The sequence below is a fragment of the Nocardia sp. NPDC051911 genome (genome assembly GCF_040681035.1).
In the GTDB taxonomy this organism is placed as follows: Bacteria; Actinomycetota; Actinomycetes; order Mycobacteriales; family Mycobacteriaceae; genus Nocardia; species Nocardia sichangensis.
Genome location: NZ_JBFAXY010000038.1, coordinates 1 through 80,935, shown reverse-complemented (window position 1 = coordinate 80,935; position 80,935 = coordinate 1). Strand labels below are relative to the sequence as shown.

104 protein-coding genes, 4 tRNA genes and 1 pseudogene are annotated in these 80,935 nt (G+C 67.6%); 22 read left to right on the top strand and 87 right to left on the bottom strand.

Annotated elements, in window-relative coordinates:
- Positions 1-196: 196 nt before the first annotated feature.
- The 4 genes from AB0L97_RS33240 to AB0L97_RS33225 form a co-directional block, all read right to left on the bottom strand.
- Positions 197-2,101, bottom strand: a complete 1,905-nt coding sequence (locus AB0L97_RS33240) for an ABC transporter ATP-binding protein (RefSeq protein WP_355073006.1) — start codon at positions 2,099-2,101, stop codon at positions 197-199.
- Positions 2,098-3,831 carry an ABC transporter ATP-binding protein gene (locus tag AB0L97_RS33235; RefSeq protein WP_364437507.1) on the bottom strand — a complete coding sequence of 578 codons (1,734 nt, stop codon included), beginning with the start codon at positions 3,829-3,831 and terminating at the stop codon, positions 2,098-2,100. The genes AB0L97_RS33240 and AB0L97_RS33235 overlap by 4 nt, the downstream gene beginning before the upstream one ends.
- 87 nt (positions 3,832-3,918) lie before the next feature.
- On the bottom strand, positions 3,919-4,422 hold the full coding sequence (locus AB0L97_RS33230) for an Rrf2 family transcriptional regulator (protein WP_364437504.1): 504 nt from the start codon (positions 4,420-4,422) through the stop codon (positions 3,919-3,921).
- Positions 4,423-4,458: 36 nt separating this feature from the next.
- Positions 4,459-5,052, bottom strand: coding sequence for a helix-turn-helix domain-containing protein (locus AB0L97_RS33225; RefSeq protein ID WP_355073012.1), 594 nt, complete (start codon positions 5,050-5,052; stop codon positions 4,459-4,461).
- A 203-nt stretch (positions 5,053-5,255) separates the two neighbouring features.
- Here AB0L97_RS33225 and AB0L97_RS33220 point away from each other — a divergent pair, with 203 nt between their 5' ends.
- A complete protein-coding gene (locus AB0L97_RS33220; protein WP_355073014.1) occupies positions 5,256-7,550 on the top strand; it encodes an MMPL family transporter in 2,295 nt (764 codons plus the stop codon).
- 57 nt (positions 7,551-7,607) lie between these two features.
- Here AB0L97_RS33220 and AB0L97_RS33215 read toward each other — a convergent pair whose 3' ends face one another.
- Positions 7,608-7,883, bottom strand: coding sequence for a hypothetical protein (locus AB0L97_RS33215; protein WP_355073016.1), 276 nt, complete (start codon positions 7,881-7,883; stop codon positions 7,608-7,610).
- Between the two features lie 186 nt (positions 7,884-8,069).
- Entirely contained in the window at positions 8,070-8,270 is a 201-nt protein-coding gene (locus tag AB0L97_RS33210) for a hypothetical protein (RefSeq protein ID WP_039794406.1), read from the bottom strand.
- Positions 8,271-8,441: 171 nt separating this feature from the next.
- On the opposite strand from AB0L97_RS33210, the gene AB0L97_RS33205 reads away from it, so the two are divergent.
- The 5 genes from AB0L97_RS33205 to AB0L97_RS33185 all read left to right on the top strand — a co-directional run bounded on the left by AB0L97_RS33205 (position 8,442) and on the right by AB0L97_RS33185 (position 12,140).
- Complete coding sequence (locus tag AB0L97_RS33205) at positions 8,442-8,729, top strand: DUF6191 domain-containing protein (RefSeq protein ID WP_355073018.1); 288 nt, start codon at positions 8,442-8,444, stop codon at positions 8,727-8,729.
- A gap of 68 nt (positions 8,730-8,797) precedes the next feature.
- A complete protein-coding gene (locus tag AB0L97_RS33200) occupies positions 8,798-9,109 on the top strand; it encodes a hypothetical protein (protein ID WP_364437497.1) in 312 nt (103 codons plus the stop codon).
- A 1-nt stretch (position 9,110) separates the two neighbouring features.
- Positions 9,111-9,728 carry a hypothetical protein gene (locus AB0L97_RS33195; RefSeq protein WP_356963382.1) on the top strand — a complete coding sequence of 206 codons (618 nt, stop codon included), beginning with the start codon at positions 9,111-9,113 and terminating at the stop codon, positions 9,726-9,728.
- Between the two features lie 52 nt (positions 9,729-9,780).
- Entirely contained in the window at positions 9,781-11,187 is a 1,407-nt protein-coding gene (locus AB0L97_RS33190) for an amidohydrolase family protein (protein WP_364437492.1), read from the top strand.
- A gap of 5 nt (positions 11,188-11,192) precedes the next feature.
- Entirely contained in the window at positions 11,193-12,140 is a 948-nt protein-coding gene (locus tag AB0L97_RS33185; protein ID WP_355073027.1) for an antibiotic biosynthesis monooxygenase, read from the top strand.
- Between the two features lie 3 nt (positions 12,141-12,143).
- On the opposite strand, the gene AB0L97_RS33180 is transcribed toward AB0L97_RS33185, so the two are convergent.
- The 4 genes from AB0L97_RS33180 to AB0L97_RS33165 form a co-directional block, all read right to left on the bottom strand.
- On the bottom strand, positions 12,144-12,599 hold the full coding sequence (locus AB0L97_RS33180; RefSeq protein WP_364437487.1) for a deaminase: 456 nt from the start codon (positions 12,597-12,599) through the stop codon (positions 12,144-12,146).
- 74 nt (positions 12,600-12,673) lie between these two features.
- Positions 12,674-12,764, bottom strand: a tRNA-Ser gene (locus tag AB0L97_RS33175).
- 64 nt (positions 12,765-12,828) lie between these two features.
- The gene (locus tag AB0L97_RS33170; protein WP_356963511.1) at positions 12,829-13,263 is read right to left on the bottom strand and encodes a nucleoside deaminase; all 435 of its coding nucleotides are present in this window, start codon (positions 13,261-13,263) and stop codon (positions 12,829-12,831) included.
- A gap of 43 nt (positions 13,264-13,306) precedes the next feature.
- Positions 13,307-13,846: a tRNA adenosine deaminase-associated protein gene (locus AB0L97_RS33165; RefSeq protein WP_195079751.1), complete on the bottom strand. Its 540-nt coding sequence runs from the start codon at positions 13,844-13,846 to the stop codon at positions 13,307-13,309.
- A gap of 58 nt (positions 13,847-13,904) precedes the next feature.
- On the opposite strand from AB0L97_RS33165, the gene AB0L97_RS33160 reads away from it, so the two are divergent.
- Positions 13,905-14,855: a prephenate dehydrogenase gene (locus AB0L97_RS33160; protein WP_364437483.1), complete on the top strand. Its 951-nt coding sequence runs from the start codon at positions 13,905-13,907 to the stop codon at positions 14,853-14,855.
- Positions 14,856-15,183: 328 nt separating this feature from the next.
- Here the strand turns inward: AB0L97_RS33160 and AB0L97_RS33155 are convergent, their stop codons facing one another.
- The 5 genes from AB0L97_RS33155 to AB0L97_RS33135 all read right to left on the bottom strand — a co-directional run bounded on the left by AB0L97_RS33155 (position 15,184) and on the right by AB0L97_RS33135 (position 23,423).
- Positions 15,184-15,798: a putative glycolipid-binding domain-containing protein gene (locus tag AB0L97_RS33155; protein ID WP_356963376.1), complete on the bottom strand. Its 615-nt coding sequence runs from the start codon at positions 15,796-15,798 to the stop codon at positions 15,184-15,186.
- A gap of 49 nt (positions 15,799-15,847) precedes the next feature.
- Positions 15,848-18,037: an ABC transporter transmembrane domain-containing protein gene (locus AB0L97_RS33150; protein ID WP_364437479.1), complete on the bottom strand. Its 2,190-nt coding sequence runs from the start codon at positions 18,035-18,037 to the stop codon at positions 15,848-15,850.
- A gap of 2 nt (positions 18,038-18,039) precedes the next feature.
- Positions 18,040-19,851 (bottom strand): ABC transporter ATP-binding protein, encoded by a 1,812-nt coding sequence (locus AB0L97_RS33145; protein ID WP_355073038.1) that lies wholly within the window; start codon positions 19,849-19,851, stop codon positions 18,040-18,042.
- A gap of 284 nt (positions 19,852-20,135) precedes the next feature.
- Positions 20,136-22,061: a long-chain-fatty-acid--AMP ligase FadD32 gene (gene fadD32, locus AB0L97_RS33140; RefSeq protein ID WP_364437518.1), complete on the bottom strand. Its 1,926-nt coding sequence runs from the start codon at positions 22,059-22,061 to the stop codon at positions 20,136-20,138.
- 111 nt (positions 22,062-22,172) lie between these two features.
- Positions 22,173-23,423: a KasA/KasB family beta-ketoacyl-ACP synthase gene (locus AB0L97_RS33135; RefSeq protein WP_364437474.1), complete on the bottom strand. Its 1,251-nt coding sequence runs from the start codon at positions 23,421-23,423 to the stop codon at positions 22,173-22,175.
- Positions 23,424-23,759: 336 nt separating this feature from the next.
- Here AB0L97_RS33135 and dcm point away from each other — a divergent pair, with 336 nt between their 5' ends.
- The 7 genes and pseudogenes from dcm (at position 23,760) to AB0L97_RS33100 (ending at position 30,246) form a co-directional block, all read left to right on the top strand.
- On the top strand, positions 23,760-24,893 hold the full coding sequence (dcm, locus tag AB0L97_RS33130) for a DNA (cytosine-5-)-methyltransferase (RefSeq protein WP_356963509.1): 1,134 nt from the start codon (positions 23,760-23,762) through the stop codon (positions 24,891-24,893).
- Positions 24,890-25,318: a very short patch repair endonuclease gene (locus AB0L97_RS33125; protein ID WP_355073042.1), complete on the top strand. Its 429-nt coding sequence runs from the start codon at positions 24,890-24,892 to the stop codon at positions 25,316-25,318. Before dcm ends, AB0L97_RS33125 begins: the two co-directional genes overlap by 4 nt.
- A gap of 155 nt (positions 25,319-25,473) precedes the next feature.
- A pseudogene (locus AB0L97_RS33120) lies at positions 25,474-26,181 on the top strand (DUF998 domain-containing protein); the annotation flags it as partial.
- 78 nt (positions 26,182-26,259) lie between these two features.
- Positions 26,260-26,652 carry a RidA family protein gene (locus tag AB0L97_RS33115; protein ID WP_364437514.1) on the top strand — a complete coding sequence of 131 codons (393 nt, stop codon included), beginning with the start codon at positions 26,260-26,262 and terminating at the stop codon, positions 26,650-26,652.
- Between the two features lie 465 nt (positions 26,653-27,117).
- Entirely contained in the window at positions 27,118-27,834 is a 717-nt protein-coding gene (locus AB0L97_RS33110; protein WP_364437470.1) for a maleylpyruvate isomerase family mycothiol-dependent enzyme, read from the top strand.
- Between the two features lie 722 nt (positions 27,835-28,556).
- Positions 28,557-29,432, top strand: coding sequence for a site-specific integrase (locus AB0L97_RS33105; RefSeq protein WP_364437467.1), 876 nt, complete (start codon positions 28,557-28,559; stop codon positions 29,430-29,432).
- 280 nt (positions 29,433-29,712) lie between these two features.
- Positions 29,713-30,246, top strand: coding sequence for an MmpS family transport accessory protein (locus AB0L97_RS33100; protein WP_364437464.1), 534 nt, complete (start codon positions 29,713-29,715; stop codon positions 30,244-30,246).
- Between the two features lie 102 nt (positions 30,247-30,348).
- On the opposite strand, the gene AB0L97_RS33095 is transcribed toward AB0L97_RS33100, so the two are convergent.
- Both AB0L97_RS33095 and AB0L97_RS33090 read right to left on the bottom strand, forming a co-directional pair.
- On the bottom strand, positions 30,349-30,675 hold the full coding sequence (locus tag AB0L97_RS33095) for a hypothetical protein (RefSeq protein WP_364437461.1): 327 nt from the start codon (positions 30,673-30,675) through the stop codon (positions 30,349-30,351).
- Between the two features lie 39 nt (positions 30,676-30,714).
- Positions 30,715-31,941, bottom strand: a complete 1,227-nt coding sequence (locus AB0L97_RS33090; protein WP_364437458.1) for a helix-turn-helix transcriptional regulator — start codon at positions 31,939-31,941, stop codon at positions 30,715-30,717.
- A 356-nt stretch (positions 31,942-32,297) separates the two neighbouring features.
- Here AB0L97_RS33090 and AB0L97_RS33085 point away from each other — a divergent pair, with 356 nt between their 5' ends.
- From AB0L97_RS33085 to AB0L97_RS33070, 4 genes are all read left to right on the top strand, one after another.
- Positions 32,298-32,609 carry a hypothetical protein gene (locus tag AB0L97_RS33085; RefSeq protein ID WP_364437455.1) on the top strand — a complete coding sequence of 104 codons (312 nt, stop codon included), beginning with the start codon at positions 32,298-32,300 and terminating at the stop codon, positions 32,607-32,609.
- The gene (locus AB0L97_RS33080; RefSeq protein WP_364437452.1) at positions 32,602-32,838 is read left to right on the top strand and encodes a hypothetical protein; all 237 of its coding nucleotides are present in this window, start codon (positions 32,602-32,604) and stop codon (positions 32,836-32,838) included. The genes AB0L97_RS33085 and AB0L97_RS33080 overlap by 8 nt, the downstream gene beginning before the upstream one ends.
- The gene (locus tag AB0L97_RS33075; protein WP_364437449.1) at positions 32,835-33,053 is read left to right on the top strand and encodes a hypothetical protein; all 219 of its coding nucleotides are present in this window, start codon (positions 32,835-32,837) and stop codon (positions 33,051-33,053) included. The genes AB0L97_RS33080 and AB0L97_RS33075 overlap by 4 nt, the downstream gene beginning before the upstream one ends.
- A gap of 405 nt (positions 33,054-33,458) precedes the next feature.
- Positions 33,459-33,968 carry a DUF732 domain-containing protein gene (locus AB0L97_RS33070; RefSeq protein WP_364437446.1) on the top strand — a complete coding sequence of 170 codons (510 nt, stop codon included), beginning with the start codon at positions 33,459-33,461 and terminating at the stop codon, positions 33,966-33,968.
- Here the strand turns inward: AB0L97_RS33070 and AB0L97_RS33065 are convergent.
- The 34 genes from AB0L97_RS33065 to AB0L97_RS32900 all read right to left on the bottom strand — a co-directional run bounded on the left by AB0L97_RS33065 (position 33,959) and on the right by AB0L97_RS32900 (position 61,420).
- A complete protein-coding gene (locus tag AB0L97_RS33065) occupies positions 33,959-34,678 on the bottom strand; it encodes a hypothetical protein (RefSeq protein ID WP_364437443.1) in 720 nt (239 codons plus the stop codon). The genes AB0L97_RS33070 and AB0L97_RS33065 overlap by 10 nt on opposite strands.
- Before the next feature lie 4 nt (positions 34,679-34,682).
- Positions 34,683-35,219: a hypothetical protein gene (locus AB0L97_RS33060; protein ID WP_364437440.1), complete on the bottom strand. Its 537-nt coding sequence runs from the start codon at positions 35,217-35,219 to the stop codon at positions 34,683-34,685.
- Between the two features lie 11 nt (positions 35,220-35,230).
- Entirely contained in the window at positions 35,231-35,668 is a 438-nt protein-coding gene (locus AB0L97_RS33055) for a hypothetical protein (protein ID WP_364437437.1), read from the bottom strand.
- A 5-nt stretch (positions 35,669-35,673) separates the two neighbouring features.
- On the bottom strand, positions 35,674-36,279 hold the full coding sequence (locus AB0L97_RS33050; protein WP_364437434.1) for a hypothetical protein: 606 nt from the start codon (positions 36,277-36,279) through the stop codon (positions 35,674-35,676).
- A 9-nt stretch (positions 36,280-36,288) separates the two neighbouring features.
- A complete protein-coding gene (locus AB0L97_RS33045; RefSeq protein ID WP_364437431.1) occupies positions 36,289-36,717 on the bottom strand; it encodes a hypothetical protein in 429 nt (142 codons plus the stop codon).
- A gap of 43 nt (positions 36,718-36,760) precedes the next feature.
- Positions 36,761-37,213, bottom strand: a complete 453-nt coding sequence (locus AB0L97_RS33040; RefSeq protein ID WP_364437428.1) for a hypothetical protein — start codon at positions 37,211-37,213, stop codon at positions 36,761-36,763.
- Between the two features lie 276 nt (positions 37,214-37,489).
- The gene (locus AB0L97_RS33035) at positions 37,490-37,735 is read right to left on the bottom strand and encodes a hypothetical protein (protein ID WP_364437425.1); all 246 of its coding nucleotides are present in this window, start codon (positions 37,733-37,735) and stop codon (positions 37,490-37,492) included.
- Positions 37,732-38,574, bottom strand: coding sequence for a DUF1906 domain-containing protein (locus AB0L97_RS33030; protein WP_364437422.1), 843 nt, complete (start codon positions 38,572-38,574; stop codon positions 37,732-37,734). Before AB0L97_RS33030 ends, AB0L97_RS33035 begins: the two co-directional genes overlap by 4 nt.
- A complete protein-coding gene (locus AB0L97_RS33025; protein ID WP_364437419.1) occupies positions 38,571-38,765 on the bottom strand; it encodes a hypothetical protein in 195 nt (64 codons plus the stop codon). The genes AB0L97_RS33030 and AB0L97_RS33025 overlap by 4 nt, the downstream gene beginning before the upstream one ends.
- Before the next feature lie 14 nt (positions 38,766-38,779).
- The gene (locus AB0L97_RS33020; RefSeq protein WP_364437416.1) at positions 38,780-39,865 is read right to left on the bottom strand and encodes a hypothetical protein; all 1,086 of its coding nucleotides are present in this window, start codon (positions 39,863-39,865) and stop codon (positions 38,780-38,782) included.
- Positions 39,866-39,868: 3 nt separating this feature from the next.
- Positions 39,869-40,768 carry a hypothetical protein gene (locus AB0L97_RS33015; RefSeq protein ID WP_364437413.1) on the bottom strand — a complete coding sequence of 300 codons (900 nt, stop codon included), beginning with the start codon at positions 40,766-40,768 and terminating at the stop codon, positions 39,869-39,871.
- A 10-nt stretch (positions 40,769-40,778) separates the two neighbouring features.
- Positions 40,779-42,485, bottom strand: a complete 1,707-nt coding sequence (locus AB0L97_RS33010; protein WP_364437410.1) for a hypothetical protein — start codon at positions 42,483-42,485, stop codon at positions 40,779-40,781.
- Entirely contained in the window at positions 42,482-43,405 is a 924-nt protein-coding gene (locus AB0L97_RS33005; RefSeq protein WP_364437407.1) for a hypothetical protein, read from the bottom strand. The genes AB0L97_RS33010 and AB0L97_RS33005 overlap by 4 nt, the downstream gene beginning before the upstream one ends.
- Complete coding sequence (locus AB0L97_RS33000; RefSeq protein WP_364437404.1) at positions 43,402-48,666, bottom strand: phage tail tape measure protein; 5,265 nt, start codon at positions 48,664-48,666, stop codon at positions 43,402-43,404. Before AB0L97_RS33000 ends, AB0L97_RS33005 begins: the two co-directional genes overlap by 4 nt.
- Before the next feature lie 21 nt (positions 48,667-48,687).
- Entirely contained in the window at positions 48,688-49,200 is a 513-nt protein-coding gene (locus AB0L97_RS32995; RefSeq protein ID WP_364437401.1) for a hypothetical protein, read from the bottom strand.
- Entirely contained in the window at positions 49,161-49,580 is a 420-nt protein-coding gene (locus tag AB0L97_RS32990; RefSeq protein WP_364437398.1) for a hypothetical protein, read from the bottom strand. Before AB0L97_RS32990 ends, AB0L97_RS32995 begins: the two co-directional genes overlap by 40 nt.
- Positions 49,581-49,669: 89 nt before the next feature.
- The gene (locus AB0L97_RS32985) at positions 49,670-50,614 is read right to left on the bottom strand and encodes a hypothetical protein (protein ID WP_364437395.1); all 945 of its coding nucleotides are present in this window, start codon (positions 50,612-50,614) and stop codon (positions 49,670-49,672) included.
- Positions 50,615-50,626: 12 nt separating this feature from the next.
- Positions 50,627-51,040, bottom strand: coding sequence for a hypothetical protein (locus AB0L97_RS32980; protein WP_364437392.1), 414 nt, complete (start codon positions 51,038-51,040; stop codon positions 50,627-50,629).
- Positions 51,037-51,393 carry a hypothetical protein gene (locus tag AB0L97_RS32975; RefSeq protein WP_364437389.1) on the bottom strand — a complete coding sequence of 119 codons (357 nt, stop codon included), beginning with the start codon at positions 51,391-51,393 and terminating at the stop codon, positions 51,037-51,039. Before AB0L97_RS32975 ends, AB0L97_RS32980 begins: the two co-directional genes overlap by 4 nt.
- Positions 51,394-51,398: 5 nt before the next feature.
- Complete coding sequence (locus tag AB0L97_RS32970) at positions 51,399-51,785, bottom strand: hypothetical protein (protein ID WP_364437386.1); 387 nt, start codon at positions 51,783-51,785, stop codon at positions 51,399-51,401.
- Entirely contained in the window at positions 51,786-52,220 is a 435-nt protein-coding gene (locus AB0L97_RS32965; RefSeq protein ID WP_364437383.1) for a hypothetical protein, read from the bottom strand. It abuts the gene before it with no gap.
- 16 nt (positions 52,221-52,236) lie between these two features.
- Entirely contained in the window at positions 52,237-52,638 is a 402-nt protein-coding gene (locus AB0L97_RS32960) for a hypothetical protein (RefSeq protein WP_364437380.1), read from the bottom strand.
- Entirely contained in the window at positions 52,635-53,597 is a 963-nt protein-coding gene (locus AB0L97_RS32955) for a hypothetical protein (protein ID WP_364437377.1), read from the bottom strand. Before AB0L97_RS32955 ends, AB0L97_RS32960 begins: the two co-directional genes overlap by 4 nt.
- Before the next feature lie 19 nt (positions 53,598-53,616).
- On the bottom strand, positions 53,617-53,985 hold the full coding sequence (locus AB0L97_RS32950) for a capsid cement protein (RefSeq protein ID WP_364437373.1): 369 nt from the start codon (positions 53,983-53,985) through the stop codon (positions 53,617-53,619).
- The gene (locus AB0L97_RS32945) at positions 53,985-55,250 is read right to left on the bottom strand and encodes a head maturation protease, ClpP-related (protein ID WP_364437370.1); all 1,266 of its coding nucleotides are present in this window, start codon (positions 55,248-55,250) and stop codon (positions 53,985-53,987) included. Before AB0L97_RS32945 ends, AB0L97_RS32950 begins: the two co-directional genes overlap by 1 nt.
- Complete coding sequence (locus AB0L97_RS32940; RefSeq protein ID WP_364437367.1) at positions 55,247-56,686, bottom strand: DUF935 family protein; 1,440 nt, start codon at positions 56,684-56,686, stop codon at positions 55,247-55,249. Before AB0L97_RS32940 ends, AB0L97_RS32945 begins: the two co-directional genes overlap by 4 nt.
- A 21-nt stretch (positions 56,687-56,707) precedes the next feature.
- Positions 56,708-58,303, bottom strand: a complete 1,596-nt coding sequence (locus AB0L97_RS32935) for a hypothetical protein (RefSeq protein ID WP_364437364.1) — start codon at positions 58,301-58,303, stop codon at positions 56,708-56,710.
- Positions 58,287-58,619: a hypothetical protein gene (locus AB0L97_RS32930; protein ID WP_364437361.1), complete on the bottom strand. Its 333-nt coding sequence runs from the start codon at positions 58,617-58,619 to the stop codon at positions 58,287-58,289. The genes AB0L97_RS32935 and AB0L97_RS32930 overlap by 17 nt, the downstream gene beginning before the upstream one ends.
- A 144-nt stretch (positions 58,620-58,763) precedes the next feature.
- On the bottom strand, positions 58,764-59,117 hold the full coding sequence (locus AB0L97_RS32925; RefSeq protein WP_364437358.1) for a hypothetical protein: 354 nt from the start codon (positions 59,115-59,117) through the stop codon (positions 58,764-58,766).
- Positions 59,118-59,128: 11 nt separating this feature from the next.
- Positions 59,129-59,803: a hypothetical protein gene (locus AB0L97_RS32920; RefSeq protein ID WP_364437355.1), complete on the bottom strand. Its 675-nt coding sequence runs from the start codon at positions 59,801-59,803 to the stop codon at positions 59,129-59,131.
- Between the two features lie 3 nt (positions 59,804-59,806).
- A complete protein-coding gene (locus AB0L97_RS32915) occupies positions 59,807-59,935 on the bottom strand; it encodes a hypothetical protein (protein WP_364437352.1) in 129 nt (42 codons plus the stop codon).
- 180 nt (positions 59,936-60,115) lie between these two features.
- A tRNA-Met gene (locus AB0L97_RS32910) sits at positions 60,116-60,190 on the bottom strand.
- A complete protein-coding gene (locus AB0L97_RS32905) occupies positions 60,181-60,918 on the bottom strand; it encodes a site-specific DNA-methyltransferase (RefSeq protein ID WP_364437349.1) in 738 nt (245 codons plus the stop codon). Before AB0L97_RS32905 ends, AB0L97_RS32910 begins: the two co-directional genes overlap by 10 nt.
- A gap of 199 nt (positions 60,919-61,117) precedes the next feature.
- A complete protein-coding gene (locus AB0L97_RS32900; protein ID WP_364437347.1) occupies positions 61,118-61,420 on the bottom strand; it encodes a hypothetical protein in 303 nt (100 codons plus the stop codon).
- A gap of 393 nt (positions 61,421-61,813) precedes the next feature.
- Here AB0L97_RS32900 and AB0L97_RS32895 point away from each other — a divergent pair, with 393 nt between their 5' ends.
- Entirely contained in the window at positions 61,814-62,872 is a 1,059-nt protein-coding gene (locus AB0L97_RS32895) for a virulence RhuM family protein (RefSeq protein ID WP_364437344.1), read from the top strand.
- An 82-nt stretch (positions 62,873-62,954) separates the two neighbouring features.
- Here AB0L97_RS32895 and AB0L97_RS32890 read toward each other — a convergent pair whose 3' ends face one another.
- From AB0L97_RS32890 to AB0L97_RS32740, 31 genes are all read right to left on the bottom strand, one after another.
- Entirely contained in the window at positions 62,955-63,227 is a 273-nt protein-coding gene (locus AB0L97_RS32890) for a hypothetical protein (RefSeq protein WP_364437341.1), read from the bottom strand.
- Positions 63,224-63,538, bottom strand: a complete 315-nt coding sequence (locus AB0L97_RS32885) for a hypothetical protein (RefSeq protein WP_364437339.1) — start codon at positions 63,536-63,538, stop codon at positions 63,224-63,226. Before AB0L97_RS32885 ends, AB0L97_RS32890 begins: the two co-directional genes overlap by 4 nt.
- A gap of 201 nt (positions 63,539-63,739) precedes the next feature.
- Positions 63,740-63,940, bottom strand: a complete 201-nt coding sequence (locus tag AB0L97_RS32880) for a hypothetical protein (RefSeq protein WP_364437336.1) — start codon at positions 63,938-63,940, stop codon at positions 63,740-63,742.
- Positions 63,941-63,983: 43 nt separating this feature from the next.
- Positions 63,984-64,208: a hypothetical protein gene (locus tag AB0L97_RS32875; protein WP_364437333.1), complete on the bottom strand. Its 225-nt coding sequence runs from the start codon at positions 64,206-64,208 to the stop codon at positions 63,984-63,986.
- Entirely contained in the window at positions 64,205-65,086 is an 882-nt protein-coding gene (locus tag AB0L97_RS32870; protein ID WP_364437330.1) for a hypothetical protein, read from the bottom strand. Before AB0L97_RS32870 ends, AB0L97_RS32875 begins: the two co-directional genes overlap by 4 nt.
- The gene (locus tag AB0L97_RS32865) at positions 65,083-65,334 is read right to left on the bottom strand and encodes a hypothetical protein (RefSeq protein ID WP_364437327.1); all 252 of its coding nucleotides are present in this window, start codon (positions 65,332-65,334) and stop codon (positions 65,083-65,085) included. The genes AB0L97_RS32870 and AB0L97_RS32865 overlap by 4 nt, the downstream gene beginning before the upstream one ends.
- The gene (locus AB0L97_RS32860; protein WP_364437324.1) at positions 65,331-65,642 is read right to left on the bottom strand and encodes a hypothetical protein; all 312 of its coding nucleotides are present in this window, start codon (positions 65,640-65,642) and stop codon (positions 65,331-65,333) included. Before AB0L97_RS32860 ends, AB0L97_RS32865 begins: the two co-directional genes overlap by 4 nt.
- The gene (locus AB0L97_RS32855; protein WP_364437321.1) at positions 65,639-65,995 is read right to left on the bottom strand and encodes a hypothetical protein; all 357 of its coding nucleotides are present in this window, start codon (positions 65,993-65,995) and stop codon (positions 65,639-65,641) included. The genes AB0L97_RS32860 and AB0L97_RS32855 overlap by 4 nt, the downstream gene beginning before the upstream one ends.
- 3 nt (positions 65,996-65,998) lie before the next feature.
- On the bottom strand, positions 65,999-66,442 hold the full coding sequence (locus AB0L97_RS32850) for a hypothetical protein (protein WP_364437318.1): 444 nt from the start codon (positions 66,440-66,442) through the stop codon (positions 65,999-66,001).
- Positions 66,439-66,954 (bottom strand): hypothetical protein, encoded by a 516-nt coding sequence (locus tag AB0L97_RS32845; RefSeq protein ID WP_364437315.1) that lies wholly within the window; start codon positions 66,952-66,954, stop codon positions 66,439-66,441. Before AB0L97_RS32845 ends, AB0L97_RS32850 begins: the two co-directional genes overlap by 4 nt.
- Entirely contained in the window at positions 66,947-67,435 is a 489-nt protein-coding gene (locus AB0L97_RS32840) for a hypothetical protein (protein ID WP_364437312.1), read from the bottom strand. Before AB0L97_RS32840 ends, AB0L97_RS32845 begins: the two co-directional genes overlap by 8 nt.
- A complete protein-coding gene (locus tag AB0L97_RS32835; protein ID WP_364437309.1) occupies positions 67,428-67,670 on the bottom strand; it encodes a hypothetical protein in 243 nt (80 codons plus the stop codon). Before AB0L97_RS32835 ends, AB0L97_RS32840 begins: the two co-directional genes overlap by 8 nt.
- Positions 67,663-68,112 (bottom strand): hypothetical protein, encoded by a 450-nt coding sequence (locus AB0L97_RS32830; RefSeq protein ID WP_364437306.1) that lies wholly within the window; start codon positions 68,110-68,112, stop codon positions 67,663-67,665. The genes AB0L97_RS32835 and AB0L97_RS32830 overlap by 8 nt, the downstream gene beginning before the upstream one ends.
- Positions 68,113-68,228: 116 nt before the next feature.
- Positions 68,229-69,377, bottom strand: a complete 1,149-nt coding sequence (locus tag AB0L97_RS32825; protein ID WP_364437303.1) for a hypothetical protein — start codon at positions 69,375-69,377, stop codon at positions 68,229-68,231.
- Positions 69,377-69,562: a hypothetical protein gene (locus AB0L97_RS32820; protein WP_364437300.1), complete on the bottom strand. Its 186-nt coding sequence runs from the start codon at positions 69,560-69,562 to the stop codon at positions 69,377-69,379. Before AB0L97_RS32820 ends, AB0L97_RS32825 begins: the two co-directional genes overlap by 1 nt.
- Entirely contained in the window at positions 69,555-70,145 is a 591-nt protein-coding gene (locus tag AB0L97_RS32815) for a hypothetical protein (RefSeq protein ID WP_364437298.1), read from the bottom strand. The genes AB0L97_RS32820 and AB0L97_RS32815 overlap by 8 nt, the downstream gene beginning before the upstream one ends.
- 52 nt (positions 70,146-70,197) lie before the next feature.
- On the bottom strand, positions 70,198-70,407 hold the full coding sequence (locus AB0L97_RS32810) for a DUF6011 domain-containing protein (RefSeq protein ID WP_364437295.1): 210 nt from the start codon (positions 70,405-70,407) through the stop codon (positions 70,198-70,200).
- Positions 70,404-70,682 (bottom strand): hypothetical protein, encoded by a 279-nt coding sequence (locus tag AB0L97_RS32805; RefSeq protein WP_364437292.1) that lies wholly within the window; start codon positions 70,680-70,682, stop codon positions 70,404-70,406. The genes AB0L97_RS32810 and AB0L97_RS32805 overlap by 4 nt, the downstream gene beginning before the upstream one ends.
- Entirely contained in the window at positions 70,679-70,960 is a 282-nt protein-coding gene (locus AB0L97_RS32800) for a hypothetical protein (protein WP_364437289.1), read from the bottom strand. Before AB0L97_RS32800 ends, AB0L97_RS32805 begins: the two co-directional genes overlap by 4 nt.
- Before the next feature lie 145 nt (positions 70,961-71,105).
- Positions 71,106-71,339: a hypothetical protein gene (locus AB0L97_RS32795; protein ID WP_364437286.1), complete on the bottom strand. Its 234-nt coding sequence runs from the start codon at positions 71,337-71,339 to the stop codon at positions 71,106-71,108.
- Positions 71,336-71,962 carry a hypothetical protein gene (locus AB0L97_RS32790; RefSeq protein ID WP_364437283.1) on the bottom strand — a complete coding sequence of 209 codons (627 nt, stop codon included), beginning with the start codon at positions 71,960-71,962 and terminating at the stop codon, positions 71,336-71,338. Before AB0L97_RS32790 ends, AB0L97_RS32795 begins: the two co-directional genes overlap by 4 nt.
- Complete coding sequence (locus tag AB0L97_RS32785; RefSeq protein ID WP_364437280.1) at positions 71,959-72,792, bottom strand: hypothetical protein; 834 nt, start codon at positions 72,790-72,792, stop codon at positions 71,959-71,961. The genes AB0L97_RS32790 and AB0L97_RS32785 overlap by 4 nt, the downstream gene beginning before the upstream one ends.
- Complete coding sequence (locus tag AB0L97_RS32780; RefSeq protein WP_364437277.1) at positions 72,792-73,064, bottom strand: hypothetical protein; 273 nt, start codon at positions 73,062-73,064, stop codon at positions 72,792-72,794. Before AB0L97_RS32780 ends, AB0L97_RS32785 begins: the two co-directional genes overlap by 1 nt.
- Positions 73,058-73,237 carry a hypothetical protein gene (locus AB0L97_RS32775; protein ID WP_364437274.1) on the bottom strand — a complete coding sequence of 60 codons (180 nt, stop codon included), beginning with the start codon at positions 73,235-73,237 and terminating at the stop codon, positions 73,058-73,060. Before AB0L97_RS32775 ends, AB0L97_RS32780 begins: the two co-directional genes overlap by 7 nt.
- Positions 73,234-73,524, bottom strand: coding sequence for a hypothetical protein (locus AB0L97_RS32770; RefSeq protein ID WP_364437271.1), 291 nt, complete (start codon positions 73,522-73,524; stop codon positions 73,234-73,236). The genes AB0L97_RS32775 and AB0L97_RS32770 overlap by 4 nt, the downstream gene beginning before the upstream one ends.
- Entirely contained in the window at positions 73,521-73,883 is a 363-nt protein-coding gene (locus AB0L97_RS32765; RefSeq protein WP_364437268.1) for a hypothetical protein, read from the bottom strand. Before AB0L97_RS32765 ends, AB0L97_RS32770 begins: the two co-directional genes overlap by 4 nt.
- Positions 73,880-74,281 (bottom strand): hypothetical protein, encoded by a 402-nt coding sequence (locus AB0L97_RS32760; protein ID WP_364437265.1) that lies wholly within the window; start codon positions 74,279-74,281, stop codon positions 73,880-73,882. The genes AB0L97_RS32765 and AB0L97_RS32760 overlap by 4 nt, the downstream gene beginning before the upstream one ends.
- Positions 74,275-74,685 (bottom strand): hypothetical protein, encoded by a 411-nt coding sequence (locus AB0L97_RS32755; protein WP_364437262.1) that lies wholly within the window; start codon positions 74,683-74,685, stop codon positions 74,275-74,277. The genes AB0L97_RS32760 and AB0L97_RS32755 overlap by 7 nt, the downstream gene beginning before the upstream one ends.
- 133 nt (positions 74,686-74,818) lie before the next feature.
- Entirely contained in the window at positions 74,819-75,019 is a 201-nt protein-coding gene (locus AB0L97_RS32750; protein ID WP_364437259.1) for a hypothetical protein, read from the bottom strand.
- Positions 74,986-75,126 (bottom strand): hypothetical protein, encoded by a 141-nt coding sequence (locus AB0L97_RS32745; protein ID WP_364437256.1) that lies wholly within the window; start codon positions 75,124-75,126, stop codon positions 74,986-74,988. Before AB0L97_RS32745 ends, AB0L97_RS32750 begins: the two co-directional genes overlap by 34 nt.
- An 89-nt stretch (positions 75,127-75,215) precedes the next feature.
- Positions 75,216-75,647 carry a helix-turn-helix transcriptional regulator gene (locus AB0L97_RS32740; protein ID WP_364437511.1) on the bottom strand — a complete coding sequence of 144 codons (432 nt, stop codon included), beginning with the start codon at positions 75,645-75,647 and terminating at the stop codon, positions 75,216-75,218.
- A 137-nt stretch (positions 75,648-75,784) separates the two neighbouring features.
- On the opposite strand from AB0L97_RS32740, the gene AB0L97_RS32735 reads away from it, so the two are divergent.
- Positions 75,785-76,120, top strand: coding sequence for a helix-turn-helix transcriptional regulator (locus AB0L97_RS32735; RefSeq protein ID WP_364437253.1), 336 nt, complete (start codon positions 75,785-75,787; stop codon positions 76,118-76,120).
- Here the strand turns inward: AB0L97_RS32735 and AB0L97_RS32730 are convergent.
- From AB0L97_RS32730 to AB0L97_RS32720, 3 genes are all read right to left on the bottom strand, one after another.
- Positions 76,086-76,158, bottom strand: a tRNA-Arg gene (locus AB0L97_RS32730). The two genes, AB0L97_RS32735 and AB0L97_RS32730, sit on opposite strands and share 35 nt — an antisense overlap.
- A 34-nt stretch (positions 76,159-76,192) precedes the next feature.
- A tRNA-Ser gene (locus tag AB0L97_RS32725) sits at positions 76,193-76,282 on the bottom strand.
- 88 nt (positions 76,283-76,370) lie between these two features.
- Entirely contained in the window at positions 76,371-77,075 is a 705-nt protein-coding gene (locus AB0L97_RS32720) for a dienelactone hydrolase family protein (RefSeq protein WP_355073048.1), read from the bottom strand.
- Between the two features lie 116 nt (positions 77,076-77,191).
- Here AB0L97_RS32720 and hisC point away from each other — a divergent pair, with 116 nt between their 5' ends.
- Complete coding sequence (hisC, locus tag AB0L97_RS32715; protein WP_364437249.1) at positions 77,192-78,265, top strand: histidinol-phosphate transaminase; 1,074 nt, start codon at positions 77,192-77,194, stop codon at positions 78,263-78,265.
- On the opposite strand, the gene AB0L97_RS32710 is transcribed toward hisC, so the two are convergent.
- Both AB0L97_RS32710 and AB0L97_RS32705 read right to left on the bottom strand, forming a co-directional pair.
- Positions 78,262-79,398: an alpha/beta hydrolase family protein gene (locus tag AB0L97_RS32710; RefSeq protein ID WP_355073051.1), complete on the bottom strand. Its 1,137-nt coding sequence runs from the start codon at positions 79,396-79,398 to the stop codon at positions 78,262-78,264. The two genes, hisC and AB0L97_RS32710, sit on opposite strands and share 4 nt — an antisense overlap.
- 5 nt (positions 79,399-79,403) lie before the next feature.
- Entirely contained in the window at positions 79,404-80,435 is a 1,032-nt protein-coding gene (locus tag AB0L97_RS32705) for a HoxN/HupN/NixA family nickel/cobalt transporter (RefSeq protein ID WP_364437245.1), read from the bottom strand.
- A 308-nt stretch (positions 80,436-80,743) separates the two neighbouring features.
- Between AB0L97_RS32705 and AB0L97_RS32700 the strand changes: the two genes are divergently transcribed.
- A partial coding sequence (locus AB0L97_RS32700; protein WP_364437242.1) for a hypothetical protein occupies positions 80,744-80,935 on the top strand: 192 nt, incomplete at its 3' end.

Sequence of the window (80,935 nt, the reverse complement as noted above, 5' to 3'; positions counted from 1 at the left end):
CCCGATGCGAATCACCACCTCCACCGAGGTCGCACTCGCCGAGAAGATCGCCGCCAGCGCCCACCAGCTGCTGACGCTGCTGGCCGAGCTCGACGTCCGAGTGACCGCCGCGTAGGCGACGAAGGAGCAAGCGGCGGTCGCTCGGACGCGAGCCATAAAGGGGCCGCGAACACGCCGCGCCGAAGGCGCGGCCAAACTACACAGCGCCTGCGAACTGGGCGTTGTACAGGCGGTAGTACGCCCCGCGCTCGTCGAGCAAGCGTTCGTGCGAGCCGTGTTCCACGATTCGGCCCGCTTCCATGACGACGATCAGGTCGGCGTCGCGGATGGTGGACAGGCGGTGGGCGATGACGAAACTGGTCCGGTCGCGGCGCAGGGCGGCGGTGGCGTGCTGCACGAGCAGTTCGGTGCGGGTGTCCACCGAGCTGGTCGCCTCGTCCAGGATGAGGATGGACGGTTTGGCGAGGAACGCGCGCGCGATGGTGATCAGCTGTTTCTCGCCGGCGCTGACGCCGGAGCCCTCCTCGTCGATGATCGTGTCGTAGCCGTCGGGCAGCGCGTGCACGAAGCGGTCGACATAGGCGGCGCGCGCCGCGGCGAGGATCTCCTCTTCGCTCGCGTTCGGGTTGCCGTAGGCGATGTTCTCCCGGATGGTGCCCTTGAACAGCCAGGTGTCCTGCAACACCATGCCGATGCGCGAGCGCAGGTTGTCGCGGGTGATCTCGGTGATGTCGACGTCGTCGATGGTGATGGTGCCGGCGTCCAGTTCGTAGAACCGCATGAGCAAGTTCACCAGCGTGGTCTTGCCCGCGCCGGTGGGGCCGACGATCGCGACCACGTGCCCGGGCTCCGCCACCAGCGACAGCCGCTCGATCACCGGCTTGTCGGGTTCGTACCGGAACGAGACGGCCTCGAACTCCACCCGGCCGCGGTCGACCGGGCGCGCGTCGGCCATCACCGGGTCCGGGCTCTGCTCCTCGGCGTCCAGGATCTCGAAGATCCGCTCGGCCGAGGCGACGCCGGACTGCAGCAGGTTGGCCATCGCACCGAGCTGGGTCAGCGGCTGGCTGAACTGGCGGGAGTACTGGATGAACGCCTGCACCTCGCCGAGCGAGAGGCTACCCGTGGCCACCTTCAACCCGCCGACGAGCGCGACCAGCACGAAGTTCACGTTCCCCAGGAACATGATCGAGGGCATGATCAGGCCAGAGATGAATTGCGCTTTGAAGCTCGCCTGATACAGCTGTTCGTTGCGCTCATCGAATGCCTTGCCGACCTCGCGGTTGCGGCCGAACGCGGTGACCACCTCGTGCCCGGTGTACGCCTCCTCGACCTGGGCGTTGACCAGGCCGGTGTACTTCCACTGGTCGACGAAGTGCGGCTTGGACCGTTTCGCGATCTGCGCGGTGACCACGATGGCGGCGGGCACGGTGAGCAAGGCGATCACCGCGAGCTGCCAGGAGATCCAGAACATCATGACCAGGATGCCGAGCACCGAGAACACCGAGATGAGCAGCTGGCTCATGGTCTGTTGCAGGCTCTGCGAGACGTTGTCGACGTCGTTGGTCACCCGGCTGAGCACGTCACCGCGCGGCGCGGAGTCGAAGTAGCGCAACGGAAGTCGGTGGATCTTGTCCTCGACCTCGCTGCGCAGCCGCTTCACGGTCCGGTTGATCACGATGTTGAGCAGGTACCCCTGCAACCACCCGAAGACGGCCGCACCGATGTACAGCGCCAGCACCAAGGCGAGGACCCGCCCGACCGCGCCGAAGTCGACCCCCACCCCTGGCACCACGTCCATGGCGCTGAGCATGTCGGCGAAAGTGTTGTCGCCCTTGGCTCGCAGGGCTTCGATCGCCTGGTCCTTGGAAACGCCGGGCGGCAGCTGTTTGCCGACCACGCCGTCGAAGACCAGGTTGGTCGCCTTGCCGAGAATGTACGGGCCGACGGTGTTCAGCACCACCGAGACGATGACGAGCGCGATGATCAGCGCGACCTGTAACCGCTCCGGCGCGAGCCTGCGCAACAGTCGTTTCAGCGAGGGCACGAACGATTTCGCCTTGGTGCCCGGCGCACCGGGCGTTGGCATTCCGGGTCTCATCGCGCCTCCTCGGCACTCAGTTGCGACTCGACGATCTCCCGGTACTCCGAGCACTCCCGCAGGAGCTGCTCGTGCGTGCCGATGCCCGCTATCGCGCCGTCTTCGAGCACCACGATCTGATCCGCGTCCCGGATGGTCGCGATGCGCTGCGCGACGATGACAACCGAGGCGTCCGCTGTCTCCGGCTTCAGCGCCTCCCGCAGCCTGGCGTCGGTCGCCACGTCCAGCGCGGAGAACGAGTCGTCGAACAGATACACCCTGGGCTTCTTCACCAGCGCTCGGGCGATGGCCAAGCGTTGACGCTGGCCTCCGGAAACGGTGGTGCCGCCCTGCGCGACGGGGGTCTGCAGACCCTCCGGCATCTCGCGGACGAAGTCGGCGGCCTGCGCGATCTCCAGCGCGCGCCACAGCTCCTCGTCGGTGGCGTGCGGATTGCCGTAGCGCAGGTTGCTCGCGACCGTGCCGGAGAAGAGGTACGCCTTCTGCGGCACCAGGCCGATCTGCGAGCGCAACACCTCCAGGTCGATGTGGCGCACGTCGGTGCCGCCGATATAGACCGCGCCGTCGGTGACATCCATCAGCCGGGGTATGAGGTTGATCAGCGTGGTTTTGCCCGCGCCGGTGGACCCGACGATCGCGGTGGTGGTGCCGGGGCGCACCTCGAATCGGATGGCTTTCAGCACCGGCTTCTCCGCGCCGGGGAAGGCGAACTCGGCGAACCGGAAATCCACGACAGCCGGGTCGTCGGTGAACGGCTGCGGCAGGCGCGGCGGGTGCACCGAGGACTCGGTGTCGAGCACTTCAGCGATCCGGTCGGCCGACACCGCGGCGCGCGGCGCCATCATGGCCAGGAACGAGGCCATCATCACGGCCATCAGGATCTGCATGATGTAGGACAGCATCGCGGTGAGCGAACCGATCTGCATGTGCCCGGCGTCGATCGCGTGGCCGCCGAACCAGATCACCGCGACCGCGGTGACGTTGCTGATCAGCATGACCGTGGGGAACATGAGCGCCATCAACCGGCCGACCCGCAGCGCGGTGTCGGTGAGTTCGGTGTTGGCCAGGCCGAACCGCCAGGTCTCCTGCCGCTCCCGCACGAAGGCCCGCACCACGCGAATACCGGTGATCTGCTCGCGCAGTACCCGGTTCACCTCATCGATCCTGGCTTGCATGTCGCGGAAGCCGGGCACCATTTTGGAGATCAGCACGGCCATGGACAGGCCGAGCGCGGGCACCGCGATCAGCAGCAGCCAGGACAGGCCGAGATCCTCGCGCAACGCCATGATGATGCCGCCGACGCACATGATCGGCGCCATCACCAGGATGGTCGCCGACATCACGATGAGCAGCTGAACCTGCTGAATGTCGTTGGTATTGCGGGTGATCAGCGAGGGCGCGCCGAACATGCCCACTTCGCGCGCGGAGAAGGTGCCGACGCGGTGCAGCAGCGCGCCACGCAGATCGCGGCCCGCGCCCATGGCCGCCTGCGCGCCGAGATAGACCGAAGCGGCCGACGCGACGATCTGCACGCCCGTGACCGCGAGCATCCACAAGCCGGTGCTCCAGATGTAGCCGAGGTCACCTTTGGTGACGCCGTTGTCGATCAGGTCCGCGTTGAGGCTCGGCAGATACAGCATCGCGATCACGGAAATCAGCTGAAGCACAACGACCCCCGCGAGCTGGGTGCGGTAGGGGTACAGATGCGTGCGGAGCAGTTGGGTCAGCATGATGAATCGCAGGCTACCGGCTGTCGGCGCGATACGTCGTGAAGATTTCTGACCTGCATGAATGCTCTCCCGTCGGGGTCTGCGGAGCTAGCGGCGCGCCCAGGCGCCTTGGTCTTCGGTGAGCGTTTCGACGAATCCGGGCAGCCGGTTGCTGGCGATGTCGGCGATGGTGACGTTCTCCAGCACCGCGCGAATATTGACCCGCAGCGCGATCCACACCCGCTGCAACGGCTCGGCCGCACCGGCATAGCGGACGTCCTCCGGCCGCGCGCCGCGCACCGACGCGAGCGGGCCCTCGATCGCGCGGATCACGTCGGCGATGGAGATGTCGGCGGCCGGCCTGGCCAGCCAGTAGCCGCCGTCCGGGCCGCGCCTGCTGATCACGAGTTCCGCGCGGCGCAGCTCGCCGAGCACGGACTCGAGCACCTTGGGCGGAATCCGCTGGGCGGTGGCGATCGCTTCGGCCTTGACCACCGGCGCGGCCTGCACAAGGGGTGCGCCGAGTCCGACCGCCGACTGGTCCAGCCGCGGCGCACTGGCGATCTCGAGCAGCGTCCGCACCGCGTAATCGACCTTCGCGGTGATGTGCACAGCAGCGACTCCTGGCGTCGAGGGGATGGCTCGAATCTACGCGGCGCCGCCGCCCGCGAGCACACAGGTCGCGGCGTCCAGCAGTGACGATTCCACCAGCGAGTCGTCCGCACCAGGCACGAGTTCCTTGGACACCAGCGCAACCCCGATCACCTCGAGCGCGGCGCAGGCGCGCAGGTGCGCCTCCTCGGTGGCGTCCGGTCCGGCCAGCCACTCGCGCAGCGCCTTGCTGGTGTTCATCAGATCGGGGTAGCGGTCGGCCATGGCGTTGATGATCGCGACCGTGTCGCGCACGACCAGCGCCCCGGCGTCACGGTGATGGATCAGACCGCGCAGATACGTCCGCAGCACCTGGCGGATGCCTTCGGCATCGTGCGGCACCCGGTCGAGATCGTCCACCACCGAACGCATGAGATCGACGATCGGATCGATGATCGCCAATAGCAGATCGAGCTTCGACGCGTAGTGATAGTAGAGCGACGCCTTTGTGATTCCTACCGCATCCGCGACCTCGCGCAGGCTCGTCTGCTCGAATCCTTTGGCTCCGAACAGCTTTACCGCGGCGTCCCGAATCGCGATTTTAGTGCTTCCACCTGCGGCGACAGCGCCGGGTGCGTCACGCACGGCCATTCGACGATCCTCTCATCACCTTCGCATCGAGCGAAGATCACCCGTAAAATTGAGGTTGTACCTCCGCTTAGCTCCTGGGTAGTCTACCTACCGCACGGTAGGCAGAAAGCGTCAGTGGAGGCGGAGGCAGGCAGGGCACCTCCGCGAGTGCTGTCTACACGCAGAACCAGCACGATCCCAGTCATCGCTAGGAGTAACCAGTCGTGTCCGTTTACCTGTACAGATGGGGGAAGTTCGCCTTCCGCCGGAAATGGATAGTGCTTCCCGTCTGGCTCGTCTTGTTCGTGCTCCTCGGTGGCTTGGGCGCGCAGCTCAGCAAGCCGATGAGCAACGACTTCAGCATGCCCAACCTGCCCTCGGAGCGTGCCAACGAAATCCTCGACAAACACTTCCCCGGCGCCTCCGCCGCGTACAAGTTCGACGCGGTCACCGGCACCTACGTCGCCGCCGCGCCGGAGGGTCAGACGCTGACCGATCCGGCGAACCGTGCGGCGCTGGACGCGTTCATCGCCAAACTCGGCCGGCTCGACATCGTCGACCACGGCAAACCCATCACCAACCCGGTCGAGGCGACCGAGAAGATGGGCTGCCTGAGCAATCCCGATCCCGCGCAGTGCAGCGCCGCCCCGCTGAACGTGCTGAGCAAGACCGCGCCCGCGACCGTGGCTGTGATCAATGTCCCGTTCACGATCGCGAAGGTCACCGACGTGACCGACGCCCAGCGGGAAACGGCCTACGACGTGGCCGCCGACGCGCGCAACGCCGGGCTGACGGTCGAGATGAGCGGCTCGATCGCGCAGAAGCAGGAAGCGCCCAGCGGCAAGTCCGAGATGATCGGCATGGCCGTCGCGCTGGTCGTGATGGTCGTGGCGTTCGGCGCCATCGTCGCGGCGTTCGTGCCGATCGTCACCGCGATCATCGGCCTCGGCGCGGCCACCTCGCTGATCATGCTCGGCACCTCGGTGATCGAGATCCCCAGCTTCACCACCTTCCTCGCCTCGATGATCGGCATCGCGCTGTCCATCGACTACGCGCTGTTCATCGTGTCCAGGTACAAGCATGAACTCGCGGTGCAGGATTCGCCGGAAGAGGCCGCCGGCACCGCGCTCGGTACGGCCGGTTCCGCCGTCGTGTTCGCCGGTCTGACCGTCATCATCGCGCTGGCGGGCCTGAGCATCGTCGGTGTCGAGTTCATGACGTTCATGGGTCTGGGCGGCGCCATCGCCGCCGGTTTCGCGGTGCTCACGGCGATCACGCTGATGCCTGCGCTGCTCGGCGCGTTCGGCCGGTTCCTGTTCAAGCCGAAGCTGCCGGTGGTCGCACAGCACGATCCCGAGGACGAGAACTCGGTCACCAACGGCATGCGTTTCGGCCGCCTGATCGGCCGCGCGCCGTGGGTCGCGCTGATCCTGAGCGTCGTGGTGCTCGGCGCGCTCGCCGCCCCCGCGGCCGGCTTGAACCTGGGCCTGCCCGGCGAGGACAGCATGCCGAAGACCTCCACCATCCGGAAGGCCTACGAGCTGCGGACCGAAGGCTTCGGCGAGGGCAGCAACGGCGTGCTGAACGTGGCCGCCGACCTGAGCGCCGTCCCCGCCGAGAACCGCGACGCCGCGGTGAAGGCGCTGCGCGACAAGCTCGCGTCCTACCCCGACATGGACTACGTGACCGAGCCGCAGTGGAGCCAGGACCAGCAGGGCGCGCTGCTGAACGGCGTGCCCAAGTCCGGGCCCAACAACCAGGCCACCAAGGATCTGGTGCGCGACGCCAGGGAGGCCGAGGGCCAGCTGAAGGCCGAGTACGGCATCGAGTACGGCATCACCGGCACCACGGCGATCTTCGCCGACGTGGACCACGTGCTGCTCAGCAAGATCGTGCCCTACCTGGCGATCGTGGCGGGCGCGGCGTTCGTCCTGCTGATCCTGGTGTTCCGGTCGATCCTGGTGCCGCTCACGGCGGCGCTCGGGTTCCTGCTGTCGATGGCCGCGACCTTCGGCGCGACCGTGCTGATCTTCCAGGAGGGCAAGCTCGGCCTGATCGAGGACCCGCATCCGCTGGTCAGCTTCATGCCGATCATGCTGATCGGCTTGGTGTTCGGCCTCGCGATGGACTACCAGGTCTTCCTGGTGACCCGGATGCGCGAGGAGTTCGTGCACGGCAGGTCGGCCAGGGACGCGGTGGTCGCCGGCTACCACCACGGCGCGCGCGTGGTGACCTCGGCGGCGATCATCATGATCTCGGTGTTCGGCTCGTTCCTGCTGGAGACCGACGTGACCGCGAAGTCGTTCGGTTTCGCCCTGGCGGTTGGCGTGCTGCTGGACGCGTTCATCGTCCGCATGGTGCTGATTCCGTCGCTGCTGGTGCTGATGGGCAAGTGGTCGTGGTGGATGCCGAAGTGGCTCGACCGCATCCTGCCCGATATCGACGTCGAGGGTACGAAGCTGCGTGAGCTGCAGCGGCGTTCCGCCGAGACGGCGAAGGTGCCGGTCGGCGTCAGCTGATCCGAAGGCCATGGCTCGGCCCCGCATCCGGACTCCGGATGCGGGGCCGAGTGCGTTTCACCGGCTCGGTTGCGGCAGTTCGCAGTCGCCGACCTTCGGATCGACGCCGACATAGTTGAGCGGGCCCGCGAGGGCGGTGAGACCGATCGTGCCCCAACCGGCGCAGTTCAACGGCGGCCCGCTGTCGAAATAGTGCCGCTGCCCGGCCGCGAGCAGGCCGATCGCCAGCCAGGCCAGCAGCAGGAACCCGAGCACCCGGGAGCCTATGCCCGGGCCGCGGCCGGCACGCGCACGACGTTCGTAATCACGCTCACGACGCCCGTAATCACGCATCTCCTCGGTTCCTTCCGTGCTCCCCGTCGAGGGGGGATACCCGGCCACACCGACAGTTACCCAATCAGCCCGAGGTAGTGTGGATCGAATCGCGTCTCAGCAAATGTTTGGTTCACGGCCCGCGCAGACGAAAAGCGGACAGCCGGGCGGCATACCCACCCGGCTGTCCGCGGTTACTCGATCGAACTACGGGCTCGGTTGCGGGACATTGCAATCCGCGACCTTCGGGTTGACGCCCATGTAGTTGAGCGGTCCCGCGATCACCGTGACGGCGATGGTGCCGAAACCGGCGCAGTTGACCGGCCCGCTGTCGAAATAGTGCCGTTGTGCTGCGGCGACCACGCCGATCAGCAACCAGATCAAGACGATTACACTTCCGATTCTCATGTTTCTCTCGCGCATCGTTCCCGCGCGGATTGTCCGACGGCGCATCTGGCATCGCGTCCTTCCCCGCACTTGCGTATCGGGCGTATACCCGCGATCACGTCGGTTACCCCTCATGAAAAGGACAATTTTCACTCCGGTTCTACGGGACTGCCGGCTGGTACCTTCGGTGGCATGGCGGCGCTGTTCCAGTGGACGATTCCAGGCTGGGTGATCCTGCTCGTGCTGGTGGCCGTCTACGAGTTGACCGTGAACAAGCGCCGCAGGCGCCGCCGCACACCGATCTCCGGCACGTTCACCGACGAATTCACCGCGCTGTTCTACTCGACCAAACGCATGGAGCTCGACCATCGCGAATCGGTGTCGATGTTGCGCGACGAGCAGGACCAGGGGGCACCGCCGCTGATCGGTGTCGACCTGGCCGGTCGCAAGGTCGTATTGCGCAGGGTCGGTAACGAGTAGCGCTGCGCGCCCGTGATTCTCAGCGAAGGTGACCGTCGTCGGACAGAATGAGGCCCATGCGCGGCTCGATGAATGAGAAATGGCAGCTGTTCGGCGAGCATCTCGAGTCCGCCCCGGGGCGGCTGTCGAGCCGGGTCCGCCGGGCGCTGCGAGCCAGAGCCGCCGGGACAGCCGACTCCGGCCAGGACGTTCCCGCTGAACTCGCCACGTTCGCGGACCTGGTGGCCGACCGCTCCTATCGGGTCACCGAGCAGGAGATCACGGCGCTCAAAACGGCCGGGCACACCGACGACGAGATCTTCGAGGCGACCGCGGTCGCCGCCTACGGCGCGGCCGACCGGCGCCTGCGCGCCGCGCGCCTGGCTTGGGAGGGGTACTGAGATGTGGCTGGAGGCAGTGCGTTCCGGTCACGACCGGCCGACCAAACTCGTGTTGTGGACCATGCGGCGGTTCAGCGGCGTGGAGGTTCCCGCCGTGCTCAAAGTGTTGTTCTACCGGCACAGGTTCTTCGGGTCGCCGCTGTCGGAGCTGATCCAGGACATCATGCGCGGACCGTCGTACTGGACCGTCGCCGAACGGGAGATCTTCGCGACGCATACCTCGCAGGCCAACGAGTGCCCGTTCTGCGCCACCTCGCACGAGGCGATCGCGGGCGCCTACGTCGACGCCGACGTGGTGACCCGCGCCTTGGCCGGCGGCGCGGACTCCCCGCTGCGTCCCGAGGCGCGCGCGATGCTGGCCTTCCTCGCGAAGATGGCTCGTGACCCGGGCGGGTTGACCGCCGAGGACGCCGCGCTGGTCCGGCTGGCGGGCGTCTCCCGGGAAGCGTTCGACGAGGCCGTCTGGGTCGGCACCTGCTTCAATGTGATCAACCGGATGATGAACACGGTCGGAGCGGGCCCGCTGGAGGACGCGCAGCGCAGCGTGAGCGCCCGATTCATCAAACTCGCCGGCTACCGTATGCCGCCTCCGGTGACATTCTTCTCGCGCGGCGTCTGACCGCATTTCACCCGATCCGCTCGCATGCCGGATCCATGTGTGTTTTCCTCGAATGGTGAGCCAAGTCCACTTGGGGCACATTTTCCACATCGCCGGAAGTCCCGCAGTCGGCGATGCGGCCGACGCGTTGGCCGATCTGCCGGACGGTGCGCTGATAATCGGGGAAAGCGGCCGGATAGTATTCTGCGGACCGCGCTCCGATATCCCGGCCGAGCACCGCGCCGGAGAAGTGTTCGATCATCGTCCAGGATTCCTGCTTCCCGGATTCGTCGACACGCATATCCACTTCCCACAGACCTTCGCGGGCGATGCCTACGGCGGCGGCCAACTGCTGGAGTGGCTCGAATTATGTATGTACCCCGCGGAATCCCGTTATGCCGATCCAGAATTCGCGCTATCGGCGGCCACCGAGTTCTGCGCACGGCGCATCGCAGCGGGGACCACGGCGGCGATGGTCTTCGGCTCGGCGTTCCCGCATGCGCAGGACGCCCTGTTCACCGAGACCCGGCGGCGTGGTCTGCGGATTGTCGCAGGCCGGGGAATCCAAACGACCGGAGCGGATGCGGCGGCGCCGCTGATCACCACCGAAGACGACGCCATCCGATTGACGAGCGAAGAGATCGACAAATGGCATGCCGCCGACACCGGTGACGTGGACACGGCGCTGCTGCACGTGGCGGTCGTGCCGCGATTCTCGCTGGCGGTTACTCGCACGACGCTGAAAAACCTGGGCGATCTCTATGATTCGGTACGCGAACGCGGCGTCTATTTCCACAGTCACCTCAACGAGAACAACCGCCCCGGCACCGGCGAAGTCGATGCCACCAAGCAGGCGTACGACGTGGCGACCTATCTGGACACCTACGACGGGAAGTTCCTGCCCGGGTCAGCGGTGGGCGGCAAGAGCATGCTCGGCAAGCGCACCATTCTCGCCCACTGCGTGCACTGCCAGGACGACGAACTGCGGCGGATGGCCGAAACCGGCACGTCGGTCGCGCACTGCCCGGTATCGCAGCAGTTCCTCGGTTCCGGCACGATGCCGTGGAAGCGGACGCTCGCCTCCGGCGTCACGGTAGCCGCGGGCACCGATTACGGCGGTGGCGACGAATGGCTTATTCCACAGGTACTTTCCGCCGCGTTCAAAGTGCACATCTCCGAGCCGGGCGAGCAGGGCGTGTCGATGCATCCCGCGGAAATGCTCTTCACCGGCACGCTGGCCGGTGCGCGTGCCTTGGATATGGAGAACCGTTTCGGGAATTTCGACGTCGGTAAGGAAGCCGACTTCATCGTGGTCGAACCGGCGCGTGTTCCAGCGCTGGAAAGCACGCTGGCATACGGCGTTCGCTCCGACGACCCCGTACTGGCCCGGGATCAGACACTGTTCGCCTTGCTGATGGGTATCCGAGAGCCCGCGATCACCGAGGTCTACGTGCGGGGCCGTCGCGTCGACGTCGTGTAGCGCCGATGAATGCCGCGGCGACCGTCGTAACGGTCTTTCACCGACCGGCGAACGACGCGGCCTTCCGGGACTGGCTGGCGCGGCTGACCGAAATCGCCCGCGCGATGCACGGGTTCACGCATTCCTCCGTCGCGGTGACCGAGAGCCCGATGCTCGAACCGGGATTCAGCGTCACATTCCGATCCGAGCCATTGCTGCACGAATTCCTGGACTCGGCCGAACGGGCAGCCACCGTCGCCGACGGTGAAGCGCGCGGCTTCCATTGCAAGAGCGCCGATCTGATCATCGTCGAGGGAGAGTCGCCGCCGCCGGGCGTCTGCGTGTTCCGGCACAGTGTCGCACGCGACAAGGAATTCGAATTCGAGGCGACCGAGGCGCAACTCGTCGCGGCGAGTTCGAGATTTCCGGGATTCGAGGGCGCCGCCCTTTTCCCGGCGGACGGCGGCCGCTGGTTCTCGGTGCTCCGATTCCGGACACAACGGCAGTTGACGGAATGGCTGGGCTCGGACGAACGCGCCGCCGCGCTACCGGAATTGCGTTCGAAGCTGACCGAGGACTTCACCGTGGACGCGCACACCACGCCGTTCGGATCTACCGTCCGCACGGTCGACGGCGAGACCAGGATGACACCGACCTGGAAGACCGCCATGCTGGTGCTGCTGGTGCTGTATCCGACGGTGATGGTGCTGTCCCGATTCCTCGGTCCGGTGCTCGACCGGCTCGGCGCGCAGCCGTGGCTGGCGTTGTGGCTCAGCCAGATCGTGAGCGTGGGCGTGATGAGCTATTTCCTCTCACCCGCGGTCGCGCGCCGGTTCCGCCGGTGGCTGGACCCGGTCGACGGCGCGAGCCCACGGATCAGCATCGTCGGAGCGGCGGTGGTCGTCGTCCTCTACGCGCTGACACTGCTGCTGTTCGCGTCGGTGCGCTGGCTGCAGTACTGGGACTACGACTGAAGCTCAGGACAGGTCGAGGTGCCGGTTCATCGACATCGCCGCCTCGGCGAGGTCGGCGAGCTCGACCACCGTGACCCCCGCCTGCCGCAGTTTCTCCACGCCCACGCAGTTCGCCACGAATGTCGACGGCTCGCGCCACGCGATCACCACGACCGGAATACCGGCCCGCAATATCCGGTCCGTGCACGGCAGCCGATCCTTCGACCCCCGCTCCGAGCAGGGTTCCAGCGTGCTGTAGATCGTGGCACGCGCCAGCCGGAGATCGGCCGGGTCCACCTTGCGGAGCGCGGCCTCCTCGGCGTGCTCCTTGGGATCGGACTCACGCGAATAGCCGGTGGCGATCTCCGCACCATCGGCGACGATCACCGCACCCACCGAGAACGCGCCCTCCGCCACCGGGCACAAGCGCGCGAGTTCGATGGCCCGGTTCATCCAGTAATCGTGGTCGGGCTCGGTCACCGGAATCAATCTCCTTCGACTCGTCCTGCGGAAGATGAAAAAGCCCCTCACCTGTGCGAACAGATGAGGGGCTTTGGCGGTGGCGGAGGGATTTGAACCCTCGGAGGGGGGTTACCCCTCACACGCTTTCGAGGCGTGCTCCTTAGGCCGCTCGGACACGCCACCGCCGACAACCATACCGGACCGGTGCCGGATCACTAAATCGCCTGTAGACCTGGGGTGGGTGGGCTCAGCGCTGGGTGCGGAAGAACTCGTCGAGCAACGCCGCGCATTCGTCCGCGAGCACTCCGCCGCGTACCTGCGGCCGGTGGTTGAGACGGCGGTCACGCACCACGTCCCACAGCGACCCGACGGCGCCGGTCTTCGGCTCCCACGCACCGAAGATCAGACGGCCCACCCGCGCGAGCACCAGGGCACCAGCGCACATGGTGCACGGCTCCAGCGTCACGGCGAGCGTGGCGCCCTCCAGCCGCCACCCGTCACCGTGGACCGCGGCGGCGCGACGCAGCGCCAAGATCTCCGCGTGCGCGGTCGGATCGCCCAGCGCCTCCCGCGCGTTCGCGGCTCGCGCGAGTTCCATTCCGGCGGAGTCGAACACGACAGCGCCGACGGGTACGTCACGCTCCCCGGCGGCCGCCGCGGCGGCGATGGCCGCCCGCACCATATCGGCGTCGGCGGAGAACGGGTCGTCCGGGAGAGCGCGCACGTCAGCGCGGCAGTTTATCCAGCACCGCGGCGAATTCACCGGCGAAGCCGAGACGCTGGGCGATCATGCCGAGCTGCTCATCCGGATAGAGATCGGTCTCTGCGAGGATGACGCTCAGCACCGGTTCGGGCAGGCCCAGATCGGCGAGCACACCGAGGTCGCCCTCCTCCCACGGCTCCACGTCGTCCAGTTCATCCGGATCGATATCGGGGATTTCCACGTTCAGGGCCTCTAGGACGTCCGCGGCGATGTCGTAATCGATCGCGGCCGTGGCGTCCGAGACGAGCATCCGGGTTCCGCTCGGCGCGGGCCGGAGCACGATGAAGAACTCGTCGTCGATGTCGAGCAATCCGAACACCGCTCCGGAGCTGCGCAAAGCCTTCAGTTCGTTTTCCGCGGCGGACAAATCGGTGAGCGCGTCCCGGCTCAGCGGACTGCACCGCCATTTGCCTTCTTCGCGGACAACCGCCACTGCGAACCCTTCCACGTCGTCGTAATCGTCCGACGCCGCCCTGTTCGTGCCCGAGCGCTGTGCTGCCATGGCCGCAACGGTAGTCTGCTCGAGCGGAAATGTTGAAGTCGTATGCCAATCTGTTCGGGTGACTTCGGCGAAGAAAGCACCCGTGTGCGTCCTCGGGACCGGTTTGATCGGTGGGTCGCTGTTGCGTGCGGCCGTCGGCGCGGGCTACGACGGCTGGGGATACAACCGCTCCGCGGTGGGTGCGCAGGCCGCCCGTGCCGACGGATTCGACGTCACCGAAGACCTACCTGCCGCGCTGCGGCGCGCCGCGGAGACCGACGCGCTGATCGTCGTCGCGGTGCCGATGCCCGCGGTGGACCACATGCTCTCGGCGATCGCCGACTACGCGCCGGAATGCGCGCTCACCGATGTGGTGAGCGTGAAAGGGCCGGTCGCGGTGGCCGTACGCGAACACGGACTCGCCGAGCGGTACGTCGGCGGCCATCCGATGGCCGGTACGTCCGAATCCGGCTGGGCCGCCACCGATCCCACGTTGTTCCGCGACGCGGTGTGGGCGGTCGGCGTCGACCAGGGCACGCGGGTCGACCCGTGGAGCCGCGTAGTGCGCCTGGCGCTGGATTGCGGCTCGGTGGTGGTACCGGTCGTGGCCGCGGAACACGATCGCGCCGTGGCCCGCATCTCCCACCTTCCGCATGTGCTCGCCGAGGCACTGGCCCTGGCGGGCGCCACCGGTGGTGAGCTCGCGCTGGGCCTCGCGGCCGGGTCGTTCCGGGACGGCACCCGCGTCGCGGGCACGGCGCCCGACCTGGTTCGTGCGATCTGCGAACCGAATTCCGCGGCGCTACTGGAAGTTCTGGACGAGACACTCACCGTGCTCGGCGCGGCGCGCGACAGCCTGCGCGACAAGCAATCCCTCGCGGACCTGGTCGAAGCCGGGCACGACGCGCGACAGCGCTATGAATGCGCGCGCCGCTGGGAGATCACGGACATTCGTCCCGGCGACCGCGGTTGGCTGGAAGAACTGCGGGCCGCAGGCGAGCGCGGTGGGGTCATAACCCGGCTGAACTGACCGCGCGAGAACCGTCCCCTCCCAGACATTCCAGAGTCGGTCCGGCCGCTGCTGATCGCGGGTGAACACCTCGCGACGTTTTCTCCGGCGGAGATCCATCCGCGTCGAGGTGCGCGAGCCTGGGCAGCTCCGACGACACTGCCTTCCGTCCAGTATTCGCAGCGCCGAGAGACCGGCCGCGGGTGTCGACCCGGCGCGGCCTTCGGTGGCAGGCGCGTTCCCGGAGCTCCGGTGGCGATTCTGGAACCTCGGGGCTCGACGACCCGGTCCTCGGCACGAAAGCCTCGACTCGCGCATGCCAGCTCGTGGGCCGTCGCGCGGTGCCGCGTCAGATCCGTTCGGCCAGCCCCGGGTAGTCCAGCAGAAAGCCGTCGGCGTCCACCGTGACCGTCGCGCTGGAGACCGGCGAAAGCACGCTGATGCCGTCGGCGGCGCTGCTGTAGATCAGCGTGGCCTCTTGGACGAGCAGGTCGGGCAGGCGGACGTAGACCACGGGGACCTGGACGTCCTCGACCGCGTGCTGCAGGTCGTAGCGGCGGATCGGCAGGGTGTTGAAGAACGGGCTGAGCACCACGTCCACGTCGAGTGCTCCGGCGAAGGTGGAGCGCACGTGGTTGCCGCCCGCGTCGACGAGCCAGTAGTTCTCCTCGTCGCGGGCGATGGAGGCATGCCGCTCCCCGGCGGCCGTCGTGGTGCGCAGCGACAGCCGCTTCGTCACGCCGTTCTCGTCGGTGACCAGGTCGTACGACGCGCTGAACGCGGGGTGGTCGGCGCCGGCCCCGCCGATCATCCGCCCGGTGGCGCGGATGCGGTTGCCATTGAGCTGTACCCGCACCGACTCCATCCGGGTCGCGTCGTGGGCGCGCCAGGTGAGGATCGCCGGCCACCGGGATTCCTGCGTGTTCGCGGCGGGGCTCTCGGGGTCGGAGGCTGGGGTCGTCACGTATCTACCGTAAGCGACGTCCGGCCCCCGCCCGTAGAACCGCCGCTCATCACACGAGCGACTCCCGCCACGCCGCGTGCAGGTCGGCGAACCGGCCGGTCCCCGCGATCAGGGCATCCGGCGCGCCGTCCTCGACGATCCGGCCGGACTCGAGCACCAGCACCCGGTCCGCGATCGCCACCGTGGACAGCCGGTGCGCGATGATCACGGCCGTGCGGCCGCGCAGCACGGTCTCGAGCGCCCGCTGCACCAGCCGTTCGCTGGGGATGTCCAGGCTCGACGTGGCCTCGTCCAGCACGATCACGGCGGGATCGGCCAGGAACACCCGCGCGAACGCGACCAGCTGCCGCTGCCCCGCCGAGAGCCTGCCGCCGCGTTTGCGCACGTCGGTGCCGAAGCCCTCGGGCAACGCCTGCACGAAGTCGTACAGACCGACCGCGCGGGCCGCCGCGAACACCTCCGCGTCGGTGGCCTCCGGCCTGCCCAACCGGATGTTGTCGGCCACCGAACCGGAGAACAGGTAGGACTCCTGGGTGACCATCACCACGTTGCGGCGCAAATCGGCGTCGGACAGCAGGCGCAGGTCGACGCCGTCCAGGGTGACCACGCCGCCGGACGGGTCGTAGAACCGCGTCAGCAGCTTCGCCAGCGTCGACTTGCCCGCACCGGTCGCACCGACCAGGGCGATGATCTGCCCGGCCGGGATGTCCAAGGTGAACTCCGGCAGCACCGGTCGCGTCCGGCGATCCGACCGCACCGGCGAATCCGCGGACGGTACCGGCAGGGCGTCGGCAGGCGCGTTCGACTCCGCCGCGACGGCGCTGCTCGGCGAGCACCCGCCGACACTCGTGGACGCACCGGGCAGGACATGCGAACCGGCCGACGGCTTGCCGGTCGCGGCCAGGCCTCGCACATCCGACGGGCTGTCCGGTTCGTCACCGGTCGGGGCGCCGCCCGGCCGGACCGCCGAATCACCCACCGCGCCGGCATGACGGCCGCCGTCGTCCAGCCGGACGGCATCCGACTTCTCGGATGCGCCGCTGTCGGCCGTCGAACCGGCCGCGTAGCCGAACCACACCTTCTCCATCCGCACCGCGCCGGACGCCTTCGCCAGGGGGATCGGCCGCGCCCGCTCCGGCACGGACGGCTCCTCCTCGAGCACGCCCGAGATCTTCTCCAACGCGGCCGCCGCGGACTGGTAGGCGTTGAACACCTGCGCCAGCTCGTCCAGCGGCCCGTAGAACTCGTTGAGGTACAGCAAGTAGGCCGCGAGCACGCCGACCGCGAGATCGCCCTCGATCACGCGCCAGGCGCCGACCACGATGATGGTCACCGTGGTGAGGTTGCCGAGCAGTTTGGTCAAACCCGCGTAGTCGCCCATGCCGCGCATGGCCGCGGTGGTCGCCTGGCGGTATTCGGAGTCCTCCACCGCGAGCACCGACTCGTTGCGCTGCTCCCGGCGGAACGCCTGCACCGCCCGCATGCCGCCCATCGACTCGACGAACTGCACGACCACCTTGGCGATCGCGGCGCGCGTGCGCCGGTAGCCCGCTCGCTGCCTGCGCTGCGCCCAGCGGGTGACCAGCGCCAGGGGAACGAATCCGATCAGCACGATCGCGGCGAGCGCCTGGTCCAGGTAGATCAGCAGCGCCGCGATGGTCAGCACCGACAGGATCGCGCTCAGCGCCTGGTTGAGCGCACTCTCCAGCAGTTCCTGCAGCGTCTCGATGTCGCCGGTGAGCCGCGCCACCACCTTGCCGGAGGTGTACTTCTCGTGGAAGGCGACGCTGAGCCGCTGCACATGTGTGAACGCGCGCACGCGCAGGTCGAACAACACGCTCTGGCTGAGCTTGCCGGTCACCCGCAGGAAGGAGTACGTACAGATCGAGCCGAGCAGGATCGAGCCGACGTAGCCGCCCACGGTCCTGGCCAGCGGCGCCCAGTCGCCCGCGACACCGCGCGCGATGCCGGTGTCCAGCGCGTGCGCGACGAACAGTGGCGCGGACACCTTCGCGATGTTGTCCAGCACAATGAGCACCAGCGCGAGGCCGGTGAGCTTGCGGTAGGGCCTGACCAGGTCGAGCAGCAGCCGCCGGGAGCGTCCGGCCAGCACCAGGTTCCCGGTCTCGGTGACCTCCTTGTCCTCGCCCGCGATGCCGCGCCAGTCGGCCGCGCCTTCTGCACGGGTCGGATCAGTCTGCGGCGCTTCGTCTTCCGAGACAGTGGTCGCAGTACTCACAGCTACTCACCTCCCATCAGTTCGCGGTAGCTCTTACTGGTGCGCAGCAATTGATCGTGGGTGCCCTCCGCGACGACCCGGCCGTCGGCGAGCACCGCCACCCGGTCGGCCAGCGCGGCCGTGGACGGACGGTGCGCGACGAGCAGCGTGGTCGCGTCGGCCAGCACGGTGCGCAGGCGTTCCTGCACTCGCTCCTCGGTCTCCACGTCGAGCGCGGACAGCGGGTCGTCGAGCACCATGATCCGGCTGCGCCTGCCTCCGCCCGCGCCGGTGAGCACCGCGCGAGCCAGCGCGAGGCGCTGCCGCTGGCCACCGGACAGGCTCAAGCCCTGTTCACCGATCCTGGTGTCCAAGCCCCAGGGCAGGTCGTCGACGAACGCGGTGGCCTGCGCGACCTCCAGGGCGCGGCGCACATCGGCGTCCGTGGCGGACGGGTCGCCGAGCGCGACGTTCTCCCGCACACTCGCCGAGAACAACACCGGTTCCTCGAAGGCGACCGACACCAGCGATCGCAGGTCGGCGACCCGCATCGCCGCGATGTCGATGCCGTCGATGGTGATCGCACCGCCCGTCACGTCGTACAAGCGCGGGATCAAGTTGAGCAGCGCCGTCTTGCCGCTTCCCGTCGCGCCGACCAGCGCCACCGTCTCGCCCGGGCGCACCCGCAACGACACCTCGCGCAGCACCTCGTTCTCCGCGTCGGGAAAAGCGAAACGCACAGCCTGCAATCGCAATTCACCACGGATGCGGTCCGGCAAGCGCACCGGATCGGCCGGATCGGTGATGTCGACCGGGGTGTCGACGATCTCCCAGTATCGGTCGGCAGCGGTGCGCGCGTCGTTCAGTTCCGCGAGCAGGAAGCCGGTCCAGATGATCGGCCACTGCAGGAAGGTCGCCAGCGTGATGGCGGCGATCAAGGTGCCGAGCGTCATCGTGCCGTGCGCCACCGCGTACCCGCCGTAGCCGAGAGCGAACGCGATGGCCAGTTGCGGAATGCTCAGCATGCTCGACCACAATGTCGCGTCCAGGCGCGCTTTCAGCAGCTCGGTCTGCCGCAATACCTGCGCCTGGGCGGTGAAGCGGCGGCCGAAGAACACGCCTCGCCCGAACGCCTTGAGCACCCGAACGCCCTGCGCGGACTCCTCGGCCGTGGTGGCCAGGTCCCCGGACTGGTCCTGCGAACGCCGCGAGGCCACCGCGTACCTGCGCTCGAAACGAATGCAGATGAACACCAGCGGAATGGCGATCACCGCGAAGATCAGCCCGATCTGCGGGCTCAGCCCGATCAGCACGAGCAGGCCTACCGGAATGATCACGCAGTGGATGAGCAGGAACGGTCCCGCGAACGAGACGAACCGGCGCATGGTGGCCAGGTCCTCGATCGCGCGGGACAGCAGCTGACCCGACTCCCACGCGTCGTGCCTGCCGATCGACAAAGCTTGCAGCTTCCGGAAGATCTTGGCGCGCAGCGTGATCTCGATACGCGTCGCGGGGGCGGCGATCAGCCAGCGGCGTCCCCACACGCCACCGGCCTCGACCAGGCCGAGCGCCAGGACCACGGCCACCGGCCCGAGCGCGCCCGCGAGATCGCGGTGGGCGACCGGGCCGTCGATGATCCGCGCGATCATCAGCGGGATGACGACGGCCGTCAGGCCGGACAGCAGCGCCAGTCCGCTGGCGGCGAGCAGAATGCGGACGTGCGGACGCAGGTACGGCCAGAATCGGCGCAGGGAATGCAAGCGGCCCGTGGCGGCGGGCCGCTCCGTTCTGTCGGCCTCCGATTCGGCCGACGAAACGTCCAGCGTGACAGACAAGACTCCCCCTGTAGGTATGTGACTGGCGGCGGAGAACGAGACCCACGGTGATGTTCGCAGCAGGGTCCGACATCTCAGGGTCGCACCGGAACGCGCGTCGACCAACCGATTTTCGGCCGCCGCCGGACATCCACGGCTCGTCGCGGCGACGGATTCGGCACTCATTCACCCAGTTCACAACCTCTAGCGAACTCGAGGTCAAGTCGCGCGGATCCAGGCTCCCGGCTGCTCATCGCCGGATACCCGCGGGTCACCGATCGCGACCGCTACCTCGAGACCTAGCTCTAGCCGACGCCCGCGGTCTCCGACTCCCACTCTTGCGGCGCGTCCGGGAAAGCCTGCTGCTGGTGGCCGCCGCGCAGCGTGCCCTCCAGATAGGCTGCCCGGCAGGCGCGGCGGGCGATCTTGCCGCTGGAGGTGCGCGGGATCGACCCCGCGGGCACCAGCAGCACGTCACGGACCATGACGCCGTGGCGGCGCGCGATCGCGGCACGCACCGTGTCGGCGACCGGCTCCGGCTCGAGCTTGCCCGCGCGGGCATTGCGCTCCGCGACGATCACCAGCTGCTCGGAGGTGTCCTCGGCATCGAACCTCAGACCGGACTGGCTGCCCTGCTCGAAGACCAGCGCGGGCAGTTCGTTGGCGGGTACCGAGAACGCCGCGACGAAGCCGGGGCGCAACGCCGTGCTCGATTCCTGGGCCGAGAACTCCAGATCTTGCGGATAGTGGTTGCGGCCGTCCACGATGACCAGGTCCTTGACCCGTCCGGTGATGTACAGCTCGCCGTCGAGGTACGCGCCGAAGTCGCCGGTGCGCATCCAATTGGCGTCCTGCGGCGTGCCCTCCGCGTGACTGCCCTCGGGCAACCGAGCGGTCAGCTCGGCACGGAAGGTGGCGGCGGTCTCCTCGGGACGGCCCCAATACCCGGTGCCCATGTTCTCGCCGTGCAACCAGATCTCGCCGACCTCGCCGTCACGCCTTTCTGTGCCGCGCTCCGGGTCCACGATCACCGCCCACTGCGACCGCGCGACGTATCCGCAGGACACCTGTGCGATCGCGTTGACCGCGTCCGCCGCGACCTCGACCATCCGCCCGGCGTTCAGCTCGGCCCGATCGACATAGACCACCTTCGCCTTGTCCTCGGCCCTGGTGGCGGAGACGAACACCGTCGCCTCGGCCATGCCGTAGCACGGTTTGATCGCCGTCTCCGGCAACCCGTACGGCGCGAACGCCTCGTTGAACTTCTTCATCGACGACACCGACACCGGCTCGCTGCCGTTGATCAGCCCGATCACATTCGAGAGGTCCAATTCCGCGCCGGGCTTGGGTCTGCCGCGCGCCGCGGCGTGCTCGAACGCGAAGTTGGGTGCGGCGGCGAAGGTTCCGGCGCCGTCCGACGCGGCGGCCAGTTCCTTGATCCAGCGATAAGGACGGCGCACGAACGCGCTCGGCGACATGATGGTGATGAACCCGCCGCCGACGGTCGGCAGGATCACGGCCAGCAGACCCATGTCGTGGAACAACGGCAGCCAGGTGACCCCGCGCGAATTCTCGGTGACGCCGATGGCGTCGATCATCTGCAGCAGGTTCGTGCCCACCGCGCGGTGGGTGATCTCCACGCCCGCGGGCGTCCGGGTGGAACCCGAGGTGTACTGCAGGTAGGCGACGCTGTCGATGTTGATGTCCGGGCGCACCCACGAAGCGCCGACACTGTCCGGGATGGCCTCCACCGCGATGATCCGCGGACGCTCCTGCGGCGGCAGGTGCCGGAAGAATTTCCGCACACCGCTCGCCGCCGAGCCCACCGTGAGGATCGCGGCGGGCTTGCAGTCGCCGAGCACCGCGTGCAGCCGGTCGGTGTGGCCCTGTTCCTCCGGATCGAACAGCGGAACCGCGATATTTCCCGAGTACACCGCGGCGAAGAGCGCAACGACGTAGTCGAGTCCTTGCGGAGCGAGGATCGCCACCCGGTCGCCAGGGCGCGTGACCTGTTGCAGCCGGGCGGCCACCGCGCGCAGGCGCACACCGAACTGCCGCCAGGTGAGCTCGAGGTATTCGCCGTCCCGCTCCCGGGAGTAGTCGATGAAGCGGTAGGCGAGGTCGTCGCCGTTCTCCACGCTGTGCTTGTCGACGAAGTCGATCAGGGTCTTGTCCCCACGAATCTCGATATTGCCCTGATCGTCCAGATAGTCGTCGAAAGTTTCGTCGATCATCGCCTTATCCTTTTCCAGCGCACAGACACTCGGGCCGTGCAATGACACCGAACACAGGTCGATAACGAAGCGTCGGGAAGGCTAGCAGGTGTCCCGGCCACCTGGCCCTCAGTACCGGCCGAAGGCGAGCGCGACATTGTGCCCGCCGAATCCGAACGAATTGTTCAAGGCGTAATCGATACGGCCCGGCCTGCTTCCGCCGTGCACCACATCCAGATCGATGTCGGGATCTTGATTGTCCAAATTCAATGTGGGCGGAATGATTTCGTCCCGCACGGTGAGTACCGTGAGCACCGATTCGAGCGCGCCGACCGCGCCGATGGAATGCCCGAGAGCCGATTTCGGCGCGTAGACCGACGCATGGGTGCCAACGGCCTCGCCGATCGCACGCGCCTCCGCCGTGTCGCCGATGGGAGTGGCGGTCGCGTGCGCGTTGACGTGCGTGACATCGGACTTGGCCAGGCCTGCCGTCCGCATCGCCCGCGACATCGCGCGCGCGGCGCCGGTGCCCTCGGGATCCGGCGCGACCAGATGGAAGCCGTCGGAGGTGACGCCCGCGCCCATCAGCCGGGCGTGAATGGTCGCGCCGCGCGCTTTGGCGTGCTCCTCGGTCTCCAGCACCATCAGCGCGCCCGCCTCACCGAAGACGAAGCCGTCGCGGTCGGCGTCGAAGGGACGGGAGGCGCTCTTCGGCGCGTCGTTCCTGGTGCTCATGGCGCGCATCATGGTGAACGCCGCGATCGCGAGCGCCTGGATGGAACCCTCCACGCCGCCGGTGACCATCACGTCGGCGTCGCCCATGACGATCATCCGCCATGCGTTGGCGATCGCCTCCGCACCGGAGGAACAGGCCGAGACCGGCGTGCTCACCCCGGCCCGCGCACCGATCTCCAGCGCGACGCAGGCCGCCGCGCCGTTCGGCATCACGGCCTGGACCGTGTACGGCGACACTTTGCGGTAACCGCCGTTGTGCAGCTTGTCCCGAGCGTGGATGATCGCCTCCGCGCCGCCGAGCCCGGTGCCGATGGACACCCCGAGACGGCGCGTGTCCACCTCGGGGCTGCCCGCGTTGCGCCAGACCTCACGCCCGAGCACGACGGCCAACTGCTCCACGTAAGCGAGCCTGCGGGCCTCGGCGGCGTCCAGATACGCGGCGGGCGGCACCTTCAGATGCCCGCCGATGCGGACCGGCAGCTCGAATTCGTCGATGAACTCGTCTTCCAGGACGTCGATACCGCTGTCGCCGTTGAGCAAGCCTTTCCACGTGGAATCCACGTCACCCGCGATGGACGTGGTCGCCGCCAGGCTGGTGACCACGACCGAGGGAAACTGTCCGTTTTTAGTGGAAGGCATCTGCATGTTTCGCTCACTTTCCCTAGCGTCGCTCTGGAACTTCGTCGAGCAAAAGCAATGCGCGAGCGCGCCACCAGGATCGTGGGCGGCCCGCGCGGATGGCACTGGAGCGCAGGCGGATCGGCCGGTCATCACGTCCGGGTGCGACCACCCTTGTGCATTATTGGAAAAGCGCACCGATCGCACGGCGTGACACGCGGACCGTACCAGGTGCCGGGGACGATGGTCGCGATGTTCGGGGAACGCCTCGGACGACTCGAGTAACCTGCTCCCCGGGCACAGGACGCGCGGGCGGCGTCCGGTGTGGACGCGAGAAAGGGAAGGTCGTTGACGGGCGCGCGGATGGTCGGGCTGTTCGCCGGGATCGGCGGACTCGAGCTCGGCCTCGGCAGGCACGGCTGGCACACCGAGTTGCTGTGCGAGATCGAGCCCGGAGCCCAAGGCGTGCTCGCCGCCCGTTTCCCGGACGTGCCGCTGCATTCCGACATCACCAGACTCCGCGCCATCCCGGCGGGAACGGAACTGGTCGCGGCGGGATTCCCGTGCCAGGACCTCTCCCAGGCGGGGCGCACCGCCGGTATCACCGGCACGCGCTCGGGTCTGGTCGACGAGGTGTTCCGCCTGGTACGCCGGAAGCGGGGCCCACGCTGGCTGCTGATCGAGAACGTGCCGTTCATGCTGCAACTCGGCCGCGGCGCGGCCATGCGGCACATCACGGGCGCGCTCGACGAGCTCGGCTACACCTGGGCCTACCGGGTGGTGGACGCCCGCGCGTTCGGCCTGCCCCAGCGCAGGCAGCGGGTGCTGATGCTGGCCTCCCGCACCGAGGACCCGCGCGGGGTGCTGTTCGGCGAGGACGCCGGTCCCCGCGCGATCGGCGATCCCGAGATCGATCCGTGCGGCTTCTACTGGACCGAGGGGGTGCGCGGACTTGGCTGGGCGGTGAACGCGGTTCCGACCCTGAAGGGCGGCTCCGCGCTCGGCATCGCCAGCCCGCCCGCGGTGCGGCTGCCGTCCGGGGAGATCGTCACGCCCGGCATCGCCGACGCCGAACGTCTGCAAGGTTTCGACGCGGGCTGGACGGCGCCCGCGACCGACGTGCCCGGCATCAGGAAGGGCCACCGCTGGAAACTGGTCGGCAACGCGGTGAGCGTGCGAATGGCGGCCTGGGTCGGGTCCCGGCTGGCCGCTCCGCTCGCACCGATCTCCGGCGAGCAACCGCTGTCGCCGGGCACTCCGTGGCCGGTCGCCGCATGGGGACACAACGGTGCCGCCTATCGGGTGCCGGTTTCCACCTGGCCGGTGCACGAGCCGTACGAGGACCTGGCCCACTTCCTCACCGACGCGCAGTTGCTCTCCGCCCGCGCGACGGCCGGATTCCTGCGCCGCACCACCATGGGCAGTCTGCGCTTTCCGCCCGGCTTCCTCGCCGACGTGGAAAGCCATCTCGATCGGATGGGTGGATGGGCGGCATGACCCGCAGGCCCACGACCGACGCGGTGACCAGCGCGAGGATGGCGCGTCAACGGCGCACCGGAACCGATCCGGAGCTGGCGCTGCGCCGGGAACTGCACCGGCGCGGGTTGCGCTACTTCGTCGATCGCGCGCCGATCCGGGGACAGCGCAGGCGCGCCGACCTGGTGTTCCCGCGCAGGCGCATCGCGGTCTACGTGGACGGATGCTTCTGGCACCGCTGCCCGCAACACGCCACCGACCCGAAGAACAACGCCGAGTGGTGGGCGGCCAAACTGGCGGGCAACGTGGCCAGGGACCGGGCCACCGACGCGGCGCTCATCGCCGCGGGATGGCACGTGGTCCGCGTCTGGGAGCACGAAGATCCCGTCAGTGCGGCCGACCGCGTGCAGGCCGCGCTGTCAGCGGTGTCGCACCCGCACGAGTGAACGCGGAGCGTGGGCGGCCAGATAACCGGACGCCACCATCACCGTCATGACCGCGATTCCGGCGGCGGCAGTCGCGAAACCGAGCATGGGGACCTCCTCGAGTTGCAGCTGTCGACCAGCGTGCCGGGCGAAGCTGACAAGACCCTGTGTGCCGGATGGTAATGACGTGTGCGGCCCGCCGCTGTCCGGCGCGCTCGAGCGACCAGCAGAATGAAGGCGTGACGAGTGGCCCGGAGATCGCTGTTCGGCGCGTACGACCGGCGATGGTGCTGGTCGCCGCGGCGATCGCGATCGCTGGGATCTGCTACTCGTCCTGGGTGCTGCAGTTCGTGCTCGGCATCGACCTCGACCCGGTCGACACGTTCCTCAGCGAACTGGACGCGGAGGGCAAGCCGTACCGGGAGGTGTTCGCGACCGCCGACCTGATCGTCGGGGTGGTCCTCGCGCCCGCGGCGATCGCGGGCCTGGTGTTGTTCCCGCGCCGCAGACTGACCAACGTCGGCTGGATCGCGCTGTTCTGCTTCGGCGCGGCGACCGTCGCCGACGTGCTGCTGCCGCTGCACGACTGCGTCCCCGGTGAGAGCGGGTGCGGCGGCCCGAGCGAACTATTTCCGCAACTGCATCAGCCGCACGCGCTGACGAGCACGCTGGCGGTCACCTCGATCGCGGTCGCCGCCTTCGCCTTCAGCCTCGCCGCGTTCCGCTATCGACGCTGGCGGGTGCTGCGCGAATCCGGGCTGGTCGTGCTGGTGATCGGCTCGCTGGCGACGGTGTGGATGCTGGTGGCCGACAACCTGCCCGGGAACTACGCCCTCGGCATCGCCCAGCGGATCCAGGTGGGCGCGATGTCACTGTGGTTGATCGCGCTGGCCGCCGCGGTGATCGTGGAGGGCCGGGAACCTGCGCATGGCCGCGCCGAGCGCCGTGGAATGCTGTCGCCCATGAATGATCGCGTGAACATCGCATCGGGTTCGGAGTTCGAAGACATCGTCGGCTACTCGCGGGCGGTCCGGCTCGGCGATGTCATCGCGGTCAGCGGAACCACCGCTTCGGCACCCGGCGGCACGGCGGTCGGCGGCGACGACATCGGCGAGCAGACCAGGGAAACGCTGCGGCGCATCGCCGCCGCGCTGGAAGAGGCGGGCGCGAGCCTGGCCGACGTGGTGCGCACCCGCATCTTCGTCACCGACATCGCCCGCTGGCCCGAGGTCGCCAAGGCGCACGCCGAGGTCTTCGACGAGATCCGTCCCGCGACGGCGATGTACGAGATCAAGGCGCTGATCACCCCGGCCTTGCTGGTCGAGATCGAGGCCGACGCGATCGTCGGCGGGTAGATCGCCGAGCGGGCTTCCAGGCCGCCGTGGTCTGTCCGGCTACCTGCCGAACTGGCGAGCCGTCATGCCGCCGAAGCGGATGGATCGTCGCGCGAAACGAGCGGCGATCGCACTCATCCCAGATCGCCCCAGCCCGCTGCCAGTCCTGGGCGGAATCACGGTTTGTCGCCCACGACGGCGGCACGCCGGAGGTTCACCGCCCTGCACCGAAACGCCCTGGGTCCGACGATCTGCCCTCGAGTGCGACCACGGAGTTGTCGGATGTCGGTGCTGCGGGCTTCCATGTAGCGCGGGCGTTGAGCCCTTGTCGGAATCCGGTGTCTCGTGCGTCATCCAGCGCCGACCACACCGGTAACGACTGACGGTACGACACGCAGGCCCACAACAGTTCCGATGACCTTCGATCGGCCGGATCCGGCCCGTCGTTCGCGGCGGACCGGGTCTCGCCTCGCTAGGGTCGAAACCGTGACCACCGCCTCGCAGACTCCCGTGCACCTCGACACCGTCGCCGAGGCGACCGCACGCCTGCTCGACACCATCCGCGGCCTCGACGAGCACGCCGTGACCGAACCCTCCTTGCTGCCCGGCTGGACCCGCGGCCACGTCCTCGCGCACCTCGCCCGCAACGCCGACAGCTTGGTGAACCTCCTGCTGTGGGCGCACACCGGCGTCGAAATCCCGCAATACGCCAGCCCTTTCCTGCGCGACGCCGACATCGAGGCGGGCGCACCCCGTCCACTCGCCGAACAGCTCGCCGACAACGACGTCGCCGCGACCCGTTTTCTCGGCCTCGCACGCTCCCTCACCGACGACGCATGGCGAGCACAGGTCCGCACCCGCCAGGGCCGCCCTATCCCCGCAACCGAAGTCCTGTGGATGCGCCTGCAAGAGGTCGAAATTCACCACGTAGACCTGAACGCGGACTACCACCCCGCCGACTGGCCCGCCTCCTTCGTAGCCCGCATCCTCCCCCAGGCCACCGCCGACCTCACCCGCCTCACCGCCGACACCCCCCTTGCCATCACCATCCAGGCCACCGACACCGACTTCACCGCCCCCATCGGCCCCTCTCCCACCGACACCATCTCCGGCCCAGCCGCCTCCCTCGCCGCCTGGCTCCTCGGCCGCACCCCCGGCACCGACCTCACCGGCCCCCTCCCCACCCTCCCCGCCTGGAAGTAACCACGAGTGGCACACCACTGCGGCATCGCCCGAGAAGCCGTCTCCTTGGTGTGCCACTCGCGAGCGTCACCTACATGGATGTAATGCGAGAAGGCCCCTCCGCTGCTACTGGAGGGGCCTTCTACCTGCGTGCGCCCGAAGGGATTCGAACCCCTAACCTTCTGGTCCGTGCCCGGCGCGCCAGCGACCAGGGAAAACGTTGTACCGCTGTCGGCCGCCGCCCGTATGGTCGCGCCGCGACCTCGGAGGGTGGTCGCGGCATGACGATGCTTGACTCGAACAAGCTCCGCGCGCGTCTCCATATCTCAGAATCCGGGGCGGTACGCGCCTCCATGACCGAGCGGCCGTCGACGAACAGCGGCCCGCGGCTCAAGCGCCGAGTGCGTAGACCGAAGTGACGCGTCGAGCGAGTCCATCAGCAACACAGGCAATGACGAGGTCGTTCTCAGGCATGTCACCGAGGGGGACCACTCCGTTCGCGCAGCGACACTGAAGGACTCTCGCTGCCGAATGTCGTTACCACACAGTAAGTTAGCCGATCGATAGCCAATATCGCCCAGTTCGGGCCAGTACCTCTCTCTACACAGTATGAATTCGTTGCCAACTAGTCAGATATACGGCACAGACCGACAAAAACCAGCAATCGAACCGACAAAGACCACCGACCAAATTGGGGGATGTCAATGCGCATGAGAGTTCGTCCCATTCGCCAAAATCGAGGAGTGAAACTTCAAGTACCGTCCAGTTGGGTTGAGCCCCTGGCCCATTACGAACTGCACCTGCGGGCCGCAGGACAGTCCGAGAACACCATCGAGCGCCGAATCGGCGACATCGAACAGATCGCACGAGCGATCGGCCGGGATGGCCCGCAGTCCGTCACCGGCGGATCACTGGTCTCATGGTTCGGTGATCAGTTCTGGGCGAACGAGACACGGCGTAGCCGCAGAGGTTCGGCGCGTTCGTTCTGGCGCTGGGCGGTAACCAATGGCGTCACCGAGGAGAATGCCGCCGAGGCGCTGCCGCTCGTGCCTGCGGGCAAGCCGCGGCCACGACCAGCACCGGACCGGATCTATCGCCCGGCACTGAAAGCGTCCAGTAAACGCATTCGGCTGATGCTGAGGCTCGCGGGCGAACTGGGCTTGCGCCGCGCCGAGATCGCCGGCATTCACGTCGGCCGCGACCTCATCGTCGACGACGACGGGTATTCGCTCGTCGTACACGGCAAAGGCGGCAAAGTCGCGACCATCCCCGTTCCCGACGGCCTCGGCCAGGAGATCTCCAGCGGCGCGCCGGGGCATTCACCGGGCGAGGGCCACCCACGCCATGGGTGGCTTTTCCCGGGCCGAATCCAGGGGCACCTGAGCCCGCCTCGCGTCGGCGAGCTCTGCGCCGAGGCGCTGCAGGCCCAGCAGCTCGACGGCGAAGACCCGTGGACGGTGCACAAATTACGCCACCGCTTCGGGACACGCGCACTGCGGGTGACGAAAGACATCCTCGCAGTGCGAGATGCGATGCGGCACAGCTCGGTCGCCACGACCCAGATCTACTGCGCGGTCGAGCGGGACGCGGTCCGGGCAGCGGTGAACGCCGCAGGCTGATTCGATCGTCCAGTTAGGAATGCCCCGGCCAGCTTCTACCTGGCCGGGGCATTCTTGTGCCTCGATCAGCCGAGGCAGCAGACAGTGTAGGCATTTGCCCCATTACGCGGCGCACGTCACGACTCGAGGTGTTGCGGCACTCGATTGCGCTGGGCGTGTCCTCACCGACACGCTGTGATCCATGTAACAGTTCTTCGCTGCACGCAGATGTGCAGCGGCAGCCCGCACAGGGCTGACCATCGCAGGGGGGATTCAACCCTGCCCAACCCAAGGGGAATTCATGACCGGACCGCAGTACCCGCAGCAGCCCTACGGCCAGCCGTACCCGCAGCAGCCCTACCCGCAGCCGCCGAAGAAGCGGAAGGTGTGGCCGTGGGTCCTACTGGCGGTCGTTGTGCTGATGTTCGGCGGGTGCTTCGCCATTCTCGGCACTGCAGGACATGAGGCCGCGAAGGCGATCGACGCGGCCGCGACATCCATCCAGTCTGCCGCCAACGCTCCGGCGGATGAACCGATCCCGCCGCTGAGCGCAAAGCCGCCCACCGGCAAGGGCAAAACAATCGTGTACGAGATCATCTCCGATGCCGACCTCAACTCTGTCACCTACTGGGACGGCAACTCGGAGCTGCAGCAGGAAACCAGCGCGTCCGCGCCCTGGACGAAGACCATCATCAACAACTCCACCGTCGCCATCTCGGGTGTCGGCGCCCAAACCAACGGCTCCAGCGTTACATGCCGCGTCACGGTCGACGGAAAGGTCAAGCAGGAGAAGACCGCCACCGGGAAGTACGCCCTCGTCAACTGCAACGGCTGACAACGCATAAAGGCCGCCCCGGAATGTGACCGGGGCGGCCTTTCTGATGCCTATTCAGGCTGGGTCAAATCCCTACTCCATCTCGCCACCGCGGGCGGCGCGCTACCACTCGGGTGTAGTGCCGAGAACGTGCTCATGCATCCGAGGTGAGCCGCCGCGCGCTGTCCTGATGATGTGTACGGCCTCGCGGCCGGTCAGCCCCAGGCGGCTGGCCAGCTGAACCGACACCGACTCGTCGTCGCCGACGAGTTCGACCAACAGCCGGTTACGCTCCTGCTCGGCCGCATGGATCTCGGCCTGAGCCTCCCTGAACACTTCCGAACGCGCCGGCGCCCGGCCGCCCTCGCTACGTGCGAGAGCCTGTCCCGTCGCGAGCAAGGTGGCGCGGGCGCGCTCAAGACGCCCTATCGCTTCATGCTCGCGGTCCAAACTTGCGCCACCATTCACGGGGGCGGCCTTTCTGGCTGCCTAGACAGATACGCCGACGCGACGAGACAAGTCCTGCACATCCCGGCTCATGCCCGTCGGTGGATGCTTCACCAGATCATGGATCATCGTCCGGGCGAACCCGTTGTACTTGATCGTCTCCGGTGCCGTCTGCTCTGACTTCGACAACATGGCGAACGCCGCCGCAGGCTCTTTGTGCTGCGCGTATGCGCGCGCCACTTCGATGTAATGACGGGACCTACGCGGTACCGATGCGATTGCCTCAGCGTCCAGCTCCCGCGCCGCACGCAACGCCTCTGCCGATCGCCGCAACTCCACGCCCAGAGTAGTCGCGTGCGCCTGCATCACCGGCACGGAGAAAGACGTCTGCACGTGCCGATAATTCGAACCGAGAAGGCGGGCTATCTCGTCGGCCGTTTCCCAATGCCGCCACGCCTCACCGTGCCGACCGCGTCGAGCATGCACATATGCGACTTCGGCTTCGAGGGCACCCGCAATTCCCCGCCAATCGTCCGGCGTTTCGTCCCGGTCGAGGTAGGGATCGAGCTGTGCTAACGCATCTCGCACCAGCGCAAGCGCTTCCTCCCAGCGGCCGGAGTCGCGAAGGGCCTGCACCATTGCCCACGTACTGCACGCGATCACGTAAGGGTCGTCAGCCTCGAAGCCTTCGTTCATTGCCCTGTCGGCGACCAACCACACCAGCTCGGGCGCGGGCTGGTAGGCAACATAGAAGTCCGCGAGCTGATAGACGGCGGCGAGGATTCGCCGCGCCTTTCTGCGGTCGGGGCCGGGCATGCGCGCTGCCTGTTGCGCGTCCCGGATCAAGCCTGGGAGCAACGCGCCCAGTTGGGTGCGGTGGTCGGGGCTGGTGTGTCGGATCTTCCACGCCTGATCCAGACGGATCGCAAGATGCTCCACGCTCGCCGGTCGCGTGTTGCCTGCGATTCTGTAGTCGGTGAGTGCGTAACGCACCTCGTTCAGTGCCTCGTGCTGAGGTCCAGCGAATATCGCCACCGACACAGCGTGCCCGTTGCCGGTCAACTCGGCGAGATCCTTCACCTCGAGTGCCTGCGCGATCTTCAACAGCATCGGAAGTTTCGGAGGCTGCAGACGGCCAGACTCGATCGCTTTGATCCACTCCGCCGACCGGCCTACCAATCCGGCGAGTACAGGCCGGGACATGCCCGCGCGTTCACGCAACCATTTGATGCGCATGCCCACTGAAGCTTCAACCTGGGGGTCGTGCATGGTGACCCTCCTTCGTTCCCCGTGTGAGTCAAGCGTATCGGAGCATCTGACACGGGGTACGAAATGTACCTGATCGGCAGCGAGCGCGTTCCTACCGTCAATTCCAGCTCCCGATGCCGGGAGATGCTCGGACTCTCAAGCAGAGGACCTTGCAGGCATTGCGTCGCAACTCTTGCAAACGCTCCGGCATTGGGTGCACCCACCCGTCAGCACGCGCGCCAGGGGGCACACAAGATGCACGGAGTCCTGATCGTTCTTCTTGTCGCAGGCGGTTTCGCCGCGATGTCTGTCATCTGCTACGCCAAAGCCCTAGTCGACAACCGGCACAAACCGAGTGGCGAATCGAGGACCGTGCGATGACGGCCCGCGAGAAGACCGACGTCGACTTACTCGGCCCAGTCCGACTGTCGGAGTGCGGATCGTGGGCTACGACCGACGGAACGCCGTTCGGGCCTGTGTCCGACGTGCGGTGCCCCGACACCACTCACTGCCTGAACCTCGCCCCGTGCGAAGACGGCCGGATCGGGGCCCACGACCGCAACCACACCGGACGCTGCCGCTGGATCGGCTCGACCGTGCTGGACGATCGGCACACGATCGCGCGCGGGCGGTTGTTCATCATCGGCGACGTCATCGGGGTACGGCCCGAGGTGGTGAGCTATGAATAGCCTCGACGAACTGCATGCGCTATGGGCCGCGGACGATGCCGCGAAACGGGCACTCGCGCGACCGGGCGACGCCGACCAATGGTTCGATACCGCAGAAGGGATCGTGCCGCTCGGCGACGACGGGCGGGTCGACGACTACATCCCGCGCGGTCCCGCCCATGGCCCGAAGCATGCGCGCCGATTCGCGCGCCTGATGTCGAGTCATCCCGCCGAGGTCAACCGACGGTGAACGACGACTGGACCGTGTTCGTCATCGTGGCGGCACTCATCATCGCCAATGTGCTGCTGGTCGTGTCGGCCGTGCTGTGGCTGTGGCCCGAGCGGATTCCACGGGGGCGAAGCGTCGGGGAGATCCGCGACCGGGTGCTCGGCGAACGCGCAGCTCAGGCAGGGCCCGAGCATGATGTCGAGATTCCTTCGAATCGGGGCGATCCTCCGCTGTGACGCGCTTGGAAGCCACCGGGCGGGGTCGTGGCTAGTTGCGCGGCCGTTCGGTATGCGGTGGCGGTGATCCGCACGGATATCGCGGGCCCGCGCCGCCACCGGTACGAACGGAATTTCGGCGACCTGGCGCTGCGCCATGGCCTAGACCTGTCTGAGGTGGTGCGCACTACCGCCAGGACGCCCTGGCCGACAGTCGAGATCGTGGCCGCACTACGGCGCCAATGCGCCGAAGTAGTCATCGCGCCCAGCGTCGCTCACGTCAGCAGACCGAGGATCGTTACTGAGTTCGCGGACCTGTACGTGGTAGGCCGATCGCGAATCTACCTACGCGGGCACCGGTGGATGTAAGAGATCGATTCCGCGGGATTGCGATTCGTCGACGAAAGCGCCTTGAGCTGTGACAAAATGCGGGACGCATCCGCATCGGATGGCGTCTATCGCTCTTTCATCACTCACTCTTTACAAGCCGCAGGGGGTATTACTGTGCGCCGTATTTTCTCCGGTTTATGCGTTGCCGTGCTGGCGATCAGCTTGTATGCCTGTACGCGGCCGTCCGACCGTGACGCCGCGTCTGCGAAGGACGTCGCCGTGTCGGCGACCGTCGCGGCATCCGAAACCGTTGTGCCGCCCGTGCCTCCCACTCCGCCAACGCAGGAGACGGTCGCCCATAGGCTACTCACCGAACAGCAGGTCTCCGACATCGTGTATATCGGCGTGCTCGACCTGAACCATGTCCGGTATGCGAGCAAGGAGGCTGCGATCAACTTCGGGCACACGGTGTGTACCGCACGCGCTGAGGGCAATTCGGACACAGAGATCGGCTTGACGATTGTCAATTCTGGGTTGTACTCGTACGCGGATGCCGGTGTGATTGTCGGCAGCGCCGAGTCCGCCTATTGCCCGGATTACAAGTAGCTCACCGGCCCGGTCCACTGCGGCAGGCGTGGGAATATCTTGATCAGCCGCAGTTCTGCGGGCACGAGTTCGCCGCGGGGGCGGACGCGGGCGAGTTCGCTGCTGGTGGCGTGGTCGCTGGCGTGCGCACCGATCCTGGCGCTGTCAGTCGCGACCGCGGTGTCGGTGACGGGCCAGCCGACGAGCACGACGGCGGTGTCGGTCACCGTTCCGGTGTCGGTGACCGGTTTGCCGATCATCACCGCCGCGCTGTCGGTCGCGGCTGCGGTGTCGGCGGCGGTTGTGGCGGCGGTGATCGCGGCGGTGTCGGTCGCGGTCGCGGTGTCGGTGGCGAGGGGGCGGATCGAGGAGTTGTCGACGCCGCTGGCGGTGTCGGTGGTGGGGGTGCCGACGCTGACGGTGGCGGCGTCGGTGACGGTGGCGGTGTCGGCGGCCGCGAGCGCGATGGCGGCGGTGTCGAGGCCGGTGGCGGTGTCGGTGATGGTGTTCGCCACCGCTGCGGTGTCGGTGGTGGTTGCGGTGTCGGTGGCGGTGGGGGCTACTGCGGCGGTGTCGGTCGCGGTCGCGGTGTCGGCGGCGGTCGTGGCGGCGGTGATCGCTGCGGTGTCGGTGGCGGCCGCGCTGTCGGTCGCGGGGGGTGGTGTGGTGGGTGCGCTGGTGGTGGAGCGGGGTGGGGTCTGGATGGGGACCCGGCGAGCGAGGCGCGCCATGGGGTTATTCTTCCCAGTCGATCCAGCACACGAGTGAGACCTGCGAGGAGCTGGAGGGTGCTGCGCGTAGTCGCAGGCAGTTACCGGCGGGGATTTCCGGTTCGCGGCCGAGTTCGAAGCGCCAGTAGAAGCTGAGGCCGTTTTCGTAGCGGGTGTCGAGCAGTCGGGTGGTCGAGAGGGTGCCTTCGGTGGGTGTGCCGGTGGAGTAGTAGGCGGTCAGGGCGGTGCCGAGTTGCACGGTGGAGGGTTCGGCGACGGGGCCGTTCATGCGGTGGATGCCCGCGGAGACGTGGGCGGTGAGGCTGGAGGCGAACACGGTACCGGTGTCGAGCAGTTCGAACTGGATGTTGGCGGCGGGTGCGGTGGGCAGGGCGTATCCCCAGCCGACCACCCGCAGCGAGGGGGCGGTGGAGGCGGGGGCGATCTGCAGCATGGTTCTGGGTGTGCCGAGGGTGTTGGCGGTGGCTTGGGTGCCGAACATCGCACTGCCGGACAGTGCACCGGCGGCGCCGTTGTATGCGCGGAAAACCTTCGCGGGCATGGTGTTCCCTTTCAGAACAGTGCCGCGCGTTGCACGGCCATGGAGGGGGGTGTCGGAACGGTGAGCGGCTCGTAGTGGATGTAGGTGTTGGCCGCACCGGCGACGAGGTTGGTGAAGGTGCCGGGGTCGGATTCCCACAGCTGCAGCTGGTCGCCGTCGTGGGCGTAATGCAGGTACACGATTTGGGACACCAGCGCGGTGTTGCCGGTGGCCACGGTCGTGCCGCCGATGCGCAGTTGCGCGGTGCACGATCCGGTGGCGATCGTGCATTGCGTGGTGACCAGGACCGGCCCGGTGCCGCGGACGACGACACCGCTGAACACCAGCGCGGCGGTGTAGGGGTAGGCGGCGGTGTCGAGGGTGTCGATGGGTACCTTGCCGGGTGTGGTCCCGGCCGGGAACGGGCTGGCCGCGAGGTATGCGCCACCCCGGATCGCGGTGGTCGGCACGGGGGTCAGGCGATGGTGATCGTGGCCAGCACACCCCAGATCGCGGGCGAGGCTTTGGTGCCCATGGTCTGGATCTTGTGGTTGACCAGGATCGGTGAGGTGCCGACCGAAGCGATCGCGTTCGCGGGCGTGGGAGAGGTCGAGTTACTGATCCCGGATCCCCACTCGTTCCACGCGAAATTCGCATCCGAGCCACCGAAGGTGCAGTTCGCGGAAATCGCTCCGCCGGAGGTGGTGGGGTAGCTGGCGTCCAGCGGCCGATACCAGGCATTGGAGGTGCCGTTGGATCCCAGGGCGGTGTCACCGACGAGCGCGGCCGTGGTGGATGTACCGACGCCGATGAAACCGTGGGTGTTGTCGAACGCGGTCCCGCCCGCGCCGGTGAACAGTGACGTCAGCCGGGTCAGTCCGACGGTGGTGAGCAGGTTTCCGTCGACCTCGGTGATCTCGTCGGGCTCCCATCCGCCGCCCAGTAGCTCAGCGAGCGTGGGCTCGTGCCCGAACCGCTCAACGGCGGCGATCGCCTTGTCCGGGTGGAATTTGTAGATGGTGGCGTGGGCATGCCAAGTCGCGCCGTCGAGATGACGCGCTGCCGCGGTGGGTGCGGACACGGGTAACTCCTACCTCTGTGTGATGGTCACGGTGAACGAGCGGTCCTCGGTGCGGCCGTCGCTGGTGGTGATCCGGTTGGTGATGACGTAAACCTCGCCGAGGACACCGCCGGTGACCCACACCCGCGTCACCGCCCCAACCGTGGCGGCGGGGGTGATGGTGACACCGGCGCGGGCGAGATACACACTGGTGGTGAGGGTTTCGCCGACGGTGAGGAACGCTGACCAGTCGAACAGCCAGTCCTGGGTGGCGTCGGGGTCCTTCTCGAATCCGGGGTAGTCGGTCTGCGTGGACGGGATGGCGGGGGCGCCGAGCGGTAGCCGCCAGCCGTACGCGCGGTAGTGGGCGAGGTCGCCCGAGTCGATGACCATGCCTTGGGTGGTCAGCCGGGAGCCGTCCGCGGCGAGCACGTCGCGGACTATCAGCACGTTTGTCACGTCAGTGAGTCGCCCTCTGTCACTGCGGGATACGCGCGCATCGCTACTCGCACTGGGGGTCTGCGATCGGGTTGGCGGCCCGCTGGCGTTCCGCGTGCACGGCCCACTCGCGATAGTCGAGAATCGCCTGCTGCGCGGCCTGCCGGGAATCTGGTTGCGGATTGCTGATCGTGCGCGCGATGACGTCCATGAGGTCGTCGAGGTGGCGTTGGTTCTCGGCGGCGATGGCGCTGCGTGCGACGAGGCTGGCTTTGAACCCCTGGTTGCAGGCGGACTGCCGGGTGGTCTGCACTCCGGCGTATGCGGTCGACATGAGGCTCAGCATCGCGACCACGACCAGGATCAATGCCTGTTGCCTTTCCGAGCGCGGCAGCCCTGGGGCGGTGAACTCTTTGCCGCGCAGTTGGTACTGGCGCCAGCTCAGCGCCAGGCCGCTGAGGAATCCGATGCCGATGCAGGCGGTGCCGAACAGGAATTGCAGAAGAACGCTATTCATCGCGATCTGCCCTCTTTTTCGGCTCCTTGTTGCGTGATGCCTGATATCGAGCGGCGCCCAAGAGCCCGATCAAAGCGCCCATAATTCCATTGGCACCCGTATTGCTCGTGTAGTTCTGAATCACGAGAGGCGCAAGGAGATTCACGGCCCACACGAGAGTCACGATGTACACCAATATCGTCAGTGTCCGGGTGGACACACCGAAATCCGGCCCTGCCATGTGATCCCTCCTCGTCATTCACCGGGAGAATTCCCGGAGCCACGGACCGAGGGAACTCACAGTTGTGTGCGCCGGTCGGCCGAATCGCCATCACCGCAACCGGTCACCGGCGTCACTGCCGCCCGCGTGCCGACGATGGCGCCCCCGCCCAACAGCACCCCCACGATCGCGGTCACCAGATCGGCGGTGTCCTGGTCGAGGACTCCCTTGGCTGCCAGGTAGACGACGATGACCCCGATCACCGGCCCGACGCGTGTGATCACGGGCTCGCCCTCGAGCCAGGCCGCGGCGCGCGATGTCATTGCGGCACCTGGATTCCGAGTTTGGTCGCGAGCTGCGCGACGGTCGTCTGCAGCGCCGCGATGCCCGCGAGCGCGGCGGCCACGCCGTCGACGACGGTCCGGTGGGTGCCGTCGGGGTTCTGGCCCAGCTGCGACCACCCGGGATAGCCGGTTTCGCGAGCTTGGCTGCCGCACAGCTGTTCGCGGATGTCGCCGAGGAGCTCGGTGTCGCTCACGGTGTCCTGCTCGGTGTCGTAGGAGACGGGCTCGATGCCGCCCGACCACTGTCCGTAGTCGGCGGCGAGTGCCTCGTTGATGTCGCATCGGACGCCGTCGACGTCGACTTGCCGGATGCGCTGGTGCAGGTGGATGCGGGGGTCGCGCAGGTCACCGGACCAGGCATCGGTTTGCCAGGCCCAGCGGGCTACCCCCGCGTCCAGGGCGCGGCTCACCGGCCAGTAGCCGCCGTAGATGCCGACGTTCTCGACACCGAGCACCGATGCAGCGCCGCGTAGGTAGTCGTTGATCAGCGCCTGCTGTTCCTCGGTGGCGTCGAAGTCGGCCGAGAAGTAGATCGGCCGGTCGTCGCGGCCGCCGCAGGCGCGGACCTGCGCCAGCGCGAGGGTGGCGTCGTATTCGCCTGCGGCGTAGCCGCCGAGCATCCGGTCGGCGGTGGTTTCCCAGTTGGAGACGATCTCCACCCCCGCGGCGCGCAGCGCGTCGGCTTCGCCAGGGGTGAGCAGTTTGCCTGGCAGGTTCGGGCCGCCGTCGGACAGATACCGCACGACGAAGCCGTAGCCGGCCGCTGTGATCATCGCAGGCGAGGGCCGCCCGCCCGCGTAGTCCAGTCCGAGCATCATGTGTTGTCTCCCTTCGGTTGCGCCTGCAGGGGCAGGCTTGGGGTGCGCGGGTTGTGGCCGGTGAACATGTGCACGTCGTGGCCGCGTTCGTGCCCGGCGATGTAGCCGCAGGTCCACTCGTCGGCGCCGTTGTCGCCGGGCTCGTAGGTGATCGCGGTGGGACACAGTGGGCATTGCCAGATCTGCGCCATCGGGGTGCTCCTGTTCAGCTGAAATGGGTGGTGATCGCCAACTGCGGGCCGCCGCCGGTGCCGCCGTTGCCGTTGAAGGCGAAGGTGTTGAACCCGCCCCCGCCGCCGCCTCCGCCGCCGGGGAATCCGCCGTTGCCGCCGCGGCCGCCGGAGGTGGTCGCGGTCTGCCCGAACGCGCCGCCCCCGCCGCCGGAGGCGGGCCCGCGCAGCGGCGAGGTTGGTGAGACGCCTGCGGATCCGTTCGCGCCGTTGCTGGTTCCGGCGGCGCCGCCCGCTGTCCAGTGGCCCCCGCCGCCCGCGGTGCCGGGCACGTTGCCCAGCGAGTAGCCGCCCGCGCCGCCGGTGGCGCCGCTGAACTCGGTGCCGAAACCGGAGGCGCCGGTCGCGCCGTAGGAGGAGCCGCCGCCGGGCAGGCCACCGCTCCCGCCGCCCCAGCTGAAGAGGGTGCCGCCCGACCAGCTGATCGAGCAGGTGCCGCCGTTGCCGCCGGTGGTGTTGTCGGTGGTCGCGCCCGCACCAGCGGCGCCCAGGGTGATCGTCAGTGTGGTGGAGGGCAGATCCGCGACCCGGACGGACAGCAGACGCGTGTATCCGCCGGGCCCGCCGCCGCCCGCGCCGGTGCCCGAGGCGCTGACGATGGTGCCGCGGCCGCCGCCTCCGCCGGGGCCGACGCATTCGAAATCGACGGTCTTCCCGTTGGTCGGGACCGTGAAGGTGTAGGTACCCGCAGCGTTGTACAGGTTCAATGCCGGTGCGCCGCCGAGTGTTTGGACTTGGGTGTTGAGTTGGTCGACGGCGGGTTGCACGTCGGCGGGGTTGGTGCTGGCGGTGCCGGTGATCGGGCCGGTGACACCCGCGGCGACGGTGTTCACACCCGAGTTGGCGGTGGCGGCCGATGCCTGCGCTGCGGCGGCGTCGGCGATCGCGGCGTTGGCCTGGTTGACCAGGTCCTCGCCCCATTGCTGCAGGAACGCGAACGGCCTGATGTGGGCACCGAAGATGTTGATGTCGACGTTCGCCAGCGCCGCGCACACGCTCGCCAGCAGCAGATCCTTCATGGCCTCGCCGACACCGGCCATGAACTGCGGGCTCAGCGCCACGGGCTAAACAGCGTCCAAGGTGATCCGCAACTCTCCGAGTGACTGGGAGGTTGTCCAGGCGGCCGACCCGTACTGCCGCACCGCGCTCAACACGATGCGCTGCGCGGGCGCGCCCGCGGCGACCGACGCGGGCGGTGAGGTGTCCGACGGCGACATCGCTGTCGCACCACCGAAAAACGGCGTGATGTTCAGATGCACCGCGAGCGCGGACTCCCCGCCGCGGCCGTAGCCGATCAGCACACCCGAGGTCGAGATCGTCGCGTCCGCGGTGGTGAGCGCCCCCATACGCACCTCGGCGTCGATGCGCATACCGGCCGCGCCGGTCACCTCCAGATCACCCGAGACACGCGGCCGATACCGGTAGGCCTGCGAGGGGATGGTGAGCGCGCCGACGATATCCCGCACGCCGGAGGCGGATTCGGTCAGCGCTGTGAACGACGTTCCGGGCAGCACGTAGTACGGCGTGACCGGGTGGTAGGTCATCCAGGCGACCAGGCCGCCCGAGGCGTTGTAGACCGGGATCTGTCCGTCGGCGGGCGAATTCGAGAAATCCGAGCTACCGAGGATGTGCCCGGGCGCACCGGTCGCGCCCGCAAGCCCCTGCGGCAGCGACAGGGCCATCGTGTAGTGCGCGGCCTCGCCCGGGCCACCCGGATCCACGAGCGTCAAGCTCGCCGCCGCCGGGGAGCCCGCGCTCAGTGTGGTCACGGTGACCGAGTCGATGACCGCCGGGAGCCCCGGATCACCTTGGGCCAGCACGGGGAAGTTGCCCCAACCGCCGGCGGGGGTGAGCGTGAGCGTGGCGACGCCGGTGGTGGCGACGTCGTTGATGTTGGGAAACCAGATCGTCCCGGTCCAGGTGGCGCTGCCATCGGGGTTCAAAACGAGTGAGGGAGAGCTCAATTCATGTGTCCTAGTTCTGCGCCAGACTGGCGGCCTTGACGATGTCGAACAGGCTTGAGATGCGGCGCATCATGCGCGCGGCCGGGGATTCCAGGGCGGACTGATCGCCCACCTTGGCGATGATCGCGATCCGGTGGGTCCGGTCGTCGGTGATGGTCGCTTCGGTGCAGTAGTCGGTGTAGAGGCGTCCTTTGCGGATCCAGCTGACCGGATGGCCGATACCGAAATCACCAAAGGTCCGGCCGAACAGGTCACCGCCGAAGTTGTAGGGGTATCCGTCCTGCATGACGAGCTGGAACGAGTGGTAGCCGCGGGTATCGAACAGCGCTGATTCGAGGATCACCAGCGCATCCAGGGTGTAGGCCGCCGATCCGGCTTGCGCGAAATAGTCGGGATAACCGAACTTGTCGAGCAGGATCCGCCGCGGCTCGTCCTCGATCTGCTGATAGGCCAGGAAAACGTTGTCGAGTAAGCCGTCGAGCAAGGTCGGGGCGATACCGGATGCGCCGAATGCCGCGAGCAAGGCACTGAGCATCCACTCCAACATGAGGTCGATCCCTTTATTGACCCAATCCGGTGATTTCCCGCCGGTCAGCACCCGATAGGCGAGCGGATGATGCGCCACGATGTGGCTTTCTGTGATGCCCGAACGCGGCCCGTCTTCCAGGACCACCCACGGCGGTTTCGCGTCCAGCCCGAGCAGGCTGGCGAGGATGCCGCTGCCGTAGGGGTTGGTGGCATTCGTGGAGTCCGAGTCGGCGACATCCGCGCCGGACACCAGCAGCAGGATTTCGCCGAGGATGGTGTCGATCAGATCGACCGCGACGCCGATCAGGCCGTCCAGCGCCGTGCCGGTCAGCCCGGTGACGTTCGTCATGTCCTTGACGTCGACGACGATGCACGACTCGGTGAGCGTGATACCCCACTCGGCCAACCCGACCGGTTGCGGGTCGCCCGGCTTCCACAGATCCGCGGTCAGCATCAGGCCGCAGTCCTTGACCGTCTGCTCGACCGCCGCGGCGACGGTCGTCATCTTGCACACGATCGCCGTCCACTTCGAGGTGTCGGTCAGCGGATTCGTGGGCACGACCACGACCGGCAGCGCCAGCGGCCCGAGATCGAGCAGGCTGCCGATGTAGGCGGCCGGATTCAGGATGTTGGCGGCGAATTCGAGGATCGCGCCGAGCAGTCCGGATTGCCGCAGCACGCACTCGGCGACCATTTCCTTGATGTTGGTGACCGCCGGGCCGATGAACACGGCTTCTTTCGGTATCTGCGCCTCGATCGGCATCCACCACGCCGGGAAGACGATGAGTTTGTGGAACCAATTCCAGTCGCCCAACAATTGCAAGGTGACTGTGGAAACGCCGTCGACGTAATCCTCCGCGCACGTATCCACACGCCCGGACCAGCGCCACCCGGTCATCGTCTCGATCGTGACCGGGACGACCGTGTAATAGCAGCGGGCGGCGATCTCGACGAACGGGTCGTCACCTTTCAGCACGATCGTGGCCGGTGAGACCGCATTGCGTTTCGGGGTGAAGACGCAGGAGATGTAATCGCCGCACTCGCCCAGCGGCGCGGCTTTCGGGTTGTGGAATGTGACGATGAGCTGCGCGCGCCCGGCGGGCTGCTCCGCCAGCACGGCGCGCTCGCCCGCGAGAGTGAATGCCTGCCAGTCCGGGACCTGCGTGAGGTCCATCGGAGGGGCAGTCACTCAGGCCACCGCCGCCACGGGGTGAGCGAGCTGATCGCCGAGGTGACCCCCGCGACGGCGCCGGTGACGGTCACCGGGATGCGCACCACCGCCCCCGCCACGACCGGTGTCGAAAACCGGCCCGACAACCGGGGATAGATGTTCGCGCCGGTGTTGAGCTCGACGACGGTGCGGCGATTGGGCAGCGTGGTCACCCTCGCCAACTCACCGGCGTTGAGCGGCAGCGTGATCCGCCGCGGGCCGCCGTTGTCGCCGACGGTGAAGACGCCCGGGCCCTGCAACAGATGCACCGGCCAGCCGTCTTGATCACCGCGGTTCCACACCTGCGTGAAATTGCTCGGCGCCTTGCCCGCCGGGTCGGCGAGCGTGGTCGCGTTCGACGCGATCAGCTTCGTCGAGATGCTGTCGAACGACACCCAGAACGGGAAATCCGCGCGCGCCGACCACGCCATGGTGATCGAGGCGGCATCACCGGCCTTGATGACATCGCGCGGCTCCTGCATGAACCGCGCGGCCAGCCACCAATGCCCCAACTCCGGGGTGAACCACACCAACTGGCCGGTCTTCTTCGGCTCCCACCCCGCCAGCCACCTCCGGAACACCCGGCGGCGCCCGACAGCGTCGCGACCGAACACACTGATCGTCATATCCAGTTCCAGCGCGTCATAGGTGCTGTCGAGCCACGTCACGCCGTCCTCATGCGCGCCCTGCTGATCGACATGCTTGAACGGCGCATGCAACCCCTTGAGGTCGACCATCTGCACGCCTTCTTCGACCGGTGGCATCGGCGCCAAGCCACCCGACACGGGCCACACGACACGGTTGGTGTCGACCCAGGTCACGATCGCCTCGCCGCCGCCCAGCAGCGACTGCAGCGACCACACGGTCGGCGGCCGCGTCGGCGTGATCACCGTGCTCAACGCGCCAGCGCCCCCGCGTAGATGTTGAGCTCGCGGGCGACCGCCCGGGCGTCGGCCTGCCCATCGCCGTGCGTGTGCCAATTCTCGATGTGCAGCAGCGGCGCGGACCGACCCGAGTCGCCGAACCGGCGCGGCTGCTCGGCGGGGCCGAGTTTCTGTTGCTGCGGGCTCAGCACCGCCAACTGCTCAGGGCCGCCGGTCTTGTTGTTGACGATCGACAGCCCGCGCGGGACGAGACCACCAGCGTCATGCGTGGCGGGCAGCTCATCGGACAGCTCGTCGGCGTCGGTGAGCTGCAGCTGGTCAGCGCCCGCGTCTGAGTCGAGATCCGCATCTGCGTCGAAGTTCGTAGGCGCTTGCAGTTGCTCGGGAAGCGCTTGCACCTGGGGGATGGCTTGCACCTGGGGTGCGGCCTGCGTCTGCAACTGCTCGGGGATGACCTGGGCCCGCTGTGGGCCGAGATGCTGCAGCGGGCTGATGAATACCGGCTGCCCCTGAACCTTGAGATTGCCGAGGCTGCCAGCGATTCTCAGCAGCGGTGACTTGTTCGGATCGGCGAGCAATGTGTCCTTGAGACCGAAGGTCTCGAGGAACGCGTTCGCCGCGATACCACCCGCACGCTCCCCGAGCTGCTCGAACGTCAGCAGTCCACCGGACTCGCCGCTTTTGCCCTTGCCTGCGGGCTGCGACTCGGCCTGTTTGGCTTTCTCCTCGTACTCGGCGGCCTTCTTGCGATGATCGTCGGCCTGCTGGCGCGCCTTGTCGGCGGCCTCCCGCGCCGTTCTCGCCCGGTCCTGATAGTTCTTGACCGCGGAGAGGTGCCGATCGCGTGCGGTGCCGGAAGCCTTGTCTGCGAGCTCCTGGGCGTGCTGAGCCTTCGCCTCGTAGTCGGCGGCCGACTTGTCGTGCTTCTCCGCTGATTCGTCGGACTTCCTCGCAGCGTCGAGCTGCTTCTGTCCCGATGCGCGCAACGCAGCCGCCTTTTCCCCCGGCGTCTCCTTCGAGCTGCTCGAGGTGCTGACCGTCGGGGCGTAGGGCGGGTTGAAAGTGCCCGAATCTACATGGAATTGCGCAGTGAACTGCGGATCCCACGCTGATGCGGCATTGGAGCCGTAGCGGATGCGCTCGCCGGTCTGGCGGGCCTCGAAGTTCGTGCCCAGGATTGTCGCCGCGGCGTGGTCGGCGTTGGCGCCGATGGCGAACACATCGGACTTAGACGCACCCGACAGCACGTGCGGCCACTGCCCGGCCAGCAGCGACGCCGTGTCACCGAGCCGCTGCGTCGGATTCGCCGCGCCTTGCGCGATCTGAATCGCGTCACCGATCAGGCCCGTGCAGTCGACACCGGTCGCCAGATCGCTACCGCCCCAGGCGTACATGGTGTTGACGTGCTCGCGTATCTGCTGCAGCGCCATCTCCGGCCCGGACACCGGTTTCTGCGTGGTGGTGGCACCGGGGACGATGCCGCCGGTCGCGTATCCCATCGGCGCTGCGTTGGCGTTCGCCTGCTGCACCTTCGCGGGCAGGTCCGAGCCGTCCACGCTCACCCCGTAGCGCGACTGGATGTAGTGAATGCCCGCAACGATGTTCGCGACCGGGTCATAGATGTTGTCGGGCAGGCTCTTGTCCCGGAACGTCTCGAACGTCGAGCCGATCGTCTGCATGAGACCGCGCGACGGATCACCGGCCGCAGCGTTGCCGTCCCAGTTGTTGATCGCGTTCGGGTTGCCTCCGGACTCGCGGCCGATCAGCGTGTTGAGTCCGGGCCGCCAGCCTTCACCGACACCGGCGATCTGAATCGCCTGTGTGATCCAGCCTTCGAGATCGGGCGAGCCGACGAACGGCACACCGCCCTCGCTGCCACCGGAGATCCAGCTCTTGGCCTTATCGATCACCGCGTCGACGAACCGGCCCGGCACGCTGATCAACATGTCGCGCCACGTCGAGCTGCCGTCGTCGCTGCCGCCGCCCGGTGCCGCTGCCGCCCGGTCGAGCACCGGCGCGAACAGCCCGCGCACCGCGGCGACCGGATCGCTCGCCAACCGGGCGGTGAACTTCGCGACATCGACAGCACCGTCGATGACCGACTCACCGAAATCGATGATGTCGCCGAAGATCCCGCCCGTGGCGAAGTGCGGAACGCCGCCCAGGTAACTGCGCACACCGGAGACCCCGCCACGCATCGCCGCACCGTTGACACCGTGCACGAATTCGGCGCCGACGACGCGGGTCACCTCAGGCCGCAAGATCGCCTCACCACCACCGAGTGCGGCCGCGCCGCCGCCGACCGTCGGCACCAGGAAGTTGTCCACACCCGGGCTGTAGCCGGGCAGGATGCCGCCGAGGGCGTAGTGCGGGATCTTCGAGGTATCGACCGGATGCAGCTCGCCGAGGTGGAACACACCGGCGATGCCGTTCCACAGTTTCACGATGCCGTTGTTGTAGACGACGTCGATGATCGCGACCGCCGGTGTGCCGACGAGTTTCTCGATCCGCCCCCACTGCTCGCCCACCCAGTCGACCGTGTTCTTGAACCCGTCTTTGACCAGGCCGAGCGCCTCGCCGATCAGCGCACCGGTCGGCTTGATCGCGTGATCGTAAACCCAGTTCCAGGTGTCGTGCACGATGGTCAGCGCTGTGTGCACACCATCGCCGAGGCCGTGCCAGATCGCCATGAATTCCCTGCCGATCCAGGCACCGGCGTCCTTCATCCACCGCCAGACGGCCTTCACCGCGTCGCGGAACCAGTCGAAGTGATTCCAGGCGTAGACCACACCGGCCACCAGCAAAGCGAGTCCGGCGATCACCACCCCGATCGGGTTGGCGTCCATCGCCACGTTCAGCAGCCACGTCGCCGCGGCCATACCCTTCTGCGCGATACCGGCGGCGATGGCCGCGCCCTCGACGGCGACGAAACTGATGACGACGCGTGCGTTCTGCACCACCCACGCCCCCGCGGTCTCGGCGGCGTTCACCACTGCGGCGGCTTTGGTCGCGACGAACGCACCGGCCGCCTTGGTCTGCATAGCCACCCACCCGGCGCCCGCGCTGGCTTGCGAGCCCACCCAGGCCGCGGCGGCGCTCGCGGCCTCGAGGCCCGCCGAGATCTTGGTCGCTACGAACGAGGCGGCGGCCCGGGTCTGCATCACGGTCCACGCGCCCGCCGCCCGGGCGCTCTCGGCGATCCACGCGGCGGCTGTCTTGGTCGCCTCGGCGGCCGCCGAGGCGGTGGTCATCACAAAGTTTTTCGCGGCCTCGACACGTAGCGCGACGAATGCTCGTGCGTCACCGGCAATCCGATACGCAGCCGATGCCCCGTCGCTGATGGCGTTGAACGCCTTGCCGACTGCGGCCGGGGTGCCCTTGATCGCGTCCATCGCTGAGCCGATTCCAGAAATGCCCGCCTTGACCAGGCTGAATGTTCCACTCGCGACTTTCCATGCTAGCCACCCGGCGGCGATACCACCGATGGTGACGACCAGTCCGTCGCCGACCTTCTTGTGTTCCTGCAACCAGCCAGCGCCGGTGCTGAGCCAGCCGACCATCTTCGTCGCCGCGGGTAGCAAGTCGTCGCCGATTCCGATTGCCGCCGCACCGACGCTGCCTTTGAACTCGTTCAGCTTCTGGTTGAACGTCGATTGTGTGTCGTGCCAGTGCAATACGCTGCCGTCCGCTTCGGCCGTGGCCGCGCCGATATCGCGGATGGCCTGATTGGCGGACTCGGCATTCTCGCCGGTGAGCATCGTCGCGACGCGGTAGCTGGCCATGTCGCCGGTAGCTTTCTGCATGGCCGCCGCGAACGTCTGCTGAGAATCACCGCCCTTTTTCAGCAGATCGTTGAACCCGTTCGCGGTCGTATGGACGCTCATCCACTGGTCGACAAGCTTTTTCATGTCGACCGTGAGCCCGCCGGCGGTCTTGCGGTACTCGGCGAAACTGAGCTGGTTGTCCGTGATCGCCTTGGCGACCTTCTGCGCCTCCGGCGGGAGCGCGGCGAACATCGTGTTCGCGTCCTGGGTGGCGAGCTGGGACTTCTTGAACGTGTCGAGCATGACGGTGCCCGCCGGGCCCATGTGCTGCATGATCGCCTCAGCGACCTGCTGCACCGTGCCAGCGATACCGGTCTTACCCAGGTTGGCCTGCAGGTCATGAGCAGACAGGCCGAGCTGCTCGATCTCCGAGCGCATCGGGGCGGTCATGCTGTTGAAGTGCGTGATCGCGTCATTGAGGTTCTGGCTGGCCTGCTGCGCGCTCATGCCGTGGATAGTCATGCTGGCGAGTGCGCCGGTGACCTCCTCGAGCGACATGCCCGCGGTGCTCGCCTGCGGGAGCACCTGCGACAGCGCGCCGGTGAATTCCTCGAATGTCGCCTTGCCGTGCCCGACCGCCGAGATCAACTGTGAGGTGACGCGCGCGGCTTGGTCGGCTGGCAGGTGGTAGTCGGTGAGCGCGGTCGTGACAGCGTCGACGACCGGGGTCAGATGCGAGCCTTCCTCACGGGCACCCTGCGCGGCGGCCTGCATGATCTTCAGGCCGTCGGCACCGTGATAGCCGCCCGACTCGACGGTGTACATGGCCGTGGACAGCTCTTGTGCCGAGTATCCGACCTTGCCCGCCATGTCCAATAGGCCTTGGCTGACGAGGCCCAGCTGCTCGCGAGTCTCGCCTGCGGTGGTGACGAGCCGCTCTTGCGACGCTTCGAAATCACCCGCGCTTCTGATGCTTTCGGCTGCGCCGATGGCGAACGCGCCGAATCCGATCAGCGCGGCTGACTTCAACCCGGCCGCCATGGTGCCTGTCGCGGCGGTCGCTGTTTGCTGTCGGGCGGTGAGCGTTTCCTGCGCGCGGGTCTGCGCATTGGTGGCCGCGGTGACCTCGGCGCTCGCCGCGGCTTCTCCGCGTTTTGCCGCGGCGAGCTTCTCCTCTGCCGCGACGACTTTCGCCGAATCGGCGGCGTATCGAAGGCGCGCATCGTTGAGTTGCGCCTCGGCGACGCGGGCGCGGCCAGCGGCGTCGGCCTCGGCGTTCTTGGCCTTTTGCACGCGGGCTGACGCCGATTCCAGCGAGGATGCCGCGGCGTTGACTTGTGCGGTCATCGACGCGGACATGCCCGAACTGGTGCCGAGGACCTTGCGTTTGAACGCGTCGGCGAAACTGGTCCCTGCTCGGTCGCCCGCCCGGGTGGCTTCCGACACCACTTTCGCCGCGGCGGCTTCCATGCCGACAATGCGGGAGACGATGTCGAAATAGACCGGCGCCACGCTAGACCCTCTTCACCGGTGTCACGCTGTCAGTGCCTCCTCGATGGGTTTGGTGATGTCGATGTCGGACATGCGCAGCTCGCCGCGCAGCATGCGCTCCAGCACGGCCGGGCCCAGTGCGCGCTGCCGTTCGGCTTTGGTTTCTTGCGCTTCCCGTGCGGCGCGCTCGTGCGGCAGCTCCGGCGGGGTGACCGGTGCCCAGTCGTGTTCGGCGCCGTGAGCGTGGCGGTAGTCGCCGCGATGCGCCTCGAGCACGTTGACGATTCGGGCCGCCAAGCGCTCACGCACCGTCCATGCGGTGTACTTGGTGCGCTTGAACAGGCTTTCATCCGTGAAGCCCTTGACGAGCACGACAAACTCACGCGGCGACATCTCGCCGGTCTGGCGAGGCCCGATGGTGCGCCAGAACTCCTTGACGCTGCGCCCGGGATACTGGCGACCCATGTCGGCCTCGATCTGGTCCGGGGCCGACTTCAGCAGGGCGATCGCCTCGCCTATTTTGGGATGTCCAACCCGGCACTCAGCCGTCGCCACGCCATCATGACGTCACCCGAGCGGCCACCCACCGCAACGAATCGGGCGTAGACCTGCGAATCGTCTGGCCTGTTGAGAAGCACCTTCGCGATCTCGACGAACGACAACGGCTTCGCGATCTGGTCGTTCTGCGCGTCGGTAAGCAGTAGCGGATGCGGCACGGTGAATACCTCCGTACCGGGTCCGCCAGGCTGGAAACGCACACCCGGGGAGCCGAGCCCCTCGAGCGCCTGCTCGCGGAAAGCGCTCAAATCAGTGACCACGTCGTCGAGGTCGACCGGCGCGGGTGCGGGCTTGAGTGCCGGTGCCGGTGCTGCGGCGAGCGGCGGCGGGACCGACTGACCGAACTCGGTCGGCGCGGTCATCATTGGTTCGGACATTGCCGTTTTCCTCCTTCAAGGTGTGGCTGTGGTGGCTGGGTCCCGACGTGGCGCCCAGCCACCGCGCGCCACGTCGGGGCTTGGAGGGTTTAGGTGACGGTCACCGAGTTCGACGCCGCAGTCATCGCCGACGCTGAGAGATTCGAGCCGATGGCCTGCACCTTGTAGGTGTGCGCGCCCGCGGTCTGACTCGACACGGTCAGGATCGGGTTAGTGGTGGTGCCACCGACCGTGACGTTGCCGGTCGTGATCGCAGTCGTGGACGCGTCGGCGCACACCTTGTAGGTGAACGGCCCATTGGGAGTGGTGGGGGCGGTGAATGTCAGCGTCGCGACACCGGCGGAGCCCGCGGCCGCGGTCGGGGTGCCGGGGGTGCCGGTGGTGCCGCCACGAGCCCGCCAGCCGGGGCCTTCGCGCAGGGTGCGCACCGCGAACCCGGACAGCGAATCCGGCATCGCTTCCAGGGTGAGTTTGCCCTGTGCCTCGGTCTTGGGGTTCATCGACAGTTTGTCGGGCTTGACCATGATCGCGTCGCTGTAGATCCGCGCCCACGCCGAAATGCCCTGCGGCGAAGCGTAGATCGACCCGAAGATGAGCTGCCGGTGGATCGGCACGGTCACTCTCGGTTTGGTGTACTGGTAGCCTGCCGCGCCCATGGCCAGCATGGAAGCGAACGGCAGATTGGTCTCCAGCGCCTCGATGTAGGGGGTGCGCTCGATCGCGGTGAACATCGCCGCTTCGGAGTCCTCGGTGATGTCGGTCAGCAGCTTCTGCCGCGACTGCCACGCCTTGGTGTCGGCGGTCTGCAGGGTCGGGGTGAACTCGAGACCGTTCTCGTCGAAGTAGCCCAGGCCCACGAACCCGTCGGTGGTCAGCAGCGTGCTCGACCAGTCGCCGGTGGCGGTGTCGAACGGGCTGAAATTGGTCAGCGGCTTGGTCGGGTCGTAGTCCCGCGCCAGGCAGAAACCGAACTGGCCCTTGAACACATTGCCGACGTCGCCGCCGAAAAGGGTGTCCCACGTGGTACCCGTCATGACCGTATCTCCTTACAGGGGTTGAGCATTCGCGATGGACTCGATTTCGTATTCGGCGATGAACCGGTGCACGGTGTCGTCTTCGTAATCGAGATCGCCGAAACCGTTGATGGTGGTGACGTCGCTGATCGGCACGCCGCCGGCGCCCGGCTCGCCACCGACGTAGCTGTGGCGCAGCCGCATCATGTGGTCGTGCACCAGGCGCGAGAAGTCCGCGGCGGCGGGGTAGTCGGCGTGGAATACCTCGATGTCGACGATTTGCCGTGACCACACGTAGTTGTCGCCGCCGGACGGGATGACCGTGATGAGCACGAACGGCCACACTGCCCGCAGTTTCGTTCCCGCGCCCCCGATCCCGGGCACGGTGAGCATGTACGTCGTGAGCAGGGTGCGCAGGTTGGCGAAATGCCGACCCTCGGGCCTCACGAGCCGCTGCCTCGCAGATAGCCCGCCGTGCGGCGCATGATGGCGAACTTCGCCATCTTCTTGGTGCCGTACTCGATCCAGTGCGCCTTGAAGTCGTAGGCGCCGACACGGCCGCGCCACACACCACCCTTGAACACGACATCCCCGCGAATCGACTTCTGGTAGTCGCCCGGTTCGTCGATATGCCCGCGCGATACCCGGTGCGGGCGGTTGGTCTTGTTCACCGGCGCGATGGATTTACCGTAGCGTTCGCCTTTCTTGGCGAGCCGTTCGCATTCGATGCGCGCTTGCGGCGATGCCGACGCGGCCGCGGACAGTTTCGTCAGTTCCGCGAGCACACCCATGATCTCCATTGGGCTCAGCCCTCCTCTCGACTGTCGGGGTTGTTGCTGTCCAGGTACGAGCGGCCGGTGAGTGCGATGTGATCGACTGCGTCGCTGCTGATGTCGGCTACCGGTCGGGGCGGCCCGTGTAGCTCGAATTTGATGCCGTTCCAGGTGACGGCGTCGGTGTAGGCAGCCGACGTCCCCGGCGGCAGCATGCCGCGGCCGTCCAAGCGCACCACGGTCACCGCCGACTCGTCCTCGATGGACTCGGTGACCTCCCAGTCGCAGCCGGTCACGGTCTCATCCACTGGCGTGATCTCCCGCCGCCCGTAGGCATCGAGCACCGGGTGGCCGTTGCCGTCGACGACGGGCACGCGCCGATGCAGGATCAGCGTGTGGTTACCGAGTTCGAAAACCACTCAGGCCCATTCGCCCAGCACGCCGCGCCCAGGCAGGGCGATCGGATCGGGTGTGGAGTACCGGTTGCCCATCGCATATCGCGGCCCCGACGGTTGCCGCAGGCCGAGCAACTCATGGTGGTACTGCGAGAACACCAGCGTGCGCGCCAGCTCCTCGATGGTCGCCGTCCGCGCACCGGTCCACTCGTCCGACCGGGTGCCGCGCGTCCTCTTTCCCGACGGCACGCCGTCGAGCTGGTCGCGCTGCAGCGCCGCGCGAACCACCTCGATGGACACGATCTTCGCTGCCGGGCTGTCGGGCGCGATGTTCGGCAGCCGCTGACAGATCCACAGCGCAGCCGCCTGCAGCAGCAACTCGGCGTAGGCGGTCTGCGTGGTGTTGAGGGTGCGCCAAGTCGATTGCACGTCACTCGTGGTCGCGAACGGTGTGGTCATCTCAGCGCACCTCCTTTCACAGCGCCTTGAGCTGTTCCAGGGTCATCGCCTCGGCCTCGGCGCGGTCCAGACCCTTCGCAGCGACCGCCCAGTCGACCCAGATCTCTTTCTTCGCGATCTGCGGCGGCCGCGCGGGCTGCTCGGACTCCTGCGACGCCGGGTCGGGGGCGACGGCGGGCGCGGGCCCGGCCGGATCTGTGTCCGGCGTCGGCTGCGGGTCGGCGTCTTCCGGCTCGTCATCCGTAGGCGCGACACCCGGCGGCATGGCGTCGGGGATCTCCTCGACCATCCCCAGATCGAGCAGGTGCTGCCGCTGCTCGGGCGAGAGCCACTGAATCACTTCGCCGGAGTAGCGGTGGTGAGCGCGCCCGTCGGGATCCTGGGCGATCACTAGCGGCGCGGTTACTTGGTACCTCATGCGTCGACTCCTGTGATCTGCCAGGCCGCAGCAGGTTCCTTGACCAATGGCGTGGTGATCCGGCGGCAGCGGATCCGCCAGCCGTCGGTGTCGTCCTCGCGCATCGTCTTGACCTGGATGCCGTCGGCGCCCTCGTCCTGGCTGGCGACGTAGCCCGGGCCGGGCACGCGCTCGTCGAGGAACCCGCCGAGCACCTTCGAGTCCAGTAGCGTCGCACGACCGGTGACCGGCAGGTTCGGCGAGGTGACGAACGTGAATCCGCCGATGCGCTTCATGAACGGCGAATCCCATCCCGCGCTGACGGGTGCGGCCGCGACACCGGGCACCTCGCGGGGCAGCAGTTGCGCGAGTTTGTCGTCGGAGACGACGTTGGCGAATGTGGTGAGCCCGAGCAGCACGGTGTCGGGCATGTAGCCCTGTTTCAGGTTCACGATGCTGGCGAACGCGCGCATCAGGTCACGCAGGATGACCGGCGTCGACCCGCTGCCCGTCCAGGACGCGACCGCGGCGGTGTTCTGCGTGACCGCCGAGGCTACCGCCGACAGCGCGACCGAGTCGATCTGCTGCACGTGGCTGTTGACGAGTTTGGTGAACTTTCGCTGCACGACAGCGTATTTCTGCCGCGAGATCGCCTCGTCCTCGATCACCGAGTCCTGGCCCCATTTGACGGTGCTCGCCAGGCTCGCCGGGCCGGTGCCGGTCGTGGTCAGCGGGTACTCGCCGCCGGGCGGGACCGCCTTCGGCGCGTTGTCGGCGAAGATGGACTCGTTCTGTTCGTAGGCGGCCGAGCCCGACTCCGTCCACCATTGGCCGGTGAGGATCTTGTTCGAGACGAACAGCTGGTCACCGATGCTGCGCAGTGCCCGCAGGATCCAGACCGGATCATTCAGGAACCGGTTGATCTGCAGGATGTCGCCCGACAGCGTGGGCTGTGCGGGCGGGAATGTGGTTCCGCTCATGGGAATGGCCTCTCTGTGCTCAGCCCAGCCGCAGGGCGACGGTCACCTTGCCGCTGGAGGCTGCGGCGAGCGCCTGGCCGACGACGTGGGCGTAGTTGGTATCGGACCCGATCGCGGCGACCGCGCCGCCCGCCGCGGGGATCACGGCGTCACCGGGGTTGATGGTGCCGCTCGCCGCCAGGACATGAATGCCGTCGCGGTAGGCCATGATCTGCGCGCCGCCGACCGGATCGTCGTACGCGGCGACGCCGTACCCGATCGCAGCGCCCGAGCTGGCGGCAACGGTGTTGTTGCCCGACACGACGAGCATTTGGCCCGCGGTGACGGCGGCGCTCGTGGTGCACGGCACCTTCTCGCCGGGGAAGTACAAGGGCAGGTAGTCGGCCATTACGCATCCTTCCAGTTCGTGCCGGTGACCTTGGCGTAGGCGGCGGCCATGTCCGCGCCGAGCTCGTCGACCTCCGGCTCGCCCGCATGGCCGATCTCCTCGAGCGAGACAGCCACGTTGCGCGGCAGCGAGTTCAGGAACGCCTCGGTGCCTTCCGGGTCCCGCTCGAGCTGCTTGGCGTAGGACTCGCGCTGCCCCTTCGAGATCCGGCCGGTGCGGATCGCCTCGGACAGCACGTGATTGCGGTGCTGCTCCTGCTGCCGCGCGAACGCCTGCGCGCCCTGGGCTGCTTGCGCCGAGAGCTGCTCGTACTGTTCGGCGTCGACGAGCCGCAGATTCAGCCGCTTCGCGCTCGCGGCGATCTGCTGCAGCGTCGGCTCGGCGGGCTCGTCCGCCGGGCCCGGCTCGGTGGTCGCGGCGCCGCCGCTGTCGAGCTTGGCGGTCACTGCCGCCAGCACTGTTGCCTCGTCGGCGTCCTCGGGCAATCCGAGCTGCTCGCGGAGGCCCTCGATCAGGGTGGGCACAGCGGCCCTCCTCTCTCCTGGTGTGACCTCCGCTCGGACTCGGGCAGAGGGTGATCGATGCAGCCGCGGCGCGGGTGCAGCGCGGCGGCCGGCGAAATTGAAGACCGACAGGTCGAACGCGCGCGCCTTGGCGGCCCCGCCCCCGCCGGCCTTGCTCTTGCTCGGCGCCTCGACCCGATCGGCGAGACCGGCCTCGACCGCCTCGTCAGCCGAAAACCACGTCTCGGCGCGCATGAGCTCACGCATCGCGTCCGCGTCGCCGCCGGTCTTCTTCGCGTAGATCTCGGCGAGTGCGCTGCTGGCGCCGTCGAGCTGCTCGGCCATCGCCGCCATATCGCGCGCGTCGCCGACAGCCAGCCCCCATGCCTCATGGATCATCATCTGTGCGCCCGGGCGCATGATCACCTCATCGCCCGCGATCGCGATGTAGCTCGCCGCGCTGGCCGCGAGCCCGTCGACGATGGTCGTGATCTGCGCCGGGTGGCCTGCGATCGCGTTCATGATGGCGAGACCGTCGTAGGCGTTGCCGCCGGGCGAGTTGATGTGTACCTCGATGCGCTCGGCGTCCAGCGCGGCCAGATCACGCGCGAAGGCCTCGGCCGAGACGCCGAACCACGAGTCGATCTCGTCGTAGATGTAGACGACCAGCGTCTCGTCGGTGTCGGCCGCAGCCCTGATCTCATACCAGGGGCGTTCGGCGCGGTCGGCCACCAGCGCCCGGACACGATCACGTGCGTTCATTGCTGCTGCTCCTGCAGGTCGGGGGGTTCGTTCGGGTCGCCGCCGTTGCCGTCGACCGGCGCGCCGGGCTGCGGCTCGGCCTTCGGCCCGGGATCGGGCGCGTCCGGGTCCTTTTGCGGCAGCCCGTACATGTCGCGCAGCGCCTGCTCGAGGCGGCGATCGGGAATGACCGCACCGGCATTGAGCAGCAGCGCCATCGCATCCGCTGTCGCGTCGTGGCGAGAGCCGATCTCGTCGAACACGATTCGTGGTGCGGGCTCATCGACGCCGAAATTGATGTCGACCAGCGGCTCGACGATGTAGGCGTTGCCGGTGTCGGCGACGAGCTGCGCCTCGGTCTGCAGGCTCATCACGAAGAAGTCGGCGAAGGTGCTGCCCAACGCCCAGGAACCGGTCTGTGTGCCCAGATTCAGGAAGTGCGCGAGGACAGCTCGCGCCATCTGCTCATCGTGGTATCGGATCACCGGATCGGCGTCCGGCAGCGTGCCCTCGACGCCCTGTAGCCGCAGCTTCGCGCCGTTCGGGATCGCCGCACCCGAGCTGTCCCCGGCTCGATAGTCGTTGGCCATCTGCTGGCCTTTGTCGAGGTCGTCTTGCTTGTCCATCGGGCCCGCGTAGTACACCGGGATCCCCATGGCGTTGCGCTCGATCGTCTGCGCCTGCACACGCAGCATCCGGTCCTTGAGCAGCCAGTTCTTATACGCCGCACGCAAAACGCTCTTGCCGAGCCAGTCGCCGCCTTCGCGCTCCCACACATACGGCACGATCCGTTTGGCCGGTATCCGAGCTCCGGCGTTGCCGTCGCCGAGGACGATCGACTGGAAACCGCCCGTCAGCGCGCCCATCGCGTACTGGGCGATGCTCACGAGATCGCCGTTCGGCGCGACCACGAGATTCGCGATACTGCGCGGCAGCCGCGGCCCCAGCCTCGCAATGTGCGCGCGGTCGTTGTCGTCGATCTGGTAGGTGGTCTCGAAAAACATGTGCCCGTACTGCAGGCACAACAGCGCCAGACGCACATGCTCAGGCCACGAGAAAGCGTTGCGGATCCGCTTCGCCGGCGGCCGAGTCTCGTTGTCTGCGCCCACGATCGGCAGATGCAGGTCATCGGCGACGTGCTCGACGACTTCGTCACGGGCGCCGTTGGGATCCACGCGCCACGTCGTACGCAGTACCGGCAGCGTGATCGCCCGCATCACCGAGGCGATCTGCGCGTCCTGGCGCGGCATCCGGTCATACACCTGCACCGACAGCGGCCACCGCAGCTCCGGCGTCGGCTCGCTGTTCTGCATCCATATGTCGCCCGGGTAGGTGACCGCGTACCCGACTTCCCGTGTAGCGACGCGGCCGCGAACGGGCGACTGCCCGGAGTCGGCGTTACGGACCGCGAGCGAGCGGCCCGCGCCGCGAGCGACCGGATGCGTGCGCCGACGCATCGCATTCGGGATCGCGCCCACCTAGAACCCCACCGCCGCAAGATTCGGCTCAGCTGTGAATGTCCGCCGCGAGCCGTGCGCCGTGATACCGATCGAGCGATCCGCGGTGATCTGTACCGAGCGATGAACGATCGATTGCACCGGCGCGGTCTGCGCACCGAAGGTCACCAGCCCCCAGGTCGACAGCGATCCGGCGACGAGCGGCGAAATGTCGTCGAGTGCGCGCTTGCGGTCCCATGCCCAGCCGCCGCCCGGCAGATCGCGTTTGACCGCGCCCTCGACAGCGTCGGCGAGCTCGGGATCGCCGGTGTGGTTGAGCAGCGCGCCGTCGGACCGGTCGTAGAAATCGCCGGTCGCCTTCGCCATCTCGCTGGTGTTGGTCGTGTAGACCGTCAGACCGGCGGCCTCGAGATCGGCGACCATCGAGGCGGCCGGGCTCTGGTCGTCGATCACCAGCACGCACGGATCCAGACGCGACACCGTGGCCACGATGTAGGGCACGGTCTGTGCCGAGCGCGGCCCGTGGTAGCCCAGATCGATGTGTACGCAGCCGTCGGTTGTCCACTGCGAGGCGGTGATCGAGACCGTCTTGCGGTCCGGTGTCATGTCGACCGCCATCGCCCGCGGCCCGACCAGCGTCGCGGCTGGATTCTTCATCGCGTCCCACACGTCGGCGGGGATGAGTGCAGGCCGGTCCTCGTCGCGCACCGGCCAGATTCCGCGGCCGAGCGCCTCGACACCGAACGAGATGATCCCGGCCTTGGTGGTCGCCTTGCGTAGCGGCTTCTCGATCTTCGCCTCGTTGGCGATCACGCCCCACGACGGATTCGCATATTTCCAGGTTCGGACGTCGCGCCACGGCATGGGTTCCGGCGCCATGTATTCGGCCAGATACAGCCGCGGCGCACCGGCGAGCCCGAGATTGCGCATGTCGGTGAGCACGAATCCTTTGCTGTGCTCGTATGCGTTGACCGCGCTCGAGGTGTAGATCGTCTGTGGATCCGGCGCCGCCATCTGCGCCCAGTCGACTGCCGCGCTCGCGGCCGAATCCAGGTTGTACGCCTCGTCATAGACCAGCAGATCGATGCGGGTGAGACCGCGGCCCATGTCGGCCGAGCGCGTCGAGGTGACCATCTTCGCGCCGTTCTTGAACTCGATCGTGCCGCGGCCCTGTGAGAGCGTCGGTTGCTTCTTGAGTCGCTTGCGCAACCACGGGCGGGCGGCGATCATCGCGACGAGCCGCTCGTGAAGCTCCTTGCCGGTGTCCCACCGCTGCACCGTGTAGAGGATCTTCTCGCCAAGCACGGCGAGACCGAAAAGGCAACGGAACAAAAGGATCTCGCTTTTTCCGTTCTGCCTAGGGCAGAGCAGCACGGCGTCGGGATGCGTCCAAGTGCCATCGGGATTGCGACGCAGCAGACACCGCAGGTTGCCCGTCTGCCACGGCATGATGGCCTGCACGCAGACGCGCTGGGCGAGCGTGATCGCCTTGAAGCCGTCCGTGTCGTCGCCATCGAACACCGAGATGTGATGCGGGGCCTGACGGCCGGTCAGCGTTGGGAACACGACCGGATCCGGCGCCGGGAACAGCTCGGCGAGCTCAGCTGAGGTCGGCAAGACCATCCGGCTCGTCGGGATCGGGCTCTGAGTCGTTGCGCAGGCGGTGAACCGCGCCGATCAGCTGCCGCAGCGTCGCGGCCTGCTGCCGGGCCTCCTGTAGTACATTGTCGACACGGATTTCGAGGTCTCCCTCGCGGCCGTTCGTCAGCCGGGCCCACATGGCAGCCTCACCGGTCAGAATGCTGTTGAGTTGCTCTAGCCGATCCCCCACTCGTGCGGCTTCGATGATCAAAACGGTGATCTCGTACCCGTCATCGTCCAGTTCGAGCGCGGCACGTAGCTTTTCGCCCGTTTTACCGAGGTCAGAGGCCATGACACGCACCGTTTTTCGCCCCCTGTAAAAAAATCCTGCCTAAGAGACGGGGGTCAGACGGGAGGGGGGTCCGGATTTTTGCGGCAAACCGGACGAACCGAACGGGCCGGTTCGCTACCGGTCGGCGCGCGGATCGCGGCACGGTCACCAGCTCATCAGGCACCAGCGCGCCCGATCCTCGGTCTCAGCGGCCGCATTCACCGGTTGCCCGGTGAGCGCCGGCCGTAGGTGGTCGCGGCTGCCGTCGCCGCGCTCGCCGTTGCACTTGGCGTGCAGCAGCCGGTCGGTCAGCATGCCACCCCTGGCTCGCGGCTTGGAGTGGTCGCCTTGGAGCTGCCGCTCGTCGAAGTTGCGACCGGGCGCGCGGAACATCGGCCGGGTGCACCACCAGCAGGATGAGCCGTCGACATGCGTGCGCAGCAGCGCCGCGACCCGCTGTTGATGGACATGACCGAGGCCGCGCTGCGTCGTGGTGCGCCGCGCGGCCCGGGTCGACATGACCGGCAGACCTACAGCCTGAACCCGATGGTGGTGGCGGTCGTACTGTTGCCGCTGTCGGCGGTGGTGGCGGCGGGCTCGCTGGTGTCCTCGGTGCTGCCGCTGTCGGTGACGGTGGCCGTGTCATCAGCACCGCTCACCTTGTCCGCGTCGCTGCCGTCGTCGCTGGTGATGGGCTGCTGCACGGGCGCAGCGACCTGGGTAGCCGGGGCGGTGACCGGCACGCTCTCGATGGGCTGCGAGGTGATCGGCTGCTGCGCCTCGACGGCCGGGGTGCTCGGTGCGGGGCTGGTCGCGCTGGAGCCTGCGGTGTCGGCGGTGGCGGCCGCGGTGGCGGCGATCTTGGCAGTGATGTCGTCGAGTGCGGCGATGTCCTCGGCGGTGATGGTGCCACCGGCGGCAAGCTGCGACTTGAGCGCAGCCACCTGGCCCTGCAGACCGGCGATCTGCGCCACCTGCGCAGCGGACAGCGCCACGATCTTGGTGTTGGAATCGACCAGCGAGGCGATATCGGCCTTGAGCTGGTCTTCGATGTCGGGCATGAACTTCTCCAGGATCTCGAGGATTCGAGCGTTCTGCTCGATGATGAATCCGGCCCATATCGGGATCGGGCCGGTGTGAACGGTCGCGACGTCGCCGCCTGCCAGGAACTCGGCGAATTCGCGAATCAGGAACCGGCGGCGCATGGATCAGTCCTTGTCGTCTCGTTCGTCGAGCGCGCGGCGAATTCCCTCGGCAACGGCTTCCGAGACGATCTCGCGCGCCCGGTCCTCGGTGAGGACGATCGCGTTGACGGTGATGTCGGCCGTATGGGCCATCAGAGGAACGCGGTGAGGACCGCGACGAGGGCCTTGCCGAGGACGCGCGCCGCGGTGCCCCAGGGCACTGCGGCGAGATCTGCCGATAGCGTTGCGAGCATGGTTGTCTCCTGGAAACTGCGAAACCCGGACCGCTGAGGGCGGATCCGGGTGTGGTGACTGGATATGACCTTGCGGTCGTAGCGGAGACAGGATTTGAACCTGCGGCCTCTGGATTATGAGTCCAGCGAGCTGACCGAGCTGCTCTACTCCGCTGTGTCGGCTTGTTGAGCCAGACGTTGTGTGGCGATCGCCGCGTACGCTTCGATTCCCTCGATACCGAGGAAGTGGCGGCCCTCGGCGAGTGCGGCGACGCCCGTGGTGCCGCTACCGGCGAACGGGTCCAGAATGCGACCGCCGGGCGGGACAGTGCGCACCAGGTACCGCATCAGATCAACCGGTTTGGCGGTGATGTGCTGGCGAGCCTTACCTCGCGGGCTGGCGATGGAGTACACGCCGGGCAGACATGGTGGTTGGTGGTCGCGGTCGATCGTGCCGTGCGAGGCCCACAGCAGATACTCCGCGCCGTTGGCGAATCCGGGCTGCGGGCGCGCACCCAGCTTGGCCCACACCACGATTCCGCGCCATCGCCACCCCGCGCACTGCAGAGCATCCGACAGCGCCGGTAACTGACGCCAGTCGGTGAACACCAGCGCCTGGCCGCCGGGGCGGACCAGCCGTAGGGCTTGACCGAGCCAGATGGATGCCCAGATGGTGAAGCTGCGCTGGTCGCGCTGATCAGGAAAGTCGGGCATCGCTCGGCCCGATGCCGAATCCGTGGAGACGTACTTTTGGATCGCGGTGCGGTTGGTGCGGTCGCTGGTGGTGGTGCCACCGCTGCAGTAAGGGGGATCGGTGATCAAGGCATCGAATGCGCCGTCGGGCAGCTGACGCATCATGTCCAAAGCTTCGCCGTGAATGACTGTGTCGGCGTTCTCGTCCATGTGGCCGAATCACCACCCGTCTAGCTGTGGGCATGAAAAAACCCGGTCCAGCAGGGACTGGGACCGGGTTTGGGGGACAGTTGTCCCACTGCAACAAAGTGTGACAGCGCTCCGCGATCTTGTCCAGCATCGCGTTGAACTGGGAATATGACTGCACCGAAACGGTCGGCGCGGTTGCGTCGTTGAGACGGATGCCCGGTCAGCGGCGGCGTAGCGCCTGTCCGATCACGCCACGTGCCGCGGTGAGTACCAGGCGGATCCCAAGCCGCGCAGCATCCGTTGCCGACAGCTCCGTCATACCGGCCCCCAGGTCGAGACCGACATGGGTTGTGCGGCGGTCTGGGTAGTCGTCTCCGTACAGGTCAACCTGGATGGGCTTGCGACCGTCTCGATATTCGATGAACGTCGAGGGCGCCGAATGTGACGGAACGTTGTCGAATTCGTCCGGGTCGATGTGCTCCGCGCACCACGACGGGCACCGAACGGACTGATTGTTACTCATGCGCTTCCCCTCCCGCATGGAGTGATGCCCCGGGCCCGTTGCCCTTTGGCAGACCGCGCTCACAAGCGTATGGGGTTTTGGGGGCAGCGGCTACCCCACGGCCGCGACACCGCCCCTTTGGTGGGCGGCGCGCCGATGCGAAACGACACGCGGTACCAGAACGAGTGAAGCGCCGGTAGCAGCCAGTAGAATTCGTTGCGGGACCGTAATACTCGGTCCCGGATACGCCGAGGCCCTGCCAGAGGCGGCTCCAGCAGGGCCCGGTGCGTCTTTGGTCGGACGCCCGCAGTCTACGTGAACTCCCCGGTATTTCCACCTGCGGGGAGTTCGCGTAGCGCTGTCCTCCTGCTGGCAGGCCACGGCTATTCATGCAGCAACAGCAGGAGAGTATTAATGGAGAATCCCGACGAGGCCCTCGATCACGCGCCCGCGGGTGACCAGGTCGACGCCGTACCGTCCGGCGAGTTCATCGTCTACAACACCGAAGACGGTCGCACTGAAGTGCAGCTTCGCACGGTCGACGGAACTGTCTGGCTGACGCAGCGTCAGATCGCAGACCTGTTCGACAAAAGCGTGCCGACCATCAATGAGCACATCAAGGCGATCTACGACGATGGCGAGTGTGTGATGGAGGCAACTATTCGGAAATTCCGAATGGTTCGCGCCGAGGGGGCGCGCGTAGTCGAGCGCGAGATCGATCACTACAACCTCGATGTGATCCTGGCTGTCGGCTATCGGGTTCGGTCGCCGCGGGGTACCCAGTTCCGGCGTTGGGCTACGACGGTGCTGCGCGAGTATCTGATCAAGGGCTTCGCGATGAACGATGCCCGGTTGAAGGATCCGCGCGGTGCGGACTACTTCGATGAGCTGCTCGAGCGGATCCGCGACATTCGGGCGTCGGAGAAGCGGTTCTACGAGAAGGTGCGAGAGGTGTTCGCGGCTTCGAGCGCGGATTACGACCCGAAGTCGCAGGTAGCGCAGACCTTCTTCGCGACGATTCAGAACAAGCTGCTCTACGCCGTGACGCAGCATACTGCGGCCGAACTGGTTGTCGCCCGCAGCGACCCGGACAAGCAGAACATGGGCTTGACGACATTCAAAGGCGCGGTTGTGCGGAAGTGCGATGTCAGTATCGCGAAGAACTATCTGACGGAGGACGAGGTCAAGCGGCTCAACAGGCTCACGACGATGTTTCTCGACTTCGCCGAGGATCGGGCCGAGAACCGGCAGCAGCTCGTGATGGCCGACTGGGTCAGCCAGACCGATCGCTTCCTGCAGTTCAACGAGCGTAGCGTCCTGCAGGGCCCCGGCCGGGTATCCAAGGCCGACGCGGCCCAGATCTCATCCGAGCGCTATGCCAAGTTCGACGCCCGTCGCAGGACGATCGAGGAGTCGGCGGCGGATCTAGCTGAGCTGGAAGCGATCCAGAACGAGATCGAGAAGCGCAAGTAACCAGCCGCCTGATCGGCGGGCCCGAAGCGGTCGCGCTTCGGGCCCCGCAGGCGGCGCAACCAGGCGAGGGCATCGTTGATGCTCATGTGGCCCACGCCTCCCGGTAGTCGGGGTGATCTCTCCACACGGCGGCGACAGCGATCCGATCGCCAGAAGTGAGCTCGCTCGCGCGCTCGGGCTCGGCGAGCATCCGCCGCGCCATGTCTTCCGATCGCGACATGACGCTGCCGAAACTCGCGCAGCCGGGCCCATTGCCGCGCCGGTCCATCTCGGCCCTGAACAGGGCGTACCTGATGGCCTCGAGGTCGGATGCGCGCTCGATGAGGCGCGCCTCGATGAACTCTTCGATCGTCACAGCCCGAACGCCTTCCGTGCGTCCCTCTCGGACATCGTCATTGCCGCCGCGCGCTGTAGGGCGGCATTGGCGGCCTGCGCCATCCGCAGCTCTGCGGCCTCCTCGGTCGGCGCGCCGTAGAGCACGCCCCGCACGATGCGCTCGGCCGTCTTGTCGGGAATGCCTTCGTCCTCGAGCACAATGCCGAGGCGGTGCACCACGTTGCGCATGAACCGTATCTGCGCGTTGTACGTGGCATCCTCGCGCGCCGCGGCAGTCGACGGGCCGAGCCGCACGAAATGCAGCCTGACTATCTGATCGACGTCGATCATGCGGCGGGCTCCGGCGGCCATGGGCTAACGGCGTACTCCGTATTCCCGTCCGCGCATGGTGTGGCGTGCAGTCGGGAGCCATCTGCGAACGTCACGTGCATCGGTACGTCGGCCATTCGGGGGTCGTGCCGTAGGTGATGCATCAACGTCACGGCCGGATCAAGTTCGTCTGAATTGTCGGCGCTCATGCTTGCGATCCTTTCATCGTCGGTATGCGCCCCACGACCACGGCAATGTGGCGAGCGTGTATGGTCCGCCCTGCAATTGGAGCTGCAGGTAACGCTGCTGCCATGGAACCATCCGAATGTTGGCAGCTCGGGCGAGATCCATGATCTGATCGAGCTTGCGCTCTACGATCTCGGCGGCGAGCACGCGGTCAATCTCGGCGACGATGTCGCTCATGCTGTCGCCCCCTTCCCGTGGGCGGACCCGTCTTGCTGGTTTGTCATGCTGTCTCGCTCAGGTTGTTGCGTTTCAGGCTGAAAAACAGCACGTTCGGCATTGGCTGCGCCGGAATGCCCGCCATCTCGGCCGCCATGGCGACGATTTCGGCGAATGCCTGCCTGCTCGTGCCCCTGCCGTCGAAATCGCCGGTGCCGTCGAACGTCTGCGTGTGCTCGCCATCGGGCGCCAACCATCGCAATGTCAGTATCCAATGCAGTTGCCTCACGCTGTGCGTCCTCTTGCGTTGTTGGCGCGCAGCTTGCGCACGGCGCCGAGTCGGTACAGGGGTTTGTCGGTGTCGGATTTGCGTTGCGCCACGATCGCGCCGTCGTGCCGGTACGCGCACGGCACGAGCTTGCCGCGTCGAATCCATTGGTCGACCGTGTTTCGCAGTACGGGCTCGCCGAGCTCGCGCAGGATCCGCACCAGCGACGGGACGTCGAACGCGAGATTGTCGCTGCGCGACAGCAGCCGCGCTTCGAGCCGTGCGGTGTCGTGCAGCACGCCGCAGCGCGGGCACGTGACGAATGCGGCCGGTGACTGCCGGTCGGTGTCGGTCGATGAGCTGTAGGCGATCTCGGCGACCGCGTCGGCGTACAAGGGTGTGCCGCATTCGATCGGCCTACCGGCCGGGGTGCGGCCGATGACGGTCGGGCACGGCCCGCGGTAGATCTCCCGCGGCCGGGCGTTGATCAGCGCCAGGGCGGCGGCGACGGCGCGCGTGATGTCGGCGTGCAGCTCGCCCGCGGCCTCGTCCAGGCGGACCGAGGCGATATGGTCGGCGAGCCATTCGGCGGCCGCAGCGTCCTCGCTCGCGCGCAGCCGCACGCCGCGCGTTTCGGCGATGTGCCGCGCCCACGTGGTGACGCTGTTTGCCAGCGCGCGCCGCAGATCGCTGCTCTTCGGGTCGAATAGCAGCGGCGACTTCGGCGCGCTGCCGGTGCGTAGTCCGCGTGACACCCGGTCTTGCCGTAGCTCGCTGATGGTGAGTTCGTCGAGCAGCCACGGCACCCGGTCGAGGGCGTCGAGGAGCTGCTCGGCGCACTCGTGGCACAGGAATTCGTTGCATGAGCGTCGGCAGTGCGGATTGCGGCACTCGCTCACTGATCGGCCTGCGGCCGCGGGATCGTCACGACGAGCGAGCCGTCAGCTTTCGCGAGTATGTGCATGCCGGGATACAGTTTGTCGCGCAGCTGCACGAGCAGGCGGCCGATCATGTCGAAACGCTGCTGGTGTGACAGGCGGTCGCGGAGGAATCCGATGCGGTGCAGCAGGTCGGATTGCACGTCGCCGGGTTGGCCGGCGGGTTGGCCGGTGACGGCGGGTTGGCCGGTGGGGACGGGCAGGCTCACAGGAGGCCCCTTTCGGTCAGCATGGTGATGATGCTTTCGGCGATCAGCGGCGCCGAAGAGTTCGCGCGGACATGCCGGGCGGCGTCCTTCGAGAGCAGGAATTTGCCCAGTGCGGCGATGTCCGGGCCCGCGGCCGCGAGGTGCGCGGTGATCGCCTTGGCGTAGGCGGCGGCCGCGACGGCCGATCCGCCGAGCAGGTTCACACCCCGGTGCACGAGCTCGCCGTCGCGGTACAGGTCGGCTTTCGGGAACCAGTCGAGCAAGGCCTGCTCGACCGGGTCCTTTTCGGGTAGCTGCAGTTCGATCATGAGCGCCCTTTCTTGTCGCGCGGCCTGCTGCGGCATAGGGATCGGGGTTCGGTGCGGTCGGGCCACCACACGACCGGGCAGTGCTTGCACGGCAGCACCGGCACGCCTTTGCGGGGCACGGGTTCACCCCACTCGTGGCGCCCGCTGACGACCGTGACGCCGTGCTCGGCGAGGTACCGGCGGATCAATTCGTTCAGCTTGACGCGGCCACGTCGGGGCGGCTGCGCCATGACGAACTGGCGGCCCTCTCGGCGCGCTTTCACCACCTGTTCGAACAGGGCCGCCTGCCACGGCTGCGCGTGCGGGAATTGGGCGGCGAACCATGCGCGTGCTTCTTGTTCGGACTCGGCCACGGTTCACTCCTGCCAGGTCAGTTCGAGCCACATTGCGGCGGCCTTGCCCTTTTCGACGGGGTGGATCGTCGGCTCGGGCTTGGCCATGTATGCCGGAATGTCGTCGGGCACCATGCCGTATCCGACGAGTGCGGGTACCGGCCTGCCGTTGCGCGAGACCGACGCGGGCCGCCCTTCGGCGAGCGCGTCGCACAGCGGTTTCAGCGTGGCGACGAGATTGTCCGTGTCGCGGCGGCGGCGGTCTCTCGGCCGGTAGTGCAATGCGACGGTGACGTGCCGGACGTCGCGCGGAAGCTTGGCCTTGTGCGCGAGCACGTACATCTGTTCGCGCACCTCGGCGATCCTGCGGTTCTTCGCCATAGCCGCGCCACGTGTTCGGCCGCGGTCGTTCATGCTGAGCGGCGGTGCCGTCCATGGCAGTTCGATAGTCGCTTGCCCGCCGCTCACCGGCCGCTCTCCTGCATGAACTCGGGCGCCCACGGATCGAAGGCGATCCGCTCCTTGCCGTCTGGCGTCGGGACCTGCACGGTCGGGCGGGCGTCGCCGACGAGATCCCTGATAGCTCGGGCGCGTTCGGCGGGAAACCATTCATCGGTCGGCCGCGGCGGTGACGGTTCGACGACTCGCAGGGCCGTTTCCTGACCGTCGAGGAATGCGAGCCCGACGTCCGCGGCTTGGCTGCACCGGATTCGCAGACGCCAATCGCCGAGATCGACACTCTGCACGCGGACGTAGCTGCCTCGGTATTCCACCCAGACGGTCAGATGCTCCACCAGCCCGAGCAGGGAGCGGCCGACGTCCTCGGCGTCGGACCCGGCGGCGGCGACGATGCCGGCGAGGTAGGTCCGGCTGCCACTGGCCTTCGTCTCGATCTCGGGACGGGCGTCGTCGAGTGTCGCGATCCAGACGGGCGCGAGATGGTGCGGTTCCGCTATGGCGAGGTGGACTACTTCACTCATCGGCGCTGGCCTCCTGTCCGATCGCCTCGGCGACTGCCTCGGCGATATGGGCAGCCATGAGCCGCTGAATCGCACCGACCTGCGACTCGGGATCGCCGTCGAGCTTGCCGACGATCTCGGCGCCGCACGCGCAGTCGATGAGGCACTCGTCGAGATCGTCGGCGGCGGTGATCGTGTGGGCGATGTGCTGGGCGATGACGCCGGCGATGTGCGCGCGGTCGTCGACCACCAGGACGAACGCCCGGCTCGTGAGCCTGGTGATACTCGGCTCGGTGGTGCGCATGGGTTTGGTGACCTCGCCGAGGTACTCCTGCCGGATCACCGTGCACACGGCCGTGGCATTCGTTCCGGTGCCGCGGAATCCGTCGACGCGCAGCGTGCGAATGTTGTCGTCGCGGCGGTCGCGGTAGAGCTGTCCGACGCGCACCAGCATGCCTCTCGCGGTCCTGACGCCGGTTGTGAGAGTTTCGGATTCACTCATCGGCGCTGGCCTCCTGCCGCACGGCGGCCCGGATCCGTTTCGGGTGCGCGAGGCGTGTCTCGTAGCGGGTGCCGTTGAGCGTGGTCCGTGTGCACGGCTCGCCGATCTCGGCGCCGCAGCCGCCTTCCTCGGGTGGCGGGCATGGCGCGGTCGCGTAGGCGTGCTGCAGTGCGGCGGCTTCGTTCTGGCCGAGACCTCGCTCGCCGGGGCGTAGTCGGACGATGTCGTCACCCACCGGGTTTCACCTCCTGCGCCTGATCCCAGTTCTGCACGACGTCATCGGCGATCAGGGTCACGGTCACGAGCACGACGTACGGCGAGCCCGCAGGGGCGCGGCGCTCGGTCACGATCCGCGGCCGCTCGCCGATCTGCGGCCCGTCGTCGGTGATGTACCAGGGGAACGGACGATCATCGATGGTGAGCGTTGCGCGATTGGCGTCGACGGTGGCCCGTCCGGCGATCAGGGTCAGGGTGACCCGCACTCCCTCTAGGCGGTATTGGGCAGGTTCGACGCGCACGCTGCCGGGGTCGACTTTCCACGGCTGCTGGACGCCGTCGATGGTGAGCGTGCCGTCCGTGTGGCCGATGGTGACCTGCTGGGCGAGGCGACGCTGCGCGCGAGGTGTACCGACGCGGAGCGGGCCTCCGCCGCCAATTTCGACCTTGTGCTCGGGCATGCTCACGCACCCCACGGCAGCACGAGGATCGGCGTCCGGAACACGAGCGGCAGCGTGGCGATCGGGTGGTGCAACAGCGCGTGCACGTAGTCGAAAATGCAGGTGAACATGGGTTTTCACTCCTCGGTGGCGGTTGAGTTGATGACGTTTGCGATGAGTGCGCGCCAGCTGGCGGGCAGGGGGTCGAAGTGGTCGCAGCGCACGACCGGCGGGTCGAGGGCTTCGAGTTCGGGGGGTGGGATGCGCCAGCCGCCTTCGGCGTCGCACATGCGGGGCAGTCCGGCCGCGGCGCGACGTTCGGCGCAGGCGTCGATTCCGGCGCGGCGGGCGTCGCCGAGGTCACGCAGGCGGCCCTTGCGTTCGGTGTCCCAGGCCTCGGCGATGCGGCGGGCGTCGCCGCATGGGCCGCACTGGGGCGGCTTCGGGTTGCCGAGGTGCTTGTGGCAGCGATCGGCCGGGCGGACGCCGAGATCGCCTGCGCTGGCACGGATGGCCGAGGCGCGTTCGGCTTTCCACGCGATGAACGTCGCGGCGGTAGCGTCGCACTCGTCGCAGTCGGGAACCCGCGCATCGGCGTGGCCTGGATGGTATTTCGGCGGCGCTTCGTCGCCCGACGCGGGCGCATCACCTACCGGACGTCCCTCCCCAAGGTGACCACCTATATACGGGTCGGGTCGGGTCGGGTCGGGGTTAGGCGAACTTCGCGCCATGTTCACGCGAACATCGACCCCCGAGTTGCCATCTACCTGCGAATTCGATTCGGGGACTGTGTCGGGAAATGGATTCGTTCGCGGCGCGAACGAGCCTTGGTCGAGGCTCGACCGGGCTTCGGTACTGTCGGTTACACCTATTTCGGTGGGTATGCGTTCGCGCGAACGTTCGCCGTTGGTTCCCGTGTTGTTCGCATGAACAACGTCCGAACCGGCCCCCTTGTTCGCGCCGCGTGCGCGTTTCATTCGCGAGCGCGCTTCGGCCCGCTTCGCCTCCACTTCGGCGCGGGTCGGTTGATCCGGCGACCAGTCGAGGAACTGATATCCGCCGGGGACCTCTGTCCAGAATCCGGCAGTGACCAGATGCGCGGCGCTCGCTTTCGTCGAGGCCAGTTCGGCAATCATGTGCGCGGGTACGAACCCGTCGGTCAGCTCTTTCGAGCACCATGTGCCCGCCAGCAGCCACAGACCCATTGCCGCACAGCGGTTGCGGCGCGGAATGGACATGACCCCTTTGGAGTTGGCGAGCCCATCGGGCGACTTGAACCAGGGCATCAGGCCACCTCCGGGTCGATATGGAGTGAGTCGAGTGCGCCCGGCTTACCGCCCTCGGCGAGGAGGCTGCGCAGCTCGATCAGCTCGGCGGCCATGAGCTGCATAGGTCGGTCCTCGGCCCAGAACCAGGGTTCGGTGCCATTGGCCCATTCCCGAGGCTGCTCGTCGGTGATGCGGTCAGCCACAGCCCGCCTCCTGCCGCGGCTCCCACAGGACGACGATGGCCCCGCCCGCCCGCATCACGTTCTTGCTGAGGTAACAACTCGGCCCGTTGGTCCAGACGCCGGGAGCAAAACGCACCCATGTGCGGCGGTGTCCCTGCTCGGTGCGTATTGCCGAACCGATCGGCAGTGCCTCCAGTTCCTCGATGGTCTCGATGTGGCGGCCGGGTGAGCAGAATCCGGCGGTGAGGATGGCGTCGATGAACTCCAGCGCCAACACGGCAGGAGAGTGGAATGTTCTGCTGGACAGAAGGTTGCGAGCGATGCGTTCGAGCTTCCGCCGCGAGCGCGGTGCATCGGTCTCGTGCTCGGCGCCCGCAAGGCACCGCACGCATGGCCGATCGTCGGTGCAGCTGGTCGCCGCGAGCTCGGCGCGCGCGGCGTCGGGCTCGGCCTCCAGCTCGGCGTCGAGTGCGCCGCGGCCCTCGGGTGGCGGCGCGGGGGTCTCTTCGATCCAGTCGCAGAACGGGCAGTACCGAAGCGGGTTGCCGTGCACCGACGGGTCGGGGCACTCGGCGGCGGGCACGGGGCGGGTTTGGTCAGGCATTGGCTGGCTCCTCGGTGTCGGCGCTGTCGGGCGACGGGCGGTGGTGGACGGGTTACGCAGGCGCCGCCCCTGGTGTCAGCTCGAACAGCGGGTAGTGCTCGGCCTCGATGCGCGCCTGCGTGATGCCGTGGCGCGCGCAGGTTGGGCCGAGACGGCGATTCACCGACGCCGCCGAGACCAGCCAGTTGCCGCATCGGCGGCACTGCACCGCCAACCGGGTCGGGGTACCGTCCTCCAACTGCCCCTCCACCAGGTCGGTCACGACGCCCCCTCACCGGACGGATCGGGCACGTCGAGTTCCAACATGGGCGCGGCCTCCTCACTGGTCTTGCGGCACTCGCCGCACAGCCGGTCGCGCGGCACCACGGCATCGGGCGCGAACGGCTGCCGGCACTCGCGGCAGTCCATGAGCTGGACCGGCCCCCACTTGCCGACCCTGTATCTGTTCGGGATCAGACGCCGGGGCTTGGACCGCCCCGGCGTGATCCCGTAGCGGTTGCTGCCGGGCCACGGCCCGACCACCACGTCGTCGCTCACGTGCGCCCGTTCGGGTTGACGATGTCGCCGATGCGACCGCGGACGTAGGACACGGTTGCCCTTTCGTCTTCCGACTCGACAAGCTGCGACTCGTATGGGTTGCCGACGGCGATGACATTCGCGAGGCGCTGCTGTTCGACGAGTTCGCCGAGGCGGGCCTCGATGGCGAGCAGAGCGTGCGCGGTGGCCGCGCTGGCGAGCGCGGTCGATCGGGCGTCGTCATATGCGGCCGGGATGTAGCCGAGCGCCTTGAGCGCGGCAATACGGTTGTCTGTCACGGGTCAGTCCTCTCCGCAGTAGCAGTCAGCGCAGCAAGTGCACGACCGGCACCGCGCGCACGTGCGCTCGATAGGGCAGCCGCACGAGCGGTTGAAATCGATCAGGTCGCCGTCGGCGGTACGCCAGGGCTCGGACGGGATCACGTCAGCCCTCCCCGCAGTAGCAGTCGCCGTCCCACGCACCGCAACCGCGGCACACGTCGTTGGCCTCGGCGTAGGTCATTTCGGCGCAGTAGCATTCGCCCTCGGGGCACCCGCGCGGGCAGCCGATCAGTTCGGCGTCCTGGTAGCGGCAGTACGACGGGTGGCTGTTCCTGGTTGTGCCGCAGTCGGGACACCCTTCGGTCGGGTCGGCGTGGACGCTGTGCGCGTAGCTCACTGGCCCGCTCCGTTCGCGTCGTGGCCGGTGATCCGGTCGTAGATGCGCATGGCCCAGTCGGCATCACCCATCGCGGTGTGGCGCAACTCCGCGATGGGCGGCTCGACGCCGATGGCCCGGGAGAGGTCCTCGGACTTCCAGGGCGGGGGCGGCGCGGAGGCCTCCTCGGTCTGGCGGTCCCAGGCGTGCAGCCATCCCATCGCCAGCGTCTCGACGTCGATGAGGTGGTAGTGCCACGCCGGGGTGAGGTGCTGTTCCCGCAGCAGGTTGGCCAGCACCTCGGTGTCGAAGTTCGGGACTATGCCGACGATGTGCGCGCCGTGGGTGAATCGGGCCACGGTGTGCGCGGCGTCGCGCGGGCGCAGGAAATCGCCATCCTCCTTGATCCCGAAGCAGAAGTCCGGGATCGTGCCCGCGAGATACCGGCCGTAGGGGTGACGCTCGTAGAAGCGGCCGACCTTGAGCCCGAAGGGGTCCGCTGTTTCGAGGTCGATGTCGAGGAAGAACTCGACCTGGTGCTGGGTGCCGTCGGGCTCGCGGCGGATCATCGCCACCTCCCATGCCTTGCGGCCCGGGTGCACGCCGTCGGTTTCGCAATCCAGAAAGCAGAGCGGAGCAGTCATTTCGTGGACGGGCCTTTCATGGGGATGCGCCCAGCGCGGGCATGGCTTCGGCGATCGCGCGGCTGCGCGCAGGGGTCGGTCACCGGGACGGGGATGGCGAGGATGCGCTCGGCGATCTCGGGGCGCGTGTGCCGCACCTTGCCGCGGGCGATGTTCGAGATGGTTTCCCGGCCCGCATCTGCCAGGTCCGTGATGCGCCGCAGCGTCATTCCCGCGTCCCGCAGCCGTGCGATGTGCGCGGTAGCGGCCTCGGCGGGAACGAGGCCCTGGATGCACGGCTGGCATCGCGCGATGTCGCGGTGCGAGGCGAAGATTTGCCCACATTGCGCGCACGTCAGCTTTCGCGGCCCGGTGTCGTCGGGAATCGGGACCGCCAGGATCCGCTCGCAGATGTCGGCTCGCGTGCGCACCTGCGTGGTACGCACCAGCGTCAACGTCCGCAGCGGCACGCCCGACCATGCGCTGATCTCGCGCCACAGCATGCCCGCGTCGTGCAGCGCATCCAGGTGCGCTCGCGCCGGTGCGGGGTCGACGAGGTCGCAGACGTCGCGGACCTTGTAACACGTCTTGCAGTACCCGGCGCGGTCGTGGCGCACGGTGCCCGGCTCACCCGACACCGAGAACCGCCGCTTGCACTGCACACAGCCACCGCTGGGCGGATCGGCGGTCTCGGCGAGCCCGAGCATCGCCAGCAGCGTGCGGGCATCGGCGGCCTTCTCCGCGGCGGTCTCACCGACCGCGTTCTTGCGCACCACGCGGCGCGCGGCCGCGAGCATCTCGGCGGCGAGCGGCTCGAGGTCGTGGTTGGTATCGACTCCTCCGCCGACCATCACGACACCCCGGCCGCAAACGGGACCGACAGGATCGCAGCCTCGGTCTTCTGCGCGACGGTGAGCAGCTCCGCGGTCAACCCGCGCCCACAGCGCGCGTACACGATGCTGTGCAGCGTGTTGTACGACACGCCCGCGGCAGCAGCGATGTCCCGGTAGCTCTTCCCGGCGGCGCGCAGCGCGGCGATGCGAGCCAGCGACGGCGCGGCCGGTACACACCGGCCCCGCGGGCCGGGCCGAGGGCCGGGCTTTGCGCGTGTGGCGCTCAGCATGATGAACCCCCCTTCCGGCCGTCGACGGCGTTCTCGTGGGCGTCGTCGTACTCGTCGGCGGTCTCGTCGAGGTCGGCGTCGATCGGCGCGGGTCGGGCCGGTCCGATGTAGTGGAAGAACTCGAACTCATGGCCCCCAGACCGGCCGTTCGTGCGGCGGCGAGCCGGGCTCACCGCCCGCCCTCCGTCCCTGCGGCCGCGAGCCGGGTGAGGGCCTCGGCCAGCAACGGGGGCAACACCGTGGGGTCGGGCATGTACCCGGCCCAGATGACGGCATGAGCGGCGTCGTAGTGCTCGAGGCCGTCGACGCTGTGGCCGCAGTCGCGGCAACGGGTGATGGTGGCGACCAGCAGGTCGATCTCAGCAGCGGCCTGCGAGCGAGCCGTCTCGACGACCTCCCAGCTCTCACCGGTGATAGCGGGCGTGACAGGCATGGTGGGCGTGGTGGACAGGGTGGTCATCGGGCCGCCACCGCCTCCCGGTCCTCGACGGCGCGCGCGTCGACACTCGGATCGCCGCTGCCGCCGCATGTTTCGCAGACTGCGAAACCGTCGTCGGTGTACGTGGCGCCCACACCGTGGCAGGCATCGCATTCACCAGCGTCGGTAGTGGCCTGGACCCGCAACCCGGTCAGTGACACGACACCGAAACTGCTGGTGCCCGAGACGGTCGCCTCGTCGCTGAGTCCTTGAGCGGCGGAGAGGAACAGGCGCAACTGCCCGAGGGTGAGTTCGCTCTCGTCGACGACGCGGATGTGGACCTGCTGGATGGTGCGGCGCTGGCGGCTGGCGGTCAGTGTGGCGTCGGTAAGGGCACTCATCGGGCCGCCACCGCCCCTCGAGTGGCCGGGGCGTCGGCGAACATACGGTCGGCGAGGAACGCGGCGAAGTTGCGGACCTGCCAGTGACGCAAGTCGAGCCCGAGCAGGAACTGCCCCAGATACACCGACTCGGTCAACTCGCTCCACCGCGCGGCATCCACGAGCGGTGGGGGCGGCCCGTAGGGCTGGAGGCGTTCGTTATTCTCGTCCAGCGCGGCAGCGCGTTTGCGGGCGGCGGCCTGCTGGTGTTCGATCCAGGGCAGTTCGGCAGAGTCCATGCGGGTTCGTCTTTCGTTGCGGTAGAGGCGGATTCGGGAGGCTATGACGCCGACGAGCAGCAGTCCAGCGGTCGGCATCCACAGCAGGCGCACGAGCAGATTCAGGGCGTCGATCAGCACGGCTGGGCCTGCGCGGCATCGGTGATGTCGGTCGCCGTGGTGCGCGTGATGGGCAGGGGCTGGGTATCCAGCTCACCCGGGTGTGTGTCCGCGGTACGGAGGACGGCGTCGAGTTCGGCGGCGTAGTCGATGGAGCCGTCGAAACGCAGCGCGGCGGCCAGCTCCGCCAGGCGTGAACGTGCATCACCGGGCGTGGGGCGCTGGTGCCCGAACGTCTCCAGGCACATGCCCAGACGCCGGTGCAGGACGCGGATCCCGGCTTCGGTCAGATACAAGCGGTCGTTGTCGGTGAGGTTCACCCGGAACAGACCGAGGGTCTCGGCCCATTCGGCGCGCACACCGTCGAGGTCGATCGTGGGCTGTCCCAAACTCAGAAACGAGATCCGAGTATCAGCTGCGGTCATGTGAGCCAATGCCTTTCGGGTAGGGTTCCCGTGGCGCGTCCCGAGCGAGTTCGTGTCGTTCGGGACGCGCGTCGGGGTGATATGGAATGGCGTGCCGCCGGACCAGCGGGCCAGGACACCGCTGGTCCGGCGGTCACGATCCCCCGGCCGTCGGGGGACGATCGATGTCGCCCGCCTCGCGGGCGAGCTGCACGAGGATGGCGTCGAGCGCGGCGGTGATCCCGATACGCAGCGCGCCCGCGCGACGAGCGACGCGCACCAGGCCGACCACGGTCGCGGCGTCGGTGTGCAGGCGGCGGATCACAACATGCCCGCCGTCGTCAGCACCATGCACACGAACCACCCCACGCCGAACATGAGCAGCGCGACCACACGCAGCAGCGCCGCCAGCAGCAGCAGCGTCTCCGGATCCGGATGCGGCACATGCACATTCAGGGCCACGGCTCAGTCCCCCCGTGATCCGAACACCACGAGCGCGGCCAAAGCCATCGCACCCACCGCGCCCAGCAGCACGATCGCCAACATCGCGCTCATGCAACACCACCGGCCCGCGCGTCGGTGCCGGTCGCCGAGGCGGTCGTGTCTTGCGCCTCGTCGACCTGCCGCTCTCTGACCGTTGAGGTGCCTGATTCACCAACTGAAGGAGATGCTTCATGGAGGGGATCGACAATCTCGCGGCCGGGCTGATGCCCCAATTCGCCGTAAGTCGAAAGCTGCTGCGGGCGGCCGGACACCTGCGTGAAACGACCGGCGACATCGATCAGCGCGGCAGGCGTGGTGCCGAAGTAATCGGCGAGTTTGACCAGCTCGAGGGACTTGAAATCGACTCGTCCGAGCAGACGCTGACTCACGGCCGCTTGGCTGATCCCTATCACAGCGCCGATCTCGGCCTGAGATGCTCGTTTGCGAGCAGCAGCAGCGCGAACGTTCGCAGCTACTCGCTCAGTAGGTGATGGGTGCATAGCTGCGAAAGCTACTCCCTGAACGAGTAGCACACAAGGAACCTTGATCGTTTCGTTGTGTCGCGATGTCCACAACCCGGAGAGTGGACCAACGAATTACTGGTGATCTACGCGCTGAGCGGGTTAAATAGAACGCTATGAGTTCCCCATTGCAGGTGATCCACGGCGACCGGGACGAAACCCCGAACGAAGTAGCCGCACGTCGGATCCGCCAAGAGTTGGCCGGGCAAAAGCGCCCGCCGTCCCAAACCGCCATCGCAGCCAGGATCGGTATGAAGCAGCAGGCACTCTCACGCCGACTTCTCGGCACAGTTCCGTTTGACTTGAACGAGATCTACGCCGTCTGCGAAGCGGCTGGAATCGATCCGTTCTACGTCCTCACTGGACGACGAGAAACCCCCCAACCGGATGGACCGGACGAGGGGCTCTCAGGTGAAGTGCGCCCGAAGGGATTCGAACCCCTAACCTTCTGATCCGTAGTCAGATGCTCTATCCGTTGAGCTACGGGCGCATGTGTTATTCAGTTGTACCCGGTTTCCCGGGTGTGGCGGAGGCGAGAGGATTTGAACCTCCGGTCCCCGTGAAGGGACAACTCATTAGCAGTGAGTCCCATTCGGCCGCTCTGGCACGCCTCCTGGAGCCTTCTCTTCGAGGGCACCGGTCCTTTCGAACCGCCGAGCAGAAAGGTTACAGGAGCTACCGACCAGATCACAAAACGGCTGGTCAGCGTAGGTTGCTGTCGAACCAATCGAAGATTCTGGTCTGCGAATCGACCGCGTCGCCGTCGTCCGCCTCGAAGGTGTCGGCCCGGTGGTGCAGGCCGGAGTAGGTGACCACCAGGCTGGCGACCGCGGCGCGGGCGGTCGCGTCGCGTAGCTCGTCCACCTGGGCGGGCGGGGTGGATGGGTCGTCGACGCCGAACAGGCCGAGCCACGGCGCCTGCAGGTTGGGCGCGGCGCGCACGAGGGCGTCGGCCTGCTCGGTAAGCGGCTCGGTGATGCCGTGCGCCGCGACGCTCACCGCGGCGCCGATCGGGCGATTGGTCGCGACCAGGAACGCGGCGGTGCCCGCGGAGTCGAACCCGAGCACGCCGATGGTGTCGGGGAACACCCCCCGCCGGGTGAGCCAGTCGAAGCAGGCGTCGAAGTCCGCGAACAGCTCGTCGCCGAAGACCCCGGCGCCGGGTTCACCGTCGCCCCGATGGAAAAGTTTGGGCGCGACCACCGTCCAGCCCTCGCCGGCCAGCGCGTTCATCAGGTCGCGTAACGCGCCGGAGAACTCGCGCGACTCGTGCAGCAGCACGATGCCGCCGCGGGCGTTTCCATCCGGCTCCACCACCGTGATGGGCACCTGCCCACCGCTGGCCGGCCGCTCGTCTTCCTGGTCGCTCGCCCGCAGCGGGGCCAAATCGTCGTAGGTGCCCGACATGAAACCAGCGTAGGGCGAGTTGCTGAACTTCGGTAGAAGTTGCACGTGAGGGGCTATATCCCAAAGAATTTCCGGTACGCCGATCGGGCTTTTCCGGCGCCGATTAGGGTTGGAGTGTGACAGCGCAGATCCGGCCGGACCTCGAATCGATCCCGGCGTACACCCCCGGCCGCAGCAATCCCGGCGCGGTCAAGCTGGCCAGCAACGAGACGACCGTCGGTCCGCTGCCCGCCGCCGCCAAAGCCATCGCCGAAGCGGCCGAGCTGGCCAACCGGTATCCGGACAATCAGGTGACCGAGTTGCGGACGGCGCTGGCCGAGTTCCTCGGGGTCGGCTTCGAGAATGTCGCGGTCGGCTGCGGCAGCGTGGCGCTGTGCCAGGAGCTGGTGCAGATCACCTGCTCGGCACCGTCGGACGAGGTGCTGTACGCGTGGCGCTCGTTCGAGGCGTATCCGATCGTGACCAAGGTGGGCAACGCCACCGCGGTGCAAGTGCCGCTCACGGCCGGTCAGGTGCACGATCTGGACGCGCTGGCCGACGCCGTGACCGAGCGGACCAAGTTGATCTTCGTCTGCAACCCGAACAACCCGACCGGCACCGCGGTAGGCCGAACCGAGCTGGTCCGGTTCCTCGACGCCGTGCCGTCGCACGTGCTGGTGGTGCTCGATGAGGCGTACTACGAATACGTCCGGCTCGCCGACCGCCCCGACGGCGTCGAGATCGGCCGGACCAGACCCAATGTGGTTGTGCTGCGCACCTTCTCCAAGGCATACGGCCTGGCCGGGTTGCGGGTGGGCTACGCGGTGGGCGATCCGGCCGTGATCACGGCGCTGCTGAAGGTGCACATCCCGTTCAGCGTGAGCAGGATCGCGCAGGCGGCGGCGATCGCGTCGCTGGAGTCACGCCACGAATTGCTGGATCGCACGGACGTTCTGGTCGTCGAACGCGAGCGGGTGCGCGACGCGCTGGTGGCGGCGGGATACCCGGTGCCGCCGAGTGAGGCGAACTTCGTCTGGCTGCCGCTCGGCGCGCGCAGCGCCGAGTTCGGCGAGGCCAGCGCGGCGGCCGGGGTGCTGGTGCGGCCGTACGGGACCGACGGGGTGCGCGTCACCATCGGCGACCCGCACGAGAACGACCTGTTCCTGAGCTTCGCCAGCGCCCCGGAGGTGCTCGCCCGGTTCCTTGGTTAGCGGACGCCTATCGCGGGCGCGATCGTGGGCCAGGAGAGGGCGAGCTCGTCCTCCCAGTACGGCCAGGAGTGCGTGCCGGTGGCCCGGAAGTGCGCGGTGACCGGGATGCCGAGCGACCGCAGCCGGTCGGTGAGCCGCCGGGTACAGGCGTTGGTGGCGGCCTCCAGCGGGCCGCCGAACGTGATGGCGCTGGGCAGGTCGACATTCGGCGTCCCCGGCACGTCGTGCACACCGGGCAGGCCGCTGCCGACCGACAGGTAGATCGTCTTGCCCCGCAACGCGTCCGCGTGCAGGGTGACGTCGTGCGCCAGCCAGTCCGGGTCGTCCTGCTTGCCGAACATGTTGTCCGGCTCGCCCATGTAGGTGGCCACCACCGCCCGCGCCTGCGCCTGGCCGATGTCGGTGCCCATCGAGAAGCAGCCGCTGTGCGCCCCGATGGCTTTGTAGAGCGTCGGCTGCCGGAACGCGAGCATCATCGCGGCCTCCGCGCCCATCGAGACGCCCATCACCGCGTTGGTGCCGTTGCCGTCGAACTTCGCGTCGATCAGCGGAGGCAACTCCTTGGTCAGGAATGTCTCCCACTTGTTGGTGCCGAGCACCGGGTCCGGCTGCTGCCAGTCGGTGTAGAAGCTGGCCGGCCCGCCGACGGTGAGCACGACGTTGACGTCCTTGTCGGCGTAGAAACGGTCGGCGTGCCCGAGTTCGGTCCAGTTGTTGCTGTCGGGGCTCGCGCTGCGGCCGTCGAGCATGTAGACGGTGGGACGCGGGCGCGACTGGTCGCGTGGCAGCAGTACCTGCACCTCGACCACCCGGCTCATCGCGGGCGAGGCGACGTAGACCCGCAGCCACCGATCGTTGATCGGTTCGATGCGCTCGATTCGCGGCGTCGAGGGCTGTTTACTGGTCGGCTCCGCCGGGCCGGGACCGTCCGACGATCCGGTGTTGACCGGCGGCGGATTGCCGGGCGCCGCCGTGACCTGGGGTGCACCGAATGACACCACACCGGAAACGAGTGCGGCACTGATCAGAGCGCTGGAGAGCCAACGCCGCACCCCGCGACACAGCATGCCGACCATCCTGCCAGAGATGTCGATGGCCGCAGGAAGGCCGTCGCCGTGTCGAAGACCACGCACCGTGCTCACCGTGCGGGCAGACCGTCCTGCCAGCGCCGCTCCACGCCGGCTAAACGCCACACCGCGACGGCGACCGCCCAGGTGAGCACGAACAGCCCGACGATGATGAACCCGAGATCACCGAGGTCGAGATTTCCGATCCAGGCGACGACGCCCGATCGGACCTCGAGCCGCTCTGCGAAGATCGAGACGATCTCCTGCCCGCCGATCAACAGCGCCACGGCCACCGACAGTCCGGTGATCACCAAGTTGTAGTAGATCTTCCGCACCGGCTCGGCGAAGGCCCAGTCGTAGGCGAAGCTCATGAACGAACCGTCCAGCGAGTCGAACAGCGCCATGCCCGCCGAGAACAGCACGGGCAGTACCAGGATGGAATACCAGGGCAGCCCGGTCGCCGCCGCGCCGCCCGCGATCACGAGCAGCCCGACCTCGGTGACGGTGTCGAAGCCGAGGCCGAACAGCACGCCCACCGGATACATGTGCCGCGGCCTGCGGACGAGGCCGAGCACCGGTCGCAGCAACCGGTTGAGCATGCCCCGGCTGTCCAGCTGCCGTTCCAGCTGCGCCTCGTCGAATTCGCCGCGGCGCATCTGCCGGAACACGCGCCAGATGCCGACCAGCGACGCCAGATTGAGCAGACCGATCAGGATCAGGAACGTGCCGGAGACGCTGGTGCCCCACAAGCCCGTCCAGCGTTGCAGGGCCGAATCCTCGTCCGCCAAGGTGGACGCCAGCGCCCGCACACCGAAGGCGAGCAAGGCCACGAGCACGAACACGACCGTGGAGTGGCCCAGCGCGAACCAGAAGCCGACTGTCCGGACCTTTTGCTTCCCGCTCTCCGCCACCAATTTTCGAGTGGTGTTGTCGATGGCGGCGATGTGGTCGGCATCGAACGCGTGCCGCATGCCGAGCGTGTACGCCGTCACCCCGAGACCGATGCCGAACACCGAACCGTCGATCACATAATGGTTCGGCGCGACGAACAGCAGCAGCGTCCCCCAGCCGAGGACGTGCAGAGCCACGACGGTGATGGTCATTCCGATGACACTGCGCACGAGCGAACCCCTCGACCCCCGAAATGCAGACACGTCAACGATACTCGACCGCACCGACATCGGTCCGCGTCTCGGGGCGATCCAGCAAATCCAGCAAATCGCGGCACACCATCAGCACACCCGCCGTACGCTGAGCGCCGAGCCTTTTCCGGGTATCGAACTAGGACGGGCATGATCGCGCATCCACACTATCGGCGCCGAGGTCACCGCACTGCGCTGCACGGCACCGTGCGGACCGGCCGCCCGGTTCGCAGTCGCGACGGCCCCTGTGTCTCCTGAGTTGGCCTCGAGTGAAAGCTAATCCGTGGCATCTGCCATGCGCGGGCAACCCCGACGAAGCGGTGCCCGCTGCGCTTCCCGCGCGAATTCTCTGCTCGATTCGTCTGTTTCATCGCAGCACCTATGCCCGACCGGAGAAAACCGTGAATCCAGTGTCGCCCGTCTCCTCGATCGAGAACGAACCGGACACAAATCCTTTCCTG

Excerpts from the sequence above, each read along its gene's own strand:
- AB0L97_RS33240 (WP_355073006.1), bottom strand. The coding sequence starts at position 2,101 with ATGAGACCCGGAATGCCAACGCCCGGTGCGCCGGGCACCAAGGCGAAA.
- AB0L97_RS33235 (WP_364437507.1), bottom strand. The coding sequence starts at position 3,831 with ATGCTGACCCAACTGCTCCGCACGCATCTGTACCCCTACCGCACCCAG.
- AB0L97_RS33225 (WP_355073012.1), bottom strand. The coding sequence starts at position 5,052 with ATGGCCGTGCGTGACGCACCCGGCGCTGTCGCCGCAGGTGGAAGCACT.
- AB0L97_RS33215 (WP_355073016.1), bottom strand. The coding sequence starts at position 7,883 with ATGCGTGATTACGGGCGTCGTGAGCGTGATTACGAACGTCGTGCGCGT.
- AB0L97_RS33210 (WP_039794406.1), bottom strand. The coding sequence starts at position 8,270 with ATGAGAATCGGAAGTGTAATCGTCTTGATCTGGTTGCTGATCGGCGTG.
- AB0L97_RS33205 (WP_355073018.1), top strand. The coding sequence starts at position 8,442 with ATGGCGGCGCTGTTCCAGTGGACGATTCCAGGCTGGGTGATCCTGCTC.
- AB0L97_RS33200 (WP_364437497.1), top strand. The coding sequence starts at position 8,798 with ATGAATGAGAAATGGCAGCTGTTCGGCGAGCATCTCGAGTCCGCCCCG.
- AB0L97_RS33195 (WP_356963382.1), top strand. The coding sequence starts at position 9,111 with ATGTGGCTGGAGGCAGTGCGTTCCGGTCACGACCGGCCGACCAAACTC.
- AB0L97_RS33190 (WP_364437492.1), top strand. The coding sequence starts at position 9,781 with ATGGTGAGCCAAGTCCACTTGGGGCACATTTTCCACATCGCCGGAAGT.
- AB0L97_RS33185 (WP_355073027.1), top strand. The coding sequence starts at position 11,193 with ATGAATGCCGCGGCGACCGTCGTAACGGTCTTTCACCGACCGGCGAAC.
- AB0L97_RS33170 (WP_356963511.1), bottom strand. The coding sequence starts at position 13,263 with ATGGTGCGGGCGGCCATCGCCGCCGCGGCGGCCGCCGGGGAGCGTGAC.
- AB0L97_RS33165 (WP_195079751.1), bottom strand. The coding sequence starts at position 13,846 with ATGGCAGCACAGCGCTCGGGCACGAACAGGGCGGCGTCGGACGATTAC.
- AB0L97_RS33135 (WP_364437474.1), bottom strand. The coding sequence starts at position 23,423 with ATGCAGATGCCTTCCACTAAAAACGGACAGTTTCCCTCGGTCGTGGTC.
- dcm (WP_356963509.1), top strand. The coding sequence starts at position 23,760 with ATGGTCGGGCTGTTCGCCGGGATCGGCGGACTCGAGCTCGGCCTCGGC.
- AB0L97_RS33125 (WP_355073042.1), top strand. The coding sequence starts at position 24,890 with ATGACCCGCAGGCCCACGACCGACGCGGTGACCAGCGCGAGGATGGCG.
- AB0L97_RS33115 (WP_364437514.1), top strand. The coding sequence starts at position 26,260 with ATGAATGATCGCGTGAACATCGCATCGGGTTCGGAGTTCGAAGACATC.
- AB0L97_RS33100 (WP_364437464.1), top strand. The coding sequence starts at position 29,713 with ATGACCGGACCGCAGTACCCGCAGCAGCCCTACGGCCAGCCGTACCCG.
- AB0L97_RS33090 (WP_364437458.1), bottom strand. The coding sequence starts at position 31,941 with ATGCACGACCCCCAGGTTGAAGCTTCAGTGGGCATGCGCATCAAATGG.
- AB0L97_RS33085 (WP_364437455.1), top strand. The coding sequence starts at position 32,298 with ATGACGGCCCGCGAGAAGACCGACGTCGACTTACTCGGCCCAGTCCGA.
- AB0L97_RS33080 (WP_364437452.1), top strand. The coding sequence starts at position 32,602 with ATGAATAGCCTCGACGAACTGCATGCGCTATGGGCCGCGGACGATGCC.
- AB0L97_RS33070 (WP_364437446.1), top strand. The coding sequence starts at position 33,459 with ATGCGGGACGCATCCGCATCGGATGGCGTCTATCGCTCTTTCATCACT.
- AB0L97_RS33065 (WP_364437443.1), bottom strand. The coding sequence starts at position 34,678 with ATGGCGCGCCTCGCTCGCCGGGTCCCCATCCAGACCCCACCCCGCTCC.
- AB0L97_RS33060 (WP_364437440.1), bottom strand. The coding sequence starts at position 35,219 with ATGCCCGCGAAGGTTTTCCGCGCATACAACGGCGCCGCCGGTGCACTG.
- AB0L97_RS33040 (WP_364437428.1), bottom strand. The coding sequence starts at position 37,213 with ATGAATAGCGTTCTTCTGCAATTCCTGTTCGGCACCGCCTGCATCGGC.
- AB0L97_RS33035 (WP_364437425.1), bottom strand. The coding sequence starts at position 37,735 with ATGACATCGCGCGCCGCGGCCTGGCTCGAGGGCGAGCCCGTGATCACA.
- AB0L97_RS33030 (WP_364437422.1), bottom strand. The coding sequence starts at position 38,574 with ATGATGCTCGGACTGGACTACGCGGGCGGGCGGCCCTCGCCTGCGATG.
- AB0L97_RS33025 (WP_364437419.1), bottom strand. The coding sequence starts at position 38,765 with ATGGCGCAGATCTGGCAATGCCCACTGTGTCCCACCGCGATCACCTAC.
- AB0L97_RS32990 (WP_364437398.1), bottom strand. The coding sequence starts at position 49,580 with ATGTCCGAACCAATGATGACCGCGCCGACCGAGTTCGGTCAGTCGGTC.
- AB0L97_RS32985 (WP_364437395.1), bottom strand. The coding sequence starts at position 50,614 with ATGACGGGTACCACGTGGGACACCCTTTTCGGCGGCGACGTCGGCAAT.
- AB0L97_RS32975 (WP_364437389.1), bottom strand. The coding sequence starts at position 51,393 with ATGGAGATCATGGGTGTGCTCGCGGAACTGACGAAACTGTCCGCGGCC.
- AB0L97_RS32965 (WP_364437383.1), bottom strand. The coding sequence starts at position 52,220 with ATGACCACACCGTTCGCGACCACGAGTGACGTGCAATCGACTTGGCGC.
- AB0L97_RS32960 (WP_364437380.1), bottom strand. The coding sequence starts at position 52,638 with ATGAGGTACCAAGTAACCGCGCCGCTAGTGATCGCCCAGGATCCCGAC.
- AB0L97_RS32955 (WP_364437377.1), bottom strand. The coding sequence starts at position 53,597 with ATGAGCGGAACCACATTCCCGCCCGCACAGCCCACGCTGTCGGGCGAC.
- AB0L97_RS32950 (WP_364437373.1), bottom strand. The coding sequence starts at position 53,985 with ATGGCCGACTACCTGCCCTTGTACTTCCCCGGCGAGAAGGTGCCGTGC.
- AB0L97_RS32945 (WP_364437370.1), bottom strand. The coding sequence starts at position 55,250 with ATGAACGCACGTGATCGTGTCCGGGCGCTGGTGGCCGACCGCGCCGAA.
- AB0L97_RS32940 (WP_364437367.1), bottom strand. The coding sequence starts at position 56,686 with ATGCGTCGGCGCACGCATCCGGTCGCTCGCGGCGCGGGCCGCTCGCTC.
- AB0L97_RS32930 (WP_364437361.1), bottom strand. The coding sequence starts at position 58,619 with ATGGCCTCTGACCTCGGTAAAACGGGCGAAAAGCTACGTGCCGCGCTC.
- AB0L97_RS32925 (WP_364437358.1), bottom strand. The coding sequence starts at position 59,117 with ATGTCGACCCGGGCCGCGCGGCGCACCACGACGCAGCGCGGCCTCGGT.
- AB0L97_RS32920 (WP_364437355.1), bottom strand. The coding sequence starts at position 59,803 with ATGCGCCGCCGGTTCCTGATTCGCGAATTCGCCGAGTTCCTGGCAGGC.
- AB0L97_RS32915 (WP_364437352.1), bottom strand. The coding sequence starts at position 59,935 with ATGGCCCATACGGCCGACATCACCGTCAACGCGATCGTCCTCACCGAG.
- AB0L97_RS32905 (WP_364437349.1), bottom strand. The coding sequence starts at position 60,918 with ATGGACGAGAACGCCGACACAGTCATTCACGGCGAAGCTTTGGACATG.
- AB0L97_RS32900 (WP_364437347.1), bottom strand. The coding sequence starts at position 61,420 with ATGAGTAACAATCAGTCCGTTCGGTGCCCGTCGTGGTGCGCGGAGCAC.
- AB0L97_RS32895 (WP_364437344.1), top strand. The coding sequence starts at position 61,814 with ATGGAGAATCCCGACGAGGCCCTCGATCACGCGCCCGCGGGTGACCAG.
- AB0L97_RS32885 (WP_364437339.1), bottom strand. The coding sequence starts at position 63,538 with ATGATCGACGTCGATCAGATAGTCAGGCTGCATTTCGTGCGGCTCGGC.
- AB0L97_RS32880 (WP_364437336.1), bottom strand. The coding sequence starts at position 63,940 with ATGAGCGACATCGTCGCCGAGATTGACCGCGTGCTCGCCGCCGAGATC.
- AB0L97_RS32860 (WP_364437324.1), bottom strand. The coding sequence starts at position 65,642 with ATGATCGAACTGCAGCTACCCGAAAAGGACCCGGTCGAGCAGGCCTTG.
- AB0L97_RS32845 (WP_364437315.1), bottom strand. The coding sequence starts at position 66,954 with ATGAGTGAAGTAGTCCACCTCGCCATAGCGGAACCGCACCATCTCGCG.
- AB0L97_RS32840 (WP_364437312.1), bottom strand. The coding sequence starts at position 67,435 with ATGAGTGAATCCGAAACTCTCACAACCGGCGTCAGGACCGCGAGAGGC.
- AB0L97_RS32830 (WP_364437306.1), bottom strand. The coding sequence starts at position 68,112 with ATGCCCGAGCACAAGGTCGAAATTGGCGGCGGAGGCCCGCTCCGCGTC.
- AB0L97_RS32825 (WP_364437303.1), bottom strand. The coding sequence starts at position 69,377 with ATGCCCTGGTTCAAGTCGCCCGATGGGCTCGCCAACTCCAAAGGGGTC.
- AB0L97_RS32815 (WP_364437298.1), bottom strand. The coding sequence starts at position 70,145 with ATGCCTGACCAAACCCGCCCCGTGCCCGCCGCCGAGTGCCCCGACCCG.
- AB0L97_RS32790 (WP_364437283.1), bottom strand. The coding sequence starts at position 71,962 with ATGACTGCTCCGCTCTGCTTTCTGGATTGCGAAACCGACGGCGTGCAC.
- AB0L97_RS32785 (WP_364437280.1), bottom strand. The coding sequence starts at position 72,792 with ATGGTCGGCGGAGGAGTCGATACCAACCACGACCTCGAGCCGCTCGCC.
- AB0L97_RS32780 (WP_364437277.1), bottom strand. The coding sequence starts at position 73,064 with ATGCTGAGCGCCACACGCGCAAAGCCCGGCCCTCGGCCCGGCCCGCGG.
- AB0L97_RS32770 (WP_364437271.1), bottom strand. The coding sequence starts at position 73,524 with ATGACCACCCTGTCCACCACGCCCACCATGCCTGTCACGCCCGCTATC.
- AB0L97_RS32765 (WP_364437268.1), bottom strand. The coding sequence starts at position 73,883 with ATGAGTGCCCTTACCGACGCCACACTGACCGCCAGCCGCCAGCGCCGC.
- AB0L97_RS32755 (WP_364437262.1), bottom strand. The coding sequence starts at position 74,685 with ATGACCGCAGCTGATACTCGGATCTCGTTTCTGAGTTTGGGACAGCCC.
- AB0L97_RS32740 (WP_364437511.1), bottom strand. The coding sequence starts at position 75,647 with ATGCACCCATCACCTACTGAGCGAGTAGCTGCGAACGTTCGCGCTGCT.
- AB0L97_RS32735 (WP_364437253.1), top strand. The coding sequence starts at position 75,785 with ATGAGTTCCCCATTGCAGGTGATCCACGGCGACCGGGACGAAACCCCG.
- AB0L97_RS32720 (WP_355073048.1), bottom strand. The coding sequence starts at position 77,075 with ATGTCGGGCACCTACGACGATTTGGCCCCGCTGCGGGCGAGCGACCAG.
- AB0L97_RS32705 (WP_364437245.1), bottom strand. The coding sequence starts at position 80,435 with ATGACCATCACCGTCGTGGCTCTGCACGTCCTCGGCTGGGGGACGCTG.